80 protein-coding genes and 1 pseudogene (2 of these 81 cut by a window edge) are annotated in these 115,343 nt (G+C 48.4%); 36 read left to right on the forward strand and 45 right to left on the reverse strand.

Translation table 11 applies throughout. The annotated features are described in order from the left end of the window. Positions 1–1,774, forward strand: partial view of a TonB-dependent receptor gene (locus D9Y29_RS01305; protein ID WP_127124628.1) — the 3' portion only. It extends 1,514 nt beyond the left edge of the window; only the last 1,774 of its 3,288 coding nucleotides appear in the window; its start codon lies off the left edge, out of view; it ends in the stop codon at positions 1,772–1,774. Positions 1,775–1,851: 77 nt separating this feature from the next. Here D9Y29_RS01305 and D9Y29_RS01310 read toward each other — a convergent pair whose 3' ends face one another. Continuing rightward, positions 1,852–2,457 carry a TetR/AcrR family transcriptional regulator gene (locus D9Y29_RS01310; protein WP_127124629.1) on the reverse strand — a complete coding sequence of 202 codons (606 nt, stop codon included), beginning with the start codon at positions 2,455–2,457 and terminating at the stop codon, positions 1,852–1,854. 279 nt (positions 2,458–2,736) lie between these two features. Between D9Y29_RS01310 and D9Y29_RS01315 the strand changes: the two genes are divergently transcribed. Genes D9Y29_RS01315 through D9Y29_RS01330 form a run of 4 tightly spaced genes read left to right on the forward strand, consistent with a single transcriptional unit; the run spans position 2,737 to position 9,108 of the window. Then, complete coding sequence (locus tag D9Y29_RS01315) at positions 2,737–3,378, forward strand: TetR/AcrR family transcriptional regulator (RefSeq protein WP_127124630.1); 642 nt, start codon at positions 2,737–2,739, stop codon at positions 3,376–3,378. 54 nt (positions 3,379–3,432) lie between these two features. Then, the gene (locus tag D9Y29_RS01320; RefSeq protein WP_206513681.1) at positions 3,433–4,821 is read left to right on the forward strand and encodes a TolC family protein; all 1,389 of its coding nucleotides are present in this window, start codon (positions 3,433–3,435) and stop codon (positions 4,819–4,821) included. A gap of 6 nt (positions 4,822–4,827) precedes the next feature. Beyond that, positions 4,828–5,895: an efflux RND transporter periplasmic adaptor subunit gene (locus D9Y29_RS01325; RefSeq protein WP_127124631.1), complete on the forward strand. Its 1,068-nt coding sequence runs from the start codon at positions 4,828–4,830 to the stop codon at positions 5,893–5,895. Positions 5,896–5,931: 36 nt separating this feature from the next. Next, positions 5,932–9,108, forward strand: a complete 3,177-nt coding sequence (locus D9Y29_RS01330) for an efflux RND transporter permease subunit (protein ID WP_127124632.1) — start codon at positions 5,932–5,934, stop codon at positions 9,106–9,108. A 306-nt stretch (positions 9,109–9,414) separates the two neighbouring features. On the opposite strand, the gene D9Y29_RS01335 is transcribed toward D9Y29_RS01330, so the two are convergent. Beyond that, positions 9,415–10,227, reverse strand: a complete 813-nt coding sequence (locus D9Y29_RS01335) for an alpha/beta hydrolase (RefSeq protein WP_127124633.1) — start codon at positions 10,225–10,227, stop codon at positions 9,415–9,417. Between the two features lie 97 nt (positions 10,228–10,324). On the opposite strand from D9Y29_RS01335, the gene D9Y29_RS01340 reads away from it, so the two are divergent. Together D9Y29_RS01340 and D9Y29_RS01345 are read left to right on the forward strand one after the other, a co-directional pair. Continuing rightward, complete coding sequence (locus D9Y29_RS01340) at positions 10,325–11,281, forward strand: ATP-grasp domain-containing protein (RefSeq protein WP_127124634.1); 957 nt, start codon at positions 10,325–10,327, stop codon at positions 11,279–11,281. A 4-nt stretch (positions 11,282–11,285) separates the two neighbouring features. Further along, positions 11,286–12,398, forward strand: coding sequence for a carboxylate-amine ligase (locus D9Y29_RS01345; RefSeq protein WP_127124635.1), 1,113 nt, complete (start codon positions 11,286–11,288; stop codon positions 12,396–12,398). A 101-nt stretch (positions 12,399–12,499) separates the two neighbouring features. Here D9Y29_RS01345 and D9Y29_RS01350 read toward each other — a convergent pair whose 3' ends face one another. Continuing rightward, a complete protein-coding gene (locus tag D9Y29_RS01350; protein WP_127124636.1) occupies positions 12,500–13,549 on the reverse strand; it encodes a proline iminopeptidase-family hydrolase in 1,050 nt (349 codons plus the stop codon). A gap of 102 nt (positions 13,550–13,651) precedes the next feature. On the opposite strand from D9Y29_RS01350, the gene D9Y29_RS01355 reads away from it, so the two are divergent. Then, complete coding sequence (locus D9Y29_RS01355) at positions 13,652–15,280, forward strand: amidohydrolase (RefSeq protein WP_127124637.1); 1,629 nt, start codon at positions 13,652–13,654, stop codon at positions 15,278–15,280. A gap of 621 nt (positions 15,281–15,901) precedes the next feature. On the opposite strand, the gene D9Y29_RS01360 is transcribed toward D9Y29_RS01355, so the two are convergent. Beyond that, the gene (locus D9Y29_RS01360) at positions 15,902–17,188 is read right to left on the reverse strand and encodes an alkaline phosphatase family protein (protein WP_127124638.1); all 1,287 of its coding nucleotides are present in this window, start codon (positions 17,186–17,188) and stop codon (positions 15,902–15,904) included. A 167-nt stretch (positions 17,189–17,355) separates the two neighbouring features. Between D9Y29_RS01360 and D9Y29_RS01365 the strand changes: the two genes are divergently transcribed. From D9Y29_RS01365 to D9Y29_RS01375, 3 genes are all read left to right on the forward strand, one after another. Beyond that, positions 17,356–18,024 carry an SGNH/GDSL hydrolase family protein gene (locus tag D9Y29_RS01365; RefSeq protein WP_127124639.1) on the forward strand — a complete coding sequence of 223 codons (669 nt, stop codon included), beginning with the start codon at positions 17,356–17,358 and terminating at the stop codon, positions 18,022–18,024. A 148-nt stretch (positions 18,025–18,172) separates the two neighbouring features. After that, positions 18,173–19,030 carry a type 1 glutamine amidotransferase gene (locus D9Y29_RS01370; RefSeq protein ID WP_241237821.1) on the forward strand — a complete coding sequence of 286 codons (858 nt, stop codon included), beginning with the start codon at positions 18,173–18,175 and terminating at the stop codon, positions 19,028–19,030. A 160-nt stretch (positions 19,031–19,190) separates the two neighbouring features. Continuing rightward, positions 19,191–20,384, forward strand: coding sequence for a hypothetical protein (locus D9Y29_RS01375; protein WP_127124640.1), 1,194 nt, complete (start codon positions 19,191–19,193; stop codon positions 20,382–20,384). 129 nt (positions 20,385–20,513) lie between these two features. Here the strand turns inward: D9Y29_RS01375 and D9Y29_RS01380 are convergent, their stop codons facing one another. From D9Y29_RS01380 to D9Y29_RS01435, 12 genes are all read right to left on the reverse strand, one after another. Continuing rightward, positions 20,514–21,107, reverse strand: coding sequence for a hypothetical protein (locus D9Y29_RS01380; RefSeq protein ID WP_127124641.1), 594 nt, complete (start codon positions 21,105–21,107; stop codon positions 20,514–20,516). A gap of 62 nt (positions 21,108–21,169) precedes the next feature. Beyond that, positions 21,170–23,479 (reverse strand): TonB-dependent receptor, encoded by a 2,310-nt coding sequence (locus D9Y29_RS01385; protein ID WP_127124642.1) that lies wholly within the window; start codon positions 23,477–23,479, stop codon positions 21,170–21,172. Positions 23,480–23,765: 286 nt separating this feature from the next. Further along, a complete protein-coding gene (locus D9Y29_RS01390) occupies positions 23,766–25,148 on the reverse strand; it encodes a hypothetical protein (RefSeq protein ID WP_127124643.1) in 1,383 nt (460 codons plus the stop codon). Between the two features lie 35 nt (positions 25,149–25,183). Further along, entirely contained in the window at positions 25,184–25,405 is a 222-nt protein-coding gene (locus D9Y29_RS01395; protein ID WP_127124644.1) for a heavy-metal-associated domain-containing protein, read from the reverse strand. Between the two features lie 237 nt (positions 25,406–25,642). Beyond that, positions 25,643–26,212 carry a helix-turn-helix domain-containing protein gene (locus D9Y29_RS01400; protein ID WP_127124645.1) on the reverse strand — a complete coding sequence of 190 codons (570 nt, stop codon included), beginning with the start codon at positions 26,210–26,212 and terminating at the stop codon, positions 25,643–25,645. A 12-nt stretch (positions 26,213–26,224) separates the two neighbouring features. Further along, the gene (locus tag D9Y29_RS01405) at positions 26,225–28,459 is read right to left on the reverse strand and encodes a heavy metal translocating P-type ATPase (protein WP_127124646.1); all 2,235 of its coding nucleotides are present in this window, start codon (positions 28,457–28,459) and stop codon (positions 26,225–26,227) included. A gap of 84 nt (positions 28,460–28,543) precedes the next feature. After that, positions 28,544–29,374: a hypothetical protein gene (locus D9Y29_RS01410; RefSeq protein ID WP_127124647.1), complete on the reverse strand. Its 831-nt coding sequence runs from the start codon at positions 29,372–29,374 to the stop codon at positions 28,544–28,546. Between the two features lie 9 nt (positions 29,375–29,383). Continuing rightward, positions 29,384–29,929, reverse strand: a complete 546-nt coding sequence (locus D9Y29_RS01415) for a heavy-metal-associated domain-containing protein (protein ID WP_127124648.1) — start codon at positions 29,927–29,929, stop codon at positions 29,384–29,386. Positions 29,930–30,101: 172 nt separating this feature from the next. After that, the gene (locus D9Y29_RS01420) at positions 30,102–30,539 is read right to left on the reverse strand and encodes a heavy-metal-associated domain-containing protein (protein WP_206513682.1); all 438 of its coding nucleotides are present in this window, start codon (positions 30,537–30,539) and stop codon (positions 30,102–30,104) included. Positions 30,540–30,609: 70 nt separating this feature from the next. Beyond that, the gene (locus D9Y29_RS01425) at positions 30,610–30,996 is read right to left on the reverse strand and encodes an HYC_CC_PP family protein (RefSeq protein WP_127124649.1); all 387 of its coding nucleotides are present in this window, start codon (positions 30,994–30,996) and stop codon (positions 30,610–30,612) included. Positions 30,997–31,069: 73 nt separating this feature from the next. Then, on the reverse strand, positions 31,070–33,085 hold the full coding sequence (locus tag D9Y29_RS01430; RefSeq protein WP_241237822.1) for a putative porin: 2,016 nt from the start codon (positions 33,083–33,085) through the stop codon (positions 31,070–31,072). 226 nt (positions 33,086–33,311) lie between these two features. Further along, positions 33,312–34,133, reverse strand: a complete 822-nt coding sequence (locus D9Y29_RS01435; RefSeq protein ID WP_127124651.1) for a purine-nucleoside phosphorylase — start codon at positions 34,131–34,133, stop codon at positions 33,312–33,314. Positions 34,134–34,209: 76 nt separating this feature from the next. Here D9Y29_RS01435 and sucC point away from each other — a divergent pair, with 76 nt between their 5' ends. The 3 genes from sucC to D9Y29_RS01450 all read left to right on the forward strand — a co-directional run bounded on the left by sucC (position 34,210) and on the right by D9Y29_RS01450 (position 36,271). Next, the gene (gene sucC, locus D9Y29_RS01440) at positions 34,210–35,421 is read left to right on the forward strand and encodes an ADP-forming succinate--CoA ligase subunit beta (RefSeq protein ID WP_127124652.1); all 1,212 of its coding nucleotides are present in this window, start codon (positions 34,210–34,212) and stop codon (positions 35,419–35,421) included. 78 nt (positions 35,422–35,499) lie between these two features. Next, positions 35,500–35,868 carry a hypothetical protein gene (locus tag D9Y29_RS01445; protein WP_127124653.1) on the forward strand — a complete coding sequence of 123 codons (369 nt, stop codon included), beginning with the start codon at positions 35,500–35,502 and terminating at the stop codon, positions 35,866–35,868. 16 nt (positions 35,869–35,884) lie between these two features. Further along, positions 35,885–36,271, forward strand: coding sequence for a hypothetical protein (locus D9Y29_RS01450; RefSeq protein ID WP_127124654.1), 387 nt, complete (start codon positions 35,885–35,887; stop codon positions 36,269–36,271). 83 nt (positions 36,272–36,354) lie between these two features. Here the strand turns inward: D9Y29_RS01450 and D9Y29_RS01455 are convergent, their stop codons facing one another. The 5 genes from D9Y29_RS01455 to D9Y29_RS01475 all read right to left on the reverse strand — a co-directional run bounded on the left by D9Y29_RS01455 (position 36,355) and on the right by D9Y29_RS01475 (position 38,898). Beyond that, positions 36,355–36,855, reverse strand: coding sequence for a hypothetical protein (locus D9Y29_RS01455; RefSeq protein ID WP_127124655.1), 501 nt, complete (start codon positions 36,853–36,855; stop codon positions 36,355–36,357). Between the two features lie 32 nt (positions 36,856–36,887). Beyond that, complete coding sequence (locus D9Y29_RS01460; protein WP_127124656.1) at positions 36,888–37,517, reverse strand: SprT-like domain-containing protein; 630 nt, start codon at positions 37,515–37,517, stop codon at positions 36,888–36,890. Next, positions 37,510–37,917: a hypothetical protein gene (locus D9Y29_RS01465; RefSeq protein ID WP_127124657.1), complete on the reverse strand. Its 408-nt coding sequence runs from the start codon at positions 37,915–37,917 to the stop codon at positions 37,510–37,512. Before D9Y29_RS01465 ends, D9Y29_RS01460 begins: the two co-directional genes overlap by 8 nt. Before the next feature lie 123 nt (positions 37,918–38,040). Next, complete coding sequence (locus D9Y29_RS01470; protein ID WP_127124658.1) at positions 38,041–38,490, reverse strand: bactofilin family protein; 450 nt, start codon at positions 38,488–38,490, stop codon at positions 38,041–38,043. Between the two features lie 12 nt (positions 38,491–38,502). After that, positions 38,503–38,898 (reverse strand): hypothetical protein, encoded by a 396-nt coding sequence (locus tag D9Y29_RS01475; protein ID WP_127124659.1) that lies wholly within the window; start codon positions 38,896–38,898, stop codon positions 38,503–38,505. A 139-nt stretch (positions 38,899–39,037) separates the two neighbouring features. On the opposite strand from D9Y29_RS01475, the gene porW reads away from it, so the two are divergent. After that, entirely contained in the window at positions 39,038–42,151 is a 3,114-nt protein-coding gene (porW, locus tag D9Y29_RS01480; protein WP_127124660.1) for a type IX secretion system periplasmic lipoprotein PorW/SprE, read from the forward strand. 177 nt (positions 42,152–42,328) lie between these two features. Next, the gene (locus tag D9Y29_RS01485) at positions 42,329–44,737 is read left to right on the forward strand and encodes a transglycosylase domain-containing protein (protein ID WP_127124661.1); all 2,409 of its coding nucleotides are present in this window, start codon (positions 42,329–42,331) and stop codon (positions 44,735–44,737) included. Between the two features lie 262 nt (positions 44,738–44,999). Here the strand turns inward: D9Y29_RS01485 and D9Y29_RS01490 are convergent, their stop codons facing one another. Next, complete coding sequence (locus tag D9Y29_RS01490) at positions 45,000–45,830, reverse strand: hypothetical protein (RefSeq protein WP_127124662.1); 831 nt, start codon at positions 45,828–45,830, stop codon at positions 45,000–45,002. Between the two features lie 547 nt (positions 45,831–46,377). Between D9Y29_RS01490 and D9Y29_RS01495 the strand changes: the two genes are divergently transcribed. From D9Y29_RS01495 to pyk, 5 genes are all read left to right on the forward strand, one after another. Beyond that, a complete protein-coding gene (locus tag D9Y29_RS01495) occupies positions 46,378–46,953 on the forward strand; it encodes a hypothetical protein (protein ID WP_127124663.1) in 576 nt (191 codons plus the stop codon). A 53-nt stretch (positions 46,954–47,006) separates the two neighbouring features. Continuing rightward, complete coding sequence (locus D9Y29_RS01500; RefSeq protein WP_127124664.1) at positions 47,007–47,582, forward strand: hypothetical protein; 576 nt, start codon at positions 47,007–47,009, stop codon at positions 47,580–47,582. Between the two features lie 259 nt (positions 47,583–47,841). Then, positions 47,842–48,951, forward strand: coding sequence for a DUF2911 domain-containing protein (locus D9Y29_RS01505; protein WP_127124665.1), 1,110 nt, complete (start codon positions 47,842–47,844; stop codon positions 48,949–48,951). Between the two features lie 408 nt (positions 48,952–49,359). Further along, positions 49,360–50,343, forward strand: a complete 984-nt coding sequence (gene pfkA / locus D9Y29_RS01510) for a 6-phosphofructokinase (RefSeq protein ID WP_127124666.1) — start codon at positions 49,360–49,362, stop codon at positions 50,341–50,343. 49 nt (positions 50,344–50,392) lie between these two features. Continuing rightward, entirely contained in the window at positions 50,393–51,886 is a 1,494-nt protein-coding gene (gene pyk / locus D9Y29_RS01515) for a pyruvate kinase (protein ID WP_127124667.1), read from the forward strand. Between the two features lie 150 nt (positions 51,887–52,036). On the opposite strand, the gene D9Y29_RS01520 is transcribed toward pyk, so the two are convergent. The 3 genes from D9Y29_RS01520 to D9Y29_RS01530 are packed head-to-tail and all read right to left on the reverse strand — an operon-like array spanning position 52,037 to position 54,276. After that, positions 52,037–52,756 (reverse strand): copper homeostasis protein CutC, encoded by a 720-nt coding sequence (locus tag D9Y29_RS01520; RefSeq protein WP_127124668.1) that lies wholly within the window; start codon positions 52,754–52,756, stop codon positions 52,037–52,039. 14 nt (positions 52,757–52,770) lie between these two features. Continuing rightward, positions 52,771–53,772 (reverse strand): glycosylasparaginase, encoded by a 1,002-nt coding sequence (locus D9Y29_RS01525; RefSeq protein ID WP_127124669.1) that lies wholly within the window; start codon positions 53,770–53,772, stop codon positions 52,771–52,773. A gap of 27 nt (positions 53,773–53,799) precedes the next feature. Next, positions 53,800–54,276, reverse strand: a complete 477-nt coding sequence (locus D9Y29_RS01530) for a nuclear transport factor 2 family protein (RefSeq protein ID WP_127124670.1) — start codon at positions 54,274–54,276, stop codon at positions 53,800–53,802. A gap of 64 nt (positions 54,277–54,340) precedes the next feature. On the opposite strand from D9Y29_RS01530, the gene D9Y29_RS01535 reads away from it, so the two are divergent. Beyond that, on the forward strand, positions 54,341–56,245 hold the full coding sequence (locus D9Y29_RS01535) for a CocE/NonD family hydrolase (RefSeq protein ID WP_127124671.1): 1,905 nt from the start codon (positions 54,341–54,343) through the stop codon (positions 56,243–56,245). Between the two features lie 205 nt (positions 56,246–56,450). Further along, positions 56,451–56,696, forward strand: coding sequence for an ORF6N domain-containing protein (locus D9Y29_RS26730; protein WP_241237823.1), 246 nt, complete (start codon positions 56,451–56,453; stop codon positions 56,694–56,696). A 309-nt stretch (positions 56,697–57,005) separates the two neighbouring features. On the opposite strand, the gene D9Y29_RS01545 is transcribed toward D9Y29_RS26730, so the two are convergent. The 3 genes from D9Y29_RS01545 to D9Y29_RS01555 all read right to left on the reverse strand — a co-directional run bounded on the left by D9Y29_RS01545 (position 57,006) and on the right by D9Y29_RS01555 (position 63,436). After that, positions 57,006–58,616, reverse strand: a complete 1,611-nt coding sequence (locus D9Y29_RS01545; RefSeq protein WP_127124672.1) for a SusD/RagB family nutrient-binding outer membrane lipoprotein — start codon at positions 58,614–58,616, stop codon at positions 57,006–57,008. Between the two features lie 25 nt (positions 58,617–58,641). After that, positions 58,642–62,154, reverse strand: a complete 3,513-nt coding sequence (locus D9Y29_RS01550; protein ID WP_127124673.1) for a SusC/RagA family TonB-linked outer membrane protein — start codon at positions 62,152–62,154, stop codon at positions 58,642–58,644. A gap of 280 nt (positions 62,155–62,434) precedes the next feature. After that, positions 62,435–63,436 carry a FecR family protein gene (locus tag D9Y29_RS01555; protein ID WP_127124674.1) on the reverse strand — a complete coding sequence of 334 codons (1,002 nt, stop codon included), beginning with the start codon at positions 63,434–63,436 and terminating at the stop codon, positions 62,435–62,437. Positions 63,437–63,570: 134 nt separating this feature from the next. Between D9Y29_RS01555 and D9Y29_RS01560 the strand changes: the two genes are divergently transcribed. The 3 genes and pseudogenes from D9Y29_RS01560 to D9Y29_RS01570 all read left to right on the forward strand — a co-directional run bounded on the left by D9Y29_RS01560 (position 63,571) and on the right by D9Y29_RS01570 (position 68,843). Further along, complete coding sequence (locus D9Y29_RS01560) at positions 63,571–64,155, forward strand: RNA polymerase sigma factor (protein WP_127124675.1); 585 nt, start codon at positions 63,571–63,573, stop codon at positions 64,153–64,155. Between the two features lie 125 nt (positions 64,156–64,280). Next, positions 64,281–66,185, forward strand: a pseudogene (gene nagB / locus D9Y29_RS01565) (glucosamine-6-phosphate deaminase); the annotation flags it as partial. Between the two features lie 327 nt (positions 66,186–66,512). Continuing rightward, on the forward strand, positions 66,513–68,843 hold the full coding sequence (locus D9Y29_RS01570; RefSeq protein WP_127124677.1) for a TonB-dependent receptor: 2,331 nt from the start codon (positions 66,513–66,515) through the stop codon (positions 68,841–68,843). A gap of 70 nt (positions 68,844–68,913) precedes the next feature. Here D9Y29_RS01570 and D9Y29_RS01575 read toward each other — a convergent pair whose 3' ends face one another. Then, positions 68,914–69,654, reverse strand: a complete 741-nt coding sequence (locus tag D9Y29_RS01575; RefSeq protein ID WP_127124678.1) for an SDR family NAD(P)-dependent oxidoreductase — start codon at positions 69,652–69,654, stop codon at positions 68,914–68,916. 74 nt (positions 69,655–69,728) lie between these two features. On the opposite strand from D9Y29_RS01575, the gene D9Y29_RS01580 reads away from it, so the two are divergent. Next, positions 69,729–70,124, forward strand: coding sequence for a winged helix-turn-helix transcriptional regulator (locus D9Y29_RS01580; protein ID WP_127124679.1), 396 nt, complete (start codon positions 69,729–69,731; stop codon positions 70,122–70,124). 144 nt (positions 70,125–70,268) lie between these two features. Here the strand turns inward: D9Y29_RS01580 and uxuA are convergent, their stop codons facing one another. Together uxuA and D9Y29_RS01590 are read right to left on the reverse strand one after the other, a co-directional pair. Then, positions 70,269–71,450 carry a mannonate dehydratase gene (gene uxuA / locus D9Y29_RS01585; RefSeq protein WP_127124680.1) on the reverse strand — a complete coding sequence of 394 codons (1,182 nt, stop codon included), beginning with the start codon at positions 71,448–71,450 and terminating at the stop codon, positions 70,269–70,271. Between the two features lie 38 nt (positions 71,451–71,488). Next, a complete protein-coding gene (locus D9Y29_RS01590) occupies positions 71,489–73,147 on the reverse strand; it encodes a UxaA family hydrolase (protein WP_127124681.1) in 1,659 nt (552 codons plus the stop codon). A gap of 688 nt (positions 73,148–73,835) precedes the next feature. Between D9Y29_RS01590 and D9Y29_RS01595 the strand changes: the two genes are divergently transcribed. The 4 genes from D9Y29_RS01595 to D9Y29_RS01610 are packed head-to-tail and all read left to right on the forward strand — an operon-like array spanning position 73,836 to position 80,137. Beyond that, a complete protein-coding gene (locus D9Y29_RS01595) occupies positions 73,836–74,702 on the forward strand; it encodes an AraC family transcriptional regulator (protein WP_127124682.1) in 867 nt (288 codons plus the stop codon). A gap of 14 nt (positions 74,703–74,716) precedes the next feature. Continuing rightward, complete coding sequence (locus D9Y29_RS01600) at positions 74,717–76,867, forward strand: alpha-galactosidase (protein WP_127124683.1); 2,151 nt, start codon at positions 74,717–74,719, stop codon at positions 76,865–76,867. A 28-nt stretch (positions 76,868–76,895) separates the two neighbouring features. Beyond that, positions 76,896–77,711, forward strand: a complete 816-nt coding sequence (locus D9Y29_RS01605) for an SMP-30/gluconolactonase/LRE family protein (RefSeq protein WP_127124684.1) — start codon at positions 76,896–76,898, stop codon at positions 77,709–77,711. 17 nt (positions 77,712–77,728) lie between these two features. Continuing rightward, a complete protein-coding gene (locus D9Y29_RS01610) occupies positions 77,729–80,137 on the forward strand; it encodes a glycoside hydrolase family 3 N-terminal domain-containing protein (RefSeq protein ID WP_127124685.1) in 2,409 nt (802 codons plus the stop codon). Between the two features lie 186 nt (positions 80,138–80,323). On the opposite strand, the gene D9Y29_RS01615 is transcribed toward D9Y29_RS01610, so the two are convergent. Further along, positions 80,324–82,300 (reverse strand): glucosidase family protein, encoded by a 1,977-nt coding sequence (locus D9Y29_RS01615; RefSeq protein ID WP_241237824.1) that lies wholly within the window; start codon positions 82,298–82,300, stop codon positions 80,324–80,326. A gap of 253 nt (positions 82,301–82,553) precedes the next feature. On the opposite strand from D9Y29_RS01615, the gene D9Y29_RS01620 reads away from it, so the two are divergent. Both D9Y29_RS01620 and D9Y29_RS01625 read left to right on the forward strand, forming a co-directional pair. Continuing rightward, positions 82,554–84,098: a hypothetical protein gene (locus tag D9Y29_RS01620; RefSeq protein WP_206513684.1), complete on the forward strand. Its 1,545-nt coding sequence runs from the start codon at positions 82,554–82,556 to the stop codon at positions 84,096–84,098. Between the two features lie 18 nt (positions 84,099–84,116). Continuing rightward, entirely contained in the window at positions 84,117–85,373 is a 1,257-nt protein-coding gene (locus D9Y29_RS01625) for a glycoside hydrolase family 88/105 protein (protein WP_127124686.1), read from the forward strand. Here the strand turns inward: D9Y29_RS01625 and D9Y29_RS01630 are convergent, their stop codons facing one another. From D9Y29_RS01630 to D9Y29_RS01690, 13 genes are all read right to left on the reverse strand, one after another. Beyond that, positions 85,374–86,387: a LacI family DNA-binding transcriptional regulator gene (locus tag D9Y29_RS01630; RefSeq protein WP_127124687.1), complete on the reverse strand. Its 1,014-nt coding sequence runs from the start codon at positions 86,385–86,387 to the stop codon at positions 85,374–85,376. A gap of 150 nt (positions 86,388–86,537) precedes the next feature. Continuing rightward, a complete protein-coding gene (locus D9Y29_RS01635) occupies positions 86,538–87,680 on the reverse strand; it encodes a glycoside hydrolase family 88/105 protein (RefSeq protein ID WP_127124688.1) in 1,143 nt (380 codons plus the stop codon). A 23-nt stretch (positions 87,681–87,703) separates the two neighbouring features. After that, positions 87,704–89,425 (reverse strand): RagB/SusD family nutrient uptake outer membrane protein, encoded by a 1,722-nt coding sequence (locus D9Y29_RS01640; RefSeq protein WP_127124689.1) that lies wholly within the window; start codon positions 89,423–89,425, stop codon positions 87,704–87,706. A 23-nt stretch (positions 89,426–89,448) separates the two neighbouring features. After that, positions 89,449–92,598, reverse strand: a complete 3,150-nt coding sequence (locus tag D9Y29_RS01645; protein ID WP_127124690.1) for a SusC/RagA family TonB-linked outer membrane protein — start codon at positions 92,596–92,598, stop codon at positions 89,449–89,451. A 122-nt stretch (positions 92,599–92,720) separates the two neighbouring features. Continuing rightward, positions 92,721–94,289 (reverse strand): glycoside hydrolase family 28 protein, encoded by a 1,569-nt coding sequence (locus D9Y29_RS01650; RefSeq protein WP_127124691.1) that lies wholly within the window; start codon positions 94,287–94,289, stop codon positions 92,721–92,723. Positions 94,290–94,495: 206 nt separating this feature from the next. Then, positions 94,496–97,045, reverse strand: coding sequence for a sialate O-acetylesterase (locus D9Y29_RS01655; RefSeq protein ID WP_127124692.1), 2,550 nt, complete (start codon positions 97,043–97,045; stop codon positions 94,496–94,498). Positions 97,046–97,055: 10 nt separating this feature from the next. Beyond that, positions 97,056–98,909, reverse strand: coding sequence for an alpha-L-fucosidase (locus tag D9Y29_RS01660; protein ID WP_127124693.1), 1,854 nt, complete (start codon positions 98,907–98,909; stop codon positions 97,056–97,058). Then, positions 98,909–102,172 (reverse strand): alginate lyase family protein, encoded by a 3,264-nt coding sequence (locus tag D9Y29_RS26735; RefSeq protein WP_241237825.1) that lies wholly within the window; start codon positions 102,170–102,172, stop codon positions 98,909–98,911. Before D9Y29_RS26735 ends, D9Y29_RS01660 begins: the two co-directional genes overlap by 1 nt. 5 nt (positions 102,173–102,177) lie before the next feature. Beyond that, positions 102,178–104,730 (reverse strand): glycoside hydrolase family 95 protein, encoded by a 2,553-nt coding sequence (locus D9Y29_RS01670; RefSeq protein WP_127124694.1) that lies wholly within the window; start codon positions 104,728–104,730, stop codon positions 102,178–102,180. Between the two features lie 152 nt (positions 104,731–104,882). Continuing rightward, positions 104,883–107,363 (reverse strand): glycoside hydrolase family 2 TIM barrel-domain containing protein, encoded by a 2,481-nt coding sequence (locus D9Y29_RS01675; RefSeq protein WP_127124695.1) that lies wholly within the window; start codon positions 107,361–107,363, stop codon positions 104,883–104,885. A 163-nt stretch (positions 107,364–107,526) separates the two neighbouring features. After that, the gene (locus D9Y29_RS01680) at positions 107,527–108,258 is read right to left on the reverse strand and encodes a hypothetical protein (protein WP_127124696.1); all 732 of its coding nucleotides are present in this window, start codon (positions 108,256–108,258) and stop codon (positions 107,527–107,529) included. Between the two features lie 10 nt (positions 108,259–108,268). Beyond that, a complete protein-coding gene (locus tag D9Y29_RS01685) occupies positions 108,269–109,780 on the reverse strand; it encodes a RagB/SusD family nutrient uptake outer membrane protein (protein ID WP_127124697.1) in 1,512 nt (503 codons plus the stop codon). Between the two features lie 13 nt (positions 109,781–109,793). Then, on the reverse strand, positions 109,794–112,853 hold the full coding sequence (locus tag D9Y29_RS01690; RefSeq protein ID WP_127124698.1) for a SusC/RagA family TonB-linked outer membrane protein: 3,060 nt from the start codon (positions 112,851–112,853) through the stop codon (positions 109,794–109,796). 334 nt (positions 112,854–113,187) lie between these two features. Between D9Y29_RS01690 and D9Y29_RS01695 the strand changes: the two genes are divergently transcribed. From D9Y29_RS01695 to D9Y29_RS01705, 3 genes are all read left to right on the forward strand, one after another. Further along, on the forward strand, positions 113,188–113,520 hold the full coding sequence (locus D9Y29_RS01695) for an L-rhamnose mutarotase (protein ID WP_127124699.1): 333 nt from the start codon (positions 113,188–113,190) through the stop codon (positions 113,518–113,520). 11 nt (positions 113,521–113,531) lie between these two features. Then, positions 113,532–114,818, forward strand: a complete 1,287-nt coding sequence (fucP, locus tag D9Y29_RS01700; RefSeq protein ID WP_127124700.1) for an L-fucose:H+ symporter permease — start codon at positions 113,532–113,534, stop codon at positions 114,816–114,818. 74 nt (positions 114,819–114,892) lie between these two features. Then, positions 114,893–115,343: the 5' portion of an SDR family NAD(P)-dependent oxidoreductase gene (locus D9Y29_RS01705; RefSeq protein WP_127124701.1), read on the forward strand. Its footprint extends 314 nt past the window's final position; 451 of the gene's 765 nt are visible here — the first part of the coding sequence; the start codon lies at positions 114,893–114,895; the stop codon falls past the right edge of the window.

Here is a 115,343-nt window from a genome sequence, read left to right on the forward strand (position 1 = left end):
CCTTGGCAAACACACCCTCACAGGAGGTGTGAGCTATGAATACATGAAGTTCGCCAACTCCTTCACCAGTGCAGGTGGCCCTTCATATTACCGCTATGCTAATGTTGATGCTTTCATCAATGGCGATGCTCCAACTGTTTTTGCTGTTGCCTATGATCCCAACAATCCGAAAGGCATCAGGGTGCCCGAAGCGAAATTTGCACAGATAGGTTATTATGTACAGGATGTATGGACTGCTTCAAAGAATTTCAAACTCACTTATGGCATCCGTTTCGATCAGCCTGACTACCCATACGATCCTCCCCGCAACCCGGCCCTGGAACCAGTTGTATTCAAAGACCCCGATGGCAACAACGAGCAGTTCGATGTTAGCAAATGGCCCAGCAAAAAAGTATTGATCTCTCCCCGCGTTGGCTTCAGCTATGATGTGGATGGCGACAAGCAAACCATCGTAAGAGGTGGAACCGGTTTATTCACAGGCCGCATACCCTTCATCTGGCTGGTGAACCAGGTTGGTGATAATGGCATCATGCGCGCTACCTTCCAGGCCAATAGTTCCGAACTGGCAGGGATCGATTACAATTTAGACAGGGCTACACATATTCCTTCCAACCCTCCACCAGTTGGCACCACCATTCCCAGCGGCGCCAACTTTAGCGCCATTGCAAAGGATTTCAAAATGCCACAGGTCTGGAGGTCCAACCTCGCAGTAGACCGCAGATTCTCCGGCAATTATACATTCACGTTAGAGGCCCTCTACACGAAGATGGTGAACAACGCGTATTTCAGGAATGCCAACCTTGGTGCACAAACCGGGAACCTGAACAGTCCCGGCGACAAAAGACCCATGTTTTCCAGCAGGCTGAATTCCTTCATGAACCAGATGATAGTACTCGATAATACCAGTAAAGGTTACAGTCTGGCATTGACGGCTGCTGTTCAGAAATCCTTTTCTCAAAACTGGGAAGGCGGCCTCGCTTACACTTACACACTGGCACAGGAAGCCGCCATCGGCAGTTCAGACCAGTCCGGCAGCGGTTGGACCACCAACAATATCTCCGTCAATCCGAACTTACCCGAGCTCGGGGCCAGCAACTATGCAGTACCTCACCGCATCGTAGCGCACGGATCCTATCGTTTTGAATACAGGAAAAAAACTATGGCCACCACAGTAGGCATCTTCTATTCTGCACAACCGCAGGAAAGATATACGTTCAGGTACGGGGCAGACATCAACAACGACGGCCAAACCAACGATATCCTGTACATTCCCAAAGATCCGTCTGAAATAAAATTTGTGGAAGGCTTCATTACCAGGGCAGGCACTTTTACCGCTAAACAGCAAAGCGACGCCTTCTTCGCCTTCATCGAGAACGACAAATACCTGCGCAAACACAAAGGCCAGATGATGGAAAAATACGGCGCACTGCTCCCCTGGCAGCATACACTCGATCTGCGCGTGATGCAGGATTTCGTTTTTCGCACCGGCACAAAGAAACATACCATCCAGGTGAGTGTGGATGTACTCAACCTGCTGAACCTGCTCAACAGCAACTGGGGCTATCGTTACCAGTATACATTCGGCACATTCCAGGATGCCGGGATCGTAGGCAAACCAGCGGGATCAAACAATACGGGCAATGAGAATTTCGATCCCAACAATCCAAAATTCACTTTCGATCCCAATGCGCCCAAACAAGCTTACCAGGCTGCTTACACCACCAACAGCACCTGGGGCATCCAGTTGGGCCTGAGGTATATCTTCAACAATTAAGCGTTTAATCATCGCAGATACAAAAGTAGAAGGGGCTCGCTTGAGCCCCTTTCATCATTTACACAAACATTTCAATATTATTTCTTCACCGCTATTCCATTCAGCATTGTCCCTGCCAAAAAATCCATATGCTTCTCCACATACGCGAAATTATCTTCCAGGAAAAGCCGCTGGCCTATTGCGCGCATAGTCATATTCGTTACTTTGGTCCATACGCTGATCTCTTCTTCTGTCATCTTTCTTATCTCTCCCCTTTCGATCCCGTACAATACCAGGTCACGCAACAGGTTCTCCATGTATACATCTCGTTCCTTGCCGATATTCTCCATCAGTGCAGGGTTCTCCATCACGTCAGCCCGGAACACGGAGAACTTATCGATCTTCTCCCTGATGGAACCAAAGATGGTAGTAAACATCAACCTGAATTTTTCAGGAGCGGATTCCACCGAGTTCATCTTCTCTTCAGTGGTCCTGCGAGACTCATCCATATCCTCCGCCACTACCGCTTCGAAGATCTCTTCCTTGGTCTTATAGTAATAATAAAGTGAGCTTTTAGATTTTCCGATCGCGCGGGCAATATCCTCCATCGTGGTTTTCTTGAAACCAAAGCGCCCCAGCAGCTCCGCTGCCTTCCTCAATATCTCTTCCCGGATCGGGTCTTTAACAACTTGACTATTCGACATATTTAGTCAGATTAGAATTATTACAAAAATACCGAAAACCTAACAGGCCTGAACGCCGGCATAGGGAAACGTAGAAGATATTCTATGTTTCGGTAGTGCAATGCCTGTTAATCATTATAAATCAATTCAATCTACATGCCATTTGAAGCTTTGCCAAAAACCGCTCCAGACAGGTTCACCAGCTTTTCACATTTCCCTAACAAACTTTTTGACCATTTGAGTAAAATAGTCGAACGAAGATACTACTTTTGACTTTTAAACTAAAATAGTCGAATATTCATGGAACAATTAATTCTGGATACTGCCTACCAATGGTTCACTACTCAGGGAGTGCAATCCTTCACCATGGACGACATCGCATCCCGGCTGGGCATGTCGAAGAAAACGCTGTACCGCTACTTCGTATCCCGCCAGGAACTGGTGGAGAAATGTGCCAACCGGCTCTCGTCAGATTATGAAGCGGCAATGGTAATAGTGGATGAAAAGCCGGTGGATAGTCTCAGGAAATTGCTCGGCTATATCGGTACAGTTCTTAACTATTGCAAGAAGATAAATCCGGTATTCTTCTCAGACCTCCGCAGGCATTATCCAGTACAATGGGTGGAGCTGAACAAGAGCATGGAGAATACGATCGGCTCACGCATCATCAGAACACTGGAAACCGGTATCCAGGAAGGTCTCTTCCGTGGCAACCTGCATCCTCAGCTGGTGATCGCTATCTGGCAGCAGCACCTTGCTACAGATTTCGAATTCGCTTCCAGGCTCACCAATGATTATTCAAAGGACGAAGTGTTCCGTCAGGCGCTCTACCTCTTCCTCTACGGAGTGGTAACACCGGCTGCCATTCCTTCCCTGGAAGAAGAGCTGAACTCGTTCACGAATAACCCACAGGAACAAACGCAGTTACATACTCACCAATAATATTCCGATTGCTTGCTTGATGCCATAAGGCAGGAATTATTTCATACAACAATCATGAACATGAAACCGAAAATGCTTCATTTCCGGAGAGCAGCCTTTGTGTTGCTGATACTGACAGGTTTTGCTCCTGTTCTGCAGGCGCAGTCAGCGTCACAGCTTCCCTCTCCCTTTACCCTGAAGAACGCACTGGAGTTTGCATTGGAGCATAAATCCAATGTAAAGAAAGCAAAGCTCGATGAAGAGAACAGCGGGCACCAGATCGCAGAAGTGAGAAGCCGCGCGCTTCCTACCGTTACAGGATCAGGTAGTCTTTCTTACAATCCCATTCTTCAGTTGAGCGCTGTTCCCGGCGAACTGGCCGGACAGCCGGGCACTACCCTGCTGATCCCATTCGGACAGAAATGGAGCAGCAGCGCCGCCATCTCTTTACAACAAAACCTATTCGACCAGAGTGTATTCACCGGGCTGAAAGCAGCAAAGACCACGCAGGAGTATTACAAGATCCTCAGCACGCTCACTGATGAACAAACCATCGAACAGGTGGCCAGCAATTACTACCAGGTACTGGTACAACGCCAGAAACTGGTGGTGATAGACAGCAATATCGCAACCACTACACGCGTGAAGGAAGTGATAGAAGGCCAGTATAAAAATGGACTGGCCAAAAAGATCGATCTGGACAGAACACGCGTGAACATTTCCAACCTGCAGGCGCAACGCCAGCAGATCCTGAACGCTGTTCAGATCCAGGAGAACACATTGAAATTCTATATGGGTATGAATATCGCTACGCCAATTGATATTCCTGCCGCCACATTCGAGAACATCGAACCTTCATTTCAACTGGCTGCATCCAATCCGGATGTAACGAAGCTCACGGATTACCAGCTGCTCAAAAAGCAGGAAGTGCTGCTCAATTTTCAGAAAGATGCAGTGAAAGCGGAATACTATCCAACCCTCAGCCTGAATGGCAACTATGGTTACCAGGGTCTGGGCAATAAATTCCCGATCGGTACCGGCAAGCCTGCCGTTAACTGGTTCGATTATGCGAGTATCGGTCTCAACCTGAAGATCCCCATCTTCAACGGTTTCGCTACACGCTCTCGTGTAAGGCAGGCCGATGTTGATATCCGGAAAGTGCAGGAAGACCTGAAGAATACAGAGCTGAGCCTGAACCTCGCTTTTGAGAATGCGAAAACGCAGATCTCCAACAGCATCATCACCCTGAACAACCAGAAAGAGAATGTGGAGCTCGCCCAGGAAGTGTACGATAACACACGAAATAACTATAACCAGGGACTGGCGCCGCTTACAGACTTACTGGATGCGGAGAACAGTCTAACTACAGCTCAAAATAATTATTCATCAGCCCTGCTCGACTACCGCCTCGCGGAAATACAACTGATCAAATCGCAGGGAAATTTAAAATCACTCTTAAACTAACCAAATATGAAAAAGATAACTCGCATACTCCTGGCGGTAGTGCTTATCGGCGGTTCGCTCTTTCTGATAGCAAGTGTACTGAAGAAGAACAAACAGAAATCGGAAGAGAAAACTGCGGTGGTGGCGCAAACGAATGCTACTGTAGCAGTACGTGTGAGCCCTGTTGTTAAATCCGCTCCGGAACTGGACGTGATCGCCAACGGTAATTTCGCACCATCACAGGAGCTCAGCTTTGCTGCTGAAAAAGCAGGCCGGGTAGTGAATGTACTGGTGAAGGAAGGAAGCTATGTTTCAAAAGGACAGGTGCTGGCCACCATCCGTGTAGACCAGCTCAATGTAGACCTGGCCAGTGCGGAAGCAGCCTACCAGACAGCAGTAACCGATTTTGACCGGTACAGCAATGCCTTCAAAACAGGCGGCGTTACCCAACAGCAACTGGACCAGGCGAAGCTGCAGCTCAGCAATGCCAAAGCCAAACTGGATGCCAGCAGGATCAACCTCGGGGATGCCAGCATCCGCGCCAGCATCAATGGGATCGTGAATGCAAAATATATAGAGCCCGGTTCTGTAGTGGCCGCCGGCACCAAGCTCTTCGATATCGTGAACGTAAGCACCCTCAAACTGAGGGTGACCGTTAACGAAGCACAGGTGGCCAACCTGAAAACAGGCAGGGAAGTGAATGTGAAAGCCAGTGTATTTCCCGGAAAAGAATTCAAAGGCAATATCACATTCATAGCGCCCAAAGCCGATGCCAGCCTCAACTTCCCTGTTGAGATCACCATCGCCAACAATCCCGGTCAGCAACTGAAAGCAGGCATGTATGGTACTGCCGTATTCGATTTCCCTGACCAGGCCCCCACCATCATCGTTCCCCGCACAGCATTCGTGGGCAGCGTAAGCAGCGGCGAGATCTTCGTTGCAACCAATGGCGAAGCCAAACTGAAACGCGTAACAGCGGGCCGTGTATTCGGCAACCAGGTGGAAGTGCTGGACGGATTGCAGGAAGGTGACCAGGTGATCACCAGCGGCCAGATCAACCTGGTGGATGGCACTAAGGTCAGTGTGATCAAATAGACCGGTACCCATAGTTGCAGACTTAATCATTAATACATGAAACTGGCAGAAATATCAATCAAACGTCCATCCCTCGTGATCGTGTTGTTCACGATCCTCACGCTGGGTGGATTGTTCAGCTATTCTTTGCTTGGTTACGAACTGATCCCGAAGTTCGATACCAAAGCCATTACCATCGTAACCACCTACCCCGGCGCCTCGCCTGGTGAGGTAGAGAATACGGTAACTAAAAAAGTGGAAGATGCGGTAGCATCACTGGAGAATATCAAGAAACTGGAATCGAAATCGCTCGAAAGCGTATCGCTGGTTACCATCCAGCTGCAATCCACGGCAGACGCGGATTACGCACTCAACGACGCACAGAGGAAGATCAACGCCATCCTGAAAGACCTTCCGGATGATATCGATCCTCCTTCACTGAATAAATTTTCGCTGGACGATCTTCCTGTAGTAACACTTTCCTCTTCGGCCAATATGGACGAGAAGGAGTTCTTCGATCTCATCGATAAAAGGGTAAGTCCGATTTTGTCGAGGCTGGAAGGTGTTGCGCAGGTGAACCTGATCGGTGGACAGGAAAGAGAGATCCAGGTGAGCCTGGATGCAGACAAACTGAAAGGCTATGGCATTTCCGTGCCACAGGCCCAGCAGATGATCCTCGGCTCCAACCTCGACTTCCCTACCGGTAATGTGCAAACGCGCGAGCAGAGCATCCTGGTAAGATTATCGGGAAAATATAAATCGATAGATGAGCTGCGTAACCTGGTGCTGACCTCCAACAACGGCATCCAGGTGAGACTGGGCGATGTGGCGGATGTGCAGGATGCGCAGAAAGAAGTGGAAAAGATCAGCCGCGTTAACCAGGAGAATTCCATCGCCATCCAGATCATCAAACAATCCGATGCCAACGCGGTAGCGGTGTCTGAAGCCGTGCAAAAGCAGATCGCACAACTGGAGAAGGATTATGCGGCAGTCGGACTGAAACTGTCCATCGCGAACGACAGCTCCGTGTTCACACTGGAAGCAGCCGACTCGGTGGTGCATGACCTGCTGATAGCCGTACTGCTGGTGGCTTTCGTGATGTTGTTCTTCCTGCACAGTTTGCGGAACGCGATCATTGTGATGGTGAGTATCCCGGCATCACTCATCGCCACCTTCATTGGTATGGCGCTGTTTGGATATACACTCAACCTGATGAGCTTACTCGGTCTTTCTCTTGTGGTAGGTATCCTGGTGGATGACGCCATCGTGGTGCTGGAGAATATCTACCGCCATATGGAGATGGGCAAGAACCGTGTACGCGCAGCGTATGAGGGCACAAAAGAGATCGGTTTTACCGTAACCGCCATCACGCTTGTGATTGTGGTGGTGTTCCTGCCGATCGCATTGAGTACCGGTCTTGTTTCCAATATCATCAAACAGTTCTGCGTGGTGGTGATCATTTCCACCATGTTATCCCTCCTCTCGTCATTCACCATTGTACCCTGGCTGAGCTCCAGGTTCGGTAAGCTGGAGCATATCACCGGCAAGAATATTTTCGGAAAGATCATCCTGCGTTTTGAAAAAGGACTCACCTCTTTCACACACTGGATCACCAATATCCTCAAATGGAGCCTGCATCACAAACGTGTTACACTGGCCCTGGTGCTGGTATTGTTTGTAGGTTCCCTTTATATGGTAGGCGGTGGATTCATTGGTGGCGAGTTCTTCTCGAAGAGTGATCGCGGCGAATTCCTTGTGCAGATCGAAATGCCGAAGGATGCCGCCATCGAACAGACCAACCAGATGACACAGAAAGCGGAAAAATTCCTGCGCAATAAAGTGGAAGTGGTGGACCTCATCACTACTGTTGGTCAAACCAGCGAAGGACTGGGTGCATCACAATCCACACCATACAAATCGGAAGTGCTGGTAAAGCTCGTTCCCAAACAACTGAGGGCAGACGATTCTTACGTATATGCAGCCAAAGTGAAAAGGGAATTGCAACAGGTGCTGGTAGGCGCCAAGATCAAGACAACCCCGATCGGTATGCTCGGAACAGCCGACCAGGCGCCGCTTGCGCTGGTGGTGACCGGCTCTGACCTCGACAGTGCAATGGTATTCGCCAACGCAGCCATGGCCGAACTGAAAAAGATCAGGGGAGCTACCGAGATCAAGCTCACCGTGGAATCCGGGAACCCCGAAATCAATGTGCAGGTGGACCGTGATAAGATGGCAAGTCTTGGATTGACCTTGCAAACTGTAGGCCTTACCATGCAGACTGCCTTCAACGGCAATACCGATGGAAAATACCGCGCCGGCGAATACGAGTATGATATCAATATCCGTTACGGAGCTTTCAACCGCAGCAGCATCGATGATGTGCGCAACCTGGAGTTCACTAACGATAAAGGACAATCGATAAAATTATCACAGTTCGCTACCATCACGGAATCATCCGGTCCCAGTCAACTGGAGCGCCGCGACAAGAGTCCTTCGGTTACTGTTCAGGGTCAGACCGTGGGCCGGCCGAGCGGCACCATCGCCGGCGAATGGCAGAAGGCTTTTGAGCAGATCCGCAAGCCAACAGGCGTGAACTGGATCTGGGGTGGCGATATGGAAAACCAGAGTGAAGGTTTCGGTACGCTCGGCGTAGCGCTGCTGGCCGCCATCCTCCTGGTTTACCTGGTGATGGTAACCCTGTACGATAGTTTTGTAACGCCGTTCGTGGTGCTGTTCTCTGTGCCGCTCTCCTTCATCGGGGCACTGCTGGCGCTGGGATTGACCAATAACTCTCTGAACATCTTCACCATCCTGGGTGTGATCATGCTGATCGGCCTGGTGTGTAAGAACGCGATCATGATCGTGGACTTCGCCAATCACAGGAAGCAGGCCGGGGAAGATACCTTCAATGCATTGATCCAGGCCAACCATGCGAGGTTGCGCCCGATCCTGATGACCACCATCGCGATGGTATTCGGTATGTTGCCGATTGCGATCGCTTCCGGCCCCGGCGCCGAATGGAAGAATGGCCTGGCATGGGTGATCATCGGCGGTCTGATCAGTTCGCTCTTCCTGACACTGATCATCGTACCCGTGATCTACGCCATCTTCGACCATTGGGGAAACAGGAGAAAAAAGAAAAGGAAACAACAAAAATCGATAGAAGAATTAATGGATGAAGACTATGTGCCCACAGAAACCGAAGATGGTTTCACCCCTGTGCATGTAGTGTAAGAAAGGCATTGCATCAGCAAGGCTGTACACAACCGGAATGGATAAGTATCGGTTGTTGTTTGGGGTTATATGATAAGGCCGTCACCTGGGGAGGTGGCGGCCTTTGTTTATTTTATGAGGGTGTGAAAGCAAATATCAGCGTGTGGCAGTCGCTCGCCTCTGGCAAGTGACTTATAATTGCTCGCCTCTGGCGAGTTCAGTGTTCGCCGGAGGCGAACGAATAGAACTCACTCGCCGGGAGGCGAGCGAGTGGGCTCCCCGAAAGGCAAAAAACACTTTTTTAGTCAGCCTCTGGCAGCCGCGAGATTAAGCAGGCCATGCCCACTTCAGAAACACCGGCATTGCCTTCGCCCAGGTTTCCACATCGTGCCTGCCCTCGGGCAGTTGAAGGTATTTCAAGTCTTTTCCTTCGAGATATCCTTTGTAATACAATTCGCGCATACAGTCAATAGTATCATCGATGGTATCGATCACTCCATTTTTATTCCTGTCTTCCGTTTCATCCTGCTCTCCTACTTCAAAGAAGAATCGTTGCCCGGGATGATACACTCCTTCACGGATCTGGCGATGCATGAGACGATCCCGCTGCTCATTGTAATCGCGTTCTGTTTTGTCTTTACTTCTCCACCAGAGTGATCCGGAGAAAACGCCTGCCGTGCTGAACACGCGCGGATTGTTCCAAACAAGGTCCAGTGCGCTGAGGCCCCCGAGTGAGAAACCTGCAAATGCTTTTTCACCGCGCACCATCATGGGGTAGCGGTAGCAACAATATGGGAGTAATTCTTCGAGAATGAATTGCTGGTATTGTGAGGCCCTGGCGCCGCGTCCCTTGAAGTCTGCGGAATGGACCATTCCGTATTCGTTCTTGCGGTCTTCGCCACAGTGGATGGCTACTACCATGAGGGGTCTTACCTGGTTGCCGGAGAAAAGTTCATGAAGGATCCTTTCCAGACCAATAGCTTCCATGTCCTGTCCATCATTGAGGAACAGCACGGGCACTGATGCTTGTGCTGCAGGAACAGGGGGAATGTAGCAATTGACCTTAACCGTTCTTTCCAGGGCATCTGATGGCAATGTAACCGTTTCTACCATCACCCCGGTGCTGATAGCTGTATCCATAACGCGTCAAAAATAGGCATTCCGATTTGTTTTTATGCCCCGGTTCCGATAAATTTGGTTACCACTCTGCCCTTTTCATTTTTTAAACCCAGCGCTTATGAAAAAGATCGGGATACTCTTCGGTAAGGAAAGATCATTCCCCATGGCTTTTATCGAAGAAGTGAATAAACGGCAGGTGGATGGGATCATGGCGGAACCAGTGATGATAGACAAAGTGGTGCAGGGCGCTGCCGATGAATACACCGTGATAGTGGACCGGATCTCACAGGATGTTCCTTTCTACCGGGCCTTTCTCAAGAATGCCGCCATCTGTGGCACAGCCGTTATCAACAATCCTTTCTGGTGGAGCGCCGATGAAAAGTTCTTCAACAATTGTCTTGCCGTGAAGATCGGAGTGCTCGTTCCCAAAACAGTGATCCTCCCTTCCCACGAGCTGCCGCCCGATACAAGCAATGAGAGCTTCAGCAACCTGGCTTACCCGATGGACTGGAACGGTATTTTCGATTACGTGGGTTTTCCTGCCTACATGAAACCCTTTGCCGGCGGTGGCTGGAAGAACGTATACAAGTTGCACGACATGGACGATTTCTTCCAGAAGCATAAAGAGACCGGGCAACTGGTGATGCTGTTGCAGGAAGAAATAATTTTTGAAGAGTATTACCGTTGTTATTGCATCGGAGGAAAATATGTCCGCATCATGGGATATGAACCAAGAAATCCGCATCATTTAAGATATAGCCATAACTTTACCCCTTCAGCAGAACGTTTACAACTGATGGAAGACATCGTGCTTCGCCTCAATCAATTCCTCGGGTATGATTTCAATACCGTTGAGCTGGCTGTGAGAGACGGTATTCCCTACGCGATCGACTTCTGCAATCCCGCACCGGACGCAGATCTTCCGAGTGTAGGAGAAGAGAATTTCAACTGGGTGGTGGAAACAGCCGCTACCTATGCCATCGAAAGAGCATTGGCGCATCAGCCACACAGGGACAATCTCACCTGGGGAGAATACCTGAAACGCAGTGTAACGAAACAGTTATTATCACATTAGCCGCATGTCAAATATTTCATACAACCAGTTTACCCTTGGCGTAGAAGAAGAGTACATGGTCATCGATCCTGTTACGCGGGAACTGAAGAGCCATGAGCAGAAGATCGTAACAGAAGGTCAGAAGGTGATCAAAGACAAGGTGAAAGCCGAGATGCACCAGGCCGTAGTAGAAGTAGGTACCGATATCTGCGCCAACGTGGATGAAGCCTATAAAGATGTAGCCCAATTGCGAAAGACCATTGCCGGTATTGCCGGCGATCTCGGTTATCATATCGGCGCCGCCGGAACGCATCCCTTCAGTCACTGGGAAAGCCAGCTCATCACTGACCATGTGCGTTATAGTGAGTTGGTGAACGAACTCCAGGAAGCTGCACGCAGCAATCTCATATTTGGACTGCATGTACATGTTGGCATGGAGAGCCGCGAAATGGCCAATCATATCGCCAATTCCACCCGCTATTTCCTGCCGCACATCTATGCTCTCAGCGTGAATTCGCCGTTTTGGGAAGGCAGACAAACTGGTTACAAGAGTTTCCGCACCAGGGTATTTGATAAATTCCCCCGCACAGGGATCCCCGAAACCTTTGATACCATCGAGGACTACGACAACTATGTGAAGCTGCTGGTCAAGACCAATTGTATCGATAACGCCAAAAAGATCTGGTGGGACCTCCGCGTGCATCCTTTCTTCAATACCGTTGAATTCCGCATCTGCGATGTTCCAATGACCGTTTCTGACACCATTGCCATCGCCGCTTTGTTCCAGGGGATCTGCGCCAAGATCTACAAACTCAGAACACAGAACCTCAATTTCATTCAATACAGCCGCTCACTCATCAACGAAAACAAATGGCGCGCCAGCCGTTACGGACTGGATGGACGACTGATCGATTTTGGAAAAGAAGAAGAAGTGAACACACGTGTGCTGATCAATGAACTGCTGGACTTCATCGATGATGTAGTAGACCCGCTGGGCAGCCGCCATGCCGTCAACTATGTAAGCAAGATCATGGAAAACGGTACAGGCGCAGACCGCCAGCTCGCTGTGTACGAACAATCGAAGAATCTCGTAAGCGTTGTGGACTATATCCACTCACAGTTCCTGGCGGACACCTGATGTTTTCCATCGGAATGCCGCCAGTCGCTCGCCTCTGGCGAGTGACCTGTATTTAGTCGCCTCCGGCGACGCGGCGCTCGCCGGAGGCGAGCAAATAGCCGTCACTCGCGGGGACGCGAGCGACTGCTCCCTGAAGCATCAACATCCCTGATAAATTTGATCACCCCGTTCATGAATACCTGCTGATCATCCCACATGCTGAGATGGCTGCCATTCGGACAATGAAGGTATTGGCCGTTCTTCACCTGCATGCTCATCCAGCGCATATGCTCCGGGTCCATCGTATCATGTGTGGCCCCAACAGTGAGCGTGGGCACAGTGATCAGGGGAAGGTCTTTCTTCCTGTCCCAGTTTTCCAGCCTTCCTGAAATACCAAATTCAGATGGCCCCTGCATCAGCGTATATACGGCAGCGTTGACATGTTTAAGTGCGCGGTTCAAAGGATCAGGCCATTCCTTCAACCTGCAGATATGTGCCGTATAGAAATATTCCATCAGCAATCTTGAATAGGTGGGATTGCCATAATCATTCGCTTTTTCCAGTTGCTGAACCGTATCATAGACCAGTGGCGGCAATTGCTTCGCCAGCACTTCATTGGAGTATTTATCGTAATCAGGACAACTGGCCATCATATTGCAGATGATCAGTCCTTTCAGGTGTTGCTGATATTTCAAGGCATACTCCATGGCCAGAAGTCCACCCCATGAATTGCCGAGCAGGAAGAAATTGGAACTGTCCAGTTTCAGCGCGCTCCGCACCTGCTCCACTTCATCCACAAACCTTTCGATGGTCCAGAGACTGCTGTCCGTTGGTTGATCGGAATAATAAGAACCGAGCTGATCATATTCATAGAATTCGATATTCTCCCTGGGGAAGAAACTTTCAAACGCTTCCATGTATTCATGCGTCATGGCCGGCCCGCCGTGCAGCAGTAAAACCTTGATGGCCGGGTTATTTCCGAAACGTTTGGTCCAGACTTTGAAATTGCCCACGGGCGTTTGCACCGGGACCATGCGGATACCCGCCGTAAGAACACCTGTGTCACCAGTATTGAAATAATTGCAGGGCGCCGTGGAAGTATGATCGTTCTTGCAGGCAGTAAGGCCAATACAGGCCATGCCCATCAGCAGAACAGCAAGCAACTTTCTCATAAAGGTTGTTTTACTCAATTTACACAATCGGCGGCGCTCCGCATTCGGTCTATTCAAAAAATCCTTACTTTCCGGTACGCTTTTCATTTCAAACGGACAAACATGAGAATCATTTACGCATTGCCCCTATTCCTGCTGACCGCCTGTAATGCTGCCAAAGAAAAGATCGACCTGCTGGTGCATCATGCCACCATTTACACGGTAGACAGCAGCTTCAGCACCGCCGAAGCCATGGCTATCAAAGATGGTAAGATACTGGAAACAGGCAGCAATGAAGCCCTGCTGAAAAAATATGAGGCGAAAGAAACCCTGGATGCAAAAGGACAATTCATCTACCCCGGCTTCATCGACGCCCATGCGCATTTCTACAGCTACGGTCTTGGTCTCCAGGCCGCCGATCTAACGGGAACGGATAGCTGGCAATCCATCATCGATACACTTCGCTCCTTCTCTACATCCCATCCCGATGGCTGGCTGATCGGCCGCGGCTGGGACCAGAACGACTGGAACGAAAAAGAATTCCCAAACAATGAAGCGCTCAACATTTTATTCCCTGACCGCCCTGTATTATTGTCGAGGATCGATGGTCATGCTGCCATCGCCAACAATAAAGCCTTAGAGATGGCCAATCTCAAACCAGGCATTACCATCACCGGCGGGACCGCTGAAGTCCGCAATGGCAGGCTCACCGGCATACTGGTAGACAATGCCATCGATCTCGTGAGCCGTATCATTCCCGATCCTCACCCTCAGCAAATAAAGCAGGGTCTGCTGGATGCACAGCAACGCTGCTTCGCCATGGGCCTTACCACCATCGACGACTGCGGCCTGCCCTACCAGGTTGCAGAACTGATAGACCGCCTCCACAAAAGCGGCGAACTCAAAATGCGCCTCTACGTTATGCTCAGCGATGGCAAAGCCAATTTCGATTATCTTTTCGCCAAAGGACGTATCAAAACAGACCGCCTTCATATCAACGGATTCAAAGTATACGCTGACGGCGCCCTCGGCTCCCGCGGCGCTTGCCTGCTCAAGCCCTACTCAGACAAACCCAACTGGAGCGGCTTCCTCCTCAGCGCCCCCGAACATTTCGACTCCGTTGCCAATATCCTCTACAACAAAAATTTCCAAATGTGCACCCACGCCATCGGCGACTCCGGCAACCGGACTATCCTCAACACCTATGCGAAATACCTTAAAGGCCCCAATGACCGCCGCTGGCGCATCGAACATGCCCAGGTAGTGAACAAAGCCGATTTTGGCCTCTTCGGAAAATACAGTATCATCCCCTCCGTTCAACCCACACACGCCACCAGCGATATGTACTGGGCTGAACAACGCCTCGGTCCCGATCGCGTCCGTGGCGCCTACGCCTTCAACGATCTCCTGAAACAAAACGGCTGGATCCCGCTCGGCACCGACTTCCCCGTTGAAGACATCTCCCCTTTCAAAACCTTTTTCGCCGCCGTCATCCGCAAAGACGCCAAAGGCTGGCCAGCCAACGGCTACCAGACAGAGAACGCACTGAGCAGGGACGCTGCACTCCGCGGCATGACCATCTGGGCTGCCAAATCAAATTTTGAAGAACGCGAAAAAGGAAGCCTGGAGAAGGGGAAGGTTGCAGATTTTGTGCTGCTGAATGCTGATATTATGAAAGCAGCAGAAAGTGAGTTGTTGGGAGTGAATGTGCAGCAGACTTATGTGAATGGAGAGAAAGTGTACCAGAAATAATTTTTGTGGTTTTGGGGCGGATTCGGGGTATGAAAAATACGGCTGGCGAAATGAACCGGCGCGAAAGGATATTTATTGAGCTGTAGTGGGGGAAGATGGGGCTGTGGAATATTGGCCGGACTTCTTCGCTTACATTTCGAGGCCGTTTTTTCATACACCCTCACCGCCAGTGTCGTTGCGGGTGCAACGCCATTTATCTCACGGGGTAAGCTCCGCACATATCTGCAACGGGGGAAAGGGATGGGGTAACGGACGCATCATTCATTACTGATTTCGGACATGGGATCTCTGATAATCCTCACGTACTCATTTCAAAACATCTTCTTCTTTGAGAAAGCAAATTTCAACATAATCATCGCCGGTCTGTTTATTGCTATCATCAACGCATATACTGAGCACAACATTGAATAGTAAAGACTGTTGCAAACAATCATTTTTAAACTGCTGCACATTCCGGGACATGCGCAATGGGGTATGGTCTTTTGAGGCCTTCAAAATATAAGCGAAGAAGTCCTTTAGATTTACCACAGCCCCATCTTCCCCCACCACAGCCCAATAAATATCCTCCCGCGACGGTATATTTTACAGCCTCAAAAGACCATACCCCGCTGCACCCGGGCTTTACCTGAGTACTTTGCGTGAAACGGCATTTCGGCTGTCCGTTTGCGTTGTAATATCAAGACCCAGGAGATTTGCTACCAGCGCATATACATGAACGTTTTGGAAGCTGCCGATGGTCTTTCCGGATCTTATCTGAGGGCCCCAGGCGTAGAAACTGGCATGCATTTCCTTGTACCGGTAAGGATCATAGCCATGACGGCCGGGAATCGGCCGGCGGTTGCCCCAGGAGAATGTCCTGGGATAGCGCGGCAATATCAGGATATCGCCGATCCGGCCATAGCGGTCGTTTTGAGAATTGTATTGCCAGCGGCGTGGTGTGGAGGAGCTGAGATAGACATCGAAGCCGTTTGAAGCTGCTTTGAGTTGCTTGTATTGGGATTGAATTTCCTGAGGGTCCTTGTTTTTGGAGTAGAGATGGATGATCATGTTGCTGATCGTGACCCAGAACCTGGATGTATCTGCATCAGGTGGCCGCAGGGTGTTTACGGTATCAACTGTGCTCATGCCATGATCAGAAACGAAGATCACATTCACGGGGAGCTTTGAAGAATCGATGATGGCCTGCATCTGACCAACCGCTTGATCGATGAGCTGAACGGCGGCAGCAGTCTCTGGTGCATCCGGACCATGTTCATGCGCTTCGTGGTCTACTTCAGGAAAATAGAAAGTGATGAGGTGCGGCCGTTTTTCTTCGGGCAGCGAGAGCCAGTCTTTTACAGCAGTCAATCGATCAGGCATTGCAATGTCCGTTCCGTAATGATACCAGTAGCTGGGACGGATACCCTGCACCGGCGCTTCGGAACCTACCCAGTAGAAACTTGCTGACAACAATTGTTGTTTTTCGGCCAGCACCCAGAGCGGCTCACCGCCATACCAGGTACTGTCGGTTACCTCTTTGATATTACCCATGGAATATCGACGCTTCAGTGAAGGATCGAAAAAGGTATTATCAACCAGTCCATGATGCGCAGGATACAAGCCTGTTACCAAAGTATAATGATTGGGAAAAGTAAGCGATGGAAAAGCAGGGACCATGGATTTGGCGCGAACGCCGCCCTTGCTCAGCCTTTGCAGGTTCATGGCATTGAACTTTTGCATGTAGTCGTAACGGAAACCATCAGCCGAGATGAGGACCACATAGGGTTTCTTGTATTGCGCAGGACTGTTCTGGCGGCCAGGCTCTACTTGTTGCGTTGTGTTTTGTTTGGATCTTTGCTGCGCATGGAGCTGGCTGCCATGGAGCAGCAGCAATAAAGACAAGTATAGTATTGTAGAAGGCTTTCCCATGTTTCGGCATTTCGATTGTCAAATATTCAAAATATTTGCATGCTTTTGGAAGATAGCGGTTGCGAAAACGGAAAATTAATATCCGGCCTGTAGCCGGGACTGCTGAAACAGAGTTTCTGTAAAACTGGAAAAACCATTAGATTTGATCAATACATATTAACCCGCGTATGAAAAAACTGCTTTCTTCACTTAGCTTACTGATTATTTTGGCATCCTTTACCACTTTCCAGAAACCAGAGCGGATCATCTTCTTTGGCGATAGTATCACACAGGCTGGCGTGAATCCCAAAGGTTATATCACCATGATGAAGGATATGGTGAAAGCGAAGGGCCTGGAGAATAAATACGATCTCATAGGCGCCGGTATCGGCGGTAATAAAGTGTACGATCTCTACCTCCGTCTTGAAGACGATGTACTGGCCAAAGATCCCTCCACAGTTGTGATCTGGGTAGGCGTGAACGATGTATGGCACAAACGAAGCCATGGTACCGGAACGGACGCCGATAAATTCGAGCGCTTCTACAATGCTATTATTAAAAAATTGAAAGCGAAAAATATAAAGGTGCTGCTCTGCACGCCGGCAGCCATCGGCGAGAAAACAGATTACAGCAATGAACTGGATGGCGATCTTAATAAATATGCAGCCATCATCCGCCAGATCGCAGCAAACAACAATTGCGAACTCATCGATCTGAGAAAAGCATTCCTGGATTATAATCTCGTTAATAATAAAAACAACCAGGAGAAAGGCATTCTCACCACTGATCGCGTTCACCTCAACGACGCCGGTAACAAACTGGTGGCGGAAGAAATGTATAAGCACTTAATTAAATAATTCCCAATTACTTAACAGGCAGGCCGGGGGCGTTCCAACAACAATCCCGGACCTGCTTTGTTATTGATACGTACCTGCATCGCCCGCAATGGCTGTTCCGGTTATTCCCGGTACCCGTAGCGGGTTCATATGACCACCAAAAAAATGTATGTTTGCAGCCATGTACAGGAGCGATCACAAACAAATCCGCATAGCCATCCTCGACCTTTATGAAGGTCAGGCTAACGAGGGTATGCGTTGTATCCGCGAGATCCTGCAGCAGTACGGCAACGCACACCAGCTGGAAATGGTATGGGACGAATTTGAAGTGCGCAAGCTGCAGCAACTCCCCGGTCTCAGTTACGACCTCTATATTTCCAGCGGCGGCCCCGGCTCACCTGTTGACAGCGAAGGCAGCGAATGGGAAAACAAATATTTCAACTGGATCAATACTGTGCAGGAGTACAATCAGCATCCCGGTCATCCGGTGAAAAAGCATGTACTCTTCATCTGCCACTCATTCCAGCTGGCCTGCCGCTATTTCAAAGTGGCAGAAGTGAAAAGAAGAAAAAGTACCGCCTTCGGCGTATTCCCCGTCCACATGCTGGATAAAGGTCATACAGAGCCGCTCTTCGCGGATCTGCAGGATCCTTTTTATGCAGTGGACAGTCGTGATTTCCAGGTGGTCCAGCCCGATCACCAGCGCATCCGCCAGCTCGGCGGCGCCATCCTGGCCATCGAAAAAGAAAGGCCGCATGTTCCCCTGGAACGCGCCATCATGGCCCTCCGCTTCAATGAATACATGGTAGGCACCCAGTTCCATCCGGAAGCCGATGCCGCCGGTATGACGATGTATCTTTTGCGTGAAGACAAGAAACGCACCGTGATCAGCAATCATGGCGAAGCCAAATGGAGCTCCATGATAGAACAACTCAATGATCCCGACAAGATCAGGTATACTTATGCGCATGTGCTCCCCAATTTTTTGAGACTGGCTACTGAAGAATTGATTGGCATTCCCGCTTAATCCGGGTGCCGCCAGTCGCTCGCCTCCGGCGAGTGACTAATATTTGTTCGCCTCCGGCGAACACCGCGTCGCCGGAGGCGACTAAATAAAAGTCACTCGCCGGAGGCGAGCGACTGCAACACTCCGCCCGATTCCGTAACTTCCCTCCAAATTCCAGATCATGGTCCCCAGTCTCCGCAAGTCCTACAACAGTGCGTTTACGCCTGAACGTTACCAGCAATTCCTGAAAGACATGGATAGTGGTTACCCCGGCGCTATCGAATTCCGCGTAGCCGAAACGCCTGTATTCATCAGTAAGGATTTTGCCGCCAAAATGATCGACGCCTGCGAAAACATCGTGGACCTCGTCACAGACCCGTCTTTCAAAGAACTCACCGAACGCGCCATTCCCGATACGGAGCGTGTGCCCCACGAAAATGATCATCCCCATATGATCGCTTTCGATTTCGGCGTCTGCCTTGATGCGAACGGACAACCAGAGCCACAACTCATCGAGCTCCAGGGTTTTCCATCCCTGTACGGATTCCAGGTGTACATGTCGGAGAAATTCAGGAATAATTTCAACATACCAGCAAACTACAGTCCTTTCCTCAATGGACATACGAAAGCATCCTATATTGATGAGCTGAAACAGGTGATACTCGGCAACACGCCCGCCGAAAATGTGATCCTGCTGGAGATCAAACCCGATGAACAGAAAACAAGGATCGATTTCTACTGCACGAAGGATTACCTGGGCATCGAACCTGTTTGCATCACTAAACTGATCCGGGAAGGACGCTCGTTATATTACATGAAGGATGGCGTTAAAACACGCGTACTGCGTATATACAACCGCGTTATATTCGACGACCTGAATGCTCAGAAAGAAGCCCTCGGCTCATTCCTGGATATCACCCAGGATTTAGATGTGGAATGGATCACCCACCCCAACTGGTTCTACAGGATCAGTAAATTCACGCTTCCCTTCATTCAGCATCCCTATGTTCCGGAAAGTTTCTTCCTGAATGAACTGAAGCAATTGCCCGGCAATCTCGGCGAATATGTTTTGAAACCATTATTCTCCTTTGCCGGTCAGGGTGTGGTGATAGATGTAACCCAGGCGGATATCGATGCGGTGAAGGATCCGGAGAACTGGATCCTGCAAAAGAAAGTACAGTATGCCGACATCGTTGATACGCCCGATATTCCCGCCAAAGTGGAGGTCCGCATCATGTATCTCTGGAAGGATGGCTGGGACAGGCCCCGCCCCGCGATCAATCTCGCCCGCCTCAGCAAGGGCAAGATGATCGGTGTCCGCTATAATAAAGACAAAGAATGGGTAGGCGGCACCGTTAGTTTCATTGAACAATAATTACGCAGTTGGCAGTCGCTCGCCTCTGGCGGGTGACTAATATTTGTTCGCCTCCGGCGAACACCGCGTCGCCGGAGGCGACTAAACAAAAGTCACTCGCCGGAGGCGAGCGACTGTGGGCACACGCTGTTAATTTCCCGTCCACCAGTCAGGGCGCTCATCTTCATCTTTTTTCCTAGTGATGAAATTGATGTTCACCACAAAGTGATCGATCTTGTAAAGCATTTCCAGTTCCACTTTGAACAGTTTATAACGATCATCTGCTGTATGGATCTTCAGCATGCTGATGCAGAAATCCTTTTCCTCTGCAGGCGCTTCATATTCCCCATCGAGAAAATACGCGGAGCCATCCACCATTCTCAGTTTGCAACCTTTCAGCTGATTGAAGAGGCGCCGGTACTCTTTCGCCGCGTCTTCGAACTCCTCTGCCTTGTACATGAATCCCTGGTAACTGGCCGTGGTGTCCAGGCCCGAATGATAGTGCGCGATCACGCAGCTCTGTGATCCCGGCAAATTTACGGTGGAAGCGAACTGCGAGAGCTCGCCTTCCCGCAGTACGAGGTCGCCGGTAAGGTGTTTGTAATTGTAAGGGAAGTCGCCCAGGATCTGTTCAACAGCTTTTCCGAAACCCGGATTGGCGGGATCCTTTTTGAACAGGCTCAATTGCGCATGTGCGGTCACGATAGCCATAACGGCTACCAACAGGGTAGAGATTTTTTTCATTGGGTTAGATTTACCGCACAAGTATACGGTATCTCTCTTATTTATTCACAAGTTATTCACGACTATTTGTTGCCGTTAGTAATAGCCCATCGTATTCCTACGAAGGCACGGATACCCTGGTTTGGTGCATATACGTAAGTTGGATCGAAAGTGAGCCGGTAAGGGTTGGGATCACCATTGATACCCGGATCCTGGATCACGCCGGTAATCTCATCTCTCACAACTTTTTTATCGAAAGGATCATGTGAGCGGGCAATCAGGAAGGGGTTACCTTTGGCCGGCGTCCAGTTGAGCAGGTTCTTTACACCGCCGTAAATCTCTATATCATTTTTCAGTTTTTTCGTCACCTGGATATTCTGAATGCTCCAGACCGGAGATTCGGGCTTGCGGGGATCCAGCTCACCCAACAGGGGCAGCAACATCGGACCATAGATATTACCGGTATAATCTACACTCCATCCGCCTTTTTTGAAAGCATAGCTTAACGACCAGTTGCCGCTCCATTTTTCAGTCAGCAATTGTCTTTTTGTTTGTTTCTTACCTTCATTATCATCCTCAGTCAGGGTAACATCCATCAGGGTTAGTCCCAGGCTTGCTTTCAATCCATTGGTAAAACCTGCTTCCAGGTTAGTACTGACGCCTTTTGATACGGAGTAGCCATGCAGGTTATCATAAATGATCTTTTCCGTATTGGTTTCATAGTCCGGAACAATGCGGTTGGTGAAATGGGTGTACCAGGCTGATGCATCGATAGTGAGCCAAAAGGCTTTTGTATAGATACGTTTCACATAGTTGAGGTTCACATTATAACTACGTTCCGGCTTCAGGTCATCCGCAATCTCCACTACCCTTGCACCGGTGAGTGCAGCATGATCTTCAGTAAACAAGTTCACAACCCTGAAACCGGTTCCGGCGTTTAGTCTTATAATATCGTTGGCAGAGGCGTTCCATTTCCAGGCAATGCGCGGTGTAAAGATATTTCCATGCACAGGGTGATGGTCCCAGCGCATGCCTCCCAGCAATTTATGATTGGCGCCAAGCGATAGCTCGTCCTGCACAAATAAGCCAGGTAGCGGCGTACGTTCAGGCTTGTTCTTCAAGGTTAAGGTGTCTAGTGTGGCTGTTGTATTATCGTCATAATCCGTATACCGGAATACCGAACCAAACAACAGATCATGATTGCCGATTGTTTTATCCCAGGTCAGCTGACCAAAAGCTACCTGTTGCTTTGCATTGTAACTGGTATTGCCATAAACAGATCTTTGAACATGTGAGTTGTACGACCAGGAGAACATCAGTTTTTCGCTTACAGGTAACTGGTAGTTACCGATCAGTTCAACACGCGAGGTGTAAATACTCTCGCCATACAGGCTATCCCCTCCCCTGAAACTTTTGTTCCAGCGCATATCTCCCCCCCACCTGTCTTCATACACATACCTTGCGGCCAGGTTCGCCTGCCGGTTATTCTTTCTCTCAAAACTGAATTTATTGAAAACCGAGATCCTGTTCTGCAGCGTCACATCGGTGAAATTATCATCATTCTTATCTACCCTGTTATTGAAATTGAAATAATTCGCCCCCAGCAGTCCTGTTATCTTTTTTGTAGCCTTGTATTTCACGCCCATATCTACATTGTATTCTTTCCAGGAAGTGGCCATAAGATCAACGGATAACAGCGGGGCTTTCAGAGGGTTCTTAGTGATCACATTGATAAGCCCGCCGATTGCTTCAGAGCCATACAGCGATGAAGCAGGACCTTTCACCACTTCTATCCTTTCCACCAATGCGTTTGGTATCCCACTGAGACCATATACAGTACCCAAACTACTAACAATCGGCATTCCATCTATCAGCACCATTGTATATGGACCTTCCAGTCCATTGATATGGATATCGCCTGTATTGCACACATTGCAGTTGAGCTGTGGTCTCACACCGTTCACCTGTTGCAGTGCATCGAAAATCGTAGGGGTAGGATTTCGCCTGAAGAACTGCGGCGTATAAACTTCTACCGGTACCGGGCTGGCCGTTTTCTGTACCGCTTTCATCGTTCCCGTAACCACCACATCCGTAAGCACCTGTGAAGAAGCTTCCAGTAATATGGTAAGATGTGTTCCTGCATATTCAATGGTATCCGTTCTGTACCCGATCCTTGAAATGATAATTGTTGAGTTGGTAACTTCCTTTGGAAGGTTAATCATAAACCGGCCATCATTCCCTACCAGTGTTTTCCTGCCATTACAGGTAATCACCGTTCCCGGCAGCGCTTCGCCTGTAGCCTTATCTTTTACCGTACCTGAAATGCTGCTGAACTGGGCTATCGACTGTACACTTATTATCAGCATCAGCAGCAAATTGATCAACTGTTTCATTTGGTTCTATCTTAAGAAGTTTATGCTTATTTTTAGGCTTGCCTAAAATACTATTTAGTCAAATGTAATATTAATCTTCAGTATCCTGAAAATATTTTTAAGCCTGGCATAAAGCATTGATCTTGAAGACAGCCCGGCAAAAACGAAGGGCCACAAAAAAACCAGCCCGAAGGCTGGTTTCAAAATATCAGACTAACAAACAAAAATGGACTGACAGATTTCCCTATAATAAGATATTTCAATACAAAGCCCCATCCTTATTCTCCCGCGTTGGTTCGTTTCACAGTCATTGTTGCGCACCCCGGGTAAGGCCAGGACTAACCCTGATGAACACCTGATAAGCCCAGGGATTACTTCCATACAATCCTTCCTGTGGTTTCTCCGGCATATACAAAGTTGCCTGTGTTCCTATCGAAAAATCAGTCTTCCCTATCGCAAAAATCTTCCTGTTCAGCCCCAGTGTTATTGCGCTTACCGGGAATTTGCCATCATGACCGAATGTATGTTCTTCCAGGGCGAGTTCTTCTGTTGATTTTTCCACGAATTCATATTTACCGTAGATGGCATTTTTCCTCCAACTGAGGGCGGATTCCGCGAGGAAGGAATGTTCCTGGTGATTCTTGTCTACCCGGTTATAACCCCATACAATAGCCGAGTTCAGTATGGCATCTTTACCGAATCGTTTGGCGTGAATGATACTGGCAGTCGTTCTTTTGACATCTTCATCGGGATGCAGGGGTTCTGGACTTTTCACCAGTCCCTGTGATACCTGGAGGCTCAGCTCTTTGGTGGGATTGTAACTGAGTCTGACTGCCCATGAATCGAATCTCATCTTATCGAAATTGTACCGGTCTTCATCTGGTTCGCGGCCGGTGAAGCTGGAGCCTTCGATCTTGAAGTTCCTATACCTCACACCTACCGTTGCTACACCGAAAGTGATATGCGTGGCGTCCTGCCAGTGGTGGCCAAGTGGGGCGTCGGGATTATAAAGACTGGACGGACGGTGCATGAAAGCCGTTCCACCCAGTGCAGGTTCACCCGGATAACCGAAATAACCGAATACATCGAGATCCTTATTGATGGCATGAGAGTAGCCAACGGATAATTCTGCAAAGAGATCATGAGGGTGTTGACGATCTACCAGTGGTTTTCCTTTCCAGGTTTCGCCGGACTGGAAGAGCAGCGGATAACCATCGCCGCCCATGATGGGCCTGTCTAAGGATAGCATGGCGCTGAAGCGGAACAATCCTTTTTTACCGACAGCAGTTTGCCCCATGCCCATCACCCAGTTGGGAGCGTCGAACTTGTGTGCACCGCGATTACCGGACCTGGCAATATCCTGGTTATTGTAACGCAGGAAGAGATTGCCGTGGACCATGTACATCCATTTCTTTGAATGCAGCATGTAGCCATACATAGGCGCTTCGTCGGGGAGCCAGGCCGTACCTGATCCATTTCGGTTCATTGGCAGGTTCCTGCTGAAAGCGTGCGACATGATGGGCCCACCTTCCTGCATCTTTGAATGATCATGGCGCATATCATCCATTTTGTCCGGCGCTTTCTTTGCCGGAACGGTATCGCGTTCAGCTTCCATTTTGTGGTGCTCATGCTGTGCGGTGGCATTCATCGCAAACAGGCTGAACAATGCTATCGGTAAGATCTTTTTCATATTCGGTATTTTTCGGTTATACCTGATCGTAATACTTAGTGAGCTTCACTGAATTCAGAGATCTGGTAATTACCATACTGTTTCAGTGCCTCCTGTAATGCGGTTGTGTCTACATGTTTGTCCATTGTCACCACGGCCTGGGGCGCTTCTTTTTTTACGTCGGCGCTGATGATGCCGGGAACAGATTCGATGGCGCGTTTAACATTGCTGATGCAGCCTCCGCAGGTAACTCCTGTAACGTTATACTGATGTGTCATACAAAAATGATTTTATGATACAAAGCTACAGCGGGTAAGAAGGGATCATTTGCAGAATTAGGGATGGGTTTTATATTTTTCCTGAAAGCTGCACATTCAGAGAGCAGTCGCTCGCCTCCGGCGAGTGACAAATATTTGTTCGCCTCCGGCGAACCAACCGGGTGCTGCACCTGACTGGTCGCCGGAGGCGACGGAATATAAGTCACTCGCCGGAGGCGAGCGACTGCCACAACCTGATTATTCTTCGCTCACACCATCCAGCGGTTTTCGTTTTTCTCCGCGCAATTGTTTGAAGTGACTGGGTGTTAGTCCGGTCACTTTTTTGAACTGGCTGCTCAAATGCGCCACACTGCTGTAGCCCAGATCGTACGCGATCTGGGTGAGGCTCATTTCATCATATACCAGCAATTCCTTTGCCCGCTCTATCTTCTGCAGGATGAAGAATTGTTCGATGGTGATGCCTTCCACTTCGGAGAAGAGTTTACTCAACGAGGAATAATCGCGGTGAAGGGTGGACGATAAATAATCCGAGAGATTGATCTTCTCCAGTTTATCGGGTTCCTGCACCAGACCGATGAGGGTGGTCTTCATCTTCTCGATGAGTTGCGATGAACGGTCGCCGATCAGTTCAAATCCGAATGCTGAGAGTTTCTTTTCTATATCGTCCATCTGTTCCGGTGTAGCTTCATTCTGAAGTTCCACTTCGCCCAGTCTCATCACCATAACATTATGGCCGAGCTTTTCCAGTTCATTTTTCACCACCCATTTACAGCGGTTACAAACCATATTCCTGATGTGCAGCAACATAATTAAATCAGTTTAGAATTTCTTCCATTTTAATCTGAGACTGTTCCCGATCACACTCACAGAACTGAGCGCCATGGCGGCTCCTGCAATCATCGGGTTGAGCAGGAAACCATTCACCGGGTACAGAACGCCTGCGGCAAGCGGTATACCGATCAGGTTATAGATAAAGGCCCAGAACAGGTTTTGTCGTATAGCCCTCACCGTGCTTCTGCTCAGCGCCAGCGCTTTTGGTATCTGTTGCAGGTCAGAAGAGATCAGGCTCATGCCGGCAGTATCGATGGCAATATCCGATCCTTTCCCCATGGCGATGCTGATATCTGCCTGCGCCAGGGCCTGTGAATCGTTGATGCCATCTCCTACCATTGCTACGATCTTACCCCGGTCCTGCAATGATTTCACAAAGGCAGCTTTGTCTGCGGGCAATGCTTCGGCTTTGAAATCCTGAATACCTACCTGTTCAGCCACGGCGGCAGCTGTTTGCTGGTTATCACCGGTGAACATGAACACATCGATCCCCATTTTCTTCAGCGCCTCCACAGCTTTGGCCGAGCCGGGTTTCACTTCGTCTGCAATAGCGATCACAGCCAGCACTTCATTATCCTGCGCAAAACAGATCACGGTTTTTGCAGCAGCAGCCCATTTGCCGGCAGCTTCCTGCAGACCAGCCGGGATATTCATCTTTTCTTCCAAAGCCATCTTATAGCTCCCTGCCTTATAGGTGATATTGCCAGACTTCACACAGATCCCTTTGCCGGTAATACTTTCAAAAGAGCTCAATTGAACAGGAACAGCATTGCGCTCCTTCAGATATTGTACAACAGCTGTTGCCAGCGGATGTTCGGACTGTTGTTCTGCAGCCAGTAAAATGCCTTCCAGTTCGGGCTGCATATGTTTTGCAGAGGCTTTCCACAGCATATCCGTGACAACAGGTTTACCCGCTGTGATGGTGCCGGTTTTGTCCAGCACGATGGCATTCACCTTATGGCCGAGTTCCAGGCTTTCCGCATCGCGGATCAGGATGCCCTGTTCGGCTCCTTTGCCCACTCCTACCATGATGGCGGTTGGTGTTGCGAGCCCTAACGCACAGGGGCAAGCGATTACCAGAACAGTCACCATCGCCAGCAATCCATGTGTAACGGCATTCTCTCCGCCAGCAAGTACCCAGACGAGGAAAGCGAGGATAGCGATGCCGATCACCACCGGTACAAAGATCCCGGCGATCTTGTCCACCAGCTTTTGTACAGGCGCTTTGGATCCCTGGGCCTCCTGCACCATTCGGATGATATTGGCCAGCATGGTTTCGCTGCCTACTTTATCGGCGCGGAAACGGAAGCTGCCTTTCTGGTTGATGGTGCCGGCAAAAACCGGAACACCTTTAGTCTTGTGTACTGCTACGGGCTCACCGGAGATCATGGATTCATCTACATAAGATTCTCCTTCTTCCACAACACCATCCACCGGGATCTTTTCACCAGAACGCACCAGGATGATATCACCGGGCTGTACCTGTGCCGCCAGCAATTCCACCGGTTCACCGTCTTTGATCACCCACACGGTTTTGGGCTGTAATCCGATCAGTTTTTTGATAGCTGCACTGGTATTGCTCTTGGCCCTTTGCTCCAGCAGCTTACCCACCATGATGAATACGATCACCACAGCGGCGGCCTCGAAGTATACGTGCGGGTGTAAACCGCGACTATGCCAGAAACCCGGGTTCAGCGTATTGAAAACGCTGAACAGGTAAGCGATACCGGTACTCAGCGCCACCAGCGTATCCATATTGGCTTTACGCATGCGCGCCTGTTTCCAGGCATTGATATAAAAAGAACTACCGAAAACGAACAGTACCGGTGTGGTCAATACCCACATGATATAGTTCCCGTAAGGCATATCCATGAAGAACATACCTATAACGGCCACGGGTAAGGTAAGTAAGGCAGCCGCGATGGTTTTCCTTTGCAACTGCTTATATGCCGATGCCTGGAGCTCAGCCTGTTTCTCCGTGGCGTTTTCTTCATCGATGATCAGGTCGTATCCGATACTACGGATCACCTGCTGCATGGCGCTGGTATTCGTCTTTGACGGATCGAACAGTACGCGCACTGATTGTGTGGCAAAATTCACTCCTGCTTCCTGGATGCCTTCCGTTGCGGCCAGCATCGATTCTACGCTAACGGCGCAGGCGGCACAGCTCATGCCGGTTACAGGGATCGTTTTGCTGATAAGTGACTTGGTAGCGGTTTCCATGATAATAAATTGATGTTACAAAGTTATTACGGACCGCTACCAGGCCTGTTACACAATTACAGGAACTGTTTATAGAATTGTGTACTAACGTTTCTTTTTCAGCGCATTAAGGAACACGTATTCAAAGCTTAGCTGCAAACGGTTCTGCGCCATCCGGTTCATATCGCTGTTCAACTGTATGCGATATCCTGCATTCAGCTTGGCAGTACTGTTGAAGATGAACTGAATGGCCGGAGCGAAATCCACATAGAACTTCTTATTGTCAAGGGTCTGCTGTCCCAGTAACTCCGCGTACAGGTTCACGTTAGTCTGCTTATAACTGGTATAATGCCTGGGTAATAGCAGGTAACCTGCAGACAATGAATAATTGAATGCCTGTTCCGGGAATTTTTCCATCCCCACATGATGCAGTGGAGGCTGGCTTTGTATCACCTGCAGGTATGCCAGCGTGGAGGATACAGCCAGCTTGCCCCAGAGTTGCGTGAGGACCAGACCGCCCTGGATGCCGCTCTGGTCGCCATCCAGACTAAGCTCATCATACATCATATCGTTGCGGCTGTAGGATGCTTCGGCAAAGGCCGCCATGCGGAAATGTTTGTGCACATCATCGTTGGAGAGAAAGCGGTACTTGGTGTACAGTTTTGCACTTTCCCAGCGAAGATTATTGGAATACATATCAGACATGGTGGTGGAAGCACGCAACATCCACTCCTTGCTCAATCCCAGCATTAGTTCCGGTATATGCCTTTGCCCGATGCGATCGTTATGCGATGATTTCAGGAACTTCCCGGAATACTTCACACTCACCGATTTTGCAGGCACATTGGAAGCAGGCTCAGAAAACACATAAAGTTCCTGGGCTGTAAGCACATGACCCGTCATGAGCAATAATGCCCCTATAAAAAATTGCTTCATTCGTTAGTCTTAGATGGTTACATGATAGATCCGGCTATTGGCGCTGATGCCGTCTTTGGTGCAGCAGGCAGCAGCCTTCCCGGTTTGAACACAACTCATTTTTGTGGCAGCGCTGATCTTTTTGAAATCTTTGGAGTTCATAAAATCCTTGTCGGCCAGCACAATGGTTTGCGTACCATCCAGGGTCTGGGGTTTGATATTGAGGAAATGATAGTTCTTTCCGCTGATCTGAACATGCGTATCGTTTTCCACTTTTACATTGCTGAAGTTGCCGGTAACGGAAAGTTTGGCTACAGAGAAGCCAGCGTCTTCCACGGCATTTTTCAGTTGATCGAAATCGGCATTGCTTCCTTCTTTGAAATTGATGATGAAGCTGGATGTTTTGATGTCTACATCCACATCTTTCACAAAGGGAAGTTGTTCCAGTGAAGTATTGATGGCTTTGGTACACATGGCACAGGTAAGTCCTGCTGCCTGAAGGGAAGCGCTCTTAAATTGAGCGATACCGGCAAAACTGAGCAGTGTGGCCACTGCCAGGAATAATATCTTTTTCATAAATGCTGTTTTAGTAAGATGATAAGAATGGTTGGGTTACAACTCGGGGACCAGTCGCTCGCCTCCGGCGAGTGACTAATATTTTGTCGCCTCCGGCGACACAGTGCTCGCCAGAGGCGAGCAAATAGCCGTCACTCGCCAGAGGCGAGCGACTGGTCCCCGGCTACATGTATCAGTGCTTGTGAGCGGGATGCGGTTTTTTGTCGCCGTCCTTGCAACAAGCCTTATCACTTCCTTCGCAGCAGCTTTTCGCTTCTTCCTTTACGTTAGTGGTTTCTTTGCGATCGTATTTGCAGCAGCCATGAAGTTTATCATAAGCTTCATTGCTGGCAGTAAGATCCTGTGTATCGTATCCTGAAGCGGCAATGGATTGCTGGATCTTTTTGCCATTGGTGGATTTTGCATTGTATGTTACGGTGAGCACTTTGGAATCGGTATTCCAGTCGGCGGTCTTTGCGCCGGCAGTGATAGCTGATTTTTCGATCACTTTTTTGCACATGCCGCAATTACCCCAAACTTTGATGGTATCTTTTTTCAAAGCGGATTGCGCGTTAACGGTAAATGCTGCGAATAAAATAAAAACTGACAGAAAGATAGATTGTGCTTTCATAAAAAATAAAATAGAAAATGATAAAAGTTGTTTTCAAACAAAGAATAGATATGTCAGACTACAACCTGTATCAGATCAGGAAAACACAATGATGGAGATAAAGCGAATTGGAATATCGATCCGGCGGATCGTCGTAAGTAAATGCAGCGGTAACAGTTTTTGCAGGAGCGGGATCGATCCAGACGATCTCATCCGGGATGATGCTCACCGGCATTTGGAATGAAGGAAGATCTGCGGGGATGGCCTGGTGCTCATCGTCCACTTTCACCAGGTTGTATTCGGTATGACAACAACCTTCTTTTTCACCTGTCATGCCGCATTTGCCACAGACATCGTGATCATCAAAGCCGTATTCCACACTGGCGATATGCCCCATGCAGTAATGCACGTTCACGATCACACCGGAGGTGAGCGTAATGTACAGAATGGCTAATATGGCTACGAATGCCTTTTTCATTCCAAACAAAAATAGGGGGTATTTTCCTATTCTGAAAGTCTCAAATTCAAATGGCTGATTTTTAACAGCTTGTTTAATTCACGAATGTCCAGAAGATCCCCACCCTGAACTGCATGCCGGGATATGGATAATTGAGTGTTGGAATATTGTTATTGGTAAAACTTCCGGTGGAAGGATCGAGTGCATTGAGGTTTTCCACGCGCACATAAGCGGTGAAAGTCTTGATCCGGAAATGCAGGTAAGCGCCAATGTCCGGCATTTCGAGTTTCACTTTTGCACTATCCTGGAATGTATATTGCCCTTTGATGGGAGAATACCTGTCTGCATAATACGGAGTGAAATAACGGACTTCGAGGCCAACGCTCATTTCGAGATTCTTGAAACCGAGATTACCATCGTATCCGATCTGGTTGCGGGTGGTGAAGAGTGGCATGTTAACAGGACCATCGCCTGCGCGCTGCTGGAATACCGCCCAGGTCCTCCAGTTCCATCGTTTACCCAAACTGAATTGTTTCTGTGCCGTTACCTGCAAAATATTGAAGGGATTGCTTTCCTGATCTGCCACATGCATATTCCTGAAATAGGCAAGGTTGGAGATCAGGTAATAGTTTCCGCTCAATTTCATTTTGAAACCGGGCACATCTATGTTGGCGAATATATTGGTGATATTTTCCTTGCTGAGTGTCTGAGCCGGATCGAACCAGAATCCGCTGTAGGGATCGAAAACAAAAGAAGGTGTGCGGTTGGTATTCTGGAATCCGACCTGCAGGTAACCGATCTTTTTACTGAGCAGACGTTGCAGGCTCAGGTAAGCAGTGTAGTCGCCGGAGTTCATTCCATTCACATAGAAATTACCGAAAGCTTCGATATCCCATTTCTGATTTTTTGTTTTGTTACGGTATTCTCCATGCAGGAAGATATTATTGTCTTTGATCCTTGCTTTTGGAAAGTCCCGGTACTGCGAGCTGAATTCAAGGTTTTGATAAGTGGCACCTACCTTGATGAATTGCTGCGGGTTCTTTGCATCGGGGAACTGGTAGATGGAGAAATCATTGCTGAGCACTTTCCAGAAATCCTGTGCAAAGAAAGGGCCCCTGCTGCCTCCGATATTGATATCGTAGTTGCTCTTGTAAAAAGCACTGTCGCCATCAGCATCCCTGAAGCGGTATTTGTAAGTATTGTAGCTGATGTTATGTTCCAGGCGCAGCCTGGGATAGAACAATTGTATAACGTTGGAGTCAGTAACGATGGAATCTTTTTGCCCGAGATCATACTGCTGCCGCATCATGTAGGCGCCGGTAGTATAAAAAGAACCTGTTTGTATAGACGAAGTAAAGAAGTTCCTGCTGCCCGGCTGGTCTACTCCCAGGAAAGTGGGAATGGAAGATCTTTCGTTGTAGGTGGCGGTATCGAGCATCTTCGTATTGATACCACCGTTCTCCCCTGCCTGCAATTTATTACCTACCACCACTACGAAATTCTGGTAACGCTTGTTCTTGCTCTGGTACCAGCTATGGAACCTGTAATTGTTGTGGTTGGTGCTCTGGTTCTGGAAGGTGCCGGGTGAATTGATGAGCCTGTATTGAAAGCCTGCATTCCAGTTGGGGCGCAGGTTCTGAGTATGAGTAAGATTGATATATTGCTCTGCCCTGCTGCCGAGAACATAGGCTACTTCAGAAAAGGGCCTGGTGGTGGTATAGAATTTTGTTTCATCCACATTCCAGAGATAGAGATCGAGGTTATGGAAACCGGGATCCAGGCCGGGTTTCATGATGGGAGAATAGATGAGGTTCCTGGCAGGCGTTCCAAGGTTGCCGAGGTTGATATAGTTCCAGGGCTGTGGAAACCTGGCGCCAAAATCGGTGAGTGATGAATCGAAACTGCGCAGCCTGCTGGAATCGAGGTAACGGAAACGGATGGTGATGGAATCTTCCAAACCTGTTCGGTGTGCGAGAGAATCTGCAGTTCCGCCGCCGCCGCCAATGCCGCGCATACCCTGCAGCCTGCGGAACGGGTCCTGCGCAGTGGCATTATTCATGATACCTGTCAGCAAGAAAATGGCTGCTATGAATAAATATCTCTTTGTCAAAATGATTGCCGGATTACCGGCCGGAAAATTAGTGATTAAAATTTGTTGGTATTGAACCTTCGCTCTCATCTTTTGCCAATTAACAGAAAGTTTGCGCTTTATCTCGCTGTGGCCACTCGCTCGCCTCTGGCGAGTGAGTTTTGTTTAGTCGCCTCTGGCGACGCTGTGTTCGCCTCCGGCGAACACATAGAAGTCACTCGCGGGGACGCGAGCGACTGCCGGCACGCTACAACTTTTCAATCAGCTTTGTAAAGAGCGTTGTCAGCTTCGGCTCTGCTTCGGCAGCGGCCTGCAAAACTTCTTCATGGGTGATCACATTATCTTCTTCTCTAATACCCAGGTCTGTAATGATGCTCACGGCAGCCACTTTCATACCCATATGGTTAGCCGTAATTACTTCCTGCACGGTGCTCATGCCAACTGCATCGCCGCCGAGACGGTGGATGAGGAGGTATTCAGCGCGGGTTTCGAAAGTTGGGCCTGTTACACCGAAATAAACCCCCTGTTGCAGTTTAATGTCGCTTGTGGCAGCAATCTCTTTCATTGATTTAATGAGCCTTTTATCATATGGCTCGCTCATATCAGGGAAGCGTGGCCCCAGCTGGCTTTCGTTCTTACCGATCAGGGGATTCACCACTGCAAAACTGATATGGTCAGTGATCACCATCAGGTCGCCCACCGCAAACCCCGGGTTCACACCGCCGGCCGCATTGGAAACGAGCAGGGTTTCCACCCCAAGGAATTTCATCAATCGTACCGGGAATACCACCTGTTCTGCGGAGTACCCTTCATAAAAATGGAAACGGCCTGCCATAGCCACTACTCTTTTGCCGGCCACGGTTCCGAAAATGAGACGCCCTTGGTGGCCTTCCACAGTTGAAACGGGAAAATTCGGGATCTCACCGTAGGGGACATCCAGTTCAGACCGGATATGGGTGGCAAAATTGCCCAAACCGCTGCCCAGTATGATTCCGATGGCAGGAACGTGAGGGTACACATTACGCAGAAATGCGGTTGTTTCTTCCAGTTGCCGGATGATGTTACTCATAGATGCGCAAATATAGCTCACTATTCCTCTCGCAACTATTGTTCGTTTTTCCTATTTTCGCCAAAAATTTCCCCGCATGAATCTCCATGAGTACCAGGCGAAAGAATTACTGAAAAAATACAATGTGCCTGTTCAGGAAGGAATTCCGGTAGACAGGGCAGATGCAGCAGAAGAAGCCTACAAAAATCTGAAAGTACAATTCGGCAATAACTTCGCCGTGGTGAAAGCACAGATCCACGCCGGGGGCCGCGGAAAAGGTAAGATCCAGGGCAGCGAACAACGCGGTGTAGCCGTGGGAAAAAGCGCTGAGGAGATCAAACAGATCGCCAGCAATATCCTTGGCGGCACACTGGTAACAATCCAGACCGGAGCAGCCGGTAAACTTGTTAACAAAGTGCTGGTAGCGCAGGATGTGTATTATCCCGGACCTAATCCCGTAAAAGAATTCTATCTCTCTATCCTGCTCGATCGCGGAAGAGGACAGAATGTGATCATGTACAGCACTGAAGGTGGTATGGATATTGAAGAAGTAGCCCATAACACACCGGACAAGATCTTCAAAGAGTGGGTTCATCCCGGTGGCGGACTTCTTCCCTTCCAGGCGCGTAAGATCGCGTTCAACCTGGGATTGAAAGGCGAAGCCTTCAAGAACTGCGTGAAATTTGTGACCAATCTTTACAATGCATATGTTGGACTGGATTGCAGCATGCTCGAGATCAACCCGCTGTTTAAGACCTCAGACGAGAAGATCATCGCTGTTGACTGTAAGATGAACCTGGACGACAACTCGCTGATGCGTCACCCTGACCTGGAAGCCCTCCGTGATATCAGCGAAGAAGACCCCACAGAAGTGGAAGCAGGTAAATACAACCTGAACTTCGTAAAGCTCGACGGTAATGTAGGTTGTATGGTGAACGGCGCCGGTCTGGCCATGGCCACTATGGACATGATCAAACTCAGCGGCGGTGAGCCTGCCAACTTCCTGGACGTAGGCGGTACAGCCAACGCTACAACAGTAGAAGCCGGCTTCCGCATCATCCTGAAAGACCCCAAGGTAAAAGCGATCCTCATCAATATCTTTGGTGGTATCGTGCGTTGCGACAGGGTTGCACAGGGCGTGATCGACGCATACAAATCCATCGGCAATATCGAAGTGCCCATCATTGTACGTCTTCAGGGAACCAATGCAGAAGAAGCCAAGAAACTCATCGAAGAAAGCGGCCTGAAAGTTCAGTCTGCCATCCTCCTGAGCGAAGCAGCTGCACTGGTGAACAAAGCTGTAGCTTAATCCTGATCAATATCAGTATAAAAAAACAGGCGCCTGCAACGGCGCCTGTTTTTTTGTGGTCAACTTTCAAACGCTGCTATGAGAATACTCCTGATTGTAATCCTGCTACCGCTGATGGCCGGCACCTGCAAAGACAATCATCTGTGTGTGTTTTCGGATGTAACCTTCATCAATGAATCTGCAGACACCGTCATCTATGCTTACAAATACATGAAAAATAGCCGCTGCTACCTGGATGGCTGGAAGATTGCTCCACTGGGCGAATACAGAACCAGCTCACCTGTCTGCGATGAAGAGATAGACGACAATTCCAAAGTGCTGGAAATATTCGTGGCTGATCCTGCACAGTTTATCAACCACAATATGGTTCATTGTGATTCTATTCTTCAAAAACATCCCCTCCTCAAACATTACCATCTTTCGGAAAATGAATTGCGCTACCGGTAACCTATCAACCCTGCTTATGAGAAAAACAGTACTGATCTGCATCCTGCTTCCTCTCCTGGCTATGAAATGCTACAAGAAAGAAGGGCCCAACTGCCATCACAAAATCACCTTCAGAAATAAATCTGATTTCACAGTTCTGGTGGCAGATGTGTACAAAAATGGCGAAGGGAAATGCACGCTTAGCTTCACGGAGTTCAAATCCGGTGAGGATTACGATAGAGAAGTAGACAACTGCTGGGAGCATGCTCTTCCTTACGAAGTTTATATTATTTCCCCCGAAAAATTCCACCGGGGTGGATATTTCAATTGCGATTCCATCGGCATAAAGAACGAGGTCTTGAAACAATATGTGATCACACTTGATTTTCTACATCAGAATAACTGGACCGTTATTTATGAATAATATTCGTAGCCAGTTGAAGGGGCTACCCCAGTAACAGGGGAAGGTGGTTCACTCACGATTAACGTGAGTCCGCAAAGACAGGATTACTGGAAGCCGTTCATTTCGCGTTTCATATAACCGATCACGCGCTGGAGATAGCGGTGGGTGCGGTTCACCAGTTGATCATAATGTTTGTGTTTCATTCGCTGCGGTTTCTCTTCCAGGGGAAACAGTTCACCGTTATCATTACGAACGGTCAGTTGCCTGATCGAATATTGGTAACCGTTATCATGTGGTAAAATAACATATTGCAATCCTACTTTAGCGCGGGAACCGAACATGCCTGTGGTGAGGCCGATCTCGATAAAACCATCGCCGGCGCTGGCGGACCGTCCGTCCACTTCTGCCAAATAGGTGGTATCCCAGTGTACAAGCATGGGGCGGCTGAAGAATTTTTTGGCGCGTTCCTGAAGGACGGCCGCGGGAGAATTGTCGAGTGTGATGGCATGCACATATTCAAATTGCCCGCCTGCATTACGGGGGATCTGCGCCAGCACTGGTGCTGTCAATAATAAGAGAAGACCTAACAGCAACTGTTTCTTCATATATCAGACTTGATGTTGATGGCCCTGATCAGTTAACCTGCATTCCTCAATTCTTTCACTTCATAGATTGGGCTGAAGAGATAAACTTTTCCGGTTCTTACTTCCACACATTGATAGCGTTTTCTCAGCTTTTTTCCTTTACGGAAGATGCGGCCTTCGCCGATATCGAATAACTGGCCTTCCTGCAATTGTTCTACCATCACGATGCCGTCCTGGCGTGGATCGTAGTTCTTGAGGATACGCATCAGGTTTTCGTCGGCGCAGCTGCTGGCGGGGAGATCGTGCATGGAACGGCGAAGGGACTGTTCCACATCGGGCGGAAAAAGTTCTTTGCCCATGAAATCCGTCAGCAGCATTGCATACAGGGCTTTCCATTCTTTGCCGTGGCTCTGAACGCGGTTCCCGTATTGGATAAAAGTTACCAGGTGGGCAAGCTCGTGAATGAGGGTGATGAGAAATGAATAAGGGTTGAGATTGCCGTTCACACTGATACGGTGGGTCTTGTAGAGGGTGGCATGGCGGTAATCTCCCAGGATGGATTTCCTTTCACGGGTAATGGTGAGATGTACCTTGTATTGCTGCAGGTATTCCAACACCCGGGGCACCGATGCCGGTGGAATGAATTGACTCAGATACTCCAGCGGAGCTTCTTTCTTAGACATTCTTCTTTTGTTGCTTGCTCAGTTTCATCAGGATGGACACTTCCACGAACGTATACACGAAGTAGAGGAACATACATCCAAAGATAGCACCTTTGCTCACGCCTTTTTTTACGGATACGATGTAAATGAATGCGGCTATCAAACAGATCATCATCTTCAGGAACATACCGCCATAGACCATACGAAGAAACACCTGCACATTGTTATTGCGGATGGCTTTATTATACAGACTGAAGCTTCCGGCAGTTGCCAGGAAGAGAATGATATTACCCACCATCATCACATCAGGGTTGATCCCCCAACTCTCCCAGAGAGAACGGAGAACGAGAAGCAATGTGCTGGTTATAACAAAGATGATCGTTAAAGGCAAAAAAGCCCTTGCGGCCGATTGTGGTTGCATAGATGCAAAGGTAAGGAACAGAAGTATTCACAGCAGCACAGGGAATATGATGACCTGGCAGCAGGGCTCAAGCCTGCCACATTCCCTGAACTGACCTGCAGTATCGATATCGGGAGTAAAAAATTAAGCCTGCGCTACCAGTTTCTCGGTCTTTTTATCGGCCAGACCATTGGAAGAAGCGGCCATTGCAGGCTTTTCCATTCCGGTCATATGACATTGACCATTGAAATTAGCGCTGGGCTCGATCTGTAATTTGTTGGCATGAAGATTTCCCTGAACCTGGGAACCACCTTTCAGTTGCAACAACTCTTTTACGCGGATGGTACCTGTAACCCTGCCCATGATATCGGCCTGTGCGCCACTGATATCACCGGTTACACTGCCATTGGAGCCGATCACAACCTTCGCAGTACAATGAACATTGCCTTCGAGGTTACCATCGATCCTGATATCACCGGAGCTGGTAATATCACCTTTCAGCGTGGTCCCGGCCGCAATGATTGTGGCCTGGCCGGAAGGCGCGGTAGTTTTTTGTTCTACAGGATTTTCGGATTTGGATTTCTGATTGAACATACGATATGGGTTTTAATCATCAATTGTTTCTGTATGAGGGATTTCAAGTGCAGTAGTATCCAGCTTGATGGTTACATTCCCCTGTAATACGCCTTTGACGTTATCCAGGTACTGGTCTTTGTACCGCATTGCTTTCTCCAGGGAGTCAGTCCTTACCTTCAGTTCCCTCAGTTCGCGAGTAGCATTCACATCCCCATAACCCGGAATATACATCCGAAGTGGCGTGAATACGATCAGCGCTACTGTTAAACCGGTCAGCAGCACAAATATTGTGCTGAGAACAATATAAACACTCAATCTGGATAATTTGAAAGTCACCACCTCCTCATAGGTATCATCGTTCATCACAACCAGCCGGTAGCGGTTCTGCAGGCGTTTCAAGGTGGAATTGGCATCGAATTTGGCCATATATTACAGTAATTCTCTTGGCTTTAAAGGTAATAGTTTAGAATGAAACAGGTGCTACACCGTGAACAAAAAAAATTAGGCATATCTTTATAATAAATCTATTCATAATCAGTTTTAAAGGATTTAGCTTGCGTTGCTCATGAAGGTATTATCCCGGATCGCACTGATATTGTTTATCTGCTATGCCTGGCAACAGGAACTGGCAGCACAGGCATGGTCATTCAATCTCAAGAAACCTCAGAAATATGAGGACAAAAAGCTTCCTTCTGAAAAAACGGAAGAGAAGAAATGGACGCTCTGGCGTAAGTTCACCCAGAACGGCGTAACCAAGTTCAACTGGCATTTCAATGCCCGTGAAAGGCTCACCCAGGCCCTCGACCGCGCCAAAGCTTCGCATCGCGACGATTACACGAAACTTCTCTCCTTTTATAATTACGACCTCGAAACCATTTCCGCCGACCGCGATATCGATTCCGTTCTCTACAAAGCCAATGCCGGAATCCTGATCCACGACCTCCGGAATGCCTGGATCGATAATTTATATATGATCATGGGCCAGGCATGGTATTATAAAAAGGAATTCGATACAGCCTATCTCACTTTTCAATATGTGAACTACGCTTTCGCTCCCAAGGAAAAAGATGGTTATGATATTCCCATCGGCAGTAACGCCACCGAAGGAGGCAATGCCTTCTCCATCTCCACCAAAGAAGATACACGCCTGCCCAAACGTGTTTGGAGCAGCCCACCCAGCAGGAATGAAAGCTTTATCTGGCAGGTCCGCACTACCATCGCAAAAGATGAAATGCCCGAAGCAGCCGGCCTCATAGAAACGCTGAGAAGCGACCCCAATTTCCCGGCCCGCCTTCAGCCAGACCTGGAAGAAGTGCGCGCACTCTATTTTTATAACCAGCAAATGTGGGACAGCGCCGCCAATCACCTGGAACTGGCGCTGGACAAAGCCGCCAATAAAGAAGAAAGAGCCAGATGGGAATTTCTCATCGGACAGCTCTATGAAAAAGCAGGTAACTTCTCTTATGCAGCCGATTTTTACAGCCGGGCTGTGAACCGAACACTGAATCCCGTTCTTGAAGTTTACGGTCGCCTCAACAGCATCCGCATGCAGAAAGGCGACGATAAAGTGATCAATGAGAATATCGACGCACTGCTCAAAATGGCCCGCCGCGAGAAATACATGAGGTATCGCGATCTCATCTACTTCACAGCCGCACAGATCGAGCTGGAAAGGAATAATGTGGAAGGAGCCAAACAATTGCTGCTGCTGGCCACCAAATACAAATCCCCCGAAAGCGATAATTCCCAGATCTCGAAAGCATGGATCCAGCTCGGTGACATCGCTTACGGAGAAAGGAAATATGCTGAATCGAAATCATATTACGACAGCGCTACAGTTCCCAATCACCCGGTGCTTTCCCCGGAAGCATTTTCCGACAGGAAATCTTCCCTGGGCACATTAGTGGAGCAGGAAACGATCATTGCCAGGCAAGACAGTCTCCAGCAACTGGCAGCCTTACCCGAAGCTGAGCGCGAAGCCATCATTAAGAAGCTCGCAAAGAAACTCCGCAAACAGCATGGATTGAAAGAAGAAGATGCAGGTGAAGCTTTTGTGAATCCTGCCGTGAACATGAACAGCAATAACTCCAATCAACCTGCTCCCGATCTCTTTGCCGGCGCCAGCGGCGCAGATGCAAAGGGAGAATGGTATTTCCGGAACCAGGGACTCAGAGGAAAAGGATTCACAGCTTTCAAAAGTAAATGGGGCAACCGGAAGAATGTTGACAACTGGAGAAGGGCAGCTGCTATCGCCGCGTCTCCCGGCAATGCACCAGCGCCTACAGATAGTCGAACAGCTATTCTCAACCCCAACCAGGACCTGGGAAAAGCTGCTGAAGAAGGAAGTGAGTTCACTTATGAGGGACTCTTAAAGAATGTGCCGCTTACCGAAACCCAGATGGCTGTATCCAACGACTCTATCGAGCAGGCACAGTTGAAGTTGGGTATCGTGCTCGAAGAAGGCATCACCGATTATCTCGCAGCTATTGATGTATTGGAAGGCTGGTTGCAAAAATTCCCTTACAGTGTGAAAAAACCGGAAGCTCTCTTCCATTTATATTATTGTTATTCCAAACTCGGCATGCAGCAAAAAGCCAATGCTGTTGCACAGGAACTGAAACAAAAATATGAAGGCACCGATTTCGAAAAGATCGTGAGCTACCCGAAAGGAAACCCTGCCGAGAATGCAGAAAAAGCAGCCGCTACCCGCAAATACGAAGGCATTTACAATCTTTTCATCGAAGGTAATTTTGCAGAAGCGCTGAAAGAGAAAAAAGCTGCCGACAGCATTCATGGCACCAATTACTGGACACCGCAATTGCTCTATATCGAAAGTATCTATCACATCCATGAGCGCCAGGACGATACAGCCAAAATTGTATTGCAACAGATCGTGAACATGTTCCCTTCCACCGGCATGGCTGCAAAAGCACAGAACCTGATAGATGTACTGGGCAGAAGAAAAGAGATCGAAGACTACCTCACCAAACTGCAGATTGAAAGGCCGAAAGACGACAGTCTTGCATTGCCATCCGATGAACTGGCCGTTCAGCCGAAGCAACCTGAACCACCCAAAGTAGAAGAAGAGCAGAAGATCATTCCCGATAAAGATCATGCCGCATCCAAAATTGCAGGACAGAAAGATGCTGCGAAGCATAAAGACAGCATTGCCATCAAAGCGCCTGGTGTAGCGCCTTCCACCAATGTTCCCGGCCTGGTGCAAAAAGAGAAACCCTATATCAATCCGCTGGATACACTGCACGTGAATTACGATGCAGAAGTGGAAAAAGGGAAAAAAGCCTATGTGCTCGACATCAATCTTCCCTACTCTGTTGTGATTGTGATGACCAAAGTGGACCACGTGTACGTGACCGAAACGCGCAATGCATTCAATCGCTTCAACAAAACGAAATTCTACAACAAGCCGATCAATATCAACAATGAAGTACTCAATGATTCTGTGAAACTGGTGGTGATGAACAGCTTCGAGAATGCAGCAGCAGCCCTCGATTATATGGACAAAGCCCGCAAAGCGGCGCCCAATGAGATCCCCTGGTTGCCTGCCGCGAAATACAGCTTCATGATCATTACTGCTCCGAACATGGAGTTGCTGAAAGAAACTAAAAACATTGATGCCTATAAGAAATGGCTGACTGAATCATTCCCTGGTCGTTTTTAATCATCCGCAAACCTGTCAGCTTACGCTTGATTTGCTGACAGGTTTGTAGCATTAACAATATTTTATTCATTTTCAAGGATCGCCTTTGCACCTGAATTCGTTTGATATATCTTTCGGGTTCAATTTTTGCTAAGGTTAGATGACCTTATCCGGTTTTAAAATGTTAATTTTCTTTATATGACCCGAGCTGTACGGATCTTTTGGCGCATTTTCATTTACGGGGCCCTTGCAGTTGTTCTGCTCCTCGTATTGATCAATTTCGGTGTATTTGGCAAAATGCCTTCCCTGGCCCAGTTGGAAAACCCCAGCATCACCCTGGCCACAGAGGTATTTGCTGATGATGGTACACCCATGGGGAAATATTATGTGGAGCGCGGCAACCGCAGTTATGTGAAATACGGTGATATCTCGAAGAATGTGATCGATGCCCTGGTTGCCACAGAAGACGAACGTTTTTACGACCACTCTGGAATAGATGGACGAAGCCTCAGCCGCGCCATTCTGAAACTTGGCCGCGACGGTGGCGGCAGCACCATCACACAGCAGTTGGCCCTGAACATGTTCGAAAGAAGGTCGCCCAATATTTTCTACCGCGTTATTCAGAAGATCAAAGAGAATATCATCGCCATCAAACTGGAACGCAATTTTACCAAACAGGAGATCCTGGCACTCTATCTCAATACCGTTTCATTTTCCGATAACGTTTATGGGATCCGCAACGCATCCCGCACTTTCTTTTCCAAAGAGCCGGACCGCCTCACTGTTCCCGAAGCAGCAGTGCTGATCGGCATGCAGAAAGCTACAGCTACCTACAATCCGCGCACCAATTACAAAGCAGCATTCGACAGGAGGAATACGGTGATAGATCAGATGGTGCGCAATGAATACATCAGTGCCCCTGTGGCAGCCAATTTCAAGAAAGAGCCCATCAAGCTCAATTATAAGAAGATGAACGAGAACAATGGTATCGCTCCTTATTTTCTCGACATACTACGCAATGACATCAAAGCATGGTGCAAGGAAAACAAGAAAGATGACGGCGAACCATATGATATCTATGCTGATGGCCTGAAAATATACACCACCATCAATCCACGCATGCAGCTTTATGCGGAAGAAGCTGTGGCAAAACACCTGCCTGTTCTGCAACGCGTGTTGGAACGCCAGCGCAATATCAAGTCCGATGCCGTTTGGAAAGGCAGGGAAAAAGTGCTGGAAGCTGCTATGAAAAGTAGTGACCGGTACCAGTCGCTCAAAGCAGATAAAGTAAGTGAAGCCGAGATCAAAAAGATCTTCAACACCAAAACTTCAATGAAAGTGTTTGCGTGGAACCCCAAACGTGAGAAAGACACTGTGATGACCCCGATGGATTCCATCAAGTACCACCATGAAATGATGCAGACCGCGTTTATGGTAACCGACCCGCAGAATGGACAGGTGAAAGCCTGGGTAGGCGGAATCGATTTCAAGAACTATAAATATGACCACGCCAACCTGAAAACAAAACGCCAGGTGGGTTCTTCCATCAAACCATACCTCTACGCCCTGGCGGTGGAGGAATACGGTTTCACACCTGAAACAGAATGTGAAGCCACACAACAATACTTCCCCGGTTACGGCTATGTACCCGCGAAGAACCGCGGTAAAACCGGTACCCGCACCATGGCCAGCGGTCTTACCTGGTCTGTGAACGAAGTGGCGGCCTATATCATTAAACAAACCACTCCGCAGCGTTTTGCAGAGTTTTTGAAACAGATCAATATCCCAACGAAAGTTGACCCTTATCCTTCCATTGCATTGGGTTCCTGCGATCTCTCCCTCTTTGAAATGATGTGGGGCTATTCCATTTTCCCAACAGGGGGATTCTCGGCAAAACCGGTGTATATCACCCGCATCGAGGACAAGAACGGCCATGTACTGGCCCGCTTTGATACAGAACGTAAAGAAGTGATCAGCCAGGCCACCTCTTACACCATGACCCGCATGATGCAGGGTGTAGTGGATATTGGTACTGCTGCCGGCCTTCGCTCACGTTTGGGCGTAGCCGAAATGGGCGGTAAAACAGGTACCACCAATGACAATTCCGACGCCTGGTTCATGGGCTTCACGCCTCAACTGCTGGCTGGCGTTTGGATCGGTTGCGATGACCGTTTCATCAAGCTGGAAAGTGGCCTCGGTGAAGGTGGACAAGCCGCCCGTCCAATCTGGGAATATTTCTTCAAGAAAGCATTTGCCGATAAGACACTGGGTCTGGATAAAACGGCAAAATTCGTTCAGCCTGAGAACATGAAAACCGAATCTTTCTACGATTATTATAATTTCATTGATCAGACACCTCCTCCCGGCGCCGAAGGTGAGAATGTAGGCAATGGCGGTGCCAATGACTTCTTAGGTATTCCTGATACGCAGAATATCCCTACAGAATCCAAACAGGCAATGGAAGAGCAGAAAGTGCTGCAGGAAGCGCTGAATGCTAAGAACCAGGTGCCTACTGGTAAGAAAGACTCAACCAAAACACCTCCGAAAGAAGAAAAGAAGAAACCGGGGTTGTTCAAGAGGATTTTTGGAGGAAAGAAAAACGAATAAGCGATAACGTTAGATAAGTGAGGGGCTGACTAAAAAGGTTAGAGAGCTGGCAGTCGCTCGCCTCTGGCCAGTGACTTGTATTTGTTCGCCTCCGGCGAACACTGCGTCGCCAGAGGCGACTGAATAAAGCTCACTCGCCGGGAGGCGAGCGAGTGGGCTCCCCGAAATTCTAAGAGGGTAGCTTTTAGTCAGCCCCTTTTGTATCTCCTATCCAAGCTTCTCCCTTACTCTTAGAAACCTTTCGGACGATGGAAAACAAGTATTATTCTTTATTCTTTTTCCTGATCTCCATTTTCAATTCCTCGATCTGTTTTTGTTGCTCTATCACATACAAGGTGAGCTCCTCGATCTTCTTTAGCAGAACAGCCTGGTTGTTTCCCAGGTCAAGGCCATCCGCTTCAACTTCTTTAGCAGACGGTACTTCAGGCAGGTGCTTATGCTTTTTGATGAAGGCTTCTACTTCGGCCAATGGCGGCAATTTGTATGTTTCTTCAAACACATAATCGGGCCAGGCAGGCCAGCCGGAAGCAGTAACTTTCACTTTTTTCGCAAATACATCTCCGTTCACTGCCAGTTTTGCCTGGGGAGTTGCGGTACCGATCCCAATATTCCCGGTGGATGTGATCCGCATAGCTTCAATATTGTTGGTGATCAGCGGGAGATCAAAATTATCTGTGGTGCCGAATTTCTTCAAGGCTCCTACAGCAGAACCGTCCAGGTTCCAGGCATTGGTACTGTTCCCTCCGAGTGTAGAAGCTGCCCGGGTATAAACATTTCCGTTGGCATCTGAAACCAGGATGGCTTCTTTAGTATCATCTGCAGTCAAACCAGCAAATCGAACAGTACCATTTACATGTAACGTTGAGGAAGGAGCAGTGGTTCCAACACCCAGTCTACCGGTATTGGTTAATCGCATTGTTTCTAATTCAGTACCTTCATTTTTCGAAAAGAATCTGACCCCGGAATTATTGTTATCTACCCAGGCGGCGCCTATCGCATAATAGGCTGTTGAAGTTCCATTGGTATAAAAACCATATTTTTCAGCATGTCCCACCTTGAATCCACTAAAGCCGTTCACAAATGCTCCATACACACTAGAAACTTGAAATTTCCCATTGTTTCCACTAAATAACATTTCGCTGCGTTGCCCCACCCCACCAAAACTCATTCTCAGGACGGCCGACGCATCCAGGACTGTATGATAAGAGCTCTGATACAATGTTGAAGTGTAGGTACTGTTGGAAAATTTTAATGATGGCGTACCCGTACTATTTTTGAGATGCAAAGTTGCCTCCGGCGTAGTGGTACCAATCCCCACATTCCCTGTAGTTGGCCATGGGTCAGAGTTTTGAGCACTTGCAATTGCTGAAACAAGTAAACTACCAATAAATGCTATTCTGTACTTCATTTGAATAAAGGTTTAGGTTTTATTGAGCGGCAAAATAACCTTTAGTTTTGATTAACCGGCAATCAAAAGATTAGCGCTACATACTTTCATGTAGTGATCTTCAGTGTTTCCAACTGAACATCCATTAACTATACTCCCCCATCCGTTAAATCCCCCTTCCCTCCCACACTTTCTCTCTCCATCTTTGCTCCTGAAACCACAACCATTCTCATCGAACATTAAAAAAAGAAAAATGAAAAAGATATTATCATTTGCCATCGTGCTGATGGCGCTCTCCTCCTGCAAAAAGGACAAAGATGGATTTGTTCCAACAACAGTCAAAAGCTCAGGAGGATACCTGGAATACAAGCAAGCAGATGGAGAAAACAACACCAACTGGTATTCGATAAAAGCCATGGACGGATCTACTACAAAAGGCATCAGCAACAATCCCGATTATGATGCAAGCGTCGTTTTCGCCTACTATCACCAAAACGACACTTATGGACTGTATAGTCCTGATAACTATCCTGTGGAACTTGGACAAAAAAACTGGAACATCCGCCTTCCGGTATCTTTCAGAAAAACCAATATCACTGCAGACCAGATGCAGCAATACCGCGATCAGTACAAAGATGGATTTCCTGTAAACCTGATCCTGGACATCTGGAAAAAAGGAATCAACGAAAATAAAAGTATCACACCTGTTCAGGAAGGCGAAACTTATGCCTATCGGACGCCAGACGGGAAAATTACCGGTCTGATACAAATCCAGAACATCAACACCTTCTATGACTATATCCAGTTCGAAGTCTGGGTAGCACAATAGCTTACCCGGTTATCTCACTGGACCACAAAATCCTCAAACATCAAATCAACTATATGAAAGTATTGATATCATTCGCATTTGTGTTTTTTACTGTCGTTTCCTGTAAAAAAGACAAAGCGGAATTTGTACCCTCCACTGTTGAGTCCACCACAGAAAGTATCACATATACGCAAAACCTGGGCGCCAATTCGCCTAACTGGTTTTCTGCAACAACTATGGACGGCCTTAGCTTGCCGGAGATCAGTAAGGACCCGGGACTTCATGAAAGTATCGTGTTTGGGTTTTACAATGAAGGAGAAACCTACGCTTTTTACAGCCCGGATGTTTTCCCGAAAATGTACGGGCAGGAAAACTGGATCACACGAAGATCGGTGCGTTTCAGAAGGTCCAATATTTCATTTCAGCAATTCTTTGAAATGGTGGATAAATACCAGGAAAACATACCGGTGCAGGAGATCCTGAACGCCTGGCGAAATGGAGTGAACGAAAAGAATCATATGGCTAATTTCCAGGAAGGTGAAATATGGACATTCCAAACTATAGATAGAAAGATCACAGGCTTGATGATGATCCAATCGGTAAATAGCTTTTTCGACAAAATTCAGGCAGCTATCTGGGTGGCCAAATAAGTGGTCCCTGTTAACCATACTGCATTTGCATGGTAAACTACTGTTCATACTACGGAAAACGTTACCGGTTCCTGGGAAACCGGTATTCGTTTTTATAGCAGGGCTCAGACCACAAAATCAGCTACTGTACTGGGTTTCATAAGATATATCAATCGACCTTTCTTTATCACCTTTCATCCTTCCAATTCTCCGCACAATGTAATTACCGCTAATATTCCCAACCAGTTTTGGTAGCTTGAGTATACTAAAACTGTATACAATGAGAATACCAATACTTGCTTGCACAGCCTTGCTGCTGGCCTCCACTTCTAATGCCCAGCTCACAACAGCGCCCGATGGCGGAAACAAAAAAGCCATGGTAGGAGAACAAATCGGGATCACTGATGTAACCATTCACTATGATCGTCCAGCTGTTAAAGGAAGGGATGGAAAAGTTTGGGGAGAACTGGTGCACAAGGGTTTCGCAGATCTCGGTTTCGGCACCAGTAAGTCCGCACCCTGGCGGGCAGGCGCCAATGAAAATACTGTAATATCATTCTCAACAGATGTAAAAGTGGAAGGACAAAACCTTCCTGCCGGGAAATATGCGCTCTTCATTGCTTACGATCCCAATGAAAGCACCGTTATCTTTTCAAAGAATTACACCAGTTGGGGAAGCTTCTTCTATGATCCCAAGGAAGATGCTTTACGCGTAACAGTAAAACCAGTTCCTTCAGATAGAAAAGTGGAATGGCTGCAGTATCAGTTCACCAATGAAACTGAAACCGGCGCCACACTGGAACTGAACTGGGAGAAGCTCACTATTCCCATCCACATTGAAACGGATTACGTCAACCTGCAGATCGCTTCCTTCAGAAAAGAACTGAGAGGAGAAAAAAGTTTCAATCCCGGCTGGCAGAGTTTCAACCAGGCAGCCAACTTCTGCTTAATGCACAATACCAATTTGGAAGAGGCTCTTACATGGGCAGATCATTCCATCAATGGCGCATTCATTGGTGAAAAACATTTCCAGAACCGGAGCACCAAAGCACAGTTGCTCACCAAACTGAACAGGGCAGATGAAGCAAAGGCCATCATGAAAGATGCATTGTCTACGGGAACTCCGGCACAGGTCCACAACTACGCCAGGCAACTGGTGGCGCAAAAGAAAAACCAGGAAGCATTTGATGTTTTCAAATTCAATTACGATCGTCAACCCAATACATACACCACCAATATAGGACTTACCAGGGGATACTCGGCCGTTGGTAATTACAAAAAAGCGCTGGAGTTTGCCAATAAAGCGCTGCCACAGGCGCCCGACAATGCCAATAAAATGAACGTGGAACGATTGATCAAACTGCTCAGTGAAGGAAAGGATGTGAATTAATTTTCAGTGAAATAAAAAAAGATTCCAAAACGGGATGAGCTTCCGTCATTACAATATGACGGAGGCCCGTCCCGTTCTCTTTATCTGAAAAGTAAACATATCCAACTATTGCCGCCAATAATCGGGAACCGGCAAAAGTCCGTCTATCCTGGCTTTCCGTAGTTGCCAGTTTTTGCGTACTTTTTTCGGGCAAATTCAAAATCCTTCGCAGCCGAAACTTACAACCATTAGTTTCAGACCTCCAACTCAAATGAAAGTCAATACTTCTTTTGGATTCAGTTTCTTGCGTTTGCGTATCGGAAACAAAACCTTATTTTTGAACCTCATTTCGCAAAAACGTAGATAGTTTTTAAGAATTCTTGTCACTTTTTCGAAGATTAATAACAAACTGCTAACAGAATTAAATTCATGGCAAAGAAGGTAACGAAAATCGGAGTTCTAACTTCCGGTGGCGATTCACCTGGGATGAATGCCGCTATCCGTGCTGTAGTGAGAACTGGTCTTTATTATGGGCTGGAAGTATTTGGTATCATGCGCGGTTATGCCGGCATCATCGAAAATGATATTGTTCCCATGCACTCCCGTAGTGTAGCCAATATCATCCAACGCGGGGGAACTGTTTTGAAAACGGCCCGCTGCAAAGAATTCATGCAGCCCGAAGGCCGCAAGAAAGCATACGACAACCTCAAAGCCCTGGGCATCGATGGCCTGGTGGTAATTGGAGGTGACGGCTCTTTCCGGGGCGCCGATATCTTCAGTCGTGAATTCGATATCCCCTGTATCGGACTTCCCGGCACCATCGATAAAGACATTGCAGGCACCGATTTTACCATTGGATTCGATACGGCAGTGAATACAGCTGTGGAGGCGATCGATAAGATCCGCGACACTGCCGATGCGCACGACCGCCTATTCATCATTGAAGTGATGGGGCGCGATGCAGGCTATATCGCCCTTCACAGCGGAATCGCAACCGGAGCAGAACATATCCTCATCCCCGAGCGTAAAACCGATATAGAAGAACTCATCGTTTCACTCCAGGAAAAAGAAAGACGTAAAAAACTTGTGAACATGGTAGTGGTGGCCGAAGGCGAAGAATTCGGCGGCGCCAATGAAGTAGCCAAAGTAATCAAGGAAAGACTTCCGCAAGCCGATACACGCGTTTGTATCCTCGGTCATATCCAGCGCGGTGGCGCACCTACCTGTATGGACAGGCTTATCGCCAGCCGCATGGGATACTCCGCCGTTGAATGCCTTATGGAAGGTAAACACAACGTAATGGTGGGCATCGTCAACAATAAAATGCAATACACCCTGCTGGAAAAAGCTGTAAAAAGCAAACAACGCATCGGTGAGGACTGGATCAAGATGGTGAAGATCCTTGCAAGCTAAGCAACCCCTGAACAAATTATAGCATCCGAGAAAAATCTAAAACAAACAAATGGCCAGAGACATAAAAAAATACCTGCACCAGGATATGAACAAAGCTGCAGGTAAGGAACATAGCACACACCGAACCAAGATTGTGGCCACTGTTGGTCCCGCATGTGATACCTATGAGAAGCTTTTGGAACTGGTGAAAGCAGGCGTGAACATCTTCCGTCTGAACTTTTCTCACGGAGACCATGCTGATAAAGCAAAGATCATCGACTTTATCCGCGAGATCAATAAAAAAGAACCTTACAATATTGCCATCCTCGGCGACCTCCAGGGGCCCAAGCTCCGGGTAGGTGAGATCGAGAATGGCGCACTCCCCATCGCCCCCGGCGATATCCTCACTTTCCAGTCCAAACAGAAAGTGGTAGGCACAAAAGACTCCATCTATGTTTCCTACCCCAACCTGCACGAAGATGTGGAAGTAGGCAACAAGATCCTGATAGACGATGGCAAACTGGAAGTGCAGGTAGTGGAGATCACTGCCGGCGGCGACGTGAAAGTGAAAGTGACCTATGGCGGCACCCTTCTTCCGAAGAAAGGCGTTAATCTTCCTGATACAAAGATCTCACTACCATCCATGACCGAAAAGGATATTGCAGACCTGGAATTCATCATGGAGCATGAGCTGGACTGGGTGGCGCTTTCCTTCGTTCGCAAAGCAGAAGACATTGTGGACCTGAAGAAAAGGCTGGCAGCTAAGAAATCAAAATCCAAAGTGATCGCCAAGATCGAAATGCCTTCGGCCCTGGTGGACCTCCGTAATATCATCATCGAATCTGATGGCGTGATGGTGGCCCGTGGCGACCTCGGCGTTGAACTGCCTGTAGAGAAGGTACCGATGGCCCAGCGCGATATCATCCGTAAATGTATCCACCGCGCCAAGCCCGTGATCGTTGCCACTCAGATGATGGAAAGTATGATCGACCGCGTGAAGCCCAACCGCAGTGAGATCACAGACGTGGCCAATGCCGTTCTCGAAGGCGCTGATGCCGTAATGCTCAGCGGCGAAACAGCTACCGGTAAACACCCCCCGCTGGTGGTGGAAACTATGCGCCGCATCATCCTCGAAGTGGAAAGAACAGAATACCGCTATAACCGTGAAGAAGACCTGAAGCCGCAACCGCATTCGCCCAGCTTCCTCAGCGACGCTATCTGTTACAATGCCTGCAAACTGGCGCATGACACGCAGGCCGATGGCCTCATCGGTATGACGCAGAGCGGCTACACCGCTTTCATGTTGAGCAGCTATCGTCCCAAATCGCCTCTGTACATTTTTACCAAGGAACGTTCTCTGGTGAACCAGCTCAGTCTTAGCTGGGGTGTACGCGCCTTCTTCTACGATGAAGAGGAAAGCCTGGATGCAATCATCTTCGACCAGATCCAGATCCTCAAGGAACGCGGCTTTGCCAAAGGAGGCGATGTTGTGGTGAACACAGGTTCAGTTCCTGTTGATCAACACCTGCCTACGAACGTGATCAAGATCACAAAGATCGATTAAGCATTAGCGTTATTGCATTTTATTCAGGTGTGCCCAGTCGCTCGCCTCCGGCGAGTGACTTCTATTTGTTCGCCTCCGGCGAACACCGTGTCGCCGAAGGCGACGGAACAGATGTCACTCGCCGGAGGCGAGCGACTGGCAACACGCTGACTAACTGTTCAATTCTTTCAATATGCTTCTGATCTCCTCCTCATCCGCTACAAACACATCTCCTGTATCCCTGATGGAAGGATTGTGAAAGGATACGCCAGACTCCGCCATTTTCTTTGCCGATGTATGGAACTCTGTAGCCTTCGTATGATCACGCAGTGCTTTGATATTACCTGCACGAACACCCGCTCCGGGCATGATGATGATTCGCCCTGCTGCCTGCTCCACCAGTTTTGCGAGCAAGGCTGTGCCCTCCGGCGCAGCAGTTGCATGACCACTGGTGAGGACCCGCTCGCAGCCGCATGCAATCAACTCTTCCAAAGAACGGAATGCATCGGGCGTACTGTCGAACACGCGATGGCAGGTTACCTGCATCGGGTAAGCCCATTCAATGATTCGTTTCATCCGATCTGTATCGATATATCCGTTTGCAAGTTGCACACCGGTAGAGATCCCTTCACAACCAATGGAACGGCAAAAGAGAATATCCTGCCGCATGATGGCGAGTTCCTTATCATCATACAAAAAATCACCGCCGCGCGGGCGAATGATCGGATATAGTTGGATCGATAATTTTTCCCTTGTCAGTCTTAAGGTTCCCGGCGAAGGCGTGATACCACCTTCAGGAGCGCTGGCGCAAAGCTCTACACGCGCAGCCCCTGCTTTTTCCGCTATCAGGGCCGACTGGATATTATAAGCACATATTTCTAGTATCGCCATATTCTTTTCTTCTTTTACCATTTACTTTCCGCCTTCAGGATCTTTTCTTCTTTTCCACTTTTTATTGAATAAGTGAACCCTTTCTGTAATGCATAAGCGCCATAGGCGCCTTTTTTGTTCATTGCCAGGAAACCCACCTGTATTGTTTTCGCTTTTGAAGGATTCCTGCTTACGATCCGCTCCACTGCTTCCTTACAAGCTGCTTTGGGAGAATAGCCCTGGCGCATCAGCTCAACTACCAGGTAAGACCCCACGATGCGGATCACTTCCTCCCCTACACCGGTTGCCGTAGCTGCTCCAATCGCATTGTCTACATACAGGCCAGCGCCAATGATGGGAGAATCGCCCACCCTTCCCCGCATTTTGAATGCCATGCCACTGGTTGTGCAAGCGCCGCTGAGCTGGCCTTTCGCATCCATGGCCAGCATGCCGATGGTATCATGATTATAAGGGCCGCCAGGAAGGTTTTTCTGGTTCTCGATATTGATCACCGGTTCATATTTCGATTCCTTCAACCATTCTTTCCAGGCTTTTTCACTTTCCGGTGTCAGCAGGTTTTCTTTCTGAAAACCATTGGCCAGGGCAAATTGCAATGCTCCTTCTCCTACCAGCACAACATGCGGTGTTTTTTCCATCACCAGGCGGGCTACCGAAATGGGGTGTTTGATATGCTCCAGGCACATCACGGAACCGCAACGGTATTGTTCATCCATGATGCAGGCATCGAGGGTTACATGGCCTTCGCGATCGGGAAAACCACCATATCCTACTGTTTGATTTTTGGGATCTGCTTCGGGGACTTTCACGCCGGCTTCTACTGCATCCAGCGCAGAGCCGCCACCGGCAAGGGTTTTCCAGGCTTCAGCATTGGCTTCCTTTCCAAAGTCCCAGGTAGAGATCACGATGGGATCATTCATTACTGCGTTTTCAGGGGTGGCAGCAAACATTTTTTTTCCGGCGAGCGCGGAAAGAGATGCCGCGGCAGAACTTAACAGGAATTTCCTGCGTGTACTCATGTGATGATGTTTAGGTCTGTAATTTCTCTATCGTTTGGACTCCATGAATTTCCGGAGACCTTGTTTTGCTTTTTTGCGGATCGGCGTTTGTACGAAGCCACTCCAGCCGAGCAGGAGCCCGCTGAGGCCCAATGCCTGTTTGCTCCATTTCCAGAGATCGAAATCGTCCATATGCTCGATGATCAGTCCATCCTGGAATTTGAAATGTGCTTTCACGTTATTGACCACTTTTCTTCCGGTAGCGGAAAATGTATATTCAGCTTCCCAGCGGCAGGAACCATACTTCTCAGCAGCATCCACTTGTATATCGCTCACGGTCACACGCAGGTCCTCTGCCCTGGTGGTAAGCATTTCCCACATGGCTTTTACCTGGTCTGCATCGAGGTTACCGAAAACCGGATCGTAGAAACTGGCATCCGGATGATAAGCGCTGTTCATGCAGGCGAAATCGCGCTGCTGAAAACACGTATAGAATTTTTTTATGAGTTGTTCATACCGTTGCATACTTTTCTCCGGTTTGTGTTGATCAACATTGTTTACTTTTGAGCCACTAAAAATACGGTTTACCATGAGAAAATTATTGCTACTGGTACTTGGCCAGTTTTGCCTGCTGGCTGCCTTCGCGCAACAGTTCTCGCAGGATTCAGCCTGGATACTGAACAATTATACCAAAAAAGAATTTCAAATCCCCATGCGGGACGGGATAAAACTTTTCACCAGTGTGTACCTTCCCAAAGACGCCACGGAAAAACATCCTATCCTGATGTCCCGTACTCCCTATTCCTGTGCGCCCTACGGTGAGCGGTTCAATCCCAATCTATGGTTCAGGGATTTCAGATATTTCGCCCGCGAAAATTACATCATCGTATTCCAGGATGTACGTGGAAGATGGATGAGCGAAGGGCAATTTGTTGATGTACGGCCATTCAATCCGGATAAGAAAACGAACCAGGACATAGATGAGGCCAGCGATACTTACGATACCATCGACTGGCTGATCAAAAACCTTTCCAACAACAATGGCAATGTTGGCATTTTCGGTATCTCTTATCCAGGTTTCTACTCCACCATGGCTTCTTTGAGCGGTCACCCCGCCCTGAAAGCTACCAGCCCGCAGGCGCCTGTCACAGATTGGTTCCAGGGAGATGATTTTCATCACAATGGCGCATTCGCCCTGATAGATGCATTTGCATTCTATGTCACAGCCGGCTTCGGATATCCGCGCCCACTGCCCACTACCAGGAGACCGAATGTAGAGATCAAACTCCCTTCGAATGATAATTACGATACTTACCTCCGCATCGGCGCGCTCAAAAATTTCATGGCGCTAACCGGCGATACTGTTGCCTTCTGGAAAGATCTATTTGCGCATCCCAACAGGGACGCTTTCTGGGAAACACGCGATATCCGCAACTATGTGCAGCATATCCCTTCCTCTACTGCAACACTGATAGTAGGCGGCACTTTCGATGCGGAAGATTGTTTCGGCGCCTGGCGCAGTTATGCGGCCATCGAAAAGAAAGCGAAGAACAATAACAAGCTTGTGATGGGCCCCTGGTGGCATGGACAGTGGGCTTCACAGGATGGCGCCCGTTTTGGAAATGTACGCTTCGGTGATAATACTTCGCACTTCTTTCAAAATGAGATCGAAATACCTTATTTCAATTATCATCTCAAAGGCAAGGGCGATATTTCCAATCTGGCGGAAGCCACTGTTTATTTCACCGGCGCCAATGAATGGAAACAATTCAATCAATGGCCGCCTGCAGCTAAAACTGACAAACCAATCTATCTCCTGCCTGATGGTAAGCTGGGATGGAACAAGCCCACTGGCAGGAACAGTTTCAGTGAATACGTCAGTGATCCCAAATCACCTGTTCCTTATACAGAAGATGTTCACTTCGTACGCACCCGCGATTATATGATCGATGATCAACGCTTTGCCAGCCGGAGACCGGATGTTCTTACCTTTGAAACGCCGGTATTGGAGCAGGACCTTACACTCGGCGGCACCGTGGTTGCAGACCTGATCACTTCCATTTCCACCACCGATGCAGACTATGTTGTAAAAGTGATCGATGTATTTCCCGATGATTTCAAATATCCCGGCACACAAGTGAACAACAGCCGCAATGCAGGTTCAGGTGACTATCCGATGGGCGGCTACCAGATGCTGGTGCGCGGCGAGATCATGCGTGGCAGGTTCCGTAACAGCTTTGCCGTTCCTGAGGCATTCAAACCCAATAAGCCCGAGCGCGTCAAATTTGAATTGCCCGATGTTGCCCACACATTCAAAAAAGGACATAAGCTGATGATCCAGGTCCAAAGCAGCTGGTTCCCGCTGTTCGACAGGAACCCGCAACAGTTTGTGAACATCTATACCTGTGATGATGCAGACTTCAAAAAAGCAACTATCAAAATACATCATGATGCCGTTAACAGTAGCTCTATCATATTACCAGTAATTCCATAATTACATTATTACACTTTTTCTAACGTAGATACAGAACCGAATTTTGACCCGATACAGGCATTTTTAATTCGCTGAGATGAATTAGTTTGCTTTCGTAAACTATTCTCATGAGAAATTCTACCTGTGAAGAGGTTGTTTGAAACCTGCACGATCAGTTATCGTGCAGGTTTTGTTTTGTGAGAATGATCGTAAACCTAAAATTGAAATGATGGTAGAAATTGAAAGGATTCAACACAGGATCTACACGATCAGGGGTGAACGCGTGATGCTTGACTTTGATTTAGCCGCTTTATATCAAGTAGAAACAAAGGTGTTGAACCAGGCAGTGAAACGAAATCAATTGCGCAGGCTACAGCCAATCGCCCCGCAAAAAATCTTCCCTTTGCCTTCACCGAGCATGGTATTGCAATGCTTAGCGGTGTTCTTCATTCTGAAAAGGCCATTAAGATGAACATTATTCCTCAAAGAAAGAATGGGCGCTCATGATATTCAGCTCAACACTTTGTTTGAAGCAATGGAAAACCTCCTTGACGAAAATGCGGCTAAGCACAAATGGGAAAATCGGCCGAGGATCGGGTTCAAACCTGGATTCCCCATAGCACCCCAACCTTTCAGATGCGCCAGTTTGTCAAGTGGTCACAATTTGTGACCACTTCCACGTATCAAAAAAAGAGGCCGTCCCGCGAAGAGGACAGCCTGACTTACCCTATTGATCGTTTGGTCTAAGGTTATACTATTCTGAAATTAACAACGAAAACTATTATGGTACATTCCACCAAAGGCGTGTATTGATATTATCTGCTCCACCGAGTTTCTGAACAGCTCCCTGGTAACCACCCTGGTTATTTTCTCTTTCACTGATCACGAAGTTCACACGTTTGATGAACTGGCCCGCAGGTACAACACCATTGCTGTTGTTCAATACAACCGGGAATAGTTTAGGATATCCGGTGCGCCTGAATTCAGCCCACGCCTCGCAGGACTCAGGATAGATAGCCAGCCATTTCTGCGTGAGAATTTGTTCACGCTTTTCCTCTGTTGTTCCGGCCTCATTCCACAATGGACTAACGGTGCTGAGTAAGGGAGAACCTGCAGGTACATTATTTACTGCATTCTTCGGGTCTTCATATGGCTTTGGCTTAGCAGTACTCACTTTGTAGGCATCGAAAGCAGCATTGCTCAGGCCCCATTGGGAAAAAGATAATTGAATTCCCTTTTCATAGGCTTCCTTGACCGAATTCACACCACCATCGGTCCAGCCGTTCAGCTTTGCCTCTGCGCGCAGGAACCAGGTCTCTGCAGCAGTGAGCATCGGGGTTTTGGTGCCGAGATTACCCAGCCTGGAGAAGTTAACGTAGGTGTTTTCATCCAGCATTTGAATACCGCTGCGAATGCCCCTGTACTGTCCTGCAAAAGCCGGGTCGGTGGCCGGCTGGAAATAGACAGGGAGCCTGGGATCACTATAACCGGTAAGAAAAGATTCCATCGGTGCGCCCATATTGATATCGAGCCAGTTGTTGGAAATGATATTCAACGGGTTGGTGATGGTCTTACTATCGATGATGAAATCTTCAGCATTGGTCTCGATCACGCCAAATGAATTGGAAAGGGCTTTTTCCGCTTCAGTTTTTGCTTTGTCAGGATCAACCTTAGAGATCCGTATGGCAAGCCGCAGGCGAAGTGAGTTGAGGAATTTCATCCATTTCACATAGCTGCCCCCATACACCAGGTCAAATCTTCCGAAAGCCAGCGGAGCATTTGCATCTTCAGCATAAGGCTTCAGTTTGGCCTCCGCCTCATCCAGGTCCTTGAAAAATGCAGTATAGGCTTCCTGCTGTGAATCGTAGGTTACACTTCCATCGGAATTGATGGTGCCGAATTTTGTGTAAACGATGGGGCCAAAAAAATCGCTGACCCGATGCATGGCCATTACTTTCAGGATGAGTCCCCATGCTTCGAAGTTGGGGAAGTTATCGGCCTTTGCTCTTTGGATCACTGCCAGTGCCGGGCTCATCACATTACCATAGGCAGTGAGCCAGATCCTGTCGTTCCATCCATCCACCATAGCATAGTTGGTATTGTTAACGTTATTGGCGAAGTTCACCGGCGTCATCATATAACCACTCCAGATATCAGCATTGAGATTCTGCTGAAGCTGGTATTGCCAGTCGGGCGTGTATTGATGGATACTTAATTGGATCTGGTTGAAGGGGCTTCCATAGAGGGCAAAATCTCCCTTCAGATCTTTTTCCCACAAGCCATTGGGATCAGTATTTATTTTCTCGAAATTCTTTGTACAGGAGGCTGCTGTGAGGCTGATGGCAGCCATCAATCCAAAGAACCGGTTAAAGAAGATATGATTACGTTTCATTGTTTTCAAGCATTTAATAGAATGATCAGAAACCGACTTTTACATTCAGGCCCATGCTTCTGGTAGTAGGTAGTCCAAAAACATCCACGCCCTGCAATCTGTTCCCGGTGCTCATAGAAACCTCCGGATCAAAAGGAGCGTCACGTTTTACAAAGAAGAGATTATGACCTACGAGAGAAACATTGAGTTCCCTGATACCTTTCCACTTTAACGGTACCGCATAGCCGATGGATAATTCACGCAGCCTGACGGCGGTGGCATCATACAGATAGAATTCGCCAATCCCATCCCTCTTACCGATGGCTCCATAAAAATCCCTGGCATTTATTTTTCCTTCGAATGCTGTTCCATTCTGCTTGATTCCTTTTACGTATACACCACCTGCTTCCCTTGCATCGGCAGATGCCTTACTGAAGCCTAAGGCATCCAGCTCAGCCTGTGTAAGGCTCATCACTTCTCCACCAAAACGGCCATCGAAGAGAAAATTAAGAGAGAGCCTTTTATACCGGATTGTATTGTTCCAACCTGCGGTGAAATCAGGATTAGGGTTCCCTATCACCGGTCGGATACCCTGTTGCTGCAAGCGGATAGGTACTCCGGTAACATCATCCAGCACAAGATTTCCTTTCTCATCCCTGATGGCAACATTGGAAGTGATATCACCAAAACTGCCACCTTCGCGCACAACAGGACCAAACGTATTATCGAACAGTCCCAGGTTGAATTGACCTACACCACTGGTAATACCTTCTTCACTCAGTTTCACCACCTTGTTTTTATTAGATGCAAAATTGATAGCAGTGTTCCATTCAAAATCTTTCATTTTTACAGGAACGGCATTTAACATGATCTCCCAGCCTTTGTTCTGGATATGCCCAAGATTAAGGAAATAAGTGGTGTACCCTGAAGCTGCTGGTGCAGGCGTTTCGAAGTACTGATCATAGTTGTCGTTTTTGTAATAGGTAATATCGATACCGAGGCGGTTTTTGAGGAAGCGCCATTCTGTACCAAATTCCAATGAACGGTTATCTTCCGGCTTAAGGTTTTTACCTGGAAAAGCGGCTTGTGTGTTCTTAACGAGCTGGCTGCTGTTGGGATTAGTAGTATAGTCAGGTGGCCTGGTGGCAAATGCACGGACACTATTTCCTACTTTCGCATAACTTGCCCGGAATTTTGCCAGGTTGATGGAAGCAGGTAATTGCAATATCTCATTCACCACCGCAGTAGCGCCGGCGGAATAATAGAAGAAACTAATATTCGGAGTGAATGCTAACGTTGACGACCAATCGTTACGAGCTGTAAAATCAACAAAGAGAAAATCCTTAAAGCCCAGGGATGCACTTCCCAGAACGGATTGCGTTTGATACCTCACAACCGACTGCTGACGAAGTGGATTAATGGGCAGGATATTCTGCGCGGTGAATACATTGGCAATGTATAAGCCAAATTGTTCACCAGTTGAACTGGATGCACGGTATGAATCCAGCACCAGTTGATCAGTAACTCTTGCATCATTGATAGATGCGCCCACAGTGGCATTCAGTGTAAGATCGGATGTGAGATCAGTGTTCACAAGGGCCAGCACATCACCATATGCTACATTGTCTTTACTCCTGGAATAGATGAAACGTCCGTTGTAATCGGCCAGGGTAACATTGGTGCTGGCATGCATGCGTGACTCATAATCGTCTACAGCCATATCATAGTTACCTCTTGCCTGGATGCTCAGCCAGGGAGTAATTGCATATTTGAGTGCGAGAGAGCTGAAAGCCCGATCACGACTATCTTCACGTCTGTTGCGTTCCAGTATCCAGTAAGGATTCTGAGAGAAGTTACCTCCGAGTTTGCCTCTATCGTAATCCACATTCCACCAGCGGTGTACATTCAGCGCCCTTAGTTCGCTGCGAACCTCAAAATTGTTCTTGTAATCATTGAAATCGAGGTTTCGAGGAAAATAGTATACGCCTATCGCCGGGTTATTGTAGAATCCGGAAACAGGGCGGTTATCGCTTGCCTGCCTTGTTAGTGTTACAAACCCATCTACCGTGAGTTTATCATCGAAGAATTTCGCTGTTTCACGGAATGTAAAAGTATGCCGGTTGAATCGGGTGCTTGGTATCACCCCCTTGTTTTCTGTGTTGGAATAAGAGAAATAGGTTTGCGCACGATCGGAGCCGGCAGTCAGGCTGATACCATTGATCCAGGTAACTCCTGTGCGGAAGAAATCATTGGTGAAGTCGCCTTTTCCATTTTTTTCACCCCATCCATCTTCATTACCTGATCCGTCGGTTGCGTAAGTCTGACCGTAATCGAATTGCGCTTCGGGCTTCAGCATTACCCGGTCCAGCGTAAGACTGCTGGTCAGCGTGATACGGGCAGAACCGGAACGACCTTTCTTTGTAGTGATAAGGATCGCGCCGTTGGCTGCCTGGCTACCGTACAAGGCTGCTGCGGATGCACCTTTCAGCACCTGCATGGATTCGATATCTTCCGGGTTGATATTTGAAATGGCATCGCCGCCATCACGGCCGGGGCTACCCGATCCATTTGATTCGCCAAATGCATTGTCTGGCTGCCCCAGGGAGGTATTGTACATCGGAATACCATCTATCACATACAAGGGTGAGTTGTTCTGTGTAGACTTGTTACCGCGCATCACCACTTTCACGGAACCACCCGCGCCGGAAGCGCTCCTGTTGATGGTAAGACCAGCTACTTTTCCGTTAAGGCTGTTGATCAGGTTGGGGTCCTTCACCGTGGTGAGCTGCTCCCCATTGATCTTCTGTGTTGAATAAGTGATGCTCCTGGAGCGGCGATTGATACCCAGCGCCGTTACCACCACTTCATTCAGCTGCAAACCTGACGCCACCAGGGAGATATTGTAGGATGTCTGTTCCCCTACCACCACTTCCTGGGGAATGTAGCCCACTGCGGAGAAAACGATGATTTCCCCTTTATTGGCTTCCAGCGAAAAATCACCGCTGAAGCTGGTTGTGGTTCCTCTGCGTGTGCCCTTTACCGTTACACTCACGCCCGCAACAGGCGCTCCGGTGGAATCCGTTACCCGCCCTCTCACTGTTTCTGCAGACCGGGCATCCTGTGAACGGTCATTGCCGGAGAATTTAACCGGCGCCAGGTTGTATTCGTTTTTTGTGTTTTCCTTTACCGAAAGGATCACAAAAGTTTTTTCATTTACTTTTTTATATTTCAGTCCGGTGCCTTCGAGAATCTGTGTGAGAATCTTCTCGATATTGTCGCTTTCATTCTTTACCGGATTTACCATTTTTTCTCCGAAACTCTGGTCGGCAAAAAGGAAATAGACTCCTTTTGTTTTATTGAGGTCCTTTAAGACTTTGAACAAGGTTTGCTGCTTGCGGCTGGAATCATCTTGTTGAGTATGGGCCGAAGACGATTGTCTGTTGTTCCTGTGCTTGTCCATCCAGGCATACGACTCCTGCGAAAATGTAGCAGGTAAACACGCCAGTTGTATGCCCAGCACAATGGCCAGAGATCCAGTTCTACGCTGAAAACTTCTCATAATGCGGCGTTTTTTAAATAGTGATGTACTGGTTTTGGGTTTTATGTTCAGGCTGCCTTTTCACTGACCCGGGCAGGTGGTGAGGACGAACCACCGAACCCCGGATGCAAACCCTGCTGTGTCCCCAACAGCAGGCCTGCATCCTTTTGATCTGTGAAGAACCCCGTTCTTACTGTCTTTCAGACAATAGCCCACCGGCACCGGATGTTTTCACAACATCTCAGTGAAGCGATTCTGAACTGAATGACAATAAAAGAAGGCCTGATCCGAAAAAAACTGTTTACTCCGTAATAATGATCTCACCATCCTTCCGTATCACATGGAATTCGTTGGTAGCTTCCAACGCCTGCAGTAATACATCCAGGTTATCATTGGGTAAGATAGCGCTAATAGGTTTGTTGCCGATATTAGCATTGCCAATCGTGATCTTGATCCCGTAATGCTCTTCTATCTTTTCGAGTGCGCTATGCAACGGTGTATTTTCAAAGATGAGTTTCTTGTCTTTCCAGGCCAGTACATTTTCTTCGCGGCCTGTTTTCTTTTGCATTTCCTGGTTGTTCACTTCCACAAAATCACCCGGCGCCATCTTATGCACTTTGCCGTCGGGAGTAAGTAGCGTAACGCTGCCTTCCGTTAGCATGATATTGGTCTTATCAGACCTGTTCACCACATTGAACTGCGTGCCGGTAACCACTACATCAAAACGATCTGTATGTACCACGAATTTGCTTTTGGCTGGCGTTTTACTTACATGGAAATAGGCTTCGCCTTTCAGCCATACTTCACGTTCACTTCCTTTGTCCCATCCCTTTGAATAGGTAATGGTACTGTTGGCGTTGAGTGTTACTTTGGAACCATCAGGCAATTGTTGCTCTCTCAATTCACCGAATGAAGTCTGCACCATATCCTGTGCTGTATTGTACAAATAAATGAGACCTGCCACTGCCAGTACAACTACCGCTGCCGCTACACCGACCCAACGCTTCATCTTTCTCACGGTTCCGGATATAGGCCGGGTGCCGATCACAGGCGTTTCCATTCCGGCAATTCCTGCCATCAACCTTTGCTCAGCCTGAACAAGCTGTGCCTCAGGGAGCGATTGCTCTGCCATCACCAGCTGGTCAAGGTACTCTTTCGCTTCTGCAACCAGGGCTGCCTGTTGGGGATGGTCTGCCATCCAGGCTTCCCAGTCGTTACGGTTTTTACCATCCGTTCTGAAATACCAGGCCTGGAATCGCTCGTCTGCGATTATATCTTCAATATTTGAAAAGTTTCTTTCCATAACACAGCGTTATACCGGAAATAAGTGTCCATGATAACAAATCTGTAATGAAGATTTTTTAATTTTTTTTAACCAAAAATTGGTTTTAAGCATTTTTACCGGTAGGTTTACCGGGCTTGCTTGCACCATAACTAATGGAGAATGAGAAAATGAAACACCGGCCGGATACTCATTACTGGCAGACCTTTATCCAGGGTGACCGAGAGGCGCTGGGTTGGTTATTCCGTCAGTATTACCCTGACCTGTTCAGGTACGGCCATAAGATCTGCGCTGATACAGCCGTTCTGGAAGATTGCATCCAGGAACTGTTCATCGAACTCTGGCAAAGCAAGAACCCTCCTCCTTCCATCTCCGTAAAGGCCTATCTATTGAAGGCCATGAAATACAAGCTGCTCAAAGCACTCCGCAAAAGAACGAATACACAACTCCAGTCTGAACTGATTGAAAACTCCGTTTTCGAGATCAGCTATGAAGATTTCATTATCGGCAAACAGGAGTCAGAAGAAAAAACTGCCCGTTTGGTGCTGGCCCTGAATCAGCTGACCAACCGTCAGAAAGAGATCGTTTACCTTAAATTTTATCAGAATCTCGGTTATGAAGAGATCAGTGAGATCATGAATATCAATTACCAGGTGGCCCGTAATCTGCTCTACCAGGCCGTAAAAGCTATGAAGAATATCCTGCTCAGACATTACAGCCTGCTCAGTTTCCTGCTCTGATACTACCGTTCGTTAACACTGGAATTCAGCATGTTCATACATTTCATGCAAGCGTTTGCATTAAATTTTGTTGCATAAATATTGAAATTAGCTGTTAATTTCGTGCAACTTCAAAAAACACAAGAGTTATGGTTGATTCATTCGAAAAAATTCCGGTGAGCATACATGGCAACCTGAAACAGGGTTCCGCGGCCGTTGCACAGGAAATCGCCTCACTGATCCGTAGCAAACAAGCAAAAAAAGAGAATTGTGTACTGGGACTGGCTACAGGCTCTACTCCCAAATCCCTGTACGCAGAACTGGTGCGCCTTCACAAAGAAGAAGGCCTGAGCTTCAAAAATGTGATCACTTTCAATCTCGACGAATACTACCCGATCGAGCACGATGCTTTGCAGAGTTACAACCGCTTCATGCATGTAAACCTGTTTGACCATATCGATATCGACCCGAAAAACATTCATATTCCCAACGGAGAGATCCCCAAAGACAAGATCAAATCCCATTGCATCCAGTACGAAGAACTGATAGAGAAGGCAGGAGGTATTGATCTCCAGATCCTGGGAATCGGAAATAATGGACATATCGGATTCAACGAGCCCGGTTCCAGCATTTTCAGCAAGACCCGCCTTGTTACCCTCGATAATTCAACCCGAATCGCAAACTCTTACGAGTTCCCTACTTTCTCCCAGGTGCCACGCCTCGCCATCACCATGGGCATCAGCACCATCATGAAGGCGCGCCGCGTGATCCTGATGGCCTGGGGCCCTGCAAAGGCGCCGGTAGTACAGAAAGCCGTGGAAGGGCATGTGGACGAGCAAATCCCTGCTTCACTCCTGCAACAGCATAACGAAGTTTCATTTGTACTGGATGAAGCAGCAGCAGCTGAGCTTACCCGTTATAAAAGCCCCTGGCTCACCGGTGAAATGGACTGGACGCCGGCCCTTGTGCGGAAAGCCGTGGTGAACATGGCCCTTAAAGCAGGTAAACCCATTCTCAGTCTTACCAATAACGATTACCGCGATCATGGCCTCAGCGAACTGCTGGTGGAAGAAGGCGATGCCTATGAGATCAACCTCAAGGTATATTACATGATGCGCGATACCATCACCGGATGGCCCGGCGGTAAGCCCAATGCCAACCTGCCTAACCACCCCGAACGCAGCGAGCCCTATCCAAAACGCTGCGTGATCTTTTCCCCCCACCCCGATGATGATATCATCTCAATGGGAGGTACTTTCCAACGCCTGCACGATCAGGGCCATGATGTACATGTAGCCTACCAGACTTCAGGTAATATCGCGGTTACCGACGAGTTCGTGACCCGTTTCATGGACTTCGCCGTTGGGTTTGAAGAAATGTTCGGCATCGACGCCAGCAAATCAAATGAGATCCTCAGCCAGGCAAGAGCCTACCTGAAGAATAAAAAATCGAACGAGATCGATACGGCTGATATCCGCGCCATCAAAGGACTGATCCGCCGTTGCGAAGCGAAAGCCACCTGCCGCTATGTTGGTCTCAGCGATGACAACTATCATTTCCAGAACCTCCCATTCTACGAAACAGGCACCATTGAGAAAAAACCGATGGGCGAAGAAGATGTGCTGCTCACCGTTGAATTGTTGCGCAAACTGAAACCACAACAGATCTATTGTGCAGGCGACCTGGCCGATCCGCACGGAACACATAAGGTTTGTCTCGAGATCGTATTCGAAGCAATGCGCAGACTGAAAGAAGCAAACGAGCCCTGGGTGAAGGATTGCTGGATGTGGCTCTACAAAGGCGCATGGCAGGAATGGGATATTGCCGAGATCGAAATGGCTGTACCCATGAGCCCGGAACAGGTAATGAAAAAGCGTTTCGGTATATTCATCCACCAGTCGCAGAAAGATATGGTGCCCTTCCAGGGATCAGACAGCCGCGAGTTCTGGCAACGCGCAGAAGACCGCAACTCCAATACAGCCAATCTGTATGCACAGCTGGGTCTTACCAAATACGCAGCCATGGAGGCTTTTGTAAGATGGCATTATTAGAATTATGAAAAAATGAAATTCGATACAGAGGCGGCCGAGATGGCCGCCTTTTTTATTTTCGGAGGGGTGACTGACTAAAAGGTCAGAGAGCTGGCAGTCGCTCGCCTCCGGCGAGTGACTTCTATTTGTTCGCCTCCGGCGAACACCGCGTCGCCGGAGGCGACTAAAAAAAGGTCACTCGCCGGAGGCGAGCGACTGCCAGCTCTCTGACCTTTTAGTCAGCCCCATCCCGAAGAAATTTCTGATATCGAAAACCGATATACCGGATTTCAATACTCACCCCCCCGAATTTTTCATCCCTTTGCCTGCTCAAAACAGGCAAATCGTATGAACAGATCTTTAGTATTGGCTCTATTCTTCTTATCGTTTCTGGCTCAGCTACAGGCCCGGGACAAAGGCTTTGGTTCACTGAAAGGCTTTGTTCATTCTGAAAAAGGGGAAGCCCTGCCCGGCGCCACCATCTCCCTGAAGAAGGGCGTAGCAACCACTGCTGATGAAAATGGGAATTTCGTACTGACCTCCATCCCGGCAGGCCATCATGAAATACAGATCAGCGCTGCGGGATACGCTTCAAAAAATATAAAAGTGACCATCCGCGAAGGCGAAGAATCCAGTGTGGATGTATCGCTCGATGCAGAAGGTTTCCTCAATGAAGTGGTGGTAACAGCAGGTAGAAAAGTAGAAAGCATCCGCGAAGTGCCAAGCTCCGTTACCATCCTGCAGGCTAAGCAGATCAGGGAACAGGCCACTATAAATCCCAATATCACATCCATTCTCGGCAATACAGTGCCGGGCCTGGGAACTTTTACCAATAAAGCCACCAATTCAGGACAAACCCTGCGCGGGCGCCAGGTATTGGTGCTGATAGATGGTATCCCGCAGTCAACACCATTGATGAACGGCAGTCGCGATCTCAGAACTATCGATCCCGCCGTGATCGAGCGCGTTGAAGTGATCAAAGGCGCTACCTCCATTTATGGGAATGGCTCCGGCGGCGGTATCATCAACTTCATCACTAAAAAACCGGAAGGCTCCAAACCTATCAGCGGAGAAACGCGCATAAGCATGGACGGTAATATTGCACATAGCAGCAATACTGTTGGTTATCGCGTATCACAAACCCTGCATGGAGCCATTAGAAAGTTCAGTTACGTGGTAAGTGGTGTTTACAATGAGACCGGCGCTCTCAAAGACGCCGACGGCAATGTGATTGCGCATGCTGATGGCCTGAGCGAGACCAGGCTGCTGAACCTCTTCGGTAAACTTGGTTACAGGATCACAGACAACCAGGAAATAACAGCTTCCATCAATTTCTTCCGCAGCCGTCAGCATGCAGACTACATCAATAAGGCCGGCAAATGGAATGAAACACCTGCCATCGGCGTTGAAGGCACCGATCCCGGAGATCCTGCCGGCACACCGCATAGTCACAATCTCTACATCAACTACCGCGCAAGCAAATTGCCATTCAACAGCAGCCTCGAAGTAATAATATACGATCATCGTTTCCAGAGCCTGAACCGTTACGTGGAAAAATCAAATAGCTGGTATGGTCCCGGTCAAACCTATATCCAGTCTGAAAAAAGGGGAATTCGCACCAACCTCAATACCCCCTGGAAATGGAAAAAACTTTCCGGTGATATCACTTATGGTTTCGATCTGCTGAAAGATATGACCAACCAGGTACTTACAGACGGGCGCGTTTTTGTTCCTGACATGAACATGCTGAACATGGCGCCCTTCGCGCAAATGAAGATCGATATCATGAATTTCGTGATCAAAGGCGGTGTACGTTATGAGAATGCCGGCATCAAAGTGAAAGACTTCAACACCATCGCAAAAGGCAAGAACGGAGAAGGCAGCGTATTTGTAAAAGGAGGAAAGCTCAGTTACAATTCCACCATGTGGAATGCCGGTATCAGGTATTCTAAATTCGATTTCTTCAATCCTTTCGTAAGCTTTTCACAGGCCTTCGGATTGAACGAGCTCGGCCGCATTCTCCGTTCCGCAAAGGAGAATACACTCGATCAGATCACCACCGATGCCGTGATCACCAACAACTACGAAGCTGGCTTCAGCAGCCAGATCGGTCCTGTGAACATCCAGGCAGCATATTTTGTGAGCAGTTCCAAACTCGGCGCCAACCTGGTTGAACAGAACGGCATGTTTGTTACTCAACGCCAACCGGAAAGGGTCCATGGATTTGAAATACAGGCTGAAGCCCGCGTCACCAAAGGTGTTCGCGCAGGAGGCAGTTATTCTTTTGTAGAAGGGAAATCAGAAAAAGAGGACGGCACGAAAGTGTACATGAACGGAGAAAGGATCATGCCACCCAAAGCAACAGGCTTTATCGCTTACCAACCAATTTCCGCATTGAACATGCAACTGTCCACCGTTTACACTGGCAGCCGCAACAGGTTTGTTGTGAGGCCGGATACCGGCAAATACGGATTAAGTGAAGCGCCTGTGGAAGAAGTGATCTGGTTCAATTTCAATGCAGGTTACAGGATCAATAAATCGTTCAATATTGGATTGGGTATCGAAAACCTGTTTAATCAATCATATTATCCGCCCAGAAGTCAATACAGGGCAGCAGATCTTGAATATGTTCAGGGCAACGGAGCCCGGTTCAACCTCAGCCTGGGCTACCAGTTTTAGTCCGGCCGACAGAAATTCAGATTTATAGAAAGTACAGAACGCCAATCGAAATGATTGGCGTTGCTGTTTCTTAGATATTCGTTCCGCCATCGATGGTAATACCTGTTCCCGTAATATTGCGGCTTTCCGGGCTGGCCAGATAGGCCACCAGTCCGGCAATATCCTCTACTGTACCGAATTCATTCAGTGCATTCAGGCCACGCTGCCAATCTGCTCCTTCCCCATTGGCAGGATTCATATCCGTATCTATCGGTCCCGGATGAACGAGATTCACCGTGATGCCCCTGGGACCAAGTTCCCTTGCCATTCCTTTGGTAAGTCCGATCAGCGCGCTCTTGCTCATTGCATACACTGCGCCACCAGCACCCGCCACGCGTTCCGCCATACAACTTCCGATGGTGATGATACGACCGCCACGCGTCAAATGTTTCACGGCCGCTTTCGATCCGGCAAATACGGCACGCACATTCACGGATGTATGCAGATCGAACTCTTCCACGGTAAATTCTTCCGTCGGCTTAAGTATTGCCACACCTGCATTGTTGACAAGGATATGCAGGCCGCCGAAAGTAGCGGCTGTTTTATCTACAGCATCCATCACTGCCTGCGGGTCCTGGCTGTTGGCCCTGATGGCTACAGCATTTCCGCCTGCAGCCCTGATCTCATTCACTACCAACTCCGCTTTTTCCGGTGAAGAATTGTAAGTGATGGCTACATTGGCTCCTTCCTTTGCTAAACGTTTCGCTATGGCCGCTCCTATTCCACGGCTCCCTCCTGTTACCAGGGCTGTTTGGTTTGATAGATTTTTCATGACCCAAAACTAGATCAGTCTTGTTATATTTGCAGGTACAGCTAAAATTGTTAAGTACTAACAAAAAAGTAAGTATGCGAAAAACCAACTCCACCAATTCCATCAATGAAGAAGTAATATTAGCGCGTTGTGGTATGAGCTATACGCTTTCCGTGATCGGGGGAAGATGGAAACCTGCTATTCTTTTCACCTTGTTGAAAGGCAGGATGCGCTACAATGAATTACGGAAAAGTATCGATGGCGTTTCTGAAAGAATGCTGGTAGCACAATTGCGGGAGTTGGAAGCAGATGGACTGGTGAGCCGCATCATTTACCCGGAAGTACCGCCCAGAGTGGAATACGAGCTCACAGACATGGGAAGGGATACTGCGCCAATGTTGAGGCAGATGAGCGCCTGGGGCAACAGGCATCGCATTATTCAGCAGACAAAATCATCACCCAAAAAGAAACAAGCTATAAAAGCAGGCTAGATTCAATCAGCGTGTTGGCAGTCGCTCGCCTCCGGCGGGTGACTTCTGTTTGTTCGCCTCCGGCGAACACTGCGTCGCCGGAGGCGACTAAATAAGAGTCACTCGCCGGAGGCGAGCGACTGGGCAACACCCAAAGTAAATTTGTTATTTCAATCCACTCACAATCCCCAGTTCCAGCCCCCTCAGTTCTGCCAGGCCACGCAGCCTTCCGATAGCAGAATAACCGGGATTGGTTTTCTTTTTCAGATCGTCCAGCATCTGGTGGCCATGGTCCGGACGCATAGGGATAGATTCATTTCGTTCTTGCATCACAGTTACTATATTCTTCACTACGTTGTACATGTCTACATCCCCTTCCAGGTGATTGGCTTCATAGAAGTTCCCCTCTTCATCACGCTGTGTGCTGCGCAGGTGAATAAAATGGATACGGCTACCGAGACGCTTCACCATACCAGGCAGGTCATTATCCGCCCGCACACCAAATGAACCTGTGCAGAAGCAGAGACCATTGGCTTTTGAAGGCACTGCTTCGAACAACGCTTTCACATCCTCTTCTGTGCTCACCACCCGTGGCAGGCCGAAGATCGGATATGGAGGATCATCCGGATGGATAGCCAGTTGTACACCTGCTTCTTCCGCCACAGGAGCTATTTGAGAGAGAAAGAAAATGAGATTGGAACGAAGTTTCGCCGCGTCGATACCAGCATATTGATCCAGCGCCTGCTGGAACTGCTGAAGGGTAAAGCTTTCTTCAGACCCGGGAAGGCCTGCAATGATATTGCGCTGCAACAATGCTTTTTCATCAGCATTCATACTGTTCAACCTTGTTTCTGCGGCCGCCATTTCTGCTGTACTGAATTCCTGTTTTGCACCGGTGCGTTGCAGGATCAGTGCATCGAAAGCAACATACGCAGCCTTTTCAAAACGAAGGGCCCTGGAACCATCTTCCAATTCATAAGCCAGGTCCGTACGCGTCCAGTCCAGCACCGGCATGAAATTATAGGTAACGATATGGATGCCGCAATCCGCTAGATTGCGGATGCTTTGCTGATAGTTTTTGATATAAGCGAGGTATTCTCCCTGCTGTGTTTTGATATGCTCATGCACGGGAATACTTTCCACTACATTCCAGACCAGGCCTGCATTTTCAATGATCTGCTTTCTGGCAAGGATCTCTTCCTTCGTCCATACCACGCCGTTAGGCAGGTGGTGCAGGGCGGTAACGATGCCGGTAGCTCCGGCCTGTCTGATATCCGCAAGGCTTACAGGGTCTGATGGACCAAACCAGCGGAAGGATTGTTCCATTCTGGGTAACACAACGTTCATAGAAGAATGCTGATTGATATTAAGTTCAAAGATAGTGACTAGAGTGAAACGCCTCTTCTCCAGGGGATGAAATCGTCCTGTCCCAGCAAGACAGCTTTCGGTTGCACATTGCCGCTGGCCACATCGATGATGTATTCCATGATCCTGTCTGCAGCGGCCGGAATGGTTTCTTTTCCTTCAATGATGGTGCCGCAATTGATATCCAGTATATCAGGCATGCGATTGAACAGCGTGGTATTGGTAGCCAGTTTTACAACGGGAGCAACAGGATTGCCTGTGGGCGTTCCCAGCCCGGTAGTGAAGAGTACAATGTTGGCGCCTGAGCCTACTTCCGCGGTAGTGCTTTCAACATCATTGCCTGGCGTACAAAGGAGGTTGAGACCGGGTTTGCTTACGCGTTCAGGATAATCCAGCACATCAGTGACCGGTGATGTGCCTCCTTTTTTGGCCGCACCGGCAGATTTGATGGCATCGGTGATCAGTCCGTCGCGGATATTTCCGGGCGAAGGATTGGCATAGAACCCTGATCCGTCTGCTTCCGCTTTAGCATTGTAAACACGCATCAGTTCCATGAACTTTTGGGCAGTGGCCTCGTCTACACAACGATCGCTTAACTCCTGTTCTACTCCGCAGAGCTCGGGAAACTCGGAGAGGATCACTGATGAACCCAGTGTTACCAGGATGTCTGAAACATAGCCCACCGCAGGATTTGCCGAAATGCCGGAGAAGCCGTCCGAGCCCCCGCATTCAAGTCCGATGCAGAGTTTGCTCAGTGGGGCCGGTTTGCGTTCGTTCTTATTCGCTTCCATCAACCCGGCGAAAGTTCTTTTGATGGCTTTTGTGAGCATCTGGTTTTCGGTTCCCTCTTTCTGTTGTTCCAGCACAATCAGGGGCTTGCTGAAATTGGGATCACGTTTCATGATCTCTTTTTTCAGAATACTTGCCTGCGCATGCTGACAACCGAGACTGAGGATGGTAGCGCCAGCCACATTGGGATGTGTAACATAACCGGCCAACAGACCACAGAGCGCATCAGCATCCATGCGGGTGCCACCGCAACCCATTTCGTGGTTGAGGAATTTTATGCCATCGATATTCTTAAAGACTTTCTTTTTGTTCTGACCGGCGGGCTTCCCGGAAAGCTCCATCGCCAGGATCTCATTTTCTGAAACGCCCTGCTGATACATATTCACGAGCATCTCCACATCATGGTCAAACGCTTTCACCTTACTATACCCGAGTTTGTCTACCAGCGCTTCTTTCAGTACTTCAACATTCCTGTTTTCGCAAAACACCATCGGTATCACCACCCAGTAATTGGCAGTGCCCACGCTGCCGTCTGCGCGATGATAGCCCATGAACTGCCTGTCTTTCCATTTGTTTACATCCGGTTTCTCCCATTGCAGTTTTCGTTCTCCCAACGTAAAATCGCTGGAAGCGTGATGGATATTGCCTGTAGTAAGCGCAGCTCCCTGCGGGATCGGCTTATCCGCCTTTCCTACCAGTACGCCATACATGAATATCTGGTCTCCCGTAGCCATGTGGCGCATTGTAAACTTATGTTTTCCCGCCACAGGTTCAATCAGCGAAAACTGGTGGCCATTGTGCCTGATCTCGGTTCCTTTGGGTAAGTCCTGAAGGGCAACAAGGATATTATCATCGGGGTGTATCTGAAGATATGTGTGAGTAGCCTGCATAATTGGTACTTAAAAGTATTCTTATCACAAATAAATAACTATCAACACTTTCAAAAACACATAGCATTATCCTAATACTAAGCTAAATTGGCACCCTGTTCCGCAATCGTTCCCGGAATGCTAAAATAGCTCAATGAAAAGCAAGCAAACCTGCATGAAATCTCGGTCCCCGGCGAATAACCATCTAACGCAATCCCTTATGCGAATTATTGCTCGTTTTTCAACCACTTAAATATTATTCCACTTTTTTATTTATCCATTTACTATGCAAAAATTGCATAAACATTTTTCCTTGTTGCAAAGCATTGGATTATCATGATCATTGCAGTTCCGAAATCCGTGAAACACAGCTACAATCAAGGTTATTAACGATTTATGCACTTTTTTCCCGGAAACGTTTGCATAAATAAAATCGGGGGTAAAGGCTCTATTATGATTAAAAATTTTTCAATTTGTACACAGAGATTATTACATCGGACCAGCACCAAAACCGTCTTGCCATGACACGAGAAAACTTCCACATTATGTGCCGCCCTGCCGCAGGCGGTCAGCAACCGGCTCAAACGATGGCCGGAACCTACTTTCCATCATTGCATCCTGTTCATGAACAGAAGGGAATTTGCCTTTTGTCAACCGGCAAAGCGAGTTTTGTTACACCGGAATGGTTTAACCTTTAAACCCTTTTGACATGAGACCGCAATTATTGAAAGTATCAAAAGCGCCACGGCATTCCTTCAGTGTTAGACAGGACATCGTTCCTTACATCAATAACCGTTGGCATTATCATCCTGAAATTGAACTGATCCATTTTAAGAAAGGCGAAGGCACGCAATTCATCGGCGACAATATCAAACGTTTCAAAGCCGGCGATATCGTACTGGTAGGCCCGCAACTGCCGCACTACTGGAGGTTCGATGATAAATACTTTGAAGAAGGCAACAAATTACAGGCAGATGTTCGCGTAGTACATTTTGCTGAAAACTTCTGGGGTGATCAATTCCTTCAATTACCCGAGAACGTGAATATCAAAGGAGCGCTGGAAAAAGCAAGAAGAGGCTTGCAGATCACTGGTAAAACAAGACAAAAAGTAGCCGAATTACTGGAGCTCCTGCTCAGCTCCGATGGCTCCATGCGCATCATGCTGCTGATAGAAGCGCTCAATACCATCGCAGAGTGCAAACAACTGAATGTACTCTCCTCCATCGGCTTCAAACAGGAACTGGTGGAAGCAGAAAGCGACCGCGTGAATGCCATCTATGATTACTCACTCAAGAATTTCAAAAGAAAGATACAACTGGAAGAAATTGCCGCTGTTGCCAATATCAGCCCGAATTCTTTCTGCCGGTATTTCAAATCCAGGACACGCAAAACCTATTCCCAGTTCCTGATCGAGATCAGGGTTGGACAGGCCTGCAAACTGCTGATCGAAAACAATCTCAGCATCAAACAACTTTGCTACGAAAGCGGATTCAATAATTTCACCAGCTTCCATAAATACTTCAAGATGATCACGGGCAAAAGTCCACTGAATTACCAGAAAGAATTTATGGCCTAACCTACATAACCTTTATGATCAGATTCCCGGCTCTTCTGCTGGCTGCATTCACCTGCATCCAGCTCCAGGCGCAGCGCATATCCCCCATCGTTATCGAAACAAAGAACGCCAGCCTGGTCCTTTCAATAGCCGGCAATCAGCGTGTATTGCAGTCGTATTTCGGTAAAAAAATAGACCAGGCCAGTATCGGCAAGCTCAAGGGAGGCAGGGAAGCCTATCTCACTGCCGGTATGGAGAACCAGTTTGAACCTGCTATCCGAATGGTGCATAACGATGGCAATCCATCTCTGGAGCTCCGGTATGTAAGCCATACCAGCAATACGAAAGGAAATATCAGCACCACCGATGTGCTGATGAAGGACCCGGTATACCCCGTTGAAGTAACGCTGCATTATACAGCCTGGAAAGATGAGGATGTGTTCAGTTGCCAGGCCATCATCAGACACCAGGAGAAAAAACCTGTGATGCTTACGCAGTATGCATCGGGACTGCTGCATTTCGATGCCGATCAATACTGGCTTACGCAGTTCCATGGCGACTGGGCCCGGGAGGCAAATATGGTGGAGGAGAAACTGACCCATGGCATCAAATCACTGGAGAGTAAGCTCGGCACCAGGACCAATTTCTACCAGACACAATTCTTTTTCCTGTCGCTCGATAAACCTTCTGATGAAAACACAGGAGAGCTGATTGCAGGAACACTCAATTGGACCGGCAATTTCCAGTTTACATTTGAAGTGGACCAGCGCAATGCGCTTCGAGTCCGCTCCGGCATCAATCCCTTTGCATCGGAATACTATCTCGCTCCCAACGAAATCTTCACTACGCCTGAAATGATTTTCACCTGGAGCAGCCAGGGCAAAGGCCAGGCCAGCCGCAACCTGCATCGCTGGGCGCGTAATTACGCAGTATTAAATGGGAAAGGGGAACGAATGGTGCTGCTCAATAACTGGGAAGCAACGCATACTACTTTCGATGAGAACAGGTTGGTTGAACTGTTTGATGAAGGAAAGAAGATCGGCGTTGATCTTTTCCTGTTAGATGATGGCTGGTTCGGAAATAATTTTGCGAGAAATGATGATAAGACTGGTCTCGGCGACTGGGAGCCCACCAAAACAAAACTTCCTCACGGTATCGGCTACCTGGTGGAGGAAGCGGAAAAGCGCGGCCTGCATTTCGGGATCTGGCTGGAGCCGGAAATGGTGAACCCGAAGAGCGACCTCTACAAAGCGCATCCCGACTGGATCCTGAAGCTGCCCAACCGCGAAGAACATTACGGAAGGAACCAACTGGTGCTGGACCTTACCAATCCCAAAGTCCAGGATTTCGTTTTCAAAATAGTGGACGACCTGCTCACGCAAAATCCGCGGCTTGCCTATATCAAGTGGGACTGTAACCGCAGCATGACCAATGCTTACTCACCTTACCTCAAAGAAAAGCAATCCCATCTCTATATCGAATATACCAGATCGTTATATAAAGTATTGGACCGTATCCGCGCAAAATATCCTACCCTTCCCATCATGCTTTGTGCAGGTGGCGGCGGCCGTACAGATTATGGCGCCATGAAATACTTCACCGAATTCTGGCCCAGCGATAACACCGATGCACTGGAAAGGATCTTCATCCAATGGGGCTATTCCTATTTCTTCCCTGCAAATACCATTTCAGCACACGTGACCAGCATGGGCAAGAATCAAAGTCTGAAATTCAGAACAGATGTTGCAATGATGGGCAGGCTCGGTTATGATATCCGCACCAACAATTTCACACAACAGGATATCGAATTCACCAACAATGCCATCAAAACCTATAAGCAGATCAGTCCGGTGATCCAGCAGGGAGATCAATACAGGCTTGTATCTCCCTACGAAGAAGACCGCGCCGTACTGATGTATGTGAACGAACAGCAAAACAAAGCCATCCTCTTCCAGTACTTTACAACCCCACGCAGAAAGAATATCTTTACACGCGTGCGTTTGCAGGGACTGGACCCGCAAAAACATTACCGTATCAGGGAGATCAACCTGTATCCAGGCACCAGATCCACCAACCCTGAAAATGAAAAACAATACAGCGGCGAATACCTGATGGGCATTGGCCTGAATATTGCACCCAGGGGATTGGCCTTAACCAGCAATGTCTTCGAGATCATTGCGGAATGATTGCCTGTAACAATTAAAAACCTTCAATATGAGAAAGATCTTCCTCATCGTTTTCATCCTCACATCTTTTGCCGCTTCCGCGCAAAAACTGGAAAAACTCTGGGAAACCGATACCGTTATTGCCATTCCTGAATCCGTTTTGCATGTACCCGGAGAAAAGATCATGTATGTATCCCTGATAGACGGACCAGGCTGGGCAGTGGACGGGAAAGGTGGCGTTGGAAAGATGAGCCCCGATGGCAAGCAATGGGACGGCAACTGGATCAGCGGCCTGAACGCGCCGAAAGGACTGGGCCTGCATGGTAACCGCCTCTACGTTGCAGATGTAAGCGAGATCGTGATCATCGATGTCAAAAATGGAAAAATAGAAAAGAAGATCAGTCCGGACAGCGCCAAAGCGCTCAATGATGTTACCATCGATGACAAAGGCATCGTATATGTATCCGATTCCCGCACTGGTGTGATATGGAAAGTAGAAAACGATATCGCAACAGAATACCTCGCCGATCAGAAAGGTGTGAATGGTTTAAGAGCCGTGGGAACAGACCTCTACATCGCAGCAGGAAAGAATTTCAGGAAGGCAGACGCCAATAAGAATATCACCGGGATCGCCACATTACCACAGGGCGGAGATGGTGTGGAGCCTGTTGGCAACGGCGACTTCATAGTTACAGCATGGTCAGGTTATATTTTCTATGTACATAAAAATGGAAAAGTAGACACCCTGCTGGAAACGCATCAGCAAAAAAAGAATACTGCCGATATCGGTTATGATCCCGTGAAGAAGATCGTTTACGTTCCCACATTCAATGGCAAGACTGTTGCCGCGTATCAACTGAAATAAATCATCAACAAACAATAATGGTGAAAAAATATGTTCTCCCGGTGGTACTGCCTTTAATTGCAGTACCATTTTTTTTACAGGCACAGCAGAAGTCCATCTATCATGAAGGCTGGATAGATCTCAACAAAAATGGGAAAAAGGATATTTACGAAGACCCCAAACAACCCATAGAGAGCAGGATAGCCGACCTCATCGGACAAATGAATACCGATGAAAAGACCTGCCAGATGGTGACCCTCTACGGCTTTGGCAGGGTATTGAAAGATGAACTGCCCACACCGCAATGGAAGCAGAGCCTTTGGAAAGATGGCATTGCCAATATCGATGAACACCTGAACAGTCTCCCTTATAACAAGAAAGCCGTTACGCAATATTCATTCCCGCAGAGCAAACATGCCAATGCCATCAATACCGTACAACGTTGGTTTGTGGAAGAAACGCGGTTAGGCATTCCCGTTGATTTCACCAATGAAGGCATCCATGGCCTGAACCACGACCGCGCCACTTTGCTGCCTGCGCCAATTGCCATCGGCAGCACCTGGAACAAAGAGCTGGTGTACCGCGCCGGTAAAGTGGTAGGCCGCGAAGCCGCCGCCACCGGCTACACCAATGTGTATGCCCCCATCCTGGACCTGGCCCGCGATCCGCGCTGGGGACGTGTGGTGGAATGTTACGGAGAGGACCCCTTCCATATTGCCGAGCTGGGAAAACAGATGGCGCTTGGCATCCAGCACCAGGGAGTGGCCAGCACCATCAAACATTTTGCCGCTTACAGCATGCCCAAGGGAGGCCGCGATGGCAATGCCAGAACAGATCCGCATATTGCTCCGCGTGAGTTGCACCAGCTTCACCTCTATCCTTTCCGTCGCGTTGTTCAGGAAGCCCATGTACTGGGTGTAATGAGCAGCTACAACGATTATGATGGCGTACCCGTTTCCGGTAGTCGCTATTTTCTCACTGATCTCCTGCGGCAACAATATGGCTTCAATGGCTATGTTGTTTCTGATAGCCGCGCCGTTGAGTTCCTTTACAGGAAACATATGGTAGCAGGAGATTACAAGGAAGCGATCCGCCAGGTTGTGGAAGCCGGATTGGATGTGCGCACAGATTTCACCAAACCTGAAGATTATGTATTTCCGCTCCGCGAACTGATCCGGGAAGGCAGGCTCTCCATGCAAACCATCGATCAACGAGTAGCCAGCGTATTGCGGGTAAAATTCAAACTTGGATTATTCGATCATCCTTTTGTAAGCAACCCTGCCGCTGCAGACAGCATTGTATTCGATACCGAAGCACGCGCCATGCAGGAACAACTTTCAAGGGAGGTACTCGTATTACTGAAAAACGAAAACAATACTCTGCCACTGGATGCATCCAGGATAAAGAATATTCTCGTTACCGGTCCGCTGGCTGCTGAGACCAATCACAGTATCAGCCGCTACGGCCCATCCAATGTGCATGTGGTCTCTGTACTGGAGGGGCTGCAACAATATGCAGGCAACCGTTTCAAAGTCCATTACACAAAAGGCTGTGATATCACCGATCCCAATTGGCCGGAGAGCGAGATACTGCCATCGCCCATTACAAAAAAAGAACAGGCAGCTATAAACGAAGCGGTTTCACTCGCTAAAAGGTCCGATGCAATCGTGATAGCGCTGGGAGAAGATGAGAAGATGGTGGGCGAAAGTAAAACCCGTACCAGCCTTGATCTTCCGGCAAGACAATTACAATTGCTGCAGGCTATGCAGGCCACCGGCAAACCGGTGATCCTGGTGCTCATCAATGGCCGTCCGCTCAGCATCAACTGGGCGCAGAAATATACGCCAGCCATCATCGAGGCCTGGTTTCCCGGCGCCACCGGAGGCAAAGCCATTGCCGAAAGCATTTTCGGCGATTACAATCCCGGGGGCAAACTGGCTGTAACCTTCCCCAAAACGACCGGGCAACTGGAATTGAATTTCCCATACAAACCCGGCTCGCATGCAGGTCAACCCGGCGACGGCCCTAACGGTTATGGTAAAACGGCGGTGAACGGACCGCTCTTTCCATTCGGGCATGGACTGAGCTATACACAATTCACCTATAGCGATCTCAGCATCAGCCCGGATAGCCTGCGCGCGCAATCCAATATCACCGTAACAGTCACCATCACCAATAGTGGAAAACGAAAAGGAGACGAAGTAGTACAACTCTATCTGAAAGACAAGATCAGCAGTGTGACCCAGTATGAAACCCTGCTCCGGGGATTTGAACGGATCAGCCTTCAACCGGGAGAATCGAAAACAGTGAGCTTCCATCTCCGTCCGGATGACCTTGCCCTGCTGGATAAAGACATGAACTGGACCGTGGAGCCGGGCGAATTTGAAATCCTGATCGGCAGTTCTTCCACTGATATCAGGTTGAGAAAAACCTTCACAGTGAGATAGCAGCACCCGCTAAAAAGTGTGAGGCTTTTACATTTACTTAGAGAGCGCCCAGTCGCTCGCCTCCGGCGAGTGACTTCTATTTGTTCGCCTCCGGCGAACCCCGCGTCGCCGGAGGCGACAAAATAAAACCCACTCGCCGGGAGGCGAGCGGGTGCTCTCTGTTTATGCTATAGTGTTGTTTTGAATTTAAAGACTCACCTTAACAGTGCCGCCTTCCTTGACCGTATACTTTTTCTCTTTTCCATTTTCAGTTACGATCACATCCAGTTTACCTGCACTTCCCCGCTTAACTTTCAGATCGAATACATGACCAAAGGAATGGATATTCTTCAAAGCCATCTCCGGCCAGGCTGCAGGCAATTTGGGACTGCAATCGAAACTGTTGAAACCAACAGGACGCATGCCAAAGATCCCTTCCGTGAAAATGCGGCAATACAGGCCGCTTTCGGCTGACAGATGCCGCTGATTCCCTTCCGGATAGGCCTCCACGGGATAAGGCACATGTTCGCCCAGCAACCTCCTGCGTGAATAATATTGCAGGTAATCAAGCGCCTTCTGCGTTTCGCCTGCAGCAAATACTCCGCGGAGTGCATAAAGTGTTGACCGGTCCCAGAATGTTGGTTTGCCCGCCAGGGAAGCGAGACCATCTTCCGTCCAGAGGCGCGGAGAGAACAGCGCAGCGATAGTGCCTTCTTTCCTGTCGAAAATATCAACGGTTAGCGGCCCGCAGATCCAGGCGCGGAGTGTATCGTTGCCGGCATAGTAACGATAGGTTTTGAACCCTTCCACTGTAGCGCCGAAATGTTTTTCGATATTGGCGCGGATCGCTTTTTCACGCGCAGCATATATTTTCTTTTGCGAAGCAGGAAGATCAAGTTCCCTGCAAAGCATGCCTGCAGAACGCAGTGCATCATAATAAAGGATGCTGGTATGCAGGTTGGCGTCGCCCGCGGGAAAACGGTTCTCAAGCTCATCGGAATTACTGGCCACCACCCCATTGGCATTGACTTTACGGTGCAGGTATTCCAGGCACCACCCGATCAGTGGCCAGAGCGCTTTGGCAGAATCAACATTACCATTAGCCAGTGCGTAACGGCCAGCACCATACGCAATCATCGCCATATCGCCCCTGTCCTTAGCCCCATGCCAGAAAGCGTCTCCTTCTGCAATAATGGAGCTGGGAATAGGTTTATAATCCGGGTTCATGTACTTCGCAAACCAGTGGTAGGAATTCATGGCAGATTTGTTGCCTATATCATCTCCCAGAAAAGCGAAAAATGGATTGATGTACTCGGCCTGATCATTTGCCCAGATGGCAGCATAGTAACGAAGTCCGCCAGGCCCGTGCATATAACCACCTTTGGTGAGATAGATACTTTCCGTAGCGCGGAGCTTGGCAAAATTGAATGCAGTGTTCAGGAGGTTATCGGGTGTTTCCAGTTGGAGTTTGGACTGGATCTCGTCTACTCTTTTTGCACGCTGACTGTATTCTTCCAAAACATATTTTTCTTCAGCCCTGCCCGGAGTCACTGCCTGGTACATCAGGCTGAAAATATCTTCTTCATTCGGTTGCAGCGTGGTCTGCCCTGCATTCTGTGTGGTCACCAGGAAACTATGTTGTGCAGGCGTACTGCGCTCTTTGGCAGGCTTCACTTCCCTGCGTAAATATTCCATTTCAATCTTCACCGGCTTGTTACCGAGATTGGTAAAGCTCCAGTTTTCCACTACCATCGCCTTTTTTGCAGAAGGGAAAATGGTGCGGCGCAGCAGCAGGTTCTTATCTTTCCCCACAAGGCTTTCGATACTCAGGATCCCTTTTTTCATTTGTACAGATGTTACCGATTCAGGAAGCGCTTCCATTACTGCAGCATTGTACACGCCGGGTCGCAGCAGTTTATCATTGATCAGCACACGTGGAAGATCGTTGTCGGTTACATTGTAGGTCATGCTGGCGATGGTCCTCACCGGCAACATCCTGAAAGTGGGAAATACCATGGTGCGGTCAAGTGAAGGACGGCCTTCGGCATCCACGCCATATCTCAACCAGAGCGATACTTTCTCTCCGCTCATTTCCACATGATCATTGTGCGGTAAACGGCCGTTTACCTGCCACTGGATACTGCCATCGGGCCGGATGGTCCACCTGTCATGCTGTTCAGCCACGGGAGCTGGTTGAGCAAGAACTGTAAAAGGGAACAACAGGATAATCGCCGGCAATCGTAAGGTTTTTATTTTTATCATATATTTTCTTTGCATTGCTAAATCAGGTTGAACAGGTTTGCTAAATTATTGGATTGCATTCGTTTCTCCATCCCTCCTTCGGTCCGCAATTGGCCAATTATTCAACAATTCTGGCATCGGTGTTCATTTGTTCATTTTTTGTTGGAATATTATACATGAAAGTAAACCCGATTGCATGACCTCATCACCGTACAAAAAACGCATCATCACTACAGTTGCCGTAGCAGCTTCCGTATCCGCTGTCGCGTTTTCCATTGCAGCTTCACAGATGCCTGCCTGGGAATCGAAATTCGTCAAACAACAAAAGAACGGAACCCTTCAATACAAAGCCGATAAACAGGGAAATACCATTCCTGATTTCAGCGCCGTGGGATATTATCATGGCGATAAACCCATTCCGGAAATCCCGGTAGTAGCCACTGTTTCACCATCGGCAAATGCGATGGAAGAGATCCAGGCCGCCATTGATAAACTATCTTCACAACAACCGGACGCCAATGGTTTCCGCGGCGCCATCCTTCTGAAGCGCGGCGAGTACAAAATTCCCGGTTCTATCCTTATCAAAGCCAGTGGTATTGTTCTCCGTGGTGAAGGCAATACGGAAGATGGCACGCGACTCATCGCCACTGCTGCCAGTCAGAAACCATTGATCGATGTTCAGGGCAATGGAGGGATCACAGAAGTTCCGGGCACCCGCGTGTCTATTGCAGACAAATACGTCCCCACAGGCGCAACCAGCATCAATGTAAGCAACGCATCTTCCTTCAAAACCGGTGATAAAGTGATCCTCTGCATCTCGCCCAATGCACAATGGATCACAGATCTGAAAATGGACCAGATCGTAGCCCGCAACGGCACCAAACAATGGAGAAGCAGCGAATACAACCTCAACTTCGAGAGGACCATCCTCAGCGTGAAAGGCAATGCCATTGAACTGGACAACCCGGTAATGATGCCCATCGACGCGGATTATGGCGGCGGCGCCATCTTCAAATACACATTCAAGGGCAGGATTCAACATGTCGGAATCGAGGACCTTTACTGTGAATCCCCTGCTACCAGGGATACGGCAGAAGACCATTCCTGGGATGCAATACATATGAACAAGATCGAGAACGGATGGGTATCGAAAGTAACTGCCCGCTATTTCGCCTATGCCTGCGTGAATCTCAGCCCTGCCGCAAAGAATATAACGGTAACCGACAGCCGCTGTTTTGACCACAAATCTAAAATAACTGGAGGAAGACGTTATAGTTTCAACAATGACGGACAACAAAACCTTTTCCTCAACTGCGTTACAGCCGATGGCCGTCATGATTTTGTAACCGGCGCCAAAACACTCGGACCAAACGTATTCTATAATTGCAGTTCCACCATCACCCATGCGGATATCGGTCCACACCATCGCTGGGCTGTTGGAACGCTGTACGATAATATCATAACAGACGGAGAGATCAATGTGCAGGACCGCGGCAACTACGGCAGTGGTCATGGCTGGGCTGGCGTAACACAGGTGCTCTGGAACTGTAAGGTACGCGGCGCAGCTGTTCAGAATCCATGGGCTTCAGGCAAAAATTATTGCATCGGTCTCAATGGTGAAAAAAGATCAGGACGCTTCAAAGACAGGATGGACGCGGAATGGGAAGGATTGAACAAAGATGGATTACAACCGCCTTCTCTCTACAAAGCACAACTGGAAGCCAGACAAAAAAAGAAATAATACAATCAAGCATCTTACATGAAACGAATTGCTTTGTTCTGCATCGCACTCTGCAGCCTTGGCGGCGCTGCCATCGCACAACCCAAACCATCCACCGCTGAAACGGAAACCATTTTGCGAAAAGTGGCAGACAATATCATCCGCAGCACCAGCTTCAATTTCGTCAACGGCAAAACCGGCGAGACCTTCACCAGCACCAAAGGGAAAGACACCAGCATCAACGTAAAGGCCGGGAGCAAATTCAACAAATGGCAATACGTGAATGGTGTGCTGGCCGTGGGTATGGTGCGCATGTCGGAAGTATTGAACGATAAAACTTACAGCGATTATCCCCGCAGGAATTTCAACTTCATCTTCGATAACCTGGACTATTTCAAAAAGCAATACGATGCCGGCAATACGAGTGTTGAATATCGCCCCGTGTTCCGGATGGGATCACTGGATGACTGTGGCTCCATGGCCGCCGGCCTCATCGATGTATATGCTTTCGATAAGCGCCCGGATTTTCTCGCTTACCTCAACCGCGTTGGCCATCATATCATTGATGTACAATCGAAGTTTCCCGATGGCACGCTGGCCCGCAACGGTCCCCGCAAAATGACACTCTGGGCAGACGATCTCTACATGAGCGTGCCCTATCTCGCGCGCATGGGAAAGCTCACCGGCGATAATAAATATTTCGATTTCGCCATCAAACAGGTGAAACATTATAACAAGTACATCTATGATTCCACCACTGGTCTTTACTTCCATACTTTCTACAATGATGAGAATATGAACGGCGTGGCACACTGGGGACGCTGCAATGGATGGGTAGCGCTGGCGCAGGTGGAATTGCTGAACAATCTCCCCGCCAATCATCCCGAAAGAGCAGAGCTGGTCCGCCTCCTGCAAAGGCAGATCGTTGGCTTCAGCCGCTACCAGGATATCGATGGTATGTGGCATCAACTGATAGACAAACCCGATTCCTACGCGGAAGCATCCGTTACGGCCATGTTCGTGTATACAGTAGCGAAAGCAGTGAATGAAGGCTGGATCAATAAAAGATTCATCTCTATTGCACAGAACGGATGGGAAGCGCTGGCAAAAAAAGTAACCGCAGACGGTCAGGTGGAAGATATCTGCATCGGCACATCAGTGGAGGAAGATATCAGGTACTATTACTCCCGCCCCAAAGAGACCAACGACACGCATGGTCTCGGCGCCTTCCTCATGGCAGGAGCTGAAATGGTCCGCGCAAAAGATAAACTGGTTGACATCGGCAAACGCCGCTGATCATTTTGTTGAATTACGAACGATCAAAGTGGAATTTAGCACGATTTTTTCTTCGGAGAAATTCATGCTCTTTTTTTCTATTGTCTTGAACAATAAAGCAGCTGCCTCTTTCCCAATCTCGAAGGCGGGCTGTGTGATGGTGGTGAGTGAAGGATTCAGCCAGGCTGCTGTTTCCAGGTTGGAGAAGCCCAGTATTTTCACATCTTCAGGAATCTTCAGTTTCAGTTCATCGCAGGCCTGGTAACCCAGGATGGCGAGCTTTTCCACCGAAGCGAAAATACCATCGGGTCTGTTCTTCTTTTTCAGCAGGTTGAGAATGGCTTTGTAATTCCCATCATTATCATTGGCGCTGCATTGCAATACAAGTTTTGGATCGAAAGGAAGCCCGTGTTTCTCATGCGCTTTGATATACCCGTCCATTCTCTTGTTGGCGATGCTGAGATTATGGGAAATGGAAAGATAAGCGATACGCTTACATCCACGTACTATTAGATGGTCGGCGGCTTTCATGCCACTCTCGAAATCATTGGTGATCACCCTGGCGCTGTTGAGGCTTTCGCAGATCCTGTCGAAGAATACGATAGGAACGCCCGTCTGTTTCAGCTCCTGCAGGTGATCATAATTGTTAGTCTCCCCGGCAAGGCTCACAAGTAGCCCATCCACCCTTCCGCTTTGCAGGTGCCGCGAAATGCTCAGTTCCCTTGCATACTGTTCGTGGGTAAGATAGATCAGTACATGGTAACCTTTTTCCTGTGCAATGCTTTCGATGCCATTGATGGCAAGGGCGAAGAAATTATTGGCGATCTCCGGGATCACCACGGCGATGGTCTTGCTTTTATGTTTCCGCAGACTGCTTGCATAGGGATTGGGCACGTAATTGAGTTTACGCGCCAGTTCAAAAACCCTTTGTTTGGTTTCTGCACTGATCTCATAACTATCACGCAATGCACGGCTGACGGTTGATACCGCCAGGTTCAGTTCTTTAGCCAGCCTTTTCAGATCTACGGTTGCCATAATACAGTTTTATGAAATGGGCCAGCCAAATATAAATAATGTACTGATTCCGGAAACGTTTCCGGAGAATTTCCGGTGGGGCAGCAAAAAAGCAGCCTATCGGAAACGCTAAGTTTCTGACAAGCTGCATGTTATGTTTTCCAATAAATCCTATCTGAGCAATGCCGTAGCACACCAGAGAACTGGCGCCTGTCCGTGCATATCGCCTGTGATCCTTTTACGGTCCAGATAGTATTGACGGTCGTTCTTCTTATTGGTGCCTTCGCACACTTCGGTGATCTCACCTTTTTCGTTCAGATAGCTTACAAGTCCCAGCCAGGCTTTGCGTGCAGCGACCTTATAGGCAGGGTCTGAGAGCCAGCCTTCCTTCACGCCGGTGATCATCGCAAAAGCGAACATACCTGTTCCGGAAGTTTCATTCCAGGAGTCTTCCCCGTCTATCAATTGCCTCCAGGTCCCATTGGGAGCCTGGTATTTGAGAAGGGAAGCCATCATGGTCTTGTAACCCTGCATGATGCGCTCGCGGTTGGGATTGTCTTTCGGCAAGGAACGTAACAATTCCGCCATGCCCACAGCCATCCATCCGTTGCCGCGGCTCCAGTAGAAGGGCACATCCGGTGCATGATAGAAAAGGCCATTGGGCTTTTGCAGAGAATCCAGGTATACTACCATTTCCCTTGCGGCCCTTTCGATATAAACTTTATCACCGGTAGCGCGATATGCCTGGCTTTGAACAGCCGTGATCATGAACATATCGTCGATCCACATACGTGTTTGCCAGGTGAGCCCTTTTGCATGGTAAACATGGCTCTCCGGCTTCACCCGGAACCCTTCGGGCGGCCCCCACTGTTTGTCTGCGAAATGCTTACCCATGGTGAGGTACCGCGGCTCTTTGGTTTGCATGTACAGTTCAAGCGGCACAGCGCCGAACACGGTATGGTCCACATGGTCCGGCAAGGGCACAAGCGTGTCCTCCTTTCCAAATAAAGGCTCGAAGCGAACTGCCAGTTTTTTGGTGAGCGCCTTATCCCTGCTTGCTTTCGCGAATGTGAGGGAACCATACCAGGCGCAGATCTCCGGGTAGGTGATCCGCTTAGGTGGCGTGGTCCTGCCAAAGTTCGGATGGGGCGTTACTACAAACAGTTCAGCCAGTTTCTTTCCGATCTCTTTGGGAGAACTTCCCTTTGGCCAATTCTTCAGATCTGTACCTTCTTTACCCTGGGCACATACATTGAAAATGGAACAAGCGCTCAGGAAGGTGATCAGCAGGTATTTAGAAATACTTTTTCGCATACACATCATATTTAGTCTATTCATTAGTTCCAGTCGGGGAAGTAGATGCTGTTATTGTATTTCTCCCCTCTTGTATTGTCGATCTGATTTTGAGGTATAGGACGAAGGATATGCTTGTCCTGGATATTAGGGCCTGCATCTTTGTTATGGGCCCTTACCCTGCTGAGGAGCGTTCCGGTACGCACGAGGTCCCACCACCGTGTATTTTCTCCCAATAATTCACGCGAACGTTCATCCAGCAAGAAGTCCAGGGTAGCGTCTGCGGCATCTATTTCCATTGCATTGGCATCCCCGGTTGGCCATGCTGCCCTTCTCCTGACCACATTGATGAAGTCTGCCGCTTCCTGCGGACGGCTGGTAGCGATGGCGGCTTCAGCGGCGAGCAGGTAGGTCTCCGCAAAGCGCCAAACGATCAATGGGCGAACCGACTGGTGATTCAGGTCAGCGCGTTTGTTATCGAAATATTTTTTCACTGTTGGCGCCAGGGTATTGTTCCAGTCTTTATTGCCATATAACAAATAAGGAGCAGCAGCGCGTTGTGCGGCCGTCACAGGTATGCCCGGCATGTAGATGGAAGTGTCACCTTTCTTTTTGATCCTGCGGCCTCCGGGAACCGCATCTGCGGGAGCGCCGGGAGGTACCGGGTTGGGCCATGCGAACTTGTCGTAGTCCCCTTCGTTGTTCGAGTTGGCATACCATACAGTCTGGAAGGTTTTATCATACCTGGTATCATTCACTCTTTCCTTGAAAACGGTATCGGTGAGCCAGAAAGTAGGCACTACGCGGATATACGGGCGGCCATAATCCATACTCCTGACCATGGTAAGGCGCTTATCGTACTGTCCGATGAACATATGGTTCATGATATTATCTCCAACGGTACTGTTATTGGGGCCGTTGAACGCATAGTTGCTGGTATGTTGTACGGCAAAGAGCACTTCATCATTGGCTTCATTTCCTTCTTTGAATACATCTCCAAAATCAGGAAGAAGGCTGATGCCTGCAGCATTGCGGTCATCAATCAGGTCCTTCAGCGTCTGATAGGCGTCTTCGTTATCGGTAGACACTGCCGCGGGAGTGGAAGCGCGGAACAGGTACATTCTTCCCAGCAGGTGGCGAGCCGCCGCTGCATTGGCTTTTCCGGGCAGCAGGCCGCCGGTTTTGGGACCTGCCGGCAGAACGGCAATGGCATCTTTAAGGTCCTGGATAAGCTGTTCCAATACTTCAGCCAGGCTGTTACGTTTGGCCGTTGTTACCGAGTTGGTGATATACGTAGTGTTCAGCGTTACATCGCGGAAGAATTGCACCAATGTTGAATAGTAGCAGGCGCGCAGGAATTTGGCTTCTCCGACGATCTGGTTCTTTTCCGCATCGTCCATATCCGTTAGCGGGGCATTTTCGATGATACCGTTACAGGCATTGATCCACCGGTAACATTGCAACCAAACCTGGTTACCATTACCCTGACCGGGCGTGAAGTTACTGGTATAACTATTGAGATCGGTATTTCCGTCAACACCCTTGACGAACTCATCGGTGCCGCCAGCCAGCAGCACAAAGAGGTCCTGGCTGCCCCAGACATAGCGGGTGCCGCCATATGCTGCATCAAGCCCTTTCTTTACGCCATTCTCAGTTTTCAAAAACTCGGGCGTGAGAATCGACTTGGGGTCTTCTTCCAGCATCTTATTACAGGCGCTACCCAGCAGGTTCACCAGGAGGCAGCCGCAGATAATATATTTTTTCATACGAACAAACATTTTGAGTTGAATTAGAATGACAGGCTAAGACCAAAAATCAGTTTCCAGTTCGGAGGAGTATCCACATTCAACTGTCCACCGGTGGAAGGGCTGTCCGCATCGCCTCCGGTTTCGGGATCAAGGCCACCGTAAGGATGGTCAACAAATGGCGAAAAAAAGATGAATGGGTTTTCTACCGTGGTATAGAACTTCAGGTTTCTCACACCCAGCTTTCTAAGCATATTGGGCGGAAGCGTATAACCAAGGCTGATAGTCCGGATCTTCAGGTAGGTGCCATCGAAAATACCCATCAGGCTGTTGTTTTGCGTATTGGTCCTGTCTGCATTCGGCTTCGGAAACTCGTTCTCATGATTATCTGGCGTCCAGAAGCGTGTCTTTACATTATTATAAGTTCCCTGGTAAGTATTGGCAAAACCGCCGCCGGTGAGTGAGCTCCTGAATATACTGCCCACCCTGGCAAATGCCGCCACGGTGAGGTCAAAGCCGCGGTATGTAAACCGGTTGGTGAAGCCTCCCTGCCATTTAGGTTGGCTGGAACCGATGATCACGCGATCATCATTATCCATTTTTCCATCATTGTTGATATCAAGGAAACGGATAGTGCCAATGACGGAACCGGATCCGGTCAATGTTTGTTTGTATTGCTGTGCCAGGGCAGTATCCTCTTTGGTGTTCTGCCAGATGCCGTCCTTCACTTTGTCGAATATTACACCGATGGGCTGTCCAACAAACCAGTTATTGCTGATATCTTCTTCAACGCCTTCACTGAGTTTGGTGATCTTTCCCCGGTTGATGAAAGCATTGGCATCGATGGTCCATCCGAATTCGTTCCTTGTTTTCGGAACAAAGATGGCGGCGCTCACCTGAAGTTCGATCCCTTTATTCTCTGTTGCGCCCACGTTGGCCAGTGCTACATTCTGGATACCGGAGGTATACGGAAGCGTTTGCGGCAGCAGGAGGTCGCGCGTTTGTTGTTTGTACACGCCGAATGTACCTGTGATCCGGTTATTGAGCAGTCCGAAATCAAGACCTATCTCCGTTGTTGCAGTGTATTCCCAACTAAGATCTGCATTGGCTACATTGGTGAGGTAAACGCCGGTGGTGGTCTCTTCCCCAAAATTCATCCTGAAAGGACTGAGCCTGGCCAATGTCTGATAAGGGCTGATGGAAGCATTGCCCACTTCTCCATAGGAAGCGCGAAGGCGCAGGTTACTGATGGGATTTACATTGAACCATGACTCATTGTGTATATTCCATGCAACGGCCCCTGATGGAAAGGTTTTGTATTTATTTCCCGGAGCGAGCCTGGAAGAACCGTCTGTACGCATGGTGGCGGTGAGCATGTACCTTTCATCAAAATTATAATTCAAGCGTCCCATATAAGACACCAACGCCCATTTTTCATAATTCCCGGAGCCTGTAAGATTGGAACCGTATTCGGGATTGAAATATTCCAATGCATCATTCAGGATATCATTGTTGTTGAAAGTACTGGACTGGTTCTTTTGTTCCTGCACGCTGAAAAGGCCGGTAAGGCTGATCTTATGTTTATCGGCAAAAGTGCGGTCGTAGTTCAGCAAATGCTCCAGCGTCCAGTTGGTCAACTGGCTGTTCCTGTTCCGTGAAGTGGAGGGCGCCCCCATATTGTTGGTAGTTTTGCTGGCGTAGAAGTAACCATAGTTCTCTGAACGTAATTCGGCGCCTGCATTGAAGCGGTATTTCAATCCGCTGACCCACTTACCCAGGTTCACATCCACATAAAAAGTATTGAAAGAGCTGTTCCTTTTTTTCCTTTCTTCTTTTGCTCCCGGCAGGAAGTCCGCCAATGGGTTCCATACCTGTGAAGCGCTGCCCGGCACAAAATCATTGCGGAGCTTGCCTTCTGCATCATAAGGTGAAACCATCGGGGAAGCCCGGAGCGCCTGGGCCATGGGATTGAAACTTTCTCCATTTGTGGTGGCGAAAGTATTCAAGGAGCTCAGGCCGATCTTGAACATTTTACTGAGTTGATGATCGATACTCAGTTTAAGTGAGTAGCGCTCGAATGCCTGCCCGGGGTATACGCCGGTTTCCTTGTAGTACCCACCAGACAATGCATATTGCGTGGATTCAGATCCACCAGATACGCCCAGTTGATGGTCTGTAATAAAGCCGTCCTTGTACACCAGGTCCTGCCAGTCTGTTGAAAAACCTTTCTCAATGCTTTCCAGTTCTTCTGCGCTAAATTCATTGGCGAGGATGGCCGGATCATCCGGACCCGTGTATCTCCTGTTGTTACCACTTACAAACCTTCCATTATAATAAGCCCATTTCTTGAATTCGAAAAACTCCTTTGCATCCATCATTTTGTATTTGCCGAGCGGCTTCACTGTACCGCCATAGCCGCTATAGGTGATCACTGCTTTACCGGCTTTTCCGCGCCTGGTGCTCACAAGGATCACGCCATTGGCGCCACGTGAACCGTAGATAGCAGTGGCGGACGCATCTTTCAGGATCTCCACGGACGTAACATCATCCGGGTTAATATCATTGAAATTCCCGCTGAAGGGAATGCCATCCACAACAATAAGCGGATCATTCCCGGCACGGACGGAGCGGGAACCGCGGATGAGAATGGAAACACCGGCGCCGGGCTTGCTGTTACCATTCACTTTTTGAATATCCACACCTGCCGCACGGCCTTGCATAGCCGAAGCGAGGTTGGGAGTAGGAATGTCACGGATCGATTGTTCGGTAACGGAGACCATAGAGCCGGTGACTTCGGACCTTCTTCTCGTTCCATATCCTACTACCACCACTTCATCCAGGTCTTTTTTGTTGAGTAAACGGATATTCAGATTGTTTTGACCTTTGCGGGCAGTGATCTTCTGATCTGCGTATCCTGCATAAGAAAAACTGATTACGGAGCCGACAGGCACTTCGAGGGAGAAAGCCCCGTCAGCGCCGGATTGAACGGACTTTCCCGCCCCCTGGATAGTAACGCCCAGGAGAGGTTCGCCGCGCTCATTGGTAACAAATCCTTTGACTGTTACCGGCGCAGCATCCTGTGCCGTAACTGGCTGCCAAAGCAGCAGAGCCAACAATACACAGGCAAATGAGAGGCTGCAACTCAACAGTTGGCGCCCCTTCATTCCGTTTGGAATAAGATTTTTAAAATTCATAAAATTGGCAAGTTTTTACTGGATCAATAGTTTTTGGCAATCTCTTTCTGCATAGTGCAGGGATGGTCCGCTATGGCGGAGCATCGCGTTGTTGATTTGTGAAATTTTTGTGCATACAGCAATCATTGATGGTGAATATATCGGGCTGGCTCAATTCCATGGAGCCGGTTCTTTTTTACTTTGATATGGGAGCCATCGGAGCCTTCCACGCGCACAAAGGCGGCCGCTTTACCCTTTACCGTATTGTTGCGGATATTTGCACTTTTCACTTTTTCCAGCCTGATAACGGCTTCAGCGCCGGTGGTGGCAGGAATATCCCAGTTGGTTACGGTGATGTCTTCGCCGTCTTCACAAATGAAAGCAGGACGTACATCATTACTGTCAAGTGTAAACGAAACATTCTTCAGTTTCAATCCTTTTACATGACGGGCCCAGATGCCATAAGCCGGAACGAGCGGGCCGAATGTTTTCACTTCCGGGTATTTGTCTATCGCTTCCGGCACTACCTGTCTTGCATTTACAGCATTGCCGCCACCGGCCAGGCGGATGGAAATATTCTCCAGGGTAACATTGGTGATATAATGCCCCGGCACTCCTGTGATGAGGATCCCTGATGGCGGTTTCAATTGTGCATCGGCGGAAGCTTCCGCCTTTACATTGCGGATGATCACGTTTTCGAATGTGCCTGTCGGTTGTTGTGTATCCTTCCCTTTCCGGAATACACTAAGCCTCGATCCCAGCCGCAGGAGTACCGGCGTTTTTACATTCACCATGGTGATATCGCTGATCTCGATATTGCGGAGATGGGCTCCGTCAACTGTCAGCAATTTGATGCCGCCGTTGTTGGTGTTGTAAATATGGCAATTGGAGATTTTTATATTCTCGAAAGGCGCCATGGATTCCGTACCCATTTTGATGGCGCCATGTCCGCTTTTCAGTCGCATGTTTGACACCACAATATCCCTGCAGGCCATGGTGCTGCTTGTTGTTTTGAAGCAGAGGGCATCATCGCCGCTCTCGATATCACAGTTGGTGATGGTCACTTGCTGGCAGCCATCGATATCCATTCCATCGTTGTGCGCAACCCCGTGTGAAATGATCTTTACATCCTCGATGTGCAATCGTTTACATTGAAAATAATGAGAAGTCCAGGCTGCCGCGAACAACAATTTCACGCCCTGCACTTTCACATCACTGCATCGCACCACGCGAAGCAGGAATGGTCTCCTGCCCCAGCGCTCTCCCTCAGGACGTTTATCTGTGGCGATCTGTATTTCCTTTAATTGCTTACCCTGCCCATCGATAGATCCTTCACCTTCGATGCCGATATGCTGCTGATCAACAGCCACCACCAATGCATAACCGACATCCACACCCAATCCGTCTGTGAAAGGGTCCAGGTTTTGGTAATCGTTTACATTGGTACTGCCAACAATGAATGAATCCTTTTGCAAAACCAGTGTCACATTGCTTTTCAGGGCAATGGTGCCTGTAAGAAATTTACCGGCGGGCACTATCACTTTGCCGCCACCTTTGACAGCACAGGCATCAATAGCAGCCTGGATAAAAGAGGAATTGAGTGTAACGCCATCAGGTTTGGCGCCATAATCTGTGATGATAAAATCATGCTGACGGGCATGTGAGATCATACCCTGGAACAGTACAGCAAGCAATAAAAAAACGTGCCTCATGAGCGCAATCAATTTTCCGGATTTAATGGAGCTGGTTCAGGATGTAACTAACACAATTATATGAGGCCCCGGTAGCAGGGGATTAACCACGTATTAAGCTTTATTAGCAGAAAAAAAGGGCTGCTCCCGGGAACGGGAACAGCCACTGGTTGAATGATTGCTGACTGCGAAAAACTTACCTTCACAGGTATGCTAACACGTAGCTTTTATTTTGTACCTGCGGGTTGCCAGTTGTCTGTCCTGAACGGCGCAACGGGCAATCCATCTGTATTGTAGAGGTTAGTAATTACATAATCCTTAAATGCGTAACGTACTGCAACAGGTTTTTTCACCCGTTCGCTGATTGCATATACACCATCATTGGTGATCCATGCTTTGGCAGGATAAAATATCCGGTCATCGCCTGCGAGTTCAAAGCCATTCAGTTCTTTTCCATAAGTTGTAAAACCATTGGACGCATTGTTGAATGCTATACGAACGGTATCGTTCACCAGCTTCATGGATTTGAATGATGGATTCAGATAATTGATCCCTTCCACGCCATAGGTCTTACCCAGCGCCAGGTACGCAAGCCTGCGGCTCACCACGGTTTTATTGGCAGGATGTATAGTAAGGGAATCACCGGCGTCCATGCAAACAGCCATGCCTGAATTGGGGATCTGCGCTCCGGCCTTTTCCTGCGCTTCGCGCATATAGGGAGCTTCCGCCGCATAGCTGGGATATTTATAGGGAGCAAGCTGCACATAATAGAAGGCCCATTCATTTCCCCATTGCGCACGCCAGTGCCGGACCATCGAAGGCATCAATCTTTCATAGAGCGCATATTCGGCCCTGTTAGTCTCACCCTGGTACCAGAGCACGCCTTTGATGGCAAATCCGATCAGAGGATGGATCATACCATTGTACAGAACTTCAGGATGGTTCTTATTGATCACCGTACGATGCGCAGGCATCGGCGATTCAGGAAATTCTTTCAGATTGCTTTCACTCATCCAGCCCTGGATCGGCGTTCCGCCCCAGGTAGCCTGGATGATGCCAACGGGAACGCCCAGCTGCTGCTGCAGGATCTTTGCAAAACCATATCCCACGGCACTGAAATCCCTCACGCCTTTTGGTGACGATGTTTCCCATTCAGCAGTAACATCCTTAACAGGTTCGAGCGCAGTAGTTCTTTCCACACGGAAGAGACGGATATTATTGTTCTTTCCTTCCAGGATGGTTTCTTCAGCACCCAGGACCGGTTGGTTCCTGAACCCTTTCACCGGCATTTCCATATTCGACTGACCGGAGCAAAGCCATACTTCGCCGATCATTACATTCTTCAGAATAACCGGTTTACCATCACTGATAGTAATGCTGTAAGGTCCGCCGGCTTTGGGAGTGGACACCACCAGTTTCCAGTTGCCTTTTGCATCGGCGCGGGTGGTATACTTTTTCATATTCCAGCTGGTCTGAACTGTAATGACCGCGTTGGGAGCAGCACTTCCCCAGATCGGCGTATTGGCCTGTTGCTGCAATACCATATTACTGGCTATGATGGCTGGCAATTTCAATACAGGCTTGGGCAATGCAAACATTTTATCGTGCATATGTTTGCTGCGGAGCAATGCTTCCATGTAATAATAATCTGCATAGCTCAATGGCACATCTATTTCACTGTTGCCGGGTTTGGAACCTGTGCTGTGCAAAAGGAGAAATCCTTTATTCTCGCCTATGGGTGAACGATAGGATCTGGTCAAACTTTCCACCATCGTATTGGCGGCGGCAGTATACACAGCGGCGTTCTTGCTGTATTGCGCCAGCTCGTACAAGCCGGATGCAATGCAGGCTGCCGCTGATGCGTCACGTGGCTCTTTGGGAATACCGGGTGCATCGAAATCATAATAAGGCACTTTATCTTTCGGCAGCCTCGGATGGTCCAGGATGAATTTCGCTACATGCTCGGCTTGTTGGAGGTATCTTTTATCCCTTGTAAATCGATAACACATGGTGTATCCGTATAACGCCCATGCCTGTCCGCGGCTCCAGGCGGATTCATGACTATACCCCTGGTGCGTTTGTTTCTTTTCCACTTTTCCTGTAAGTGAATCATAGGCCACTACGTGATAAGAACTGTAATCCGGACGGAAATGGTTCTTCATGGTAGTATTGGCATGAGAAACGGCAATCCTGTAATAAGCTGAATCGCCGCTCAGTTCCGTGGCGGCGAAGAGCAGTTCCAGGTTCATCATATTATCGATGATCACGGGGAAGTCCCACTTGTCCTTACTATGGTCCCAGGAACGGAGACAGCCAACTGTTGGATTGAAGCGGCTGGCCAGCGTGCGGGCCGACTCCATGATCACTGCCCTGTATTTGGGATCGCTGGTGAGGCGGTAGCCTGTTCCAAATGAGCAATACACTTTGAATCCCATATCATGTGTACCGGCATTCTGTTTTTCCTTTTCAATGAAGGCGGTATATGCATGGGCTTTTTCTTTCCACTCAGGTTTGCCGGTGTACTCATAAAGGAACCAGAGTACGCCGGGGAAGAAGCCACTGGTCCAGTCGCGGCTCGCCACCATTTTCAGATGTCCGTTTTCCAGGGTCCTCGGAGAAACCAGTTCGGGTTTTACTTTCCTGGCTGCTGCGGCTTCTTTGAGCATCACTTCCGTTTGTTTTTCGGCATCGCCAATTACTTTGGGAAGATCGATCTGCTGCGCCTGCATTGTAAGGCAAAGGATACAGAAAACAACCAGGCTACTAACATGCTTCATGGTTCGGGATTTATTGTGTTACTTTTATCAGTTGTACTTCCAGTAATTTCATCAGCTCATTTCCCGGGAGCTGTTTCGGGCTGATCCTGAGCTGATGCCATCCGGGCTGAATGGTGACGGTCCCAATTTCCTCCGTTACGATCCCATTCTTTTCACTGACCTCTTTTTCGAAAATGGATTTACCCAGCGTCAACAGGTAACTGCCTTTCCCTGCAATATACTTCAGGAGAATTTTGTAAGATGATTTTTCTGAACTGGTGATATCCCAAAGAAGGGCCTGGTCTTTTTCTTTCCATCCCTCAACATAATATTTGTCTTTTTTTCCATCACCAAACTTAAATCCTTTGCCTTCCTGTCTTGCATCGAAGGCCAGGAGCCTCGAAACCGCAACGTTTGGAGCAAGATAATATCCCCTTTCGTCTTCTACTTTTCCATTTGTTTCCAGTACAATCACTGCATCCGTTGTATCTGGTGCAGTAGCAGGCAGACTGATGCGAAGCAGTTTGTTTTTCAACCGGAACGATAATGATTTTTTTGAGGCATCGCTCAGCAGGTACGCTTTGCTGATGTTTCCTTTGAAACCGCCGAGGTATAGTGTTTTGTCAGCAGGCCAGTTGAATACATGCAAATAGAGCTTGTTCTGTTTTTGCGTGATCACGCCCCAGTTCTGCAGAGGCAATGGAGAGGCGGCGGTTCCATAAATGGAAGCCCCGTTCACCTTCATCCATTTTCCAATTCCTTCCAAAATGTTTTGATCTTTGGAATCGAAAGCACCATCACCCTTCGGTCCGATATTCATCAGCAGGTTGCCTCCGCGGCTTGCTGCGCTGGCCAGCAATCTGATGAAATGAGATGCAGGTTTATGTGAACTGTCAAATTGATGGTAACCATAAGATTCATTGGTGGTGGGTATTGCTTCCCAGTTGCCGGAAACAGGAAAGAATTCTGCCGGGCGATCAGCCGTGTTCTTATAATCTCCCAGTTCGGCGCCCGCGGCGCGAACCAGTCTTCCATTCACTACCACATTGGGATCAGTTTCGCGGATAGCTTTGAGGATGCGGATATTTTCAGAGAGCGGCAATTTATGCGGCGTATCGAACCAGAGAATATCAGGATGGTATTTCGTCAGCAGTTCTTTGATCTGCGGGATCGCTTTTCGATCAACGTATTGCTGTGCTTTTGGTAATAATTCAGGATGCACATCAAACCAGTGGCTGCCGCCGTGGAGAAGTTTATCGCCACCGGGATTATTGTACTCCCAGTCGTTGCCCGGGGCATCGGGATGTTCCCAATCGAAAGCATGTGAGTAATAGAATCCGAATTTAAGTCCTTCTTTTTCGCAGGCGGCGGCCAGTTCGGCCATGGGATCGCGTTTAAAGGGCGTTTGTTGTGTGATGTTGAAATCACTGATCCTGGAATCATACATCGCGAATCCATCATGGTGCTTGGCAGTGATGATGAGGTATTTCATTCCGGCATCCTGCGCCTGTTTCACCCATTCTGCCGCGTTGAACAATGAAGGATTGAAACGATGGGCCAATTGAAGATAATCAGCGCGTGTGATCTTTTCCTTGCGCATAAGGTGTTCGGCATAGCCGCTCACTTTATGACCTTCCCACTCTCCTGCCGGTAATGAATAAACGCCCCAGTGAATGAACATGCCGAAGCGCGCTTCCTGCCACCAGGCAATACGTTGATCATGGGTCTTCATGCTTTCCGCCCACCAGCCTGTCCTGGCTTCTTCGATGGCTTTCTGATCGCGGGCCTTTGCGCGATTGAACATTTCGGCATCCTCATCTCCTGCTGTTTGTGCAGTGATGGTGGTGGTGGCCATGATCGCAGCTATGGATAATAATTTCTTCATCAGTTCAACCAGATTACCGGGTTACGTACAGGAAGGTTACGGACCACTTCATCCACAGCAGGCGCATGATCCAACAGGCGCCAGGTCTTGAACCAGTCGGCTTTACTGAAAGACTGTGCCCCAAAAAGCAGTGCAGGCTGCGCAACAGGCCATTCATTCCAGTACATTACATCCTGTTTGAAAGGCCATTTGCTTTTATCGGCAATGTAAGGATACATGTATTCAATGCTTTTTTTGATATTGCGGCCATCAGCGGTTGTATAGTTCCAGAGATCGTTTTTATCTGTGCTGAGGATTTCGCAGGTCATGGTCATGGCATCGAGGTTAAAAAGCGAATATCCATAAGGTTTAGTTCGTTTCAGTTCCAGTGGAAAGCTGCCATCGGTAGCCATCTGGTTGGGCAGCAGTACTGTTTTATATCTTTCAGAACAGAAATCCAATAATTGCTGGTTATTGGTAAAGCGGGCAAATGCAGCAACCTGCATTACCCAGCATGTGCCGTGGTTATTGGCGGCATTCATTTCATCTTTACCATATTGATGCGTGGTGAGCCATTGCAGGTAAGCTTCGAACCATTCCCTGATCTGGTTGATCAGTTCCCGGTCTGCACCGGCTACAGTATCCATGCGCATCAGCGCCTGCACCACTTCCATCAACTGGATGGTATCTATGATGCCGATGCCGCGTCCGGTTACACGCCCTTTGATAGCTTGTGCAAACAATAAGTTGGGGTTCATGCGGGTGGCAGTATCCACAAACCAGGCTTTGCAATGCAGCAAAGCTTGTTGACGGTAAGCCTGTTTCCCTGTGATCAGCCAGGCAGAAGCGAGTGAGCCTACCAGCCTGCTGAGACGGATCATGGCATGACGGTGCGCGGTGAAATTATCCGGGTTGGTCATACCATCTTTCTGAATATATGGGCTATCCGGGAATTTTTCATTCGGCCACCAGTAATCCCCTTCAGAAAAAAAATCATGTGGTCCGCCTGCGCTTCGCGGAGAGCGGGATGCTGTAACGGTAACGGGCTTTTCATCCAGGGCTTTGTCGGCCTCACGGATCACTTGTTCACGCAGTGTTTCGATGACTTTATGTTTGAGATCAGCTGCATTGAAAGGCTTTGTCATAAATGTGAAACTCACTTTGCCGATGGTATTGGGCTTACCTTTTTCTGCAGCGGTGATGGAACCGGACAGTTCTCCTTTTCCATTCTTTTGAATGCTGATGGTTCTCCAGGAATAATCGCCTTTTTCATAATTGAAGGTTTCGCCATCATCGTCATAGAGTTTGTAACTGCCGGGTTTGGTACCGTAATGTCTTACTTCGATATTCACCACTTCTCCTTTAGCCGGTGCATGCAAACGAGCAGGCATCATGGGAATGATGCCACCATCTTTCACAAATACCGGGATCTTGTCAAGCCCCGGAGAAACGGTGATCACTTCACCATCTCCCACGAAATCCCCGGTGTAAAAATCATACCATTTGCCGCGTGGCAGGATCACTTTGCGGGTGGTCTGTCCGGCAAAGAGCGGCGCTACCAGCAGGTATTCACCTGCCATATACTGGTCCTTACATTCTTTGGAAAGCGCTTCAGCGTAAGGGTTATGCTCGAGGTTATAATCTATTTTTTCCTCTTTGATCTCCTGTGTAAATCCTTCTTCCAGGTTCATGGCGCGGAACACGGGTGTACCTTCAAAATGATAACGGGCAAATTCCGAATACCAGTAAGGCATCATCTGCATGCGCAGTGTAGCGTAGGTTTTCACCTGTTCCGCCACTTCAGGGTAAGACCAGGGTTTGGTGCCGCTGGCCCAGGCATTGATCATGGCCATGGGCGAGAACACTACCGTCTGAAACCTGCGCAGCCATTCTTCTCCGGTTTTGCTGGCGCGCACTTCCGGCGTCCAGAGCACACCGGCAAAGCCGCTGTTGATAAGGGCTGTGATAAAATCCTCATGGTTGTAATAATCGTTATAGATTACATAAGGGAAGGAAGCGCCGCCACCGTTGGAAGCACGCACCAGTCCGAATGTTCTTTCATTTTTCTTTTTGTACATCTCAGTGCTGTAGCGCTGCATGAGGAGTCCATAGGTCTGCCTTTGCTGTTCTGCTGCAATGCCTGAAGGGAAGGTGGCAACATCCGGCCAGAGGTAATGATCATAGCCATCCACTTCATCTATCTTATAACCACTAACGCCAATGTCTACCTGATCTTTTTTGAGTTGATTGAAGAGAATGCTCCTGCCTTGCTGTGTATTGAGGTCGGGCACAGCTCCTACCCAAACGGTATGCGAACCGGTATATGGTCGAATCGCTTTATAAATACTTGCTTCCGGGCTTACATATGGATTGAGCCAGAGGTTCACGCGGATATGCTGTTTGCGCATATCGGCTACAAACTGTGCGGGACGCGGGAAGCGTGTACTATCCCATTCGAAGGTACAGGGATAGGATTTGCTCTGCCATCCCGGTTCCAGTCCGATAAAATCAAGGGGATAACCTTTCGCTTCAAATTCATCCGCTTCCTTTTTTACATCTTTTTCATTGTAGAGCCTTTGAACGCGTTGGGTGAAACCAAGTCCCCATCTTGGAGGCAGACAACCTCCGCCATTGAATAAATTGAATCGGCGCACGGCATCGATGGCATTGGGTCCGCCGAAAACATAAACTTCAACACCTGCCGCAGGCACCAGTATCTCTACGGCATCGGAGTATGGACGCGCCTGCCAGCTCTTATCTGTATTCCTATCACGCGCCTCGGGAAAATTCTTACTGTCTTTTCGCACGCCGGAACCTGCATATACCGTGAGGTAGCGGGCGCTGTTGATGAAAACGCCATAACCGTTACCGGAAACATAGAACGGTGTGGGCGCATGATTACGTCCATTGTCCTTTCCACCGAAATGGTCCACATGCAATTGCAGGATCTTGCCGCGCTGGTGAACGGTCTGGAAATTCAAGCCGAAACCAAAGAGTTGTTCCTTTCTGGCGAGCGGAAAACGGAGATAGGTTTTTCCATCACGCACAGTAGCGTTGATCTTAGAAAGCGGTAAAGGGAAATTTGCTTTTTCCAATTTTGCAAGTGCAGCCTTGTTAGGAGCTGAACCGGATGCTTTGAGAAGATCATAGGCTTCAGGCTTACCTATCACGGCTTTCCACACACCCGGCCCTACCTGCTGGAATACAGGCTGCTGGCCTTGTACAGACATTGCCAGCAGGAACAGGCAGAGCGCGCCGATCATTTTTTTCAACAAATGTTTCATACAACTTATTTAGGAAGGATCGTATAGGTTTTTCCTTTTACAGTATTGAAATCGATAACGTATTCAGTGGATACAGGCAGCATTGTGATAGCTTCCCTGTTCACCACTTCATAAGGAGGAATGCCATAGGATATAGTCAGCTTATTGGTGTTGTTGCCGCTGGCTGACTTAGCGTTTGCTTCCACCACTCTAACAGGAATGCTTGTGCGGATACGGCAATTACCTCCTGAGCCGGAATAGATGGTCGCTTTTTCCAGTTGTTGATTTTTCCATTGCAGGCTCACCGTGAAATTGCCGCGAGCTTTGATGCCGCGCACGGAGCCGGAAGGCCATGCGGCAGGAAGGGCCGGGAGGAGACTGAGGCGGCCATCATGGCTTTGCAGCAGCATTTCCGTTATACCGGCAGTGGCGCCGAAATTGCCATCTATCTGGAATGGAGGATGCGCATCAAAGAGGTTGGGATAGGTGCCGCCTCCCCCCATGGTCTCACGGATCTCACGAGGATTGATATACGTAAATGCATCGCTGAGGATCTTATACGCGTGTTCTCCATCCTGTAACCTGGCCCACCAGTTCACTTTCCAGGCCATGGACCATCCTGTGCTTACATCACCACGATGGATAAGCGATTGTTTGGCCGCAGCCGCCAACTCAGGTGTTTGCTTCACTGTGATCTGGCTGCCTGGATACAGACCGAACAAATGCGAGAGGTGACGATGCTTGTCAGTAGGCTGGTCCCAATCTTTAAACCATTCCTGCAACTGGCCGTACTGACCGATATGAAAAGGATACAATTGCTCTTTTGCTTTTTCCAGTTTTGCTTTGAATGCAGCATCCGTCTTCAGGAGATCGGCTGCACTGATCAATGCAGTGAAAAGCTCGCGGAGCAGGCTCATATCCATGGTGCTGGCCATACTTACCTGGTATTCTTTTCCATCTTTCTTCAAAGTATTCTCCGGTGATGTGCTGGGATTGGTGATAAGATAATTACTCGCAGGATCTTTGATCAGCCATTGCAACTGGAATTGTGCGGCCCCCTTCATTAACGGGTATGCCTGTTCGCGCAGGAATTTCAGATCGCCGGTAAAGAGATAATGCTCCCAGAGATGCGTGGCGAACCATACACCGGCCATAGGCCAGCAGCTCCAGCGCGGCATACCTTTCTCGTCCCATTCATAACCACCGGGCGGTGATGTTTTGGCCCAGAGATCGGAGTTATGATGTACAACCCAGCCTTCATCGATATTATAATTCACTTTGGCGGTAGCGGCGCCGTTCACGGCCAGCTCTTTCATGAAATCGAATAATGGCTGGTGGCATTCGGAGAGATTGGTGTTCTCCGCCAGCCAGTAATTCATTTCTGTATTGATATTGGTGGTATAATTACTGCCCCATGGCGGTTGTACATGATCGTTCCAGATGCCCTGCAGGTTGGTTGGCCTGGAACCCGGGCGAGATGCGGCAATCATCAGGTAACGCCCGAACTGATAGTAGAGGCTCACCAGGGGATTGTCGCCACCACGCTTGCTGAACGTTTTCAAACGCAGATCAGTAGGCAATTTCAGGGATTCTTCATCTTTTCCTAAATCCAATTTTACACGTTTGAATAGGGATTGGTAATCGGCTATATGTGCTTTCTTCAATACATCATAAGCAATGGAAGATACTTTGCCCATATTGCTCATGGCTTCGATGGATGGGTTCTTTCCCTGGAATGCCGCGGAGCGGTTGAATCCATTGAAGCTGGTAGCTTCGGTAAGGTAGATGGTAACACTGTTGGCATTGCTGACAGTCAACTGATCTCCTGCTGCACTGATCTTGCCGCCTTCATTCACCAGTTTCACCCGGATCTCGAAAGTCATGCCCTCTCCTTTCTCATCATCGTATTCAACCTGTTTGGGTTCGTATGGTCGGTTGGCTACAAATTTCGGCGCCTTCCCTTTCAATACCAGCAAATCCTTCGAAGCAGCTTTGGTAGTGAAGCGGAGTTTGCTGCTAAGATCAACGGTGAAGTTCAGTGCATTTTTCTTGTTTGCAGTCAGCCTCACCACCATTGCCTTTGCAGGGAAACTGGTAAAAGTTTCACGGGTATATTCCACGCCATCTTTGGTATAACGGACGGTGGAGATGGCGTTGTTGAGGTCCAGCTCACGGTGATATTTTTCAGTGACTGAATCCTTATGATCGAATGTGAGCCAGAGATCCCCGAGTGGCAGGTAACGGGCGGAGTAAGGCCCCTGCATTTTCTTCCAGAGTTTGGCAGCCAGTTCATAGTCACCTTTGAAAACGGCTTCACGTACCTGTGGCAAAACTGTAGGTCCGTTCGGATTATTGCCGGGCTCGGGAAAGCCGCTCCAGAGTGTATTGTCATTGAGTTGGAACCTTTCTTTCTGAACACTGCCAAAAACCATGGCGCCTGTTTTCCCATTGCCGAGCGGTAATGCTTCCTCCCAGATGGTGGAAGGTGTATTGTACCAGAGTTTCAGGGCAGGATCATATTGCGCAGATGCAAGCAGTGACTGAACAAAAATGAGCGATAAGATGATAATGCGTTTCATTGCCAAATGAGATTTTATCAGGGAGTGCCCAGTCGCTCGCCTCTGGCGAGTGACTTGTATTTAGTCGCCTCCGGCGACGCAGTGTTCGCCGGAGGCGAACAATTAAAAGTCACTCGCCAGAGGCGAGCGACTGTTGACACCCCGCGTTATATTCATAATTCTATAAAGGCTGAGGGCACAGTTGGTACTGTAGCGCTCAGCACTGATTTTCCTTTATTGGTATTCACACGGATGATTGCACGGCCATTGTACAGTTGTACATAATTCGACCCGGAACTTGTGCCCTGGTTATCGATCAGCTGTCCGTCACCGGCGAGTTTGAAACGGATCCGGTTGGCGGCATCCAGGCACTGTACGCCATTGGCATCATGCAATGTGGCCTGAATGGTAACGATGCCATTGGACTCTTCCAGTTTTTGCAGTTTTACCTGCGCAGGCTTGTTCCATTTTTCCGTTTGATACTGGAAAGAAATGGAATCGTACAATATTGTTTTTCCTTTTTTCGCCACCACTTTCACCACATTCTTGCCTTTATTGAAAGCGGTATTCCACCTCAGTCCGGCAGCAGGAAAATCCTGGCTATTCCTTTTTTTCACACCCAGGCTTTTGCCGTTCAACCAGGCTTCTGCTTCGTCGCAATTGGAATAAACCTTGATCATTTTTTCTTCTCCCTCATCACCCCATCTTACCGGCCAGTTATGACCGTAGATATGGACCATCGGTGTAGAAGTCCAGTACGACTGGAAAACATAATAAGATTCTTTTTTCGTGAAATCGCGCTCCACTACACCTTTTTGGTTCATATAGGGAACAGGATTATCAGGGCGGACAGGCGTGGAGAAATCCTTGAAAGGCCATTGTGCAGTGCCTGTAAGCCAGGGCATGGTTTCCTGTTCTTTCAGGTGCCAGTCGATCAGGTTACAGATATAAGATTCGCTCCAGTCGCCATCCTTGCTCACGCGCGCTGCGCCGCCATAGAGCGATGCATCGCCGGCGCGTTCATCAGCGCCGCCACCTGATCTCACTTTGAGTAAAGCATTATCGGGCGTTTCGGAGAAACGGCCTGCGTGTGAATCACCGCCCCATTCCACGTGCAGGAAATGCTTCACGCGTTTCATTTCCATTTCGGATACGCTTTTGTATTCCGTATAGATACCGCGGTACCATCCCGCCCAGATGGAAGGAGAATATACATCCACGATGTCTTTACAGAAATCGCAGCGGCGGATGGCTGTTTTGCGGGAAGGGTCCAGTTCATGACTAAGATCGTTCAGCTCCTTCATGAAAGCGCGGATGGAATCTTTGCTGAACTCAGGAAAATCGCCGGGCCAGTCGTTCTCATTGCCCAGTCCCCAGATGATCACGGAAGGATGATTGTAATGCTGGGCAATCATATTCTTCAACATCCTTCTCGCCTGTTCTTTGTATACTTCTCCACCTAGGCCGCCACGGCACCAGGGAATTTCTTCCCATACAACAATGCCGAGGCTATCGCATAATTGCAGGATGATGCGGCTTTGCTGGTAATGCCCGAGCCTGATGAAGTTGACGCCCATTTCTTTCATCATGATCATCTCTTTGCGCATCATCTCTTCCGTCATGGCAGCGCCTACGCCGGCATGATCTTCATGACGGTGTGTGCCGCGCAGCAATAATCTTTTTCCGTTGAGCAGGAATGGTCCCTGTTCAACAAATTCAAATTGACGGAAGCCCGCCTTTACCGTTTCCTTTATTTCCGAGGAAGCTGTTTGAAGTGTGAGTTCTACTGTGTACAATTCAGGATTTTCAGTTGACCATAAGCGTGGCTTCTTCAGATCGAATACAAACTCCTTTCGTCCGCCCAGCCCGGCTTCCCGCAAATAACCGGAAGTTGCAAATGCTGCATCGAGTTTGACCGCCTTACCTGAGGGATCGATCAGCCGGATCAGCAGCTTGCTGTTCTCCGATGATTTCGTTGGTTCATAGAAGTTAGTATTGATGGTCAGTTTTCCCATCTTTCCATCTTTATCCACTTCTGCTTTCACATGCACTTTATCAAAAGAAATTTCGGGCATATACACCAGGTTCAAATACCTGTAGATCCCTCCATAGATATTGAAATCAGACAAACTGCTCGGGATCATTTCAAGATCACGGGAATTATCTGATCTGATACTCACCGGTATCTTTCCATTGAATTGTTTCTGGTAAGCAGGGTTCTTTCTGAATGCTTCCACCGCATCAGTGATATCCACTTTGAACTCATCATATCCGCCTACATGTGTTTTCACCAGCTGATCGTACACGTACACCGATGTTTTCTGGCCTGAACCTTCAAAATGAAGGATCGTTCTTCCTTTCGGATATGGGTTGGCGATAGATAATAGTGTACGGTACCAGGCGGGGCCCTGGTAATAATTCTTATCCGGGTCAACTCCATCGGTGGCATTCACGCAATGTGGCAGGGTTACTTTTTCCCAGAGGGGAACGCTTTCGGGATTGCCTTTACCAACAGGACGGATGGCTTCCCAGATACCACCGAGGTCTTGTCTGAGGAATTCCCAGTTATCGTTCAGTCGTTCTGAAAATTGCGCCTGTGATGGGATGCCGCCGGTAAGCAATGCTATCATTAAGAGAAAGGCCAGCTTCTTCATTATTCTGTATCAGTTTTCAATTAAAGTACGATTTCTTCCGGAACGGACCGGTTGGGAATTGGAAAAAACAGTTTGCCTGCTGCACAACAAAGATCCGGCTGCTGCCGGATCCCTGTTGATGAATAAAAAAATGACTCGATATAGTTCATCGAAATTCCGGTCATCATTGAATCAGTGTTGGTGGCACAAACCTGTCTATCACATGTACAGTTCCATTAGTTGCCTGAAGGCTGCTGGTGCGCACATTCAGTACATCATTCAATACGATGGGATAATCCGAAGTATTGGATGGAGAGGAATTGAGCACTTTGAACCTGATCAGCGCCTTAGGGTTATTCTCCGGATCAAATGGGTAATTGACATGTCTTGTGATGCCTGCCGGCAGCGCGCTGAAAGCTCCTTCCGGCGCCAGGGTGGATACTTCTGCATTCACTTCCGGGTTTGTGATGGTATAGTGGTCATGAACGCCGGATGCGATCAGGTAAAGGAGATAATTTTTCACAAACTCCTTTGGATAGTCTTCCCATTTCTGACCAGGCAAACCATTTACGAGGTTGGCGCCGAAAAAGCAGTCTGGCTGGATCTTGTTGGAAGACACTCTTCTGACGGCATCATTGTGCAGGAACACGAAAGTTTTGCCGGTTTTTTCATATTCAGCGAGATCGATCTCTGCATATTGAATTCCCCTCATCATCCAGGCAAAGAGTGTATCATTGGGCGCCGCCACACCTGTAGCCCGGTCAGAGAGGTATTTACCTGCCGACTTGTTGAGTTTGGGGTCCAGTGTATGCGGAGTGCGATCATAATCTTTCTGAAGGCTGAGCTTTTTACAACTGGTAACAGCAAACATCAGCAGAAGGGAAGCTGCAATTATATTGAGTTGGGAGCATTTCATAACAGTACAATTAGTTGTAAGGTTCATTTTGTTTCAACTGTGGATTGTCTTCAATCAGTGTACGGTGGATGGGCCATAACCATTTCCTTTCATCGGAGCCGAAGCCTACTTCCTCCACCAGTTGCCTGCGTTGTCTCAGTATGAGCACGGGGTCCATCACTTCCTGAACTTTCCTGGTGCGAACGAGGTCGAACCAGCGTTTGCCTTCACCGAACAATTCGTAGCGGCGTTCATTCAGCAGTGCATTCTGCAAGGCTTCTTGCGTATTTACTTCCGGATCGGTATCCAGGTAAGCAGGAAGGCCGGCACGAACGCGCACGATATTCAACCATTTGAGGGCATTAACCGGGTCTCCTGTTTGATTGAGCGCTTCCGCATACAGGAGCATCATATCCGTGAGGCGGTACATGGTGAGATACACGGGAAGTTGTTTGGTTGCATCGTTCCATGTTGGATTGCCCGAAGCAGGCATGGGATAGAATTTCAGCAGCCTGTCTCTCAACGGCGCGTTGAAATCGATGGTCTGCCTGGCACGTAAATCAGTTTCCTGGATCGCTCCCCAGTCGTTCAGCACGATGGAATCGATCTGCAGCGGGCTGTTGCTATGATAGATGGAAACCGGCGTACAGGCGCAACCGTTAACTGTGAAATCCCAGTGGATGCTCCAGATATTTTCCACCGTATTGGCATTGATGAAGATATTTTTCCAGTCTGCCTGCGTTGCCAGATCAGTTTCGTTCATTCCCTTGTATACTTTGCCTGTCGGCGATTTAGCCTTAAAGAGATTGGCGAACCATTTGAGTGCTTCCGTTTCTTCTCCCATCCACATATACACATCCGCGAGGATAGCGCAGATGGCGCCTTCACCGATGTACCATTGACTGGGCGTTGCGTTCTTCGGGATCAGCTCATATGCTTTTTCGAGATCGGCGATGATGATCTCACGCAGGATCTTGTCTTTCGATTCGCGGGGCTTTTTAGGGTCCTCATTAACGTCAGTATAGGGTTCCAGCCAGATAGGCGCATCTCCCCATAATCTAACGATATAGAAATAGCTGATGGCGCGCATGGCATAACACTGAGCCATATTCTCATCCACCACTTTTTGGGTAGCCTTATTGTCGTATTGAGGCACCAGTGGGATGTACTTGAGACAGTTGTTGGCTCTTCCAATGGTACGGTAAAGTCCCGTCCAGTTACTGGCCGCATTACCTGCAGTAAGTCCATTGGAAGCTATTTCGTTCACATGGGAAAAATTGTATTGGGTGCGATCGAAATTATCAGCGCGGCCTTCACCCCAGAAATGGTATTTGCCCCAGGTGCTGCCTGTACCATTTCCTGTCATTTCAATCTGAAAACTGGCATACACACCGGCTACAGCGGCCGCAATGTCTTTACTGCTTTTAAAATAACTGTCTGTTGGCACCTGGGTAAAAGGGCGCTCATCCAGGAATTTTTTACAACCTGCGCCGGAAAATACTATAGTAGCCAGCATTGTAATATTTAGAATGATCTTTTTCATGCTTTGCAATCGTTTAGAAGTTAACATTGATGCCCACACCTACTTCCCTTCTCTTGGGATACTTGCCGGAGTCCATACCAATCTGCAATCCTCTGGAAGAGAATTCCGGATCATACCAGCTATAGTTTGTCCAGGTAAGCAGGTTGCTGCCATAGAGAAAAACACTGGCGCTATTGATCTTCCACTTACTTACTATTTCTTTGGGGATAGTATAGTTCAGTCGCACACTGGTGAGGCGGATGAAAGAGCCATCTTCCAGGTAAAGGCTATTATAGCCGGGGCTCATACTTCCGCGGGTGTCTTTGGCTGCAAACCTGGGATAGATGGCCACATCGCCTGGTTCCCACCATGCATTTTCGATAGCATCCCAGATGGGCGGGGAATAGGTGGAGTTATTCCGGTTCTGATCGTTACGAACGTTATTATAAATCTCGTTCCCGATCTGGCCGTTGAACAATACAAACAGGGACAGATTTTTGTACCTGATGGTGGTATTGAACCCGAAGAAATAATCCGGAATACCATTGCCTGCAATCACTTTATCATAGTCATCAATCACGCCATCATTGTTCACATCCAGCCATTCAGTATCACCGCCCAGCAGCTTATTGCCGTTACGGCTCTTGCTGAACACTTGTCCTGTGTATGCTTTACCACTGCCATCAGTATAACTTCCGTTGGGCATTCCATCCTGGCCCAGCACTACGTTGAGACGCTCTCCCTGTTCGTTATAAGCATTCGATTCATTCCATTGGTAAACGCCCAGGTTTTTCCAGATGTAGAAATCACCGATCCGGCCGCCTTCAATCAATCGCCACTGGTTAAGTATCAAGGCCGAATTTCCTCTCAGTTTTTCAATGGTCCCTTTCATGAAAGAAATGTTTCCGCCGATATCCCAGCTGAAATTTTTTGTGGCTATTGGTGTGCCGCTCAGCGTGAACTCCCAGCCTACATTTTTTATGTTTCCGAGGTTGTTGGTTAATCCACTTTTTCCACTTTCTTTAGGGATTTCAATATCATAAAGCAGGTCACTGGTCTTCTTCTCATAATATTCGGCAGTAAAATTGACCCTGTTTTTCAGGAAGGAGAGTTCAAGGCCAATATTTTGTGAAGTAGTGGTTTCCCATTTTAGTGTATTGTTACCTAATCTGGTGGATTCTGCAGCAGCGCTTACGCCGTTATAAAATTCCTGCCCGAAATCCATATTGGAAAAATGGGAATAATCACCTACGCGGTCGTTACCAGACTGACCGATGCTATACCGCAGCTTACCATCCTGGATAAAACCTGCAGCCCAGTCCATGAAATTCTCCTGGGAGAAGCGCCAGGCCGCGGACCCTGAAAAGAAGGTGCCGAAACGGTTATCTTCACCGAAACGGGAAGAACCGTCGCGACGCACAGATCCCTGCAGGATATATTTACCCATGTAATTGTAACCAACACGTCCGAAGAAGGAAGCATCCGCATTGGCGGTCCCGGTAGTACGGGTTTTGGTGAGGTCAATGATACCGGCATTGGAAGTATTGATATCTTCACTCAGGTACCTGTACATGGCAATCTGGAATGTTTCAGCTTTTCTTCTGTTGGCGCTGGCGCCCAATGTAGCGGTGATCTCATGGTCGCCCAACATTTTCCTGTAGTTGAAATACCCCTGGGCCTCCCAGTAGAACCTTTTGTAAAACTCGTTACTGCCGGTAGCATCTCCATTTCCCCCTGAAGTCAGGAAGGAAGGCATGAAAGACTTGTTGATAAAATTATCGTAGATGATATTGAACAAAGTTGAGAACTTCAGGTCAGGAAGGATCTGGTAGCTGAAGGTATTGCTCATCTGGATGGTGAAGTTATCATCGTTATCCTTGTTCAGCAATGCATATGCAACCGGGTTCCTTTTAGACTCCACATAACTGGCCAACATCCCATCCGGCCTGTAAATACTTGTCCAGGGATTGCGTTCAAATACCTGCCTGGCAGAAGTGCCTACGGGAATATTGTTGCCTTTCTGGTATACGAACGAAAGCGCATGGGTAGCCGAAAACTTTTTGCTGAAGTTATATCCAACGTTCAGTTTACTTTGAAGACGTTTCATCCAGCTATTGACCACAATGGACCGGTCGTCTGTATAGTTGAGGCTTGCATAATAGTTGGCTCCTCCTGGCTGAGCACCGGAAATACTCAGGCCAACGATATCTTTATTGGCTGTTCTGAAGAGCAGGTCCTGGTAATCATTATCGGCATTGAGATAAGGGTTTACGGAATCCACCCTGACCCCGTTACCACCATCACCGCGCAATCTTCTGTAGGTACGCAGTTCATCAGCGGTTGTGGTGCGGAGCTTATGGGCCAGTTTGCCCGTTACATGGTTGTAGTTCACATTCACCTGGGCTTTACCCGCTTTACCTTTTTTGGTAGTAATGATGATCACCCCATTGGCGCCGCGCGCTCCATAAATGGAAACAGAGGCCGCGTCTTTCAGTATTTCGATGGACTCAATATCAGCCGGATTTACAATGTTGAACCCATCTTCACTGAGTACTCCATCGATTACATAGAGTGGACCATTACCGGAGTTGATGGTAGAAGCTCCGCGGATCTGGATCGTACCCTGACCGGCAGGATCGCCGTTATCATTCATTACCAGTACACCGGCAGCCTGTCCTTGCAGGGCATCGAACAGGGTCACCGGCTGGCGCTCCGCTATCTGTTTTTTACCAACAGAGGAGATGGAGCCGCCCAGGTCGCGCTTGCGCATGGTGCCTCCATAACCGATCACCACCACTTCGTCAAGCGGGTTGCCACTACCCTCTTTCAATTCAATATTGAAAGTCCGGGTTTTGCCAACGGGCTTCTCAAGTGTGGCATGGCCTACAATGGAAAAAACAAGTGTGGCATTTTCATTGGAAACAGCCAGGGAAAACACACCATTATCATTGGTGGTGGTGCCGGTGGATGTTCCTTTTACATTTACGCTGACACCTTTCAGCGGCTCACCTTTTTCATTTTTTACAATGCCGGTGAGCGGGATCTGTTGCGCCAGTAATGGCAGCGCCCAGAACAACTGAATAAATAGCAGCATAACAGCCCGGCGGAGGTTAGAGCATGCCGGGGTTAAAGCATGGCAGGTCTTTTTCATACAGCAGTCACGTTTTGATTGAAGTGATAATCCATTTCCGGAGGGTTAACCAGTAAATACACACACCGGAAAAAATTTACTTTTAAACAATTGCAATATAAGCCACTAATTAAGTGAACCGGATTGAGGCTATTGACATAGTACTAATCTATTTTGGCAGGTAATTGCCCTCATTTGCTGCAATTGCCATACTACTAAGCTATATTGGCATACAGGAGGAATATTTAGCAAAATACATGAATATTGAGTTTATAATTCATCGAAACACAGCATCCAAATGAGCCAAAGACATTGCTTTGCACTCGACCTGAAAAACGATCCCGGGCTTATTGCCGACTATGAAAAGCATCACCGCGCTGTATGGCCTGCCATTATCCAATCCATCAAAGAAGCAGGCATTGAGGATCTCCAGATCTATAGGTTGGAGAACCGGCTCTTCATGATCATGGAAGTGAATGATGATTTTTCTTTTGAAAAGAAGCAAGCTGCCGATGCAGTTAACCCGGAAGTGCAACGATGGGAAGAACAGATGTGGACCTACCAGCAGGCCTTACCAACGGCAAAGCCCGGAGAGAAATGGATGAAGATGGATAAAATATTTCAACTCTAAACTAACGATACATGGCGATTGCTTCCTTATCAACTGTAAAAACTACTGCCGCATCTACCGGCAAGAAAATGCTGTTACCTTTTATACTGGTCACCAGCCTTTTCTTCTTTTGGGGATTTGTGCATAACCTCGATCCCATCCTTATCCCCCATTTACGCAAGGCATTCCGGTTGAGCAACCTTCAATCATCACTGGTAGATTCAGCCGTATTCATAGCTTATTTTATCATGGCTTTGCCTGCTGGTTTCATCATGCGCAAGTATGGTTATAAATCAGGGATACTGATAGGGCTGGTCCTTTTTGCAACCGGTTCCTTCCTTTTCCTGCCCGCAGCCAATACACGCGAGTATGTTTTCTTCCTGGGTGCACTCTTTGTGATCGCCTGCGGCCTCACTTTCCTTGAAACAGCCGCCAACCCTTATGCCACCGTATTAGGTCCGCCCGAATCCGCCACACAAAGGCTCAACCTGGCGCAATCTTTCAACGGGCTTGCCGCGATGGTGGCGCCGATAGTAGGTGGAAAGATGATCCTTTCCGGAACAGAGTACACGGATGCACAACTGGCAGCCATGACCGAACAAGCCAGGAATGCTTATCTGCAATCCGAAGCAGACAGTGTAAAAATGCCTTACCTCATACTTGGCCTCGTGATCCTACTGGTAACTGCGCTAATCTTTTTCACCAAAATGCCGGACAGTAAAGAAGAAGGGAACGAGGACGGTAGCGGCAATCCCCTGCATGCTTTCCGTCACCGTCACCTCACCTGGGCTGTGGTGGCGCAGTTCTTCTATGTAGGCGCACAGGTTTGTGTGAGCAGCTTTTTCATCGTAATTGCCACCAAAGCTGCCAATATCAAAGAAACAGTCGCTGCTAATTATTTGGGACTGGGCTATGGCCTGGCCTTCATGGGTGGCCGCTTTGCAGGCACTTTCTTAATGCGCTATATCGCTCCTGCCAAATTGCTCACTATCTATTCCATCATCAATGTGCTGCTATCGCTCATCGCCATTTTTGCGGAAGGCATGATCACCGTGTATGCGCTGATAGGTATCGCTTTTTTCATGAGCATCATGTTCCCTACCATTTTTTCACTCGGTATCAAAGACCTGGGGAAAGATACCAAACTGGGCAGCAGCCTTATTGTGATGAGCATTGTGGGCGGCGCTTTACTGCCACCGGTATTGGGATATATTGCAGATATCACCAAAAATATCCAGTACGGTTACAGCATCCCACTGATCTGTTTTATAGTGGTGGCATATTTCGGCTGGAAAGGACATAAAATAAGAACAGCATAATCGTCACAGGACGCAACAGGACAGTTCAATTACATTATCATACTAATTTCAGGCTCATTTTTCAATCGAAAAACATGTTCTCCTTACAAAACAAAAAGGCAGTAGTAACAGGCGGAGGAAGCGGCATCGGCAAAGCCATCGCCACACTGTTTGCAAAGCAGGGCGCCATTGTGCATATCATCGAGCTCAGTGAAGACAGCGGCGCGGCAGCAGTCAAAGCTATCACAGATGCTGGGGGAAAAGCGTATGTACATGCCTGTAATGTAACCAGCCAGCAGGAGGTGATCAATACCTTCCAGGCAATCGGCCAGCATCATATACTCGTGAACAATGCAGGTATCGCGCATATCGGGAAGGCAGACAATACAATGGAAGCCGACTTCGACCGTGTGATGAACGTGAACGTGAAAGGCGTGTACAATTGCCTCTATGCCTCCATCCCGCAACTGAAAGCAGCCGGCGGCGGCGTGATCATCAATATGGCCAGCATTGCGGCCTGGGTGGGATTGAGCGACCGCTTCGTGT

The organism is Pseudoflavitalea rhizosphaerae (genome assembly GCF_003991355.1).
GTDB lineage: Bacteria > Bacteroidota > Bacteroidia > Chitinophagales > Chitinophagaceae > Pseudobacter > Pseudobacter rhizosphaerae.

Coding starts and splice junctions, on each gene's coding strand:
- D9Y29_RS01310 (WP_127124629.1), bottom strand. CDS start 2,457: ATGTCGAATAGTCAAGTTGTTAAAGACCCGATCCGGGAAGAGATATTG.
- D9Y29_RS01315 (WP_127124630.1), top strand. CDS start 2,737: ATGGAACAATTAATTCTGGATACTGCCTACCAATGGTTCACTACTCAG.
- D9Y29_RS01320 (WP_206513681.1), top strand. CDS start 3,433: ATGAACATGAAACCGAAAATGCTTCATTTCCGGAGAGCAGCCTTTGTG.
- D9Y29_RS01325 (WP_127124631.1), top strand. CDS start 4,828: ATGAAAAAGATAACTCGCATACTCCTGGCGGTAGTGCTTATCGGCGGT.
- D9Y29_RS01330 (WP_127124632.1), top strand. CDS start 5,932: ATGAAACTGGCAGAAATATCAATCAAACGTCCATCCCTCGTGATCGTG.
- D9Y29_RS01335 (WP_127124633.1), bottom strand. CDS start 10,227: ATGGATACAGCTATCAGCACCGGGGTGATGGTAGAAACGGTTACATTG.
- D9Y29_RS01340 (WP_127124634.1), top strand. CDS start 10,325: ATGAAAAAGATCGGGATACTCTTCGGTAAGGAAAGATCATTCCCCATG.
- D9Y29_RS01345 (WP_127124635.1), top strand. CDS start 11,286: ATGTCAAATATTTCATACAACCAGTTTACCCTTGGCGTAGAAGAAGAG.
- D9Y29_RS01350 (WP_127124636.1), bottom strand. CDS start 13,549: ATGAGAAAGTTGCTTGCTGTTCTGCTGATGGGCATGGCCTGTATTGGC.
- D9Y29_RS01355 (WP_127124637.1), top strand. CDS start 13,652: ATGAGAATCATTTACGCATTGCCCCTATTCCTGCTGACCGCCTGTAAT.
- D9Y29_RS01360 (WP_127124638.1), bottom strand. CDS start 17,188: ATGGGAAAGCCTTCTACAATACTATACTTGTCTTTATTGCTGCTGCTC.
- D9Y29_RS01365 (WP_127124639.1), top strand. CDS start 17,356: ATGAAAAAACTGCTTTCTTCACTTAGCTTACTGATTATTTTGGCATCC.
- D9Y29_RS01370 (WP_241237821.1), top strand. CDS start 18,173: ATGTTTGCAGCCATGTACAGGAGCGATCACAAACAAATCCGCATAGCC.
- D9Y29_RS01375 (WP_127124640.1), top strand. CDS start 19,191: ATGGTCCCCAGTCTCCGCAAGTCCTACAACAGTGCGTTTACGCCTGAA.
- D9Y29_RS01380 (WP_127124641.1), bottom strand. CDS start 21,107: ATGAAAAAAATCTCTACCCTGTTGGTAGCCGTTATGGCTATCGTGACC.
- D9Y29_RS01385 (WP_127124642.1), bottom strand. CDS start 23,479: ATGAAACAGTTGATCAATTTGCTGCTGATGCTGATAATAAGTGTACAG.
- D9Y29_RS01390 (WP_127124643.1), bottom strand. CDS start 25,148: ATGAAAAAGATCTTACCGATAGCATTGTTCAGCCTGTTTGCGATGAAT.
- D9Y29_RS01395 (WP_127124644.1), bottom strand. CDS start 25,405: ATGACACATCAGTATAACGTTACAGGAGTTACCTGCGGAGGCTGCATC.
- D9Y29_RS01400 (WP_127124645.1), bottom strand. CDS start 26,212: ATGTTGCTGCACATCAGGAATATGGTTTGTAACCGCTGTAAATGGGTG.
- D9Y29_RS01405 (WP_127124646.1), bottom strand. CDS start 28,459: ATGGAAACCGCTACCAAGTCACTTATCAGCAAAACGATCCCTGTAACC.
- D9Y29_RS01410 (WP_127124647.1), bottom strand. CDS start 29,374: ATGAAGCAATTTTTTATAGGGGCATTATTGCTCATGACGGGTCATGTG.
- D9Y29_RS01415 (WP_127124648.1), bottom strand. CDS start 29,929: ATGAAAAAGATATTATTCCTGGCAGTGGCCACACTGCTCAGTTTTGCC.
- D9Y29_RS01420 (WP_206513682.1), bottom strand. CDS start 30,539: ATGAAAGCACAATCTATCTTTCTGTCAGTTTTTATTTTATTCGCAGCA.
- D9Y29_RS01425 (WP_127124649.1), bottom strand. CDS start 30,996: ATGAAAAAGGCATTCGTAGCCATATTAGCCATTCTGTACATTACGCTC.
- D9Y29_RS01435 (WP_127124651.1), bottom strand. CDS start 34,133: ATGAGTAACATCATCCGGCAACTGGAAGAAACAACCGCATTTCTGCGT.
- sucC (WP_127124652.1), top strand. CDS start 34,210: ATGAATCTCCATGAGTACCAGGCGAAAGAATTACTGAAAAAATACAAT.
- D9Y29_RS01445 (WP_127124653.1), top strand. CDS start 35,500: ATGAGAATACTCCTGATTGTAATCCTGCTACCGCTGATGGCCGGCACC.
- D9Y29_RS01450 (WP_127124654.1), top strand. CDS start 35,885: ATGAGAAAAACAGTACTGATCTGCATCCTGCTTCCTCTCCTGGCTATG.
- D9Y29_RS01455 (WP_127124655.1), bottom strand. CDS start 36,855: ATGAAGAAACAGTTGCTGTTAGGTCTTCTCTTATTATTGACAGCACCA.
- D9Y29_RS01460 (WP_127124656.1), bottom strand. CDS start 37,517: ATGTCTAAGAAAGAAGCTCCGCTGGAGTATCTGAGTCAATTCATTCCA.
- D9Y29_RS01465 (WP_127124657.1), bottom strand. CDS start 37,917: ATGCAACCACAATCGGCCGCAAGGGCTTTTTTGCCTTTAACGATCATC.
- D9Y29_RS01470 (WP_127124658.1), bottom strand. CDS start 38,490: ATGTTCAATCAGAAATCCAAATCCGAAAATCCTGTAGAACAAAAAACT.
- D9Y29_RS01475 (WP_127124659.1), bottom strand. CDS start 38,898: ATGGCCAAATTCGATGCCAATTCCACCTTGAAACGCCTGCAGAACCGC.
- porW (WP_127124660.1), top strand. CDS start 39,038: ATGAAGGTATTATCCCGGATCGCACTGATATTGTTTATCTGCTATGCC.
- D9Y29_RS01485 (WP_127124661.1), top strand. CDS start 42,329: ATGACCCGAGCTGTACGGATCTTTTGGCGCATTTTCATTTACGGGGCC.
- D9Y29_RS01495 (WP_127124663.1), top strand. CDS start 46,378: ATGAAAAAGATATTATCATTTGCCATCGTGCTGATGGCGCTCTCCTCC.
- D9Y29_RS01500 (WP_127124664.1), top strand. CDS start 47,007: ATGAAAGTATTGATATCATTCGCATTTGTGTTTTTTACTGTCGTTTCC.
- D9Y29_RS01505 (WP_127124665.1), top strand. CDS start 47,842: ATGAGAATACCAATACTTGCTTGCACAGCCTTGCTGCTGGCCTCCACT.
- pfkA (WP_127124666.1), top strand. CDS start 49,360: ATGGCAAAGAAGGTAACGAAAATCGGAGTTCTAACTTCCGGTGGCGAT.
- pyk (WP_127124667.1), top strand. CDS start 50,393: ATGGCCAGAGACATAAAAAAATACCTGCACCAGGATATGAACAAAGCT.
- D9Y29_RS01520 (WP_127124668.1), bottom strand. CDS start 52,756: ATGGCGATACTAGAAATATGTGCTTATAATATCCAGTCGGCCCTGATA.
- D9Y29_RS01525 (WP_127124669.1), bottom strand. CDS start 53,772: ATGAGTACACGCAGGAAATTCCTGTTAAGTTCTGCCGCGGCATCTCTT.
- D9Y29_RS01530 (WP_127124670.1), bottom strand. CDS start 54,276: ATGCAACGGTATGAACAACTCATAAAAAAATTCTATACGTGTTTTCAG.
- D9Y29_RS01535 (WP_127124671.1), top strand. CDS start 54,341: ATGAGAAAATTATTGCTACTGGTACTTGGCCAGTTTTGCCTGCTGGCT.
- D9Y29_RS26730 (WP_241237823.1), top strand. CDS start 56,451: ATGATGGTAGAAATTGAAAGGATTCAACACAGGATCTACACGATCAGG.
- D9Y29_RS01545 (WP_127124672.1), bottom strand. CDS start 58,616: ATGAAACGTAATCATATCTTCTTTAACCGGTTCTTTGGATTGATGGCT.
- D9Y29_RS01550 (WP_127124673.1), bottom strand. CDS start 62,154: ATGAGAAGTTTTCAGCGTAGAACTGGATCTCTGGCCATTGTGCTGGGC.
- D9Y29_RS01555 (WP_127124674.1), bottom strand. CDS start 63,436: ATGGAAAGAAACTTTTCAAATATTGAAGATATAATCGCAGACGAGCGA.
- D9Y29_RS01560 (WP_127124675.1), top strand. CDS start 63,571: ATGGAGAATGAGAAAATGAAACACCGGCCGGATACTCATTACTGGCAG.
- D9Y29_RS01570 (WP_127124677.1), top strand. CDS start 66,513: ATGAACAGATCTTTAGTATTGGCTCTATTCTTCTTATCGTTTCTGGCT.
- D9Y29_RS01575 (WP_127124678.1), bottom strand. CDS start 69,654: ATGAAAAATCTATCAAACCAAACAGCCCTGGTAACAGGAGGGAGCCGT.
- D9Y29_RS01580 (WP_127124679.1), top strand. CDS start 69,729: ATGCGAAAAACCAACTCCACCAATTCCATCAATGAAGAAGTAATATTA.
- uxuA (WP_127124680.1), bottom strand. CDS start 71,450: ATGAACGTTGTGTTACCCAGAATGGAACAATCCTTCCGCTGGTTTGGT.
- D9Y29_RS01590 (WP_127124681.1), bottom strand. CDS start 73,147: ATGCAGGCTACTCACACATATCTTCAGATACACCCCGATGATAATATC.
- D9Y29_RS01595 (WP_127124682.1), top strand. CDS start 73,836: ATGAGACCGCAATTATTGAAAGTATCAAAAGCGCCACGGCATTCCTTC.
- D9Y29_RS01600 (WP_127124683.1), top strand. CDS start 74,717: ATGATCAGATTCCCGGCTCTTCTGCTGGCTGCATTCACCTGCATCCAG.
- D9Y29_RS01605 (WP_127124684.1), top strand. CDS start 76,896: ATGAGAAAGATCTTCCTCATCGTTTTCATCCTCACATCTTTTGCCGCT.
- D9Y29_RS01610 (WP_127124685.1), top strand. CDS start 77,729: ATGGTGAAAAAATATGTTCTCCCGGTGGTACTGCCTTTAATTGCAGTA.
- D9Y29_RS01620 (WP_206513684.1), top strand. CDS start 82,554: ATGACCTCATCACCGTACAAAAAACGCATCATCACTACAGTTGCCGTA.
- D9Y29_RS01625 (WP_127124686.1), top strand. CDS start 84,117: ATGAAACGAATTGCTTTGTTCTGCATCGCACTCTGCAGCCTTGGCGGC.
- D9Y29_RS01630 (WP_127124687.1), bottom strand. CDS start 86,387: ATGGCAACCGTAGATCTGAAAAGGCTGGCTAAAGAACTGAACCTGGCG.
- D9Y29_RS01635 (WP_127124688.1), bottom strand. CDS start 87,680: ATGCGAAAAAGTATTTCTAAATACCTGCTGATCACCTTCCTGAGCGCT.
- D9Y29_RS01640 (WP_127124689.1), bottom strand. CDS start 89,425: ATGAAAAAATATATTATCTGCGGCTGCCTCCTGGTGAACCTGCTGGGT.
- D9Y29_RS01645 (WP_127124690.1), bottom strand. CDS start 92,598: ATGAATTTTAAAAATCTTATTCCAAACGGAATGAAGGGGCGCCAACTG.
- D9Y29_RS01650 (WP_127124691.1), bottom strand. CDS start 94,289: ATGAGGCACGTTTTTTTATTGCTTGCTGTACTGTTCCAGGGTATGATC.
- D9Y29_RS01655 (WP_127124692.1), bottom strand. CDS start 97,045: ATGAAGCATGTTAGTAGCCTGGTTGTTTTCTGTATCCTTTGCCTTACA.
- D9Y29_RS01660 (WP_127124693.1), bottom strand. CDS start 98,909: ATGAAGAAATTATTATCCATAGCTGCGATCATGGCCACCACCACCATC.
- D9Y29_RS26735 (WP_241237825.1), bottom strand. CDS start 102,172: ATGAAACATTTGTTGAAAAAAATGATCGGCGCGCTCTGCCTGTTCCTG.
- D9Y29_RS01670 (WP_127124694.1), bottom strand. CDS start 104,730: ATGAAACGCATTATCATCTTATCGCTCATTTTTGTTCAGTCACTGCTT.
- D9Y29_RS01675 (WP_127124695.1), bottom strand. CDS start 107,363: ATGAAGAAGCTGGCCTTTCTCTTAATGATAGCATTGCTTACCGGCGGC.
- D9Y29_RS01680 (WP_127124696.1), bottom strand. CDS start 108,258: ATGAAATGCTCCCAACTCAATATAATTGCAGCTTCCCTTCTGCTGATG.
- D9Y29_RS01685 (WP_127124697.1), bottom strand. CDS start 109,780: ATGAAAAAGATCATTCTAAATATTACAATGCTGGCTACTATAGTATTT.
- D9Y29_RS01690 (WP_127124698.1), bottom strand. CDS start 112,853: ATGCTGCTATTTATTCAGTTGTTCTGGGCGCTGCCATTACTGGCGCAA.
- D9Y29_RS01695 (WP_127124699.1), top strand. CDS start 113,188: ATGAGCCAAAGACATTGCTTTGCACTCGACCTGAAAAACGATCCCGGG.
- fucP (WP_127124700.1), top strand. CDS start 113,532: ATGGCGATTGCTTCCTTATCAACTGTAAAAACTACTGCCGCATCTACC.